Raw genomic sequence first — 114,127 nt, forward strand, 5'->3', positions numbered from 1 at the left:
GACGACATGTCCCTGACGGTCGCCGAGGCCCGCAAGCAGATCCGTGACGTGCTCATCGACCCGGACCCGGCCTCGTCGCGGCAGATCCTGGCCGGCATGGGCGACCTGCTCACCGAGTTCCGCGAGCACCGCGCGGAGTACGAGGGCAACGGCATCCCCCAGGAACAGGCGGTGATCCTCGAGCAGGCGTCCGCGGACTTCGAGCAGTACGTCAAGGTGGCGCAGACCGTCGTCGGCCCGTTCGCCATCAACAGCGACAACGTCAACTTCTACAAGGCGAACGCCGAGCAGGCATCCCCCCTGGCGCAGAGCACCCAGGACCAGCTCCACCAGCTCGCCGACATCGAGGACGCGGAGGCGGCTGCGGCTGTGGCAGAGGCCCGTGCCGACTACGAGTCGCAGCGCACGGTGGCGCTGACCCTGCTCGTGGTCGGTCTCGGCGTGGCCATGGTGGTGGGCTGGCTCGTCGCCCGGGGCGTCGCGGGTGCGACGCGCCGCGTGCAGGAGGTCGCGGACGGCCTGGCCCACGGTGACCTGACCCGGACGGTGGGGCTCACCTCGCGCGACGAGCTGGGTCGCATGGGGGCCTCCCTCGACGCAGCCGTGGTCAGCCTGCGCGAGGTGCTGTCGACCGTGGCGGCGTCGGCGGACGCCGTGGCGGCCAGCTCGGAGGAGTTGTCGGCCTCGTCGGCGCAGATCTCGGCCTCGGCCGAGGAGACCTCCGCCCAGTCCGGCGTCGTCGCCGGTGCCGCGGAGGAGGTCTCGCGCAACGTGCAGACCGTCGCCGCCGGCGCCGAGCAGATGGGCGCCAGCATCCGGGAGATCGCCACCAACGCCGCGGAGGCCTCGGATGTGGCCGCGCGGGCCGTGACCGCGGCGGAGACCACCACCGCCACGGTGGCCAAGCTGGGCGAGTCCTCGGCGGAGATCGGCAACGTGGTGAAGGTGATCACCAGCATCGCCGAGCAGACCAACCTGCTGGCGCTGAACGCCACCATCGAGGCCGCCCGGGCCGGGGAGGCGGGCAAGGGCTTCGCGGTGGTGGCCAACGAGGTCAAGGAGCTGGCCCAGGAGACGGCCAAGGCCACCGAGGACATCGCCCGGCGGGTGCAGTCCATCCAGGGCGACACCACCGCGGCGGTGGCCGCCATCGCCGAGATCAGCGCGATCGTCGCGCAGATCTCCGATCGGCAGACCACCATCGCCTCGGCGGTGGAGGAGCAGACCGCCACCACCACGGAGATGTCCCGGTCGGTGACCGAGGCGGCGTCCGGCGCCGGGCAGATCGCGCTGAACATCGGTGGGGTGTCCGGGGCGGCTGAGTCGACCACCCAGGCGCTGACCCAGACCCGGGTCGCGGTCGACGAGCTCTCCCGCATGGCCGCCGACCTGCGGACCAGCGTCTCCCGGTTCAGCTACTGAGCACTCCCCGCCGGCCGGGCTCCCCGGCCGGCGGGGTCGGGTCTCCCCGTTGGGCTTGACCTGGCCACCCCTCCCGCCGATCACCCACCAGAGCGCACGCACCGCTCCCGGTACGAAGAGAGAAGAGCAACGTGGACGGTCTGGACGACATCGTCGAGGAGTTCCTGGTCGAGTCGCACGAGAACCTCGACCAGCTGGACTCCGACCTGGTCGCCCTGGAGCAGGAGCCCGACTCCCGGGACCGCCTGTCGAGCATCTTCCGCACGATCCACACCATCAAGGGGACCAGCGGCTTCCTGGCGTTCCACCGCCTGGAGGAGGTCACCCACGTCGGCGAGAACATGCTGTCCCGGCTGCGGGACGGCGCCCTGGAGCTGACCCCGCAGCGGACCAGCGTGCTGCTGCGCATGGTCGACACCGTCCGCTCGCTGCTCGCCTCCATCGAGGCCACCGGCGGCGAGGGCTCGGTCGACGTCTCTGCCGTCGTCGCCGAGATCAGCGCGGCCATGGAGGACACCCCCGCCGCCCCTGCCGCGCCGGCGCCGGCCGCTGAGCCGGTCCCCGCCGTCGCCGAGCCGGTCGCGGCCGTCGCCGAGGTCGTCCAGGCGCCCGCGGTGCAAGCGCCGGTCGAGCCCGCAGCTGTCGTCGAGGCGCCCGCTCCCGTGGCCGAGGCGGTCCCTGCCGTCCCGGCCCCCCGCCCGGCGCCGGCCGCCGAGGTCGCCCCCGAGCCCGAGGGCGTCGCCGACGGCGGCAGCGGTCAGGCCCGTCGCGGGGTCGCCGACAGCACCATCCGGGTGGACGTCGACCTGCTCGACGAGCTCATGCTGCTGGTGGGCGAGCTGGTGCTCACCCGCAACCAGATCGTCCAGTACGTCGGGCGCTCCAACGACACCGACCTGGTGCGCGCCTCGCAGCGGCTCAACCTCATCGCCAGCGAGCTGCAGGAGGGCGTCATGAAGACGCGCATGCAGCCGATCGACCACATCTGGTCCAAGCTGCCGCGCGTCGTCCGGGACCTGGGCCTGCAGCTGCAGAAGTCCATCCGGCTGGACATGGAGGGCCGCGACACCGAGCTGGACAAGACGCTGCTCGAGGCGGTCAAGGACCCGCTGACCCACCTGGTCCGCAACTCCGTCGACCACGGCGTCGAGGACGCCGAGACCCGGCTCCGGGTCGGCAAGCCGGCCGAGGGCGTGCTCACCCTGCGCGCCAAGCACGAGAGCGGCCAGGTCGTGGTCGAGGTCGCCGACGACGGTGCCGGCATCGACCCGGCCCGGGTGGGTGCCAAGGCCGTCGAGCGCGGGCTGATCACGCAGGAGGCCCTCGGCCGGATGAACCCGCAGGACGTCCTGCAGCTCATCTTCCTGCCCGGCTTCTCCACGGCCGCGAAGGTCACCAACGTCTCCGGCCGCGGCGTCGGCATGGACGTCGTCAAGACCAACATCGAGTCCATCGGCGGCACCATCGAGGTCGAGTCGGTCCCCGGCAAGGGCACCTGCACCCGGCTGCGCATCCCGCTGACCCTGGCGATCGTCCCGGCGCTGACCGTCGAGTGCGCCGGCGACCGCTACGCCATCCCGCAGATCAGCCTGCAGGAGCTCGTCTCGCTCGACGCCGAGAAGGCCGCCAACGCGGTCGAGGAGGTCGGCGGCGCCCCGGTGTACCGGCTGCGCGGCGAGCTGCTGCCGCTGGTCCGCCTCACCGACGTCCTCGGGCTGACCTCCGACCGTCACGACGGGCACGTGGTCATCGCCGTCCTGCGGTCGGAGGGCCGGCGCTTCGGCCTGGTCGTCGACCGGGTCATCAACACCGAGGAGATCGTCGTCAAGGCCGTCGGCGGCCAGCTCAAGGCGATCGGGCTCTACTCCGGCGCGACCGTCCTGGGCGACGGCACCGTGGCGCTCATCCTCGACGTGCAGGCCCTGGCCCGCCGGGCGCTGCGCACCGAGACCAGCGAGCGCGGCCAGGAGGCGGCGCGCGAGGCCGCCGCGGCTGCCGCCGCCGGCGACACGGAGCGGCAGCGGATGCTGCTGGCAGCCATCGGCGGGGGCCGCCGGGTCGCCATCCCGCTGGACACCGTCACCCGTCTCGAGCAGGTGCGCACCGAGTCGGTGGAGAAGGTCGGCAACCGGGAGGTCGTGCAGTACCGCGGCGCGATCCTGCCGATCGTCCGGCTCGACCGGCACCTGGGCGCCTACGGCGAGAGCGACCGCGAGGTCCTCGAGGTCATCGTGTACAGCGACCACGGCCGCAGCGTGGCCATCGTGGTCGAGGAGATCCTCGACATCGTCGACGGCGAGGCCGCGGTCCGCAGCGACATCGACGACATGGGCCTGCTCGGCTCCGCCGTCCTCGGCGACAAGGTCACCGAGCTGCTCGACGTGCGCGCCGCGATCCTCGCCGCCGACCCGGCCTTCTACTCGACCATCCCCGCCGCCCACAGCCCCCTGACGCCGGACGGCGTCCCCGCGTCCCTCCTGGAGGCCTCCCTGTGACCACTGCCCAGGCCCCCGCCATCGGCGGCCAGCTGGCCACCTTCTGGCTCGACGGCGACCTCTACGGCGTCGAGGTGGCGCACGTGCAGGAGGTGCTCAAGAGCCAGGGGCTGACCCGCGTGCCGCTGGCGCCCGCCGCCGTGGCCGGGCTGATCAACCTGCGCGGCCAGGTGGTGACCGCGATCGAGCTGCGCGAGCGGCTCGGCCGGCCGCCGCGGCCCGAGGGCACCGACGCCGTCGTCATCGTCGTCCGGCTGCACGGTGAGGCGGTCAGCCTGCTGGTCGACGCCATCGCCGACGTGGTGGACGTCGACCCGGCCGACTTCGAGGCGCCGCCGGACACCCTCGACGGCGCCGGCCGCGAGCTGATCCGCGGGGCGTTCAAGCTCGACGGCCACCTGCTGCTGGCCCTGGACGTGCACAAGGCCGTCAGCGCCTGAAGGACGACGGCCACCTCCGCGGACATGGCCACGGACCTGGGCGCGGCCGGTCTTCCCCGGCGGCCACGCTCCTCCCCCCGACCCCCGGTCGGGCGGCCCCTCTCTCCGGAGGGCCGCCGGGCCGGGGGTCGCGGCGTTCCCGGGTCTCGTCGCCTACGCAGGGTCACCGGCCGGGGACGGTGCAGCACGGCGCACGACGCCCCACCCCTCGGGGGTCGGGCGAACGGGTGACGCTCACGTGGCGCAGGTTCGCGGTCACGGTCAGTCTGGGTCGACCTCACCTCGGGGGACGTCGACTGGGAGGCCTGCCGTGCCCTACTCACTGGTCAGTGCCGCCACGCTCGGCTTCGACCTGGTCCGCCTGCCGGCCGGCCGCGCCGTCGCGGACGCCCTGCTCGCCGGGCTCGCCGCCGACGTCCCGGCGCTGGAGCAGCTGGCCGCGGTCCACCCGGCCGCGGGCCGCGACCGCGAGCAGCGCGCCGTCCTCGCCGTCCGGGCGCGCAAGGCCCGGGAGCTCGCCGTCGCCGTCCCGCACCTGCGCACCGCCGCCGACACCCCTCCCGGCGCCGACCGGGCCGCGGCGCTGGTCGCCCAGCTCGAGCGCAGCACCATCGGGGACGCCGCCGCCGTCGAGCGGGTGCTCCGCGAGGACGTCCTCGGCCCCGAGCACCCCGCCGCCGCGCTCGCCGACGAGCCGGTCCGGGAGGCCGCCGCCGACGTCCTCGCCGACGCCGCCGTGGGCGCCTGGGCCGCCGCCGTGCTGCCGCCGCTGGTCCGCCGGCAGCTCACCGGCCCGTTCCTGCTCGCCGCCTCGACCGGCGTGCCGACGACCCCGGAGCTCGACCTGGGCCCCGCCACCGGGGAGCTCTCCGAGCTGCTGACCGGCCTGCGCTCGCTGGACGCCGCCGGCCGCGCCCGCTGGATGGCCGCCGTCGACGCCTCCCGCGCCGAGCGCCGGCCGTGGGCGGCCGCGATGCACGAGGCCTCGTGGGCCGCGCACGTCTCCGGCCGCACCCGCACGCTCGCCACCGCCCAGCTGCTCGCCGTCCGGGCGTTCCTCGACGCCGGCTTCGACGCCGCGGCAGCCGCCGCGGGTGCCTGGAACGCCGTCGCGGGGTGCGTGCAGGGCGTCGTCATGGCCGACCTGCTCGGCAGCGACGCCCTCGCGGTGCTGTTCTCCCCGCGACCCTCCGGGTCGCACCGCGGCCAGGAGCCGTCCCCGTGCTGAGCTGAGCCCTTCCCGGCGCTCGATCGCGGGAGCCTCCGGCCCCCACTCCTCGCACCGCCTCGCGGGGCGGCTAGCGTGCACACCGCGGCCAGGAGCCGTCCCCGTGCTGAGCTGAGCCCTTCCCGGCGCTCGATCGCGGGAGCCTCCGGCCCCCACTCCTCGCACCGCCTCGCGGGGCGGCTCGCGTCCTCGTCGAGTCGGGCCGGCCGGAGGTCGGTGGATCAACCCTCCTTCTCGGGATCCGGGAAGCGGGCGCCGGCGGGGAGCTCGTCGCCGGCCGCCACCTCGGCCCGGCGGCCGACCAGGGTGACCTCGCCGTCCCCACCGACCGTGGCACGCTCGCCGACCACGACGCCGTCGTCGAGCACCGTGCGGGTCACCGTGGCGCCGGCCCGCACGCGCGCACCCGGCAGCAGCACCGAGTCGACGACGGTCGCCCCGGCCTCCACGACGACCCCGGGGGAGAGCACCGACCCGCTCACCCGCCCGGCCACGCGGGTGCCGCCGGAGATCAGGCTGTCGTCCACCTCCGCCCCGCGCAGCACCCGGGCGGCGCTGTGACGGCCGCCGCGGGTGTGCAGCGCCCAGCCCTCGTCGTCGAGGTCCAGGGGCGGCTCGGGGGAGCGGAACTCGTGGTGGGCCGCCCAGTAGGCCTCCACGGTCCCCACGTCGCGCCAGTAGCCCTCGAACGGGTGCGCGCGGGCCAGGCCGTCGCGGGTCTGCGCCGGGAGCAGGTGGGTGCCCAGGTCCTCCAGGCCGTCCTCACCGTGCTCGGCGGCCAGCGCCTCCAGCCGGTCCAGCGTCGGGCCGGGGGAGAAGACGAAGACCTCGTTGGTGGCCGTGGTGGTGCGCGGCTCGTCGGGCTTGTAGGCGTAGTCGGCGACCTTCCCGCCGCTGCCGACCTCGACGATGCCGTAGCGCGGCGCGTCGTCCTCGGCGACCTCGGTGGTCACCATGGTGACCTCCGCGCCGGAGCCCAGGTGCCCGTCGACGACCTCGCGGTAGTCCAGCTTGTAGACGGCGTCGGCGCTGACCACGACGAGCGCGTCGGGGTCGAAGTCGCGGACCAGCGGGGCGTAGCGCCACAGCGAGTTCGCCGTCCCGGAGACCCAGCCGGCGCGGTCGGTGCCCTGGTACGGCGGCAGCACGAGCAGCCCGCCGTCGGTGCGGTCGAGGTCCCACGGCCGGCCGTTGGCCAGGTGCTGCGACAGCGACGTGGGGTGGAACTGCACGGACACCCACACGTCGGCCAGGTGCGAGTGCTGGCAGTTGCTCAGCGGGAAGTCGATCAGCCGGTAGACGCCTGCGAAGGGGACGGCGGGCTTGGCGCGCTGCTCGGTGAGCAGTTCCAGCCGCCCGCCGGCGCCACCTGCCAGGACGAGGACGAGGACCCGGGGGAGTGCCATGGCCCCCGGCTACCCGAGGGGACGGCGTTCACCCTCGTGAGCACTCTCTACGGCTCTCTGGCACGGACGTCAGACAGCCGTAGACGGCGCTCGACACGCTGGCCCGTCGCTCCTCCGGAGACGTGTCGACAGGTGACGGGAAATGGTCGGTGATCATTTCCCGGCCGTTCCGGAGTTGTGATGCGGAATTCCCGGGATCGGCTCAAGTGCGGGGGAGGAGCGGCCGACAACACCCGTGACAGGCGCCGCCGGGACCCGGGCGGACGCCGGCTGCACCCGTTCCCGACCGCCGGGCGGTGCCGACCACAGCGCCAGCTCGCCCTGGCAGGCCCCCGCACGGGGAGACGGAGGACGCATGGACCCGATCCGGGTGTTGGTCGTCGACGACTCGGTGGTCGTCCGCAAGATCGTCACCGACGTGCTCTCGGAGGACCCGGCGATCGAGGTCGTCGGCACCGCCGTCAACGGCCGCATCGCCGTCGGCAAGCTCGAGCAGCTCAAGCCCGACCTGGTCACGATGGACATCGAGATGCCGGAGATGAACGGCATCGAGGCGGTCCGCGCCATCCGCGCCGGTGCCGGGGGTGGTGGGGCGGGACGAGGGCACAGCCGCGTGCCGATCATCATGTTCAGCACGCTCACCGAACGGGGCGCGTCGGCCACCCTCGACGCCCTCTCCGCCGGCGCCAACGACTACGTCACCAAGCCGGCCAACGTCGGCAGCGTCGCGCAGTCCATGGAGAGCGTGCGGCAGCAGCTGATCCCCAAGATCAAGGCGCTCACGGGGCGCCCGGTCACCACCGGTCCGGTCCGCGCAGCCGCACCCGCCCCGGCCCCGGTCCGCCCGCCGGCCCCGCGCGTCGGTGCGGTCAAGCAGCCCGCCGTCCTGGTCATCGGCTCCTCCACCGGCGGCCCGGAGGCGCTGGCGAAGGTGCTGCCGGCCCTCCCGGCGTCCCTGCCGGTCCCGGTGCTGCTCGTGCAGCACATGCCCCCGGTCTTCACCCGCCAGTTCGCCCAGCGGCTGGACCGCCTCTGCCCGCTCACCGTGGTCGAGGCCGTCGACGGCACCCCGCTGGCGCCCGGCACCGTGCACCTGGCACCGGGCGACCACCACCTGACCATCCGCCGGACCGGCCGCGGCCTGTCCACCGCGCTGGACCAGTCGCCGCCGGAGAACTTCTGCCGTCCCGCCGTCGACCCGCTGTTCCGCTCCGCGGTCGAGACCTTCGACGGCGCCGTCCTCGGCGTCGTGCTCACCGGCATGGGCTCGGACGGGCGCGTCGGCGCCGGTCGCATCCGCGAGGCCGGGGGCGCGGTCGTCGTCCAGGACCAGGCCACCTCCGTCGTCTGGGGCATGCCCGGCGCCGTGGCCACGGCCGGCTTCGCCGACGAGGTGCTGCCGCTCGACCGGGTCGCCGAGGCGGTCACCCGGCGGATCACCGGGCCGCGGGTCCCCGCGGCCCACCCGGCTCCCGCGCCCTCGTTCGCCGGAGGACGACGATGACCCTCACCGCGACCAGCTTCGACTGGGTCCGCCAGCTGGTGCACCGGGAGAGCGCGATCGTGCTCGCCCCGGGCAAGGAGTACCTGGTCGAGGCGCGGCTGTTGCCGATCGCCCGGTCCATGGGGCTGCCCGACGTCGGCCAGCTGGTCGACTCGGTCCGCACCCGGCCCAGCCCCGAGTCCACCCGCAGGATCGTCGAGGCGCTCACCACGAACGAGACCTCGTGGTTCCGGGACGGTGACCCGTTCACCGCCCTCACCTCGACGGTGCTGCCCTCGCTGCTGTCGGCCCGCGGGCCGGCCGAGCGGCTGCAGGTCTGGTCGGCGGCCTGCTCCAGCGGGCAGGAGCCGTACACGATCGCCATGCTGCTCGAGGACGCGCTGCCCAACGCCGCGACCCGCGTCGCCATCACCGCGACCGACCTCTCCCGCGAGATGGTCGAGCGCACCCGGGCCGGGCGGTTCAGCCAGCTGGAGGTCAACCGGGGGCTGCCCGCACCGATGCTGGTGCGGCACTTCACCCGGGCGGGCACCGAGTGGGAGGTCTCCCCGTCGCTGCGGCGCATGGTGACGGCGAGCGAGTGCAACCTGGCCGCTCCGCTGCCCCGCATGGGGCCGTTCGACGTGGTCTACCTGCGCAACGTCCTCATCTACTTCGACCTGCCCACCAAGCAGGCGATCCTCCGCCGGGTGCGCGCGCTCATGCGCCCGGACGGATGGCTCTTCCTCGGCGCCGCGGAGACCACGCTCGGCGTCGACGACTCCTGGGAGCGGGTCGTCATCGGCCGCAGCTCCGCCTACCGCCCGCTGAAGGGGAACTGACGTGCGTGCACTGGTGATCGACGACTCCCGCGCCATGCGGCGCATCGTGGGCGCGGCGCTGGAGGGTTTCGGCTACGAGACCCGACAGGCCGGCCACGGGCAGGAGGCCCTCGACGTGCTGCAGGAGGGCTACGTGCCCGACCTGTGCACGATCGACTGGAACATGCCGGTGATGGACGGGCTGCAGTTCGTCTCCGCCGTCCGGGCCAACCCGGCGTGGCGCGCCCTCACGCTGATGATGGTGACCTCGGAGAGCGAGCAGGGCCAGATCGTCCGGGCGCTCGCCGCGGGTGCGCACGAGTACGTGATCAAGCCGTTCACCGCCGACGCGCTCCGCGACAAGCTCGCGCTGCTCGGCATGCTCCCCGAGGAGGCCGTCCTGTGACGCTCGCACACGATGCCGTCGCACGCCCGACCATCCCCGAGCTGATCGACGAGGCCACCGTCGAGGCGATCGCCGGTGAGGCCTGGGTCGCCCTCGTCGGGGAGGACGAGGTGCTCGTCCCGCTGCCCGGCGACCTGCCCGCCGAGACGCTCTCGGCGTGGGTGGACGTCGTCGGCCCGTGGACCGGCAGCGTCGTCCTCACCACCGGCCGGCAGACCGCGGCCGACCTGACCCGGGCGCTGCTCGGCCAGGCCGCGCCCGAGCTGCTCGACCACGAGGACGTCGCCGACGCGTTCGGCGAGATCGCCAACGTGGTCGGCGGCAACGTCAAGGCCGCCCTCCCCGGCCCCTCCACCCTGGGCCTGCCCCAGGTCGGCGAGGCCCCCGACGTCCGCAACCCCGAGGACGTCTGCCGGCTCGAGGTCCTGTGGCGCGGCCAGCCCCTGGTCGTGTCCGTGCAGGGCGCCCTGCCGGCCCTGTCCACCCCGCACCCGAACCCCGCGCACCCGAACGGAGCGTCACTGTGAAGATCCTCGTCGCCGACGACAGCCGCGTGATGCGGCAGATCGTCATCCGCACCCTGCGCCAGGCCGGGTACGAGGACCACGACATCGTCGAGGCCGAGGACGGCCGCGACGCCTACGACAAGGTCCAGGCCGAGAACCCCGACCTGGTGCTGTCGGACTGGAACATGCCGAACATGACCGGTCTGGAGTGCCTGCAGGCGCTGCGGTCGGCCGGCTCCGGCGTCCCGTTCGGCTTCGTCACCTCCGAGGGCTCGCAGGAGATGCGGGACAGGGCCAGCGCCGCGGGTGCGCTGTTCCTCATCGCCAAGCCGTTCAACGAGGAGACCTTCCGCGAGAACCTGGACGGGGTGATCGCATGAGGAGCGAGCGTGCGAGCTCCGCGGTCGACACGGTCGCCTGGGCGGTCACGCCGGCGACGAGCGCCAGCGAGGAGGCGGAGTGAGCGCCCCGCTGACCGTCGTCCTGCCGGACGCCAAGGCCGTCAAGGACATGCTCAGCGGCCTGGTCGGCAAGCCCGTCGGCGTGCTGCCGGGCGCGCCGGTGACCCCGACGCCGAGGTCGCCGGTGTCGGTGGCCGTGTACGTGGACCCGTCGATGAACGTGAACGCGCTGTGCGTCATGGACCTCGGCGCCTCGGCCTACACCGGCGCCGCCCTCGCGCTGCTGCCCCCCGGCGGCGCGCAGGACGCCGTCGAGGAGGACGGCGAGCTGACCACGATGCTCACCGAGGCGCTGCACGAGGTCGTCAACGTGCTCTCGGCGCTGTTCAACGTGCCCGGTGCGCCGCACTCCAAGCTCTACAAGCTCTACGCCCCGGGTGACGACCTGCCCGGCGACATCGCCTGCTCGCTGGCCGCCTTCAACCGGCTCGACCTCGCCATCGACGTCCCCGGTTACGGCAAGGGCGGGCTCTCCCTGGTCATCCCCTCCAGGGCCTGACCCGGCAGACGCCCCGGGACGGCGCCGGAGACCGCCCTCCCGCCGTCCCGGGCGCTCCACATCGACGGCCCCGAGGCACTGCGCCTCGGGGCCGTCCTCGCGTGTTGCACGTGGAACGTCAGTTCAGCGCCGGCTCGCGGTCGTCGGTGCTCGTGGGCAGGCAGGCCCAGACGTGCTTGCAGCCGTCGTCGACGTACCAGCCGTGGGCCACCGACAGCCGGGCCACCAGGTACAGCCCCAGGCCGCCCTGGGCGGGGTCGCGGTCGACGGCCGGGCTGGGCATGGTGTCGGGGTCGCGGTCGCTGACGTCGAGCAGCCAGCCGCCGCTGCCGGCGACCACCGTGGCCACGACGGGGGACAAGCCGTGCCGCAGCGCGTTGGACGCCAGCTCGTCGAAGGCCAGGATCAGCCGCTCGGCCGCGGTGTCGTCGCCGTCCCTCGGGTAACCGACGCCGTCCAGCCGTGCCCGCAGCACGGCTCGTGCCGCCGGGAGCTCGGCGATGGACTGCAGGTCCCACCGCCAGACCTCGCCCCGGCCGTCCGGAAGCGGACGCAACGGCCACGCGAGTCGACCCACTGCCCTCTCCCCGTCCGTCGCTGTCTCCGACACGGAGGTGGTTCCCGGGCGGCTGGACGCTCAATCGTGTCCCGGGCGTTTCCGACCCCCAGGAGTGAGGCGCCTCTCGTCCGTGCCGGTCAGCGCGGTGGGTGCACGCAGATCGCGACCAGCGCGACGTCGTCCCCGGGCGTGGCGGGCAGCATCCGCGCCAGCAGCTCGTCGGCCAGCTGCTCCAGCGGCCGGTCCGCCAGCGCGGCCAGGTGCCGGCGCAGCCGGCCCACCCCGGTGTCGACGTCGCAGTCCCGGCGCTCCACCAGCCCGTCGGTGTAGAGCAGCACGACCGCACCCGGACGCAGCGGCACGGTGCACTCCCGCCGCACCGTCGTCGGGTCCACCCCCAGCAGCAGGTCGCCGAGCCCGTCAGCGAGCACGGTCACCGTGCCGTCGGGGTCGGCGACCAGTGGGGGCGGGTGACCGGCGCTGGCCCAGCGCAGCCGGGTCCCGCCCTCCTCGAGTCGGGCGATCGCGGCGGTGGCCAGCGTGCCGGTGTGCATCGCGGCCATCGCGGCGTCCAGGCCGCGCAGCACCTCCGCCGGCCCCGCGCCGCTGTAGTGGGCGATGCCCCGCAGCAGCCCGCGCAGCTGCCCCATCTCGGCCGCTGCGGCGGTGTCGTGGCCCGTGACGTCCCCGATGACCACGACCGGGTCGCCGTCGGTGTGCAGGAAGGCGTCGTACCAGTCCCCGCCGACGCGGGCGGCCTCCGCCGCGGGCACGTAGCGGGCCACCACCTGCGCCCCGGCGATGGTCGGCAGGTCGGTGAGCAGGCTGCGCTGCAGGCCCTCGGCGAGCTTGGCCTGCTCGCTCTGCCGGTGCACCCGGTCGACGGCGCGCCCGGCCTGCGCCGCGACCTCGCGCGCGGCGGCCAGGTCGTCGTCGTCCAGCGTGCGCCCGGGGTCGAGGTAGAGGGTGAGGACGCCGACCGCGCGGCCGTCGGCGGTCAGCGGCAGGACGACGGCGGTGTCCGGGCCCAGCTCCGCGAGCAGGTCGCGGGCCGGGCCCGGCGGCATGAGCTCGAGGACGGCGGCCACCGGCTGCTGCGCCTCGCTGCCCGACCGCAGCGCGCGGGCGACGGGGGAGGCCGTCGGCAGGGTGTCCAGGCGGACCTCGGCGTAGCGGTCCAGGAGCGGGCGGCGGGCCGGGTCGACGTGCCAGGAGCCGACGTCGCGAGCACGGCCCTCCCGGTCGACGACGGTGACCACGCAGCCGTCGGTGAGCGCGGGGACGACCAGCCGCGCCAGGCTGCCCAGCGCCGACTCGCTGTCCAGCGCGCCGGACAGCTCCCCGGTCACCGCGGCCAGCAGCGCCGTGCGGGCGCCGGCCCGCTCCGCGGCCCGCCGGGCCGCCTCGGCCTCGTCCTGAGCCTGCCGGCGCGCGGTGACGTCGACGAAGACGAAGGCGGCGCCGTCCGACACCGGCCAGGCGTGCAGCGCCGACCAGCCCGGGCCGCCCCAGGGGTCGGGGACCTCGAGGGAGACCGGCCCGCCCGAGGCCACGGCCTCGTGGCAGGCCCGGGTGACGGCGGCGGCCGTGCCGGCGCACAGCACCTCGGTGACCGGACGCCCGACGACGTCGGCGGCCGGGCGGTCGAGCAGCCGCTCACCCGCCGCGTTGAGCAGCGCGACCCGTCCTGCGGGGTCGAGACAGCCCAGCGCGGCGGGCATGGCGGCCAGCACGCCGGTGGCCAGGGCGGCGCTCCGGTCGAGCGGCTCCGGCCACCCCTGCGGTCGCGGCTGCGGTCCTGGGCTCACCACGAGGACCACCTCTCTCGGCGGGCTGGCCCCTGCCCCGACCTCGGAGCGCCTCCCCGCCGCCCTGCGGGCCGGGAGGGTGCCCGGATCGTGGCAGCGGGCGGGCGCGCTGCCAAGGCGCACCGGCGTGGCGCGGCCGCCGTCCCCGGGTGTCCTCAGTCCCGCGCGGCGGCCTCGCGGACGGCGGCGGTGATCGCCTCGACCCCCTGCGAGGCCCAGAGGATCGAGTAGTGGTTGGTGTCGGGCACCTCCCGGGCGGTGATGCCGCTGGGCTCCAGGCCCAGCTGGGCCAGCCGCACCTCGTCGTAGAGGCCCGGGGTCTGGTCGAACATCCCGCGGGTCGCCCACAGCAGGGTGGCAGGCACCGGCAGGTCGGTCGTCGCCTCGAGCACCCGCTCGTTGAGCAGCACGTCGCCGCCGTCCACCCGCACGGCCTCCGGGACGCACGCGCTGCGCAGCGCCGGCGGCTCGCCGACCATGTCGCGAGCCAGGTACGCCGCCACCGAGGGGACGTCGACCCACGGGCCGACCGCGGGGTACTGCGACCAGAAGGCCCGGACCGCGGCGAGGTCGGGGAACGTCATCGACAGGCGGTCCAGGGACGGGCCGAGGAGGGCGGCCAGCATCGCGTCGACGTCGGCACCGGGCGGCGTCGGGTACGACAGGCCGCCGTCGACCAGCACCAGGCCGTGCACGCGGTCGCGGGCCACCCCGGCGGCCGCCAGCGTCGCGACGTACGCCCCCATCGAGTGCCCGACGAGCACGGCGGTGTCGGCCCCCGCGTCGTCGTCCGCGCCGAGGGAGTCCAGGACGGCGGTGACGTCGGCCGCGTGCCGCTCCAGCCCGTACGGCCCGGGCAGCCCCGCCGACGCGGCCCGGCCGCGCAGGTCCGGCGCGACCACCTCGAACCCGCCGGCCAGCGCGCCGGCCACCCGTGCCCAGGCCATGGCGTTGGCGGTGATGCCGTGGACGAGGACGGCGATGGGCGCACCGGGGGAGTCGGCGGGCCAGTGCAGTGCGGCGAGCTCACCGCCCTCCACCGGGACGCTGATCAGCTCGGGGTCTCGGACGGGGTCGCTCACGGTCCCCAGCCTGCCCGGGCGGCGGTGCCGCCGCAGGTCCAGGCCCGCGTCGGCCGTCGACCACCACGGGTCCGCAGCACCGGAGGGCAGGACGACCCTGTCCCCGCTCCGCCGCCGGCCCCACCGTGGTCGTGCGCGGGGGCCGGCCCCGAGGGAGATCCCGTGTCCAGGACGCCGCAGCCCCTCCGCCACGACAGCGTGCTCCTCCCCGACGGCGTGCGGCTGCACGTCGTCGAGCGGGGCGATCCCGACGGACCGCCCGTCGCCCTCGTGCACGGCTGGCCGGACTCCTGGTTCTCCTGGAGCCGCGTCCTCGCCCACCTGGACCCGCGGCTGCACGCCGTCGCCTACAGCCAGCGCGGGTTCGGCGACTCCGACCGCCCCGCCGGCGGCTACACCCTCGACCGGTTCGCCGACGACCTCCTGGCCCTCTGCGACGCGCTCGGCCTGGGACGGGCGCACCTGGTGGGCCACTCCTTCGGCAGCTTCGTCGTCCGCAGGATGGCCGAGCAGCACCCCGACCGGGTCGACCGGCTGGTGCTCATCGGCTCGGCCGACCGGATGGGCGACGTCCTGGTCGAGGAGGTGCGGGCGGCCATCGCCGACCTCCCCGAGGAGGTGCCCGACGGCTTCGCGCGGGAGTTCGCCGCCGGCACCGTGCACCGCGAGGTGGCACCGGACTTCTTCGACGCGCTCGTCGCCGAGAGCCGCAAGGCACCCGGGTCGGTCTACCGCGACTCCTGGGAGGGGCTGGTCCGCGTCGACGACCGCGACCGGCTCCGCGACGTCACGGCACCCACGCTGCTGCTGTGGGGCGACTCCGACGCCCTGTTCGACCGCGGCCAGCAGGACCGGCTCCTGGCCGCGCTCCCCGACGCCCGGCTGAGGGTCTACGAGGACACCGGGCACTGCCCCAACTGGGAGCGCCCGGAGGACGTCGCAGCCGACCTGGACGCCTTCCTCCTGCCGGCCTGACGCCGGCGAGGTGGCGTGACTCGCGGCCCCGCCCGGGGCACCGCCCCGAGCGGGCGACGGGTGGGGAGGGCGGGGTCCTCCTTCAGTCCGGGTGGCTGAGCAGGTAGCGGCCGAAGTGCGGGACGGTGAAGGCGATCTGGCCGCGCTCGGCGGAGAAGACCAACCCCTTCTTGATCAGGGAGTCCCGCGCGGGGGAGAGGGACGCGGGCCTGCGGCCCAGCGACACCGCGACCTCCGAGGTGGACACCGCCGCCCCGGCCGGCCCGCCCAGCTCGGCCATCGCGTGCATGTACTCCCGCTCGGCGGGGGTGGCGCGGTCGTAGCGGGAGCCGAAGAAGCCCACCGCGAGCTCGGCCTCGGCGACGGGCGCGGCCATGGCGACGTCCGCGGCGGTGATGGGGGAGGCGGCGGCGACGTCCCAGGTGACCTTGCCGTAGGCCTGCACGAAGTACGGGTAGCCGTCCGCGGCCGCGTACAGCGCGTCGAGCGCCTCGGGCTCGAAGGTGACCTCCTCCCGCTCGGCCGGAGCGAGCAGCGCCCGGTCGGCGGCGGGGCGGTCCAGCCGGTCGATGCGCAGGTAGCGGAACAGCCGCTCGGAGTAGCTCTTGGACGCCGACAGCACCGCCGGCAGGTGCGGCAGCCCCGCGCCGACGACGATCAGCGGCGCGCCCTGCTGCGACAGCTCGTGGCAGGCCGCGCAGATGGCCGAGACGTCGTCGCCCCGCACGTCCTGCATCTCGTCGATGAACAGCGCCACGCCCTTACCGACGTCGGCGGCCAGCCCGGCGGCGTCGCTGAGCAGCTCCACCAGGTCGATCTCCATGTCGCCGGAGTCGGCCCGCCCGCTGGACGCCGGCACGTCGATGCCCGGCTGCCAGCGGTCGCGCACCTTCGCGTCCGCGGTCTGCCGCAGCGCGAACGCCTTGAGCACCCCGAGGACGGCGTCCATGGACTCCTGGTCGGGGTGGCGCAGCTCGCGCAGCGCCATGTGCAGCGCCGAGGAGACCGGCCGGCGCAGCGACTGGTCCGGCCGCGCCTCGATCTTCCCCGTGCCCCAGCTGCGGCCGATCGCCGCCGAGCGCAGCTGGTTGAGCAGCACCGTCTTGCCCACCCCGCGCAGCCCGGTCAGCACCAGCGAGCGCTCCGGGCGGCCGTGCGCGATCCGCTCCAGGACGACGTCGAAGGCCGACAGCTCGTCGTCCCGCCCGGCCAGCTCGGGCGGGCGCTGGCCGGCGCCGGGGGCGTACGGGTTCCGCACGGGGTCCATGTCGGGCACCGTATGCGCGCCTCTAGCCCGACCCGTAGAAACGCCTAGACGACGCGATCGTGTCGTGGTCCGCGCCGCGCGTCGTCACGTCCGGTGCGCAGGCGCCCTCACGGCTGCGGGTCCTCGGCGGCCAGTTGCTGGACCCGCTGCGCCCGCTCCTCGGCCCGGTCCGCCGCACGCAGGTGCTCCTCCTGGTCGCCCGGCTGCGAGGGGTCGAGCACGGCCAGCCGCCGGTGCACCGCGGCGATCTCCAGCAGCTTCGAGGCGGCGTTGTAGATGGCGCCCTCGACCGCCTGGTGCTGTGCGTCCAGCAGCGTCTGGGCCGACCAGCCGTGCCCCACGTGGCAGGTGTAGCTGACCGTGCTGTCCGGTGTGGTCTCGTACATGCCGCCCTGGCACTCCGGGCAGCCGAGCGCGGTGGGGCTGCCCAGCTCGGTGACCGCGGTCGGTCCGTCCTTCATCGTCGAGCTCCTGTCCGGGAGGTCGGGCTGCGACAGCCCGTCGGGGACGGGGGGAGTCGGCCGGACGAGGCCGGTCACCACGGCCGCGAGGTCGGCGGTGGCGACCCTGCGTGCCCGGCGGACGGCGGCCAGCGCGGCCCGCGGCATCGCCGACACCCGGGCCTCGGCCGGGTCCTGCACCACGACGGCGCCGTCCTGGGCGGCCACGACCGCGGCGCCCACCGCGCCGTCGTCCAGGGCGCCGGAGAGGACGACGGCGACGACGCCGGGACCGAACGCGGCGGCGGCGCTGCGGAACAGCGGGTCGACGGCCGGCCGCTGGCGGTTCTCCCGCGGCCCGCGGGTCAGCCGCACGCGCTCGCCGCGGACGGTCAGGTGGTGGTCGGGCGGGGCGACGAGGATCGCGCCGGGCGTCAGCCGCTGCCCGTCGAGCGCGGGGGAGGCCGGCAACGGGCCGCAGCGGGAGAGCAGGGCCGGCAGGTGGCTGTCGGCGGTCGCCGGCAGGTGGACGACGACCAGGACGGCTGCCGGGAGGTCCGCGGGCAGGCCGGCCACGAGCGTCTGCAGCGGCCCGATGCCGCCTGCGGACGCCCCCACCACGACCAGCCGATCGACCACCGCCGCCCCTCCGCCCGACCGGGCTCCGCCCTGGGGTTACCCGCGGGACGAGCGCCGACGCGTCAGGAGGCGGGGCGGGCCCCGTCGTCCGGACGCGACGGGAGGGCGCAGGCCGCCGTCCCGCCGGGCAGCCGCATCCGGTTGGCCGCCACCACCCGGTAGACCCGGTCGGCCAGCGCCCGGACCAGGGGCAGCTGCAGCAGCCGGCCCAGCAGCGCCCAGCCCGGGCCGGCCGCGTGCAGGGCGGCGGCCACCGCGCGCGCCCCGCCGACGACCTCCCCCGTGCGCGGCACCCACAGCACCTCCTGCTGCGCGCGCTCCGCGGTGGTGCCGACGGAGCCGAGGTCGACGCCCTGCCACGGCACGACCGCGCAGTCGGCGGGCAGCACCCGCCGGGCGACGGCCGCCGAGCGGGTGCAGAAACCGCAGTCGCCGTCGAAGACCAGGGCCGGTCGCTGCACGGTCTCCACCTCTCGTCCCGGGACGCGTCCTCCAGTCGACCACGGGCTCGTCGCAGCAGACACGCGACGACGCGCCGGTCCGGGCGGCGACGTCCCCATGACCATCGGCCGGGACCCGACGCGACACACAGGGTCCTGGCAGGTGCCGCCGCTAGCGTGGGCCCGGTGCTGAGGTTCCTGGTGAAGGTCGTCCTCATGGCCGGCGTCTTCTACGGCGTCGCCTACCTGCTGAACGGCATCGAGGTGATCCCGAACCCGAACGGGCCGCTCGGCGAGCCCGGCACCTACCTGTGGATCGCGCTGATCTTCGCGGTGGTCAACGCGGTCGTCGGGCCGGTCCTGCGGCTGCTGTCGTTCCCGTTCGTGCTGGTCACGCTCGGGTTGTTCCTGCTCGTGGTCAACGCGGCGCTGCTCGGCATCACCGCCGCGCTCACCGACCGGCTGCAGGTCGACGGCTTCGGCACCGCGGTCGTCGGCGGCCTGCTGCTGGCCATCGGCGGCTGGGTCGCCGACCAGCTCACCGAGCGGCGCTGATCCCCCGCCGCGTCGCTGTGACGGCAGGCACCTCGCCGGGCTAGCGTCGCTGCATGGCCCGCACCACCGGCACGGTCCCGGCGATCCCGGTACCGGCCCCCGCGGACGACGGCACGCCCGCCGCCGCGATCGACGAACTCGCCGCCCTCGAGGCGGAACGCGACGAGAAGCGCCGCCGGCTGGAGAGGGCGGCCCGTGCGGCCATCGGCGGCGCGCCGGGTCTGCCCGCCGGCTGCGGCGCGGAGGACGTCCCGGCCCTGCTGCGCCGCTACTACTGGAGCGAGCCGGCCGCGGAGGTGCTCGACCACGACCCGGCCGACCTCGCCGCCCTCGCGCTGCGGCACCTGCGGCTGGCCGAGGTGCGCCCCCAGGGGGCGGCCACGGTCGACGTCCAGGAGCTGCCCGCCCGGGACGGCGCGGGGTCGCGTGCGCTGGTGCTGGTCGTCACCGACGACATGCCCTTCCTCGTCGACTCCGTGACCGCCGAGGTGGTCCGCCAGGGCTTCGGCCTCGAGCACGTCGTCCACCCGGTGCTGGTGGTCCGCCGCGACGTGACCGGCCGGATCCGCGCGTTCTGCGACAGCGCCGACCCCGGCGGGTGCGGCGCCGACGCGCTCGCCGAGTCCTGGATGGCCGTCCTCCTCGACGGGCCGCTGGACGACGAGGCGACCCGCGACCTGGTCGCCGGTCTGCGTACCGTGCTGGCCGACGTCCGGGCCGTGCACGAGGACGCCGCCCGGATGCGGACCCGCGCCCTCGAGCTCGCCGACCGGCTGGAGCGGACGGCCGTCCCCCGGGAGGCCCCCGCCGACCCGGCCGACGACCCCGCCGAGGCGGCCGCGCTGCTGCGCTGGCTGACCGCCGGCAACTTCGTCTTCCTGGGCGCGCGCGACGTCGACCTGGTCCGGACCGACGGCCGGACGACGGCCCGCCCGGTCGCCGGCAGCGGGCTGGGCGTGCTGCGCGGCGACGCCGACATCGCCACCGCCCCCGAGTCCGCCCCGGGCACCACGCTGCTCGCGGTCACCAAGGCCGACGCCCGCTCCACCGTGCACCGCCGCACCTGGCTGGACCTGGTCACGGTCACCCTCCCCGGCCCGGACGGCGGCCCGGCCCGGCAGCACCGGCTGGTCGGGCTGTTCCCGACCGCGGCCGCCGCGCACTCGGTCCGCGACGTGCCGCTGGTGCGCCGCCGGGTGGCCGGGGTGGTCGAGCGCTCCGGCGTCCCCGCCGACAGCCACACCGGCAAGGAACTGCTCGACGTCCTGGAGACCTACCCCCGCGACGAGCTCTTCCAGGTCGGCACCGACGAGCTGCTGCCGGTCGCGCTGGCCGTGCTGCACCTGCAGGAGCGCCGGCAGACCCGGCTGTTCCTGCGCCGCGACCCCGGCGACCGGTTCTGGTCGGCGATCGTCTACCTGCCCCGCGACCGGTACACGACCGAGGTCCGGCTGGCGGTGCAGCAGCTGCTGCTCGAGCGCCTGGGCGGCTCCAGCATCGAGTACACCGCCCGGGTCACCGAGTCGGTGCTCGCCCGGCTGCACTTCGTCGTCCGCCCACCGGTGACGCGGGGCGGACGGCCCGCGCTGCCCGAGGTCGACGTCCCGGCGCTGCAGGACGCGCTGGCGGCCGTCGTCCGCAGCTGGACCGACGAGCTGGCCGAGGCGCTCGCCGCCCGCTACGGCGCGGACGCCGAGCGCCGGTTCGCCCGCGTCGCCGACGCCTTCCCGGCCGCGTACCAGGAGGACTTCCCGGCCACGACCGCCGTCGAGGACCTCGAGCGGCTCGACGGGCTGGCCGAGGGCGAGCTCGGGCTGGTGCTGCGGCGTCCGGCGGGGGCGTCCGCGACCGAGCCGCGGCTGGCGGTCTACCGGGTGGGCCAGCGGCTGCTGCTCTCCGACGTGCTGCCGATGCTGCAGCACCTGGGCGTGGACGTCGTCGACGAGCGGCCCTACGAGATCGACCGGATCGGCGCCCCGCTGGCCTGGATCTACGACTTCGGGCTGACCGCGCCGGTCGGCGACCTGCCCTTCCCCGGCTCGCTGCCCGAGCGCTTCACCGAGGCGCTGTCCGCGGTGTGGCGAGGTGACGCCGAGGACGACGGCCTGGGCGCGCTGGTGCTGCTGGCGGGGCTGAACTGGCGGCAGGTGACCGTCGTCCGCGCCTACGTGCAGTGGCTGCGGCAGGCCGGCCTGCCCTTCGGCCAGCGGTACGTCGAGACGACGCTGGCCGCCCACCCCGACGTCGTCGCCCGGCTGGTGGCGCTGTTCGAGACCCGCTTCTCCCCGGACCGGGACGGCGGGCGGACAGCGCGCACCGACGAGCTGGTCCGGTCGCTGCGCGAGGCGATCGGCCGCGTGGAGTCGCTGGACGCCGACCGGGTGCTCACCGCGCTGCTCGCCGCCGTCCTGACCACCCAGCGCACCACCTACTACGCCATGTCCGGCCCCCGACCCACCCTGCTCGCGCTGAAGCTGCACCCGGCCGAGGTCCCCGACGTGCCCGAGCCGCGGCCGGCCCGCGAGGTCTGGGTGAGCTCGCCGCGGGTGATGGGTGTGCACCTGCGCTTCGGCGCGGTCGCGCGCGGCGGGCTGCGCTGGTCCGACCGGCACGAGGACCTGCGCACGGAGGTGCTCGGGCTGGTCAAGGCGCAGATGGTGAAGAACACCGTCATCGTGCCCACCGGTGCCAAGGGTGGCTTCGTCGTCCGCAGGCCGCCGGCGGAGAGCGAGGGCCGGGACGCGTGGCTCGCCGAGGGGCAGGCCTGCTACCGGTCGTTCATCGGCGCGCTGCTGTCCCTCACCGACAACCTCGTGGACGGGAAGGTCGTCCCGCCCGAGCGGGTGGTCCGGCACGACGGTGACGACACCTACCTCGTCGTCGCCGCCGACAAGGGGACGGCGACCTTCTCCGACCTGGCCAACGCGGTGGCGCTGGAGCGCGGCTTCTGGCTGGGCGACGCCTTCGCCTCGGGCGGCTCGGTCGGCTACGACCACAAGGCCATGGGCATCACCGCCCGCGGCGCCTGGGAGTCGGTGACCCGGCACTTCCGCGAGCTGGACCTGGACGTGCAGAGCCAGGACTTCACCGTGGTCGGCGTCGGCGACATGTCCGGCGACGTCTTCGGCAACGGGATGCTGCTGTCCGAGCACATCCGGCTGGTCGCCGCCTTCGACCACCGGCACGTCTTCGTCGACCCCACTCCGGACGCCGCCACGTCGTTCGCCGAGCGGAAGCGGCTGTTCGAGCTGCCGCGCTCCTCGTGGGCCGACTACGACCCCGCGCTGATCAGCCCGGGCGGCGGCGTGTGGCCCCGGACGGCGAAGGCGGTGCCGGTCAGCGAGCCGATGCGCACCGCGCTCGGCCTCGCCGACGACGTCGACACGCTGTCCCCGGTCGAGCTCATCCGCGCCGTGCTGCTGGCGCCGGTCGACCTGCTGTTCAACGGCGGCATCGGCACCTACGTCAAGGCCTCGACCGAGAGCGCGCTGGACGTGGGGGACAAGGCCAACGACGCCGTCCGGGTCGACGGCCGCGACCTGCGGGTGCGCGTGGTGGGGGAGGGCGGCAACCTCGGCCTGACCCAGCGCGGCCGGGTGGAGTACGCGCTCACCGGCGGCCGGGTGAACACCGACGCCATCGACAACTCCGCCGGCGTGGACACCTCCGACCACGAGGTCAACATCAAGATCGCGCTGGACCGGGTGGTGGAGGCCGGCGAGCTGGACGCCGAGGGCCGCGCGGCGCTGCTCGGCGAGATGACCGACGAGGTCGCCGCCGCCGTCCTGACCGACAACCACGCGCAGAACGCGACCCTCGCCGTCGAGGTGACCTCCGCGCGCAGCCTGCTCGATGCGCACGCCCGGTTCCTGCGGGCGCTGGAACGCTCCGGCCGGCTGGTGCGCAGCGTCGAGTTCCTCCCCGACGACCGGCAGCTGGCCGAGCGGCGGCGCGACGGGCAGGCGCTGACCAGCCCCGAGCTCTCGGTGCTGCTGGCCTACGCCAAGCTCGAGACCGGGGACGCCGTCCTGGCCTCGGACCTGCCCGACGACCCGGCGCTGGAGGAGCTGCTCGTCGGCTACTTCCCGGCCGAACTGCGCCGCCGCTTCCCCGCGGCGGTCTCCGGGCACCCGCTGCGCCGGGAGATCGTCGCGACCGCGCTGACCAACCGCGCGGTCAACGTGGCCGGGGTGACCGGGCTGTTCCGGCTGTCCGAGGAGACCGGGGTCCCGCTGGCCGGGGTGGTGCGGGCGCACGCGGTCGCCCGGGCGGTGTTCGAGGTGGACCGGCTGTGGGACGCCGTCCGCCCGCTGGACAACCGGGTGCCCGCGACCACCCAGGTGGAACTGCGCACCGAGGCGACCCGGCTGGCCGAGCGGGCGGCGCGCTGGCTGCTGCGGCTGCCGGAGATCACCGCGGCCGAGGCCGCCCCGCTGGGCGACCTGACCGGCCGCTTCGCCGCCCCGGTGGCCGCGGTGCGCGCCGGGCTGCCGTCGTGGCTGCTGGGCGCGGAGGCTACCGCGGTCGCCGAGCGGACCGACCGGCTGCGGCGGGCCGGGGTGCCCGAGCCGCTGGCCGCGGAGGTGGCCGCAGCCCCCCTGCTGCCGGCCGCGCTGGACCTGGCGGTCGTCGCCGAGCGCACCGGCGCCCCGATCGAGCTGGCCGGGCAGGTGCACCAGGCGGTGGCCGAGCGGCTGGCGCTGGTGCCGCTGCGCGACCTCGTCGTCGCGCTGCCCCGCGACCGCCGCTGGCCGGCGATGGCCCGCGCCTCGTTGCGTGACGACCTGGCCGGCGAGCAGGCCGCGCTGACCGCCGAGGTCCTCGGCGGGCGGACGGGGGGCGCCGAGGACGCCGGCGAGCTGGTGGCGCGCTGGGTGGCGGGCTGGGACGGCTCGCAGCAGCGGGCGGCCGCGCAGCTGGTCGACATCGCCGCGGGGGACCGGCAGGAGCTGGCCGAGCTGCTGGTCGCCGTCCGGACCCTGCGCGGCCTGCACCGCCGCGCGTGAAGGGACCCTCCTGCCCCCCACCGTGGAAGGACCCCGTTCCCCACCCTTCGCGAGCTCAGGGTGGTGCCCGGGACGGGGCCGCGGCGGGACCCTGCAGGAGGGCCACCCCGCGCCCGAGCGATGAGTACGCGGGCCGGCGGCGGTCTGCACCAGCGTGACGGACACGTGGCAGGCGGTGGCGGCGGAGCGGGCCGCGCTGGTGGCGGACCTGGAGTGGTTCGGCGTCGGCGCCTGGCGGACACCCTCGCTGTGCGACGGGCTCAGCGTCGAGGAGGTCGTCGCCCACCTCACCGCCGGGGCGAGCTCGGCCTCCCTCCGGTGGTTCGCCGGCCTGGTGCGGTGCCGGTTCGACGTCGACCGGATGGTCGCCATGCGCCTGCGCGAGCAGCTCGGCGCCTCCCCGGACGAGACGCTGGCGCGGTTCCGCAGCGTCGTCACCAGCAGGACCGCACCGACCCGCACGCACGTCGACGCGTGGCTGGGGGAGGTCGTCGTGCACGGGGAGGACATCCGTCGTCCGCTGGGCATCGACCACGCGTACGCCGCCGACGCCCTCCAGCGGGTGGCGCGGTTCTACGCCGCGCGCGACTTCACGGTCCCGTCGAAGCGGCGGACGCCGGGGCTGCGGCTCGAGGCCTCCGACGGGCCGTTCGCCGTGGGGGAGGGGCCGCTGGTGCGGGGGCGCACCGTCGACCTCGTGCTCGCCATGGCCGGCCGGCCCGTCGCACTCGACCACCTCGAGGGGTCCGGGCTGCCGACGTTCGCGGCCCGGGTGGTCGCGCCGTCGGGTCGAGCGCCGTCTACGGCTGTCTAGCGCCTGACCGAGAGAACCGCAGACGCCGGTCGAGCGGCGACGGTCGAGGTTCGTCTGCGACTGTCTAGCTCGACAGGTAGAGATGCGTAGACGGCCTCAGAGGGGCGGACGGCGCTCGCCGAAGCGGGTCGCCCGCTCGAAGGCGTGCCCGACCTCCAGCACCCGCCGGTCGGCGCGCGGCGGCGCGACGACCTGCAGGCCCACGGGCAGGCCGTCCGGGGTGAACCCGCCGGGCACCGAGAGCGCGGGGCAGCCGGTCGGCGTGATGAGCGTGCAGGAGCGCATCCAGGCCAGATAGTCCGTCAGCGGCTCCCCGTCGACCTCGGTCGGGTACTCCTGCTCCACCGGGAAGGGCAGCACCTGCGTCGTCGGCGCCAGCAGGACGTCGTAGCGGTCGAAGAAGCCCACCACGCGCTCGTAGAGGGCCGTGTGGGCTATCTCGGCGCGGGCGACGTCGGCGCCGGTCAGCTCAGCACCCCGGGCGGCGTTCCAGCGGATCGACTCCTTGAGCCCGTCCGGGTGCTGCCGGGCCAGGTCGCTGAACGTCGCGTCGAACACCCAGGCCCGCAGCGTGCCGAAGACGTCGTCGGCGCCGGAGAGGTCGGGGCAGTCGGCCTCCACGGTGGCGCCCAGCTCCTCGAACACCGCCACGCTCCGCGACAGCACCGACGTGATCGCCGGGTCCACGCGCACCCGCCCGCCCAGGTCCGGCGCCCAGGCCACCCGCAGCCCGTCGAGGCGCTCGGGCAGCGGTGCGGCGAAGGGAGCGCCGGGGTCGTCGAGGGAGATCGGCACGCGGCCGTCCGGCCCGGCCATCGCCGAGAGCACCAGCGCGACGTCGGCCACGGTCCGGCCCATCGGCCCCTGTACCGACAGCTGGGACCAGCCCATCGCCGCCGGCCAGGTCGGCACCCGCCCCGGTGTGGGCCGCAGCCCGACGACGTTGCAGAACGCCGCCGGGTTGCGCAGCGAGCCGCCGAAGTCGCTGCCGTCGGCGACCGGCACGAACCCCGCCGCCAGCGCCGCGGCGGCACCACCGCTCGAGCCGCCGGCCGACAACCCGTGCCGGTACGGGTTGTGGGTGACGCCGAACAGCGGGTTGAACGTGTGCGAGCCGGCCGCGAACTCGGGCACGTTGGTCTTGCCGACGCGCACCGCCCCGGCCGCGCGCAGCCGGGCGACCACCAGCTCGTCGTCCGCCGGCACGGTGTCGGCGAGCGGGGAGCCCCAGGTGGTGCGCATGCCGCCCGTGGCGTGGGTGTCCTTGTGCGCCACCGGCAGCCCGTGCAGGGGGCCGACCTCCTCGCCGGCGGCCAGCGCGGCGTCTGCGGCGTCTGCGGCGGCACGGGCGCCCTCGGCGTCCAGCGTGACCACCGCGTTGACCCGGCCGTCGAGCGCGTCGATGCGCGCCAGGCAGGCGTCGGTCAGCTCGCGCGCGGACAGCTGCCGGGAGCGGATCAGCGCGGCCAGCTCGGTCGCCGGCCGGAGGCACAGCTCGTCAGTCGTGGTCACCCGCAGACTCTGACACGCACCGCGGGTGCTCCTCATGCCGTACCGGTCCTGCGGTGTGCCCGGACGACCGATGTCGTCGGTCCGCTGCGCCGCGCGCACTCGCGCGCCGTTGCTGTCACCCACGCGCGGCTGCACCAGCGCCGAGGTGGCAGGAACAGCGCGGGAGTGCGTCGGCGACGGGGCTGGTCGGGACGGTGGCGGCGGCGTCGACGCCGCAGGTGCCGCTCCAGCCCACGGGGGGGCACCGGCGATGGCCCCCGCGGGAACTCAGCTGGCGGGGTCGGGCGGGACGACGTCCGGGACGTCGTTGGGGCCGGCCTCCACCGGGCGCGGGCGGTCCTGGCGGTGCAGGCGGACGGCGACCAGCGCGACGTCGTCCTCGGGCCGGCCGTCGACGAGCCGCTCGAGCACCTCGTCGAGCAGCTGCTGCAGCGGCAGGTGGGCGACGTCGACCAGCGCCTCGCGCAGCCGCACCATCCCGGCGTCGAGGTCGGCGTCGCGCCGCTCGACGAGGCCGTCGGTGAACAGCAGCACCGTGGACCCGCGGTCGAGCGTCACCACCGACTCCTGGCGCGCGGTCTCGGCGTCCACGCCCAGCAGCAGGTCGCCCTTCCAGGCGGCCAGCTCGGCCACGCTCCCGTCGGGGTTGACGACCAGCGGCGGCAGGTGCCCGGCGTTCGCCCAGCGCATGCGGGTGATGCCGCGGCGGCGCTCGTCGTCGGTCTGCTCGAAGCGGGCCACCGCGGCCGTCGCCAGCACGTGGGTCTGCAGCACCGCCATCGAGGCGTCCAGCCCGCGCAGCACCTCCACCGGCGGCGCGTCGCTGTAGGTGGCGATGCCGCGCAGCAGCCCGCGCAGCTGACCCATGGCCGCGGCCGCCTCGGTGTCGTGGCCGACGACGTCGCCGATGACCAGCATCGTCGCCCCGCCCGGCTGCAGGAACGCGTCGTACCAGTCGCCGCCGACCCGCGCGGCCTCGACGGCCGGCAGGTAGCGGACGGCGATCTCCGCGTGGTCGGGCTCCGGCGGCTCGGTGAGCAGACTGCGCTGCAGACCCTCGGCCAGCTGCTGCTGCTGGGCGTAGAGCCGGGCGTTGTCCAGGGCCAGGCCGGCACGGTCGGCGACGTCCTGGGCGGTGACCATGTCCTCCCGCGTCAGGGACTCCCCGACGCCCGCGTACAGGGTCAGCACGCCGAGGGTGCGCCCGCGGCCGCGCAGCGGCAGGCAGACCGCCGACTCGGGCGCCAGGGCGGTGAGCAGGTCCTGCGCCTCGCCCGTGGGCAGCAGCGTGCGCACCTCCGCGGTCGCGGCCCGCACCGCCTCGCCCGCGAGCAGCGCACGGGCGACGGGGGAGGTGGCCGGCATGGCATCGAGCCGGACGGCGGCGTAGCGCTCGACCAGCGCGCGCCGGGACGGGTCGGCGTGCCACCAGCCGACGTCGCGGGCGCGGCCGTCGGCGTCGACCACGGTGACGATGGACCACTCGGCCAGCGTCGGGACGACCAGCCGGGGGAGGTGGCCGGTGGCGCTCCGCGTGTCCAGGGCCCCGGAGAGCTCGGCGCTGACCTGGGCGAGCAGGGCCAGCCGCTGGGCCGAGCGCTCGGCGTGCTCGCGGGCCCGCTTCCGCTCGGTGACCTCGATGAAGTAGACCGACAGACCCTCGGGGGTCGGCCAGGCGCGCAGCTCGTACCAGCCGTCCAGCGGCGCGGGGTAGTGCGCGTCGAAGTTCACCGGCTGCCCGGTCCGGACGGCGCTGCGGTAGTGGTCCTCGAACTCGCTGTTCACCGTCGCGGGGAACGACGCCCAGATGACCTCGCCGAGCAGCTCCTCGCGGCTGCGGCCCAGCAGCCGCTCGGCCTCGGCGTTGACGTGCGTGAAGCGCCACTCGTGGTCCAGCGAGTAGAAGCCGGCCGGCATGGCCTCCAGCACCCGGGTGACGCGGACGTCGCCGGTGCGGTCCTCGGTGGTGTCGTACGCGGCGCCCAGCACCCGGACGGCGGTCCCGTCCGGGCCGGCCAGCGCGCGGCCGCGGGCCTGGACCCAGCGGGTGTCGCCGTCCGAGCGCTCGACCCGGTACTCCGCCTCGAAGTCGCCGCAGCCGTCGATGCAGGCGCGCAGCGCCTCGCTCACCCGCGGCAGGTCGTCGGGGTGCAGCCGCCGGTTGAAGGCGGTGATCGTGCCGTCGAAGTCCTCGGGGGTGTAGCCGAACACCGCCATCAGCGGGTCGTCCCACACCAGCTCGCCGGTGCGCAGGTCCCAGTCGAAGGTGCCCACGCGGCCGGCGTCCATCGCCAGCCGCCAGCGCAGGTGCTGGCGCTCGTACTCGCCGGTCAGCGCCGCGTACTCCAGCTCGGTCACCACCGAGGCGGCGAGCTGGCGCAGCGTGGCGGCGTCGGTCCCGGTCCACTCGCGCGGCACCGGGTCGAACACGCACAGCGTCCCGACGACGTGGCCCTCGCCGTCGGTCAGGGGGGCGCCGAGGTAGGCGACGACCAGCCCGCCGGTCACCTGCGGCAGGTGGGCGACCCGTTCGTCGGCCCGGGCATCCGGGATGGCCAGGACGTCGAAGCCCGTCGCGGCCAGCGAGCACGGGGTGTCGGCGAGGCCGGTCTCCCGGGTGGAGCTGCCCGGGGGGAGCCCGGCGACGCCGGCGACCGACTGGACGTCGTCGAGCAGCGAGATCTGGCCGGCCTGCGCGCCGAGCAGGCGAGCGGCGAGCTCCACCAACCGGTCGACGGCGGGGGAGCCGGCCTGCGCGATGCGGAGACGGCGGGCGGCGCGGACGCGTGCGGGGTCATCGCGCAGCGCCTCCGCCGCCGACTCGAGGTCGGACGTGCGCACAGCACTGTGCTGCCGCGGGGATCGCTCCACCGGTACCTCTCCACTGTCGACGGCTGGTGCCGGGGTGCTCCGAGCCCGCCGGCGGCCACGGCTGTTCGGGCTGCGCGGGATCCCCGCAGTTATGTCATGGCCCCTCGGTTGGGTGCAACGATCCTGACGCAGATCACGCTCCCGGCGACCGTCCGTGCCGGGTCAGCATGTCGCCGACCCCGCCGGGACGACGAGGGTCAGCGCCGTCCCCCCGGCGTGTTCCACGTGGAACCCGGCGCGTCGCAGCAGCGCCCGCAGCCGGACGACGTCCGCCGGCTCGCCGGTCGTGGTGGCGAGCAGCCGGGCGACGCGGCCCTTGTGCGCCTTGTTGGAGTGGCTGACCACCGCCCGCGTACCGTCCGGGCGCTCGCTGAGCACCTCGAGGGTCACCGCGCCGGGCACCGGGGCCAGCGCGGTGTAGGCACTGCTGCGCAGGTCGACCACCAGCTCGTCGAGGCCGGCGAGCACCGGTCCCAGCGCCGGCCGCCACAGCGTGCGCAGCGTCGGCAGGCCGGGCAGCGCGGAGCCGGCCGAGAGCCGGTAGGCGGGGATGTGGTCGGTGCCGCGGACCACCCCGAACAGCGCCGACCCGACCGCCAGCCGCCGGTCGGCCCGTGCCCGCTGGGCGCGGCTCAGCGAGCGCACGTCGAGGGCGGCGTAGAGGACGCCGGTGTAGCGCTCCAGGGCGGGCATCGTGGGCGCGGCGCGCAGCTCGGCGTTGCGTGCGACCTCGTCGTCCTGCCTCGCGGACAGGCCCAGCGCCGTCCGCGCTGCCGGGCGGTCCCCGGCGAGCTCGACGAGGGCCGTCACCAGGCCGGCACGGACATCGGTCAGCTCGGGCCAGGACAGCGCGGCGAGGTCCAGCGCGGCGCCGTCCCCGCCCGGGGCCTTGGTCTCCGATGGGGGCAGCAGGACGAGCACGGGCAATCACGCTACGTCGTGAGCGACCGCGTGTCGGATTCCGGTCGGGTCCCCTGCCGAGCCGCACCGGGGGTGGCACGGACCACACTCGGACCCCACCCACCTCTGAGCCCCGGAGGACCGTCGCGGACGGGGAGGACAGGCCACCGGGCGCTCGGGCGGTGGGCACCCCGGCCGGCACAGAGGCGTGCCGGCGCCGACGAGGAGGAGCGTCCGTGGCAGGCAACAAGGCAGTCAGGTACATGGGGCCGGGCAAGGTCGAGATCGCCGATCTGGACTACCCGAAGCTGGAGCTGCAGTCCGGCCCGGGGGTGCACCCGTCGAACGTGGGTCGCAAGACCCCGCACGGCGTCATCCTGCGCACCGTCAGCACCAACATCTGCGGCTCCGACCAGCACATGGTCCGGGGGCGGACGACGGCGCCCGAGGGGCTGGTCCTCGGCCACGAGATCACCGGCGAGATCGTGGAGAAGGGGCCCGACGTCGAGTTCCTCAACGAGGGCGACATCGTCAGCGTGCCGTTCAACATCGCCTGCGGCCGCTGCCGCAACTGCAAGGAGGGCAAGACCGGCATCTGCCTGACGGTCAACCCCGACCGCCCGGGCTCGGCGTACGGCTACGTCGACATGGGCGGCTGGACCGGCGGCCAGGCCGAGTACGTGATGATCCCGTACGCCGACTTCAACTGCCTGAAGTTCCCGGACCGGGACCAGGCACTCGCCAAGATCCGCGACCTGACGATGCTGTCGGACATCTTCCCGACCGGCTACCACGGCTGCGTGACCGCCGGGGTCGGCACCGGGTCGACCGTCTACATCGCCGGCGCCGGACCGGTCGGGCTCGCCGCGGCGGCCTCCGCGCAGCTGCTCGGCGCCGCGGTCGTCATCGTCGGCGACCTCAACGCCGAGCGGCTGGCCCAGGCCCGCAGCTTCGGCTGCGAGACCGTCGACGTCTCCCAGGGCGACCCGAAGGACCAGATCGAGCAGATCCTCGGCGAGCCCGAGGTGGACTGCGGCGTCGACGCCGTGGGCTTCGAGGCCCGCGGCCACGGCAAGGACGCGCAGACCGAGGCCCCGGCCACGGTGCTCAACTCCCTGATGGACATCACCCGCGCCGGCGGTGCGCTCGGCATCCCCGGCCTCTACGTGACCGGTGACCCGGGTGCGGCCGACGAGGCGGCGAAGACCGGGTCGCTGTCCATCCGGCTGGGGCTGGGCTGGGCGAAGTCGCACTCGTTCACCACCGGCCAGTGCCCGGTCATGCGCTACAACCGCCAGCTGATGATGGCGATCCTGCACGACAGGGTGCAGATCGCGAAGGCGGTGAACGCCGAGGTGATCCCGCTGGAGGACGCGCCGCGGGGCTACCAGGAGTTCGACCAGGGCGCGGCGAAGAAGTACGTGCTCGACCCGAACGGGATGATCCCCGCCGCGTGAGCCCGACGATCACGGCGCCGTGACCACCTCCGGCCCGTCCGGGGTGGTCCCGGCGCCGTGATCGCGCCGGAGCTCACGTCCAGTACAGGAGCTGGGCCCGGGGCAGCCGCTCGGCGAGCGCGGCCTCGAACCAGCCGCGCAGCTCGGCCATCGTCTCCTTGGGGTAGACGTGCTTGACCGAGCCGTACTTCCCGCGCTTGGTCGTGCGCCGGGCCTCGTCCATGTCGAGCTTCGTGCGCGGGTACCAGTCCAGCAGCGTCTCCTTGCTGCCGGGCGTGAAGCGGTGGGTGATGCACTCGACGGTGAGGTCCGCGTCGGCCGGGAGGGCGGCGGCGACGCTGTCGAGCAGGTCGCCGTACTCCTCGCGCCAGCCCTCGACCGGCATGATCGGCGCGATGGTCAGGCCCACCGGGTAGCCGGCCGCGGCCACGGCCGACAGGGCGCCCAGCCGTGCGGGCACCTTCGCCGTCGCGCCCTCGAAGCGGCGGTCGACGGAGGTCGCGTTGACCGAGAACCGCAGCCGCGTGCGCCCGCCGTGCGGCAGGTCGAGCAGGCCGGCGACGTCGTCGAACTTGGTGGTCGCCCGCAGCTGCACCGGCCCGGGCCAGTCGTGCGTGCCGAAGTGCTCGATCATCCGCGCCAGGCCGCCGGTCAGGTGCTCGATCGCCAGCGGGTCGGTGTAGCAGGAGGCCTCGAACGTCGTCCCCTCGCCGCCGCGCTCGAGGGTGCCCGAGGTGACCGCGCCGCGCCCGACGTACTCGTCGAGGCCGTCGAGGACCTCGTCGAGGTCGGCGAAGACACGGGTGACCGGCGGGCCGGACAGCGAGCCGGCGAGATAGCAGTACTGGCAGTGCGCGGGGCAGCCCTCGGCCAGGTCGACGCGCCAGTCCGCCGACGGCGGGATCGGCTGCAGCCTGCGCTTGGACGGCGCGGGGACGACGAGGGCGAGAGTGTCCTTGGCGCGCATGAAGGCGGCGCGGTCGCCGTCCCCGCGGAGGTTGGGCAGCCGGTCGCCGGGCAGCAGCTCGACGTCGGACACCCCGGCGGCCTCGAGCCGCGCGAGGACGCGCTGCCCGTGCGGCCGCTCGGCGGCCGAGCGGGTGACGAGGACGCGCGACGGCGTCCACAGGCGGGTCGGGGTCGGGGCGGTGGGGGAGGGGGCGAGGACGGCGGTCATCACCCGGTACAACACCGGGCGGGACGACGTCCGTGCAGGTCAGGGGGTGAGTTCGACCACCACGGGGGCGTGGTCGCTGGCGCCCTTGCCCTTGCGCTCCTCGCGGTCGATGCGCGCGCCGCCGACCCGGGCGGCCAGGGCCGGTGAGCCCAGCACGAAGTCGATCCGCATGCCCTCGCGGCGGGGGAAGCGCAGCTGCGTGTAGTCCCAGTAGGTGTACACGCCGGGGCCGGGGGTGTACGGCCGGACGACGTCGGCGTACCCGGCGTCGACGACCGCGCGGAACGCGGCCCGCTCCGGCTCGGAGACGTGCGTGGAGTGCGCGAAGACCCGCACGTCCCACACGTCGTCGTCCTGCGGGGCGATGTTCCAGTCGCCGACCAGGGCGACCTGCGCGCCGGCGTCCTCGGCCAGCCAGCCGGTGGCCGCCGTCCGCAGCGCCTCGAGCCACTGCAGCTTGTACTGGTAGTGCGGGTCGGTCAGCGTGCGTCCGTTGGGCACGTAGAGGCTCCACACCCGCACCCCGCCGCAGGTGGCGCCCAGCGCGCGGGCTTCCGGCGCGGGGTCGACGCCCTCCTTCGCCGACCAGGTCGGCATCCCGGGGAAGCCGACCTCGACGTCCTCCAGGCCGACGCGGGACAGCACCGCCACCCCGTTCCACTGCGAGTGGCCGACGTGCGCGACCTGGTAGCCGAGGTCGGTGAAGCGGGACTCGGGGAACTGGTCGTCGCGGCACTTCGTCTCCTGGAGAGCGAGGACGTCGACGTCCGAGCGCTGCAGCCAGGCGACCACGCGGTCGGCGCGGGTGCGGATCGAGTTGACGTTCCAGGTGGCGAGACGCACGGGGACCGACCATACGGAGTGCTCGACGGGTCCGGTCCGGCCTCCGGGCGGCCGTCCGGGGTGAACCCCTCCACGTCCGGGGTACTCGGACGGGTGGCGGTCCAGGTGGGGGAGCCGCGGGGGCGCTGCGGCGGCGCGACGGGTGGGAGCATGGGGTGCTGACGGGCTGCCACGGGTCGCCCCACGTCGAGACAGTGAGCGAGGAGGACCCGTGAGCGAGCACGACTGGGACCTGACGCGTCCCATCGGCCCGTCGCGGCCCCTGCCGCCACCGCCGGAGAGCCCGCGCCGAGGGGAGCCAGCTCCTCGTGGCCGCGGCCTCGCCGCGACGCTGGGCCTGACCGTGCTGAACGCCGTCCTCCCGGGGACGGCGTTCCTCGCAGCCGGCCGGCGCCGGCTGGGCGCGCTGGTCCTCGTGGTCTTCCTGCTGCTGGTCGGAGGCGCCGCCTGGCTGGCCACCACGGGCCAGCGGGTCGCCGCGCAGGTCGCCGTCGACGCCTCCGCGCTGACCTGGGTGTTCGGCGGGATCGTCGTCCTGGGCCTGCTGTGGGTCGCCGTCGTCGTCGGAGGCCACCGCGCGCTGCTGTCGCCGCGCACCTCCCGCGGCGGGAAGGTGCTGGGCGGTGTCCTGGTGGCCGCGCTGGTGGCCGGCATCGCGTACCCGGTGGTCACGGCCGGCCAGGTGGCGCTGGCCCAGCGCGGGCTCATCGACGGGCTCTTCGCCGATCGCGAGTCGGCCACGGTGACCGACGAGGTCGACCCCTTCGGCGACCAGGAGCGGGTCAACGTGCTGCTGCTGGGCGGGGACGGCGGTGAGGGTCGCGAGGGCGTGCGCACCGACACCGTGATCGTGGCGAGCATCGACACCGACACCGGCGACACGACGCTGTTCAGCCTGCCGCGCAACCTCGAGGACCTGCCCTTCCCGGCCGACAGCCCGCTCGGCGACGTCTACCCGGACGGCTTCGACGCCGGCAGCGAGAGCGAGAGCCTGCTCAACGCCGTCTACCGCAACGGCCCGCGCGACCACCCCGACGTCCTCGGGCCGACCGACGACCCCGGGGCGGACTTCCTCAAGCTCGGCGTCGGCGAGGCGCTCGGCCTGGACATCCACTACTTCGTGCTGGTCAACCTCGACGGGTTCAGCCGGCTGGTCGACGCCCTCGGCGGGATCACCGTGGACGTCAACTACTGGGTGCCCATCAACGGCAACCCCGGCACCGGCGAGCTGCCCGACGACTACATCGAGCCCGGCCCCGACCAGCGGATGGACGGCGCGCGGGCGCTGGCCTTCGCGCGCGGCCGCTTCGGCCTCACCGACTACGACCGGATGGACCGTCAGCGCTGCACGATCAACGCGATCATCCAGGCCGCCGACCCGGTGACCCTGCTGGAGCGCTACCAGGAGCTCGCGGCCACCACGCAGGACATCGTGAGCACCGACATCCCCCGGTCGGCCCTCGACGACTTCGTCGACCTGGGCTTCCTGGTCAAGGACGCCGAGGTGCGCAGCGTGGTCTTCGACGACACGGTGATCAACCCGGCCTACCCCGACTACGACCGGATCCGCGCGATTGTCGGCGAGGCGCTGGACCCCGCACCGGCGGCCGACGACGCCGCGAACGGCACAGCCACGCCGACACCCACGCCGGCTCCCACCTCGCCGACCGTGGCGCCGGGCGTGCCCACGGGCGAGGCCGGGGCGGTGACGGACGTGACCGACGCCTGTGCCTACGACCCCGCCCGGGCCGCCGAGGCCCGCGCCGCCGGCGAGCCGCCGAACCGGGCCGACTGAAGAAGGACCACCCTCCTCCCCACGCCTCGCAAGCTCGGCGCGGGCCCCTGGAGGGTGGCCGGTTCCAGTGCCTCACCAGGTTCGGTGCGGGCCCTGGAGGGGCGCCGTTCCGGTGCCGCACCGGGGTCGGGGCAGGTCCCGCCAGAGGGGTCGGCGGGTGACGGCGCCTAGGGTCGATCGCATGACCTCACCCGCGGGGGACCGCCGCGAGCGCCTCGTCGCCCTGCTCGTGGCCGGTGTGGCCGTCGTCCTGCTGGTGTCGTCGCCGACCTGGTTCGCCAGCGGCCGGACCCTCGTGGGGGTCGCCCAGCTGTTCCTCGGCGCGGTGCTCGCCGCGGTCGCGGCCTTCCTGTACCGGCGCGCGCAGCGCCGCTGACCACCGCACCCGACGCGGGGCCGCCCCGGCCGTGGCCGTGGACGGTCGCATTGCGCCGCGACGAGACCGGCAGCACGCTGACCGGACCTGTCGATGACCGAGTGGAGGTCGGCGTGAAGCTGGACAAGCAGGAGCTGTTGCGGGTGCTGCACACGGAGGGCGACAACGAGACCGCCGACAAGGTGGCTGCCGCCCAGCTGCCCGACGAGATCGACACCGAGCGGGACGGCGACACGCTCGACGGGCTCGGGCTGGACCGCACGCAGCTGATGGCCAAGCTCGCCGGCGGCGGCTTCGGCGGGACGATCGCCCCCTGACGTCGTCCCGGCGGCTCAGCGGGCGCGGAGCCCGGCGCCCAGCTCGACGGCGTGGTCGAGGAACGGGACGACGACGGCGGGGTCGACCTCGTCCGGCGTCGTGAACTCGAGTGCGCGGACCTGGCGTCCGGTGCCCGTCAGGCGGCCCTGCGGGTCGGGCAGCCGTGCGCCGTGCTCGAACACCAGCTGCACGCGCTCGGCTCCCGGGAACAGGGCACAGACGAAGCCGGCGGCGGGATCGCGGTAGTTGATCGAGTGCCAGCCGCGCCGCACCCGCTCCTCGAGCTGCGGATGGGCGTCCAGCAGCACGGTGCGCAGCCGCTGCGCGGTGGCCGCCACCCCCTCTGGGTGCTCGCTCAGCAGGTCGTCGGCTCCCGGGTCCCTGGGCACGGCCGCAGCCTGGCACCGGGCACCGACAGCCGGGAACGGCTGCCGGTGCCCGGCCGGGGTCCTCCCTCAGCCGGCGTACGGGCGCTCCCGCGCCAGCTCCTCCTTGGCCACCCCGCGGATGTGCACGGCGTCCGGGCCGTCGACGATGCGCAGCGTGCGGGCGCTGGCGTAGAAGCGGGCCAGCACGGTGTCGTCGCTGACGCCGGCCCCGCCGTGCAGCTGGATCGCCCGGTCGATGACGTCGAGGGCGACCCGGGGGGCGGCGACCTTGATCGCGGAGATCTCGGTGCGGGCGCCCTTGGCCCCGTGCTTGTCGATCAGGTCCGCGGTCTTGAGCACGTAGAGCCGGGCCTGGTCGATCTCCATCCGCGACAGGGCGATCGCCTCGCGCACGGTGCCCTGGTCGGCCAGCGGCCGGCCGAACGCCACCCGGGCCTTCGACCGCTCCACCATCAGCATCAGCGCCCGCTCCGCCATGCCGATCGCCCGCATGCAGTGGTGGATGCGGCCGGGGCCGAGCCGGGCCTGGGCGATCATGAAGCCGTCACCCTCGCCGGCCAGGATGTTCGACACCGGCACCCGGACGTCGGTGAACCGCAGCTCCGAGTGGCCGTGCTGGTCCTGGTACCCGAAGACCGGCAGGTGCCGCACGATCTCGAAGCCGGGGGTGTCCCGGGGGACGAGCACCATCGACTGCTGGCGGTGCGGCGGCCCGTCGGGGTCGGTCTTGCCCATGACGATGAAGATCTGGCAGCGCTCGTCGGCGGTGCCGGTGATCCACCACTTGCGGCCGTTGAGGACGTACTCGTCGCCGTCGCGCACGATCGAGGTCTGGACGTTCCGGGCGTCGGACGACGCGACGTCCGGCTCGGTCATCGCGAACCCGGAGCGGATCTCCCCCTCCAGCAAGGGGGTGAGCCAGCGCTCCTTCTGCTCGGGCGTGCCGAACAGCATCAGGGTCTCCATGTTCCCGGTGTCCGGGGCCCCGCAGTTGGTCACCTCGGGGGCGATCACCGGCGACCAGCCCATGATCTCGGCGACGGAGGCGTACTCCAGGTTGGTCAGCCCGCCGAATTCGTGGTGGAAGAGGTTCCAGAGGCCACGCTTGCGGGCCTCGACCTTCAGCTCCTCGAGCACCGGGGGGTGCTCGTGGTTGTCGTGACCGCGTTCGGCGCGCCACGCCTCGTACACCGGCTCGGCGGGGAAGACCTGCTCACGCATGAAGTCCCACATCCGGCCGCAGACGTCCTCGGCTCGTGCGGAGAGGGCGAAGTCCATGGACGCAACGTAGAGGGCGGCGTGACCGGCGTCTCGCCAGGGGTCCGTCCCGCGGATCGCGCTCAGGACGGCGGGTCGTCGTCCGGCCACGACTCCCCGGCGGGCAGCCAGCAGCTGAACGCGAACGGGCAGCCGATCAGCACCAGCAGGGCCATCAGACCGAAGGCCGCCGGCCCCAGCAGGAGCGGCGCGGCGACGACCACCACGGCACCCAGGACCACCACCCAGAGCGCGCCGCGGCCCGCTGGGGGGCCCAGGGTGCCCGGGCCGGCGGCCAGCCGAGCGGCCAGGTCGGGGTCGTCGCGGGCGAGGGCCTCGCCCAGGGCGCGCAGCACGGGGTCGTCGTCCACGGCACGGGCCTCCGGTTCCGGCACGTGCGGCGCCCCGGGCTCGGGCGCGGGCGGGACGTCGTCCCCCGGGTCGAGTCCCTGCCCTCCCAGCCTCCGCCGCGGACCGCGGGACCACCAGCCCCCCGTGCGCGCCGTCTGGCCGCGGACGCGCCGGAGGCCGGGCCCCGTGCAGGGCCCGGCCTCCGGCGACGTGCTGGAACGGCTCCGCTGCAGGGCCCCGCGCCCAGCCTGCGAGGCGTGGGGGCAGCGGGGTCCTCGCTCAGACGCGCGTGGTGCGGCCGGGAACGGCATTGCGCACCGGGCCCAGCGCGATGGCGAGACCGGCGAGCGCGCTCACCAGGTGCAGCCAGTTGTCGGCCCAGTTGAGGCTCAGGAAGTCCCAGGTCTGGCCGACGGCGAAGAGCCCGTAGACGAAGGTCGCGCCGTAGCCGACCGCCAGGAGCCACCCGTAGGTACGGGCGCCGGCGAGGGTCCGCGCCAGGACCAGCCCGGCGGCACCGATGAGGATGTGCACGATGTTGTGGAACGGGTTGACCTCGAAGCCGATGATCGTCTCGTTCGTGTCGTGCCCGAAGAAGTTGTCGAAACCGGTGATGAAGAAGCCGACGACCCCGACCAGCAGGTAGACGGCGCCGATCACCAGCGCGAGGAGCTGCGGCCAGGTCCGCGCTCCGGTGTTGGTGTTGCCCGTAGCGGCCATCGTTGTCCTCCAGTGTCCGTTCGGGCCGCCAGTGCTCGACGGCCCGGGATCTCCCGATACCCACCCGCTGGCGTTCCGGAACGACTTTCACCCGGCCGAGTGGGGCACAACACGTCGACGGGGTCGTCCCGACGAGCCGTCGCAGCGATGCGCACCAGCTGTTCGCCGGCCGGCGCCCGGGCGGTTCAGCAGCCCAGGGGTGCCCGGCGTGTCGTGTACCCCGGAAGGGGCACGTGTCACCTGGCCGTAGTCGGTGGCCGCTCGACTATGGTCGGGTGGTCACCCGGTCAGACCGGGCGGGAGGGACCGGTCCTGGCCCCGTGCGCCACGGGGGACCACGGGGTCAGGACCGCTCTCCTCCCCGCTCAGCGCCGCGTGGCCCGGGCCCGGCGGACGACGAAGGGGCCGATCGCCAGCAGGTCCACCGGGGCCGAGCCGAAGCACTCCAGGGCGTCGCGCGGGTCGTCGACCATCGGCCGGCCGGCGGTGTTGAGGCTGGTGTTGACCACGACCGGCAGGCCGGTGCGCCGCTCGAACGCCGCGATCATCCGGTGCACCAGCGGCTCGGTCCCGCGGTCGATCGTCTGGATGCGCGCCGTCCCGTCGACGTGGGTGACCGTCGGGATGCGGTCCTTCCACTCCGGGGCGACGTCGTGCACGAAGAGCATGTACGGCGAGGGGATCGGACCGCGGCCGAAGATCTCGGGCGCGCGCTCCAGCAGGACCATCGGCGCCACCGGGCGGAACTGCTCGCGGCCCTTGACGTCGTTCATCCGCTCGAGGTTGGCCTCGTAGCCGGGGTGGGCCAGCAGCGAGCGGTGGCCCAGGGCGCGCGGGCCGAACTCCGAGCGGCCCTGGAACCAGGCGACGATGCCGTTGTCGGCGAGCACCTCGGCCACGGCCTCGGCGACGTCGTCGGGCCGCTCGTAGTCGATGGCCGCCGTCTGCAGCCACTGCTCGATCTCGTCGTCGGTCCAGCTGCGGCCCAGCGCGGCGCCGGGCATCGGCTCGGTGCGCTCGCCGAGCTCGGTGGCCACGTGCAGCGCCGCGCCCAACGCCGTCCCGGCGTCACCGGCAGCCGGCTGCACCCAGACCTCCTCGAACGGGCTCTCGGCCAGGATGCGGGTGTTGGCCACGCAGTTGAGCGCGGTGCCACCGGCCAGTGTGAGGGTCTTCTCGCCGGTCTGCTGGTGCACCCAGCGGGCCAGGTCGACGAGCACCTCCTCGAGGCGCTGCTGGACGCTGGCGGCGAGGTCGGCGTGGGCCTCGGTCCAGTCGTCCCCCTTGCCCAGGCGGGGGGCGAACTCGGTGAAGTCGATCCTCTCGGTGACGAAGCCGCCGTCCCCGGTGGCCCGGATGAGCTCCGACAGCTCGCCGACGAACCGTGGCTTGCCGTAGGAGGCCATCGCCATGACCTTGAACTCGTCGGAGCTGCGCAGGAAGCCGAGGTGGTCGGTGAGCTCCTCGTACATCAGGCCCAGCGAGTGCGGCAGCGTCTGGCCGGCCAGGACCTCCAGCCGGCCGTCGGTGTAGCGGCCGGCGAGGTGGCTGTGCGCCTCGCCGCGGCCGTCGAGCACCAGCACCGCGTTGTCCCGCTGCGGCGCGGCCAGCCCCGCGGACGCTGCGTGCGCCACGTGGTGCTTGACGAAGCGGACCTTCGCCGGGTCGAGGCCGGGCAGGGCGTGGGCGAGGAAGTCCGGGGCCATCTCGGCGTACTTCTTGCGCATGACGTCGCCGCCGTCGAACAGCCCGGACTCCTCCGGCGTGGCCATCAGCGCGGGGTCGAAGGAGTAGGCGACCGCGTCGAGCTCCTCGGGGCGGATGCCGGCCTCCCTCAGGCACCACGCCGCGGACAGCTCGGGCAGCTCCCAGGCGCTCCACGGCAGGGGACGCTTGCCGTGCTTGCGCCGGCTGAACCGCTCCTCCTCGGCCGCAGCCACGACCCGGCCGTCGACGACCAGGGCCGCCGACGGGTCGTGGTAGATCGCGTTGATGCCCAGGACCTTCACCCGTGTACTCCTCCCGCCGCCGGGCTCGGAGGACGCCCGGTCTCTGTGGTGATCATGGAGCCGTCGACAGCACTTCGCAGGACGAGGGCTTCCGCGCGGCGCCGTCCCGGGGCCCGCCCCGAGCTGTGACGGCTCCCTTGCAGGGTCCCGCCGCGAGCCTGCGAGTGGCGGGGGGCAAGGGGGTCCTTCACGGGGAGGACGGGGTCCATCTTCAGGTGTCGCGGCGTTCGAGCAGGTCGTTGTCCAGGACGGCGGCCAGCGCCAGCGTCTTGTAGCCGACCTCCTCGAACAGGACGACGAGCCGGTCGTCCTCGACGCGCATGACCACGCCGGGCCCCCACTCGGCGTGCTGCACCGGGGTCTGCGCCGGGAACGGCGTCTCGTCGTCGTCGGGTTGCTCCTGGGACAGGCCGGCGTCGCAGTTGTCGCAGTTGCCGCACGGCTGCTCCAGCTGCTCGCCGAAGTAGCCCAGCAGGAACTGCCGCCGGCACTCGGTGGTCTCGGCGTAGCCGCGCATCATCTCGACCCGGCTCTGGTCGACCCGCTCGTGGTGCTCGGCCAGCTCCCGGGCCGCAACCGCGGCGTCGCCGGGGTCGGGTGCGCCCTCCACCGGGTGGGCGGCGCCCTCCTCGTCGAGCGCGACCGCCGACACCTGCTCGAGCAGGTTCAGGTCGCGGGCCAGGGGGGTGGCGGGCCGGCCGGTCTCCTCCCGCAGCTGCTTGACGTCGACGCCGTCGTCGATGCCGGCGGCCTGCGCGGCCGCGACCAGGCCGGCGACCTGCTGCAGCTCCTCCTCCGGCGGGATGCCGGCGGCGAAGAACTTGCGCAGACCCAGGTCCTCCTGGCGGTACACGAGCAGGGCCAGCGCGGGCTGCCCGTCCCGGCCGGCACGGCCGATCTCCTGGTAGTAGCTGTCGACGGAGTCGGCGGGCTCGGCGTGGACGACGAAGCGGGTGTCGGGCTTGTCGATGCCCATGCCGAAGGCCGTCGTCGCGACGACGACGTCCAGCTCGTCGTCCATGAAGGCGCGCTGGGTGTCCTCGCGCTCGGACTTCTTCAGTCCCGCGTGGTACGGCCGCACCCGCAGACCGCGCTCGGTGAGCTCGGCGGCGATCGACTCGGTGCCCTTGCGGGTGGCGCTGTAGACGATGCCCGGGGTCCGCCCCTCGCCGACCAGCTCGGTCACCCGGTCGAGCACCGCCTGCTCCTTGGTGTGCGCGTCGGCGTGCTGCTCGACCTCCAGCCGGATCTCCGGCCGGTCGAACCCGGCCACGACGACCCGGGCGTCGCGCATGCCCAGGCGCTCGACGATCTCCGCGCGCACCGGGGGCGCGGCGGTGGCGGTGAGGGCCAGCACGGTCGGGTGACCGAGCTGCTCGATGACCCCGCCCAGCCGCAGGTAGTCGGGGCGGAAGTCGTGGCCCCAGGCGGAGACGCAGTGCGCCTCGTCCACCACGAACAGCGCCGGGTGGGCCCGGGCGACGGCCTCCACGACGTCGGGCTTGGTCAGCTGCTCGGGCGCGAGGAAGAGGTGGCGGACCGTTCCGTCCGCCAGACCCTCGAGGGCGGCGCGCTGGTCGCCGGTGGAGAGCGCGGAGTTGAGCTGGGCGGCCCGGCCCTCGAGTCCGTCGAGCTCGTCGAGCCGGTCGACCTGGTCGCGCTGCAGTGCGATGAGCGGGGACACGACGAGCACCGGCCCGTCGACCAGCTGCCCGGCGACCTGGTAGACGGCGGACTTCCCGGCACCCGAGGGCAGCACCGCGAGGGTGTCCCGCCCGGAGACGACCGACTGCATCGCCTCCTCCTGGCCGGCCCGGAACCCCTCGTAGCCGAGCAGCTCGCGCGCGGTCTCCCGGATGCGGCGGGTGCGGACGGAGGGCGACGCCCCGGCGGGGTCGGTCTGCTTCTTGCGGGGCACCAGCACCCGCTGCCCGACCGCTGGGATCGGCAAACGACGCGCAGGTGGACGCCCGGGCGTCAGCGCAGGTGCGCCTGACGGGACCCGACGTCGGCGGAGTCGGCGGCCGCGCGGCCGGCCCAGTAGCCCCCGGCGTCCATCGACGACCGGCTGCGGGTGCTGCGCACCTGCGGGAACAGCTCGGTGAACGCGTCGTCGACCGCCTCCTGGCGCGAGCGCAGCACGGGCAGCAGGTCCACGCCCCGCTCCGCCGCCGCCGCTCTGGTCGCCCGCTCGCGGGCGCTCGCCAACCGCTCGCCGATGCGGCCCGCGTAGCCCAGCAGGAACGCCCGGCGGAACGAGCGGGAGGCCGACCGTCGTCCCGTCGCCCGCTCGGCGGCTCCCAGCGCCTGACCGACCTGCAGGAGCAGCGAGGTGAACAGCAGCTCCACCGCGTCGAGGTCGGCGGCGATCCCGACCAGGTTGGCGATGCCCAGCCCCGGATACCAGACCAGCCGGACGCCGTTGGCGTCGGCGACCGCGCCCAGCAGCTGGGTCTTGGCCCGCACGTACGGGTCGTCGACGTGCACCCGGCGGGTGGCGACGTCGGTGCGGGGCGGCGTCCCGCCGGGGTGCAGGAGCACCGCGTCCACCGCGTGCCGGGTCATCAGCTCCTGGGCCTTGGCGGTGAGCGCCTCGGCCTCGTCGGGGTACTCGGTCGACTCGGCCTTGGCCAGCAGCGCCCGGATGCGGCGCAGCACCCGTGCGTCGTCGGGGGCGGCCGTCCCCACCCGGCGCGCAGCCGCACCCCAGCGGGACGGCGGGGGGACGAGCTGGTCGAGCCGGGCCAGGCAGGTCAGCGCGCCGGCGAGCAGCAGGACCGTGCGCACGACTCCACGGCCGGCCCGCCCTCCGCGCGGTGCCAGGCGGCCACGACCGCCGGGTCCCCGGGCGTCAGGGCGCCCAGCTCGCGCAACTGGTCCACCCACACCTCCGGCGCCCGCGAGGCCGCACCGGTGACCCGCGCGTCCTCGGCGACCAGCGCCACCACCAGACGGACCGACCGGGCGGGGGACCGGCGGCGCACCGAGTGGACGACGTCGGCCGGCTGCCACCCTCGCTCCCAGGCCGCGGCGAGCGCCGACAGCAGCGCCCGGGTGGCGCCCCCGGAACCGTCCACCGCGGGGTCGCGCGCGGCCAGGACGGCGGCCATCGCCTCCGCGTCGTCGTCGAGGTGCCGGTCGCCCTGGAGCAGGAGCTCCTGGAGCCAGGGGTCGTCCGCGGTCGTGGTCGCCATGCCCGGGATGCACTCCCGGCGGTCGGACGGGGGCGGTGCAGCCGTGTGGACGGCGGGTCGCCGTCCACAGGGCTGCACCCAGCGGACGCGGGTCACCTCGGACGGCGGAGCCAGTCCCGCTCGATCTGCTCCGCGGTCGCCGGGCTGCCGAGGAGGAAGCCCTGGACCTGGGGGCACCCCAGCTCCCGGAGGCGCTGCAGCTGCGCTCCCGTCTCCACGCCCTCGGCGGTGACGGTGGCGCCGAGGTGCCCGGCCAGCGCGAGCACGGCGGAGACGATCGCGTCGGTCGGGCGGTCGTCGGGCAGTCGCGCGACGAAGGAGCGGTCGAGCTTGAACGCCTGTGGCGTCCGCTCGCGCAACGCCGCGAAGCTGGAGTAGCCGGTGCCGAAGTCGTCCAGGGCGAGCGTCACGCCCGCGGCGGTGAAGCGCTCCAGGGCTGCCCGTGCCCCCGGCTCCATGGCGTAGGACTCGGTCATCTCGAGCTCGAGGGCGTCCGCGGGCAGGCCGATCCGGTCGAGCAGAGCCAGGACGCGCGGGGCGAAGTCCGCGGGGAGCAGCTGACGGGTCGAGACGTTGACCGCCACGCGCGGGGTCGAGGCGGCCCCGAAGGCCCGTCGCCACTGCGCCGCCTGGGTGCAGGCCCGCTCGAGCACCTGCATGCCGAGGTCGTGGATCAGCCCGGTCTCCTCGGCCACGGCGATGAACTCCGCCGCCGGCACGTCCCCCCGGTCGGGGTCGTGCCACCGGGCGAGCGTCTCGACCGCCGCGAGCCGGCCGTCGGTCACCCGGACGATGGGCTGGTAGGCGACGGTCACCGCTCCGGCCGCGACCGCCCGGCGCAGCGCGGCGCGCAGCCCCAGCCGGTCCCGGGTCTGGCGGCGCAGCGGTTCGTTGAACACCTCGTACCGGTTGCCCCCGGTCGCCTTGGCCCGCTGCAGGGCCAGGTCGGCCGCTCGGAGGACCTCCTCGGCGTGCCCGTCCTCGTCCGATCCGGTCAGGCCGCCCCGCTCCCCGCGGAGGCGCGGTCCCGCGAGGCCCTCGGCGTCGGCGACCGCGACCCCGACGCTGCCCGTGACGACGACCTCCCGGCCGTCGAGGGCACACGGCTCGGCCAGCGCGGCGAGCAGCCGCTCGGCCACCCCCGCCGCCTCCTCGACGCCGGTCACGCCGTCGAGCAGGACGGCCAGCTCGTCCCCGCCCAGGCGGCTGACCAGGTCGCCGGGCCGCACCGCCCGCTCCAGCCGGCGCGCGACCGTCACGAGTAGCTCGTCACCGGCGTCGTGCCCGAGCTGGTCGTTGACCCCCTTGAAGCCGTCGAGGTCGCAGTAGAGCACCGCGAACCTGGTGTCCGGACTGCGCTCGGCCCGGTGCGCTGCGGCCTCCAGGCGGTCCATGAGCAGGACCCGGTTGGCCAGCCCGGTGAGGGAGTCGTGGACGGCCGCGTGCTCGGCGGCCGCGATGCTCGCCTGCCGGCCGGTGACCAGCGCGCCGAGGGTCAACCCCGCCAGGGTCAGGGTCACCAGGCCCAGCTGCAGTCGCAGCGGACTGTCGACGACGTCCCGGCCGACCAGTGCCACGGCGACGGCGTTCGCGACGAGGACGGCGAACACCACCCGGGGCAGCCCGCCACGCACGGCGATCCAGATCAATGGCACGTACACCAGGTAGGCCAGGTCCAGCCCACCCACCGCCGGCTCGCCGTAGGCGAGGTAGACCGTCGCGAGCAGCAGGGTGGCCTGCCCGACGAGCTCCACCCGCTGGTCCAGCAGGCGGGCGGCGAGCCGGCCCAGCCACCGTGGCCGGACCCGGACCGACCAGGACGGGGGGCCGTACCGGCGTCCGACCTGGGGTGGGTGGGCGAGCGGGGGTCGGTCGCGCCAGAGCGCGGGCACCCGCCGGCTCGCGACGAGCAGGGCGGGCGTCAGCACCCCGACGCCCGTGGCCCGGCCGGACCAGAAGCCGAGGACGCCTCGGAACAGCTCGCCCCAGGTCAGCAGCCCGGCGACGGTGTAGTGCAGGACCTGGACGACCGCGACGACGAACGGTCCGGCCACGGCGGCCAACCCCAGCAACCAGAAGGCGTCACGCTGACCGGGCAGGCGCGGGTCGATCCGCAGCCGCCGCAGCAGCAGCCAGGCCGCGGCCGTGTAGACGGCGGTGCTGACCACGCCGCCGAGCCAGACGCTGACCCAGCTGACGTCCGGACCGCTCACCACCAGTCCGTGCAGCGGGTCGGTCAGCAGGAGGAGCGGGGCGTAGCGCAGCCCGAACACGAGCAGCAGGGCGAAGCTCAGCCCGGTCGGGGGGTACCACAGCGACACCTCCTGGCGGGCCTGGAAGACGCTGGCCAGGACGTCCAGCGCCAGCCAGAGCCCCAGGTACACCACCGAGACGATCAGCGGACCCCGCCACCGGCGCATGCGCTCCCGGCCTCCTGCTCTCCCGACGGGCATCGGGCGCCGGTTGCATCCGACCTCGTCCAGGTCTGGGTCCTACCCCGCCGAACGCGGTCCACCGGTGGCGGACCGGGAGATCGCGATGCCGTCCACGGCCCGGGACGACGGTCCGCCGCGGGCTAGGGTCGGACCGTGCCCGCCTACCGGATCGCCGAGGCCGCGGGCCTGCTCGGCGTCAGCGACGACACGGTGCGCCGCTGGATCGACAGCGGCCGGCTGCCGGCCTCCCGGGACGGCGGCGGTCCCGCGCACGTCGACGGCGCCGACCTCGCCCGGCTGGCCACGCAGCTGCACGAGGCCCCCGAGCCCGGCACCACCCGCGGCTCCTCGGCCCGCAACCGGCTGACCGGCATCGTGACCCGCGTCGTCCGCGACACCGTGATGGCGCAGGTGGAGATCCAGGCCGGGCCGTTCCGGCTCGTCTCCCTCATGTCCCGCGAGGCGGCCGACGAGCTCGGGCTGGACGTCGGCGTCCGTGCCATCGCCACGGTCAAGGCCACCCAGGTCAGCGTCGACGTCCCCTGACGGCGGCACCTCCCAGGGTCCCGCCCCGACCTGGGGTCGATCGAGGTCACGGTGCCGGACAGCTGGTCGCGCGTGGACGGACGCACGGCGGGCCCTGGCGCTCGGGTCGGGTCGGTGGCGTACGCACCTTCGGATGCTCCCCGCGACGCGGACCCGGAACTGCGTGCCGATGTGGGTTACTGTCCCGCAGTCGCGGATCGCCGTCGGGGCCGGTCCGCCGAGCCGGGAGGTCCCATGTCCACGCGCGTCGCCCCCTGGGTGCTGCCGGTCGCGGCCGCGCTGGTGCTCACCGCCTGCGGCGGGACGTCGGACGACGCGCCCGCGGCGCCGGCCGGCTCGAGCCCGGCGGACGACGCCCCCTCCGGCACGCTCACCGTCTTCGCCGCCGCCTCGCTCACCGACGTCTTCACCGACCTCGGCGAGCAGTTCGAGGCCGAGCACCCCGGTCTGGACGTGCAGTTCAACTTCGCCGGCAGCTCCGCGCTGGCCACCCAGCTCGCCCAAGGCGCCCCGGCCGACGTCTTCGCCAGCGCCAACGAGGCGCAGATGGCCGTCGTCACCGACGCCGGGCTGGCCGACGACCCGCAGGTCTTCGCCGCCAACGTGCTGCAGATCGCCGTCCCCGCGGGCAACCCGGCCGGCGTCACCGGTCTGGCCGACCTCGCGCGCGAGGACCTGACGATCGCCGTCTGCGCGCCCCAGGTGCCCTGCGGCGCGGCCGCCGAGGACGTCCTCGCCGCCGCCGGCGTCGCGGCCGCCCCCGACACGCTCGAGGAGGACGTGCGCGCCGCGCTGACCAAGGTCGAGCTCGGCGAGGTCGACGCCGCGCTGGTCTACACGACCGACGTCACCGCGGCCGGGGACGCCGTCGAGGGCATCGACGTCCCCGAGGCCGAGCAGGCGGTCAACGACTACCCGATCGCGGTGCTGGCCGACGCCCCGAACCCCGAGGCGGCCGCCGCCTTCGTCACGCTGGTGCGCGCGGAGGAGGGGCAGCAGGCGCTCGCGGACGCCGGCTTCCGCACCCCGTGAGGCGGCGCGGCCGGGAACCCGGCGTCCCGGTCCCGCTGCTGGTCCCGGCGGTCCTCGCCGTCGCCTTCCTCGTCCTGCCGCTGGCCGGCCTGGTCATCCGGGCGCCCTGGGGGGAGCTGGGACCGCAGCTGACCAGCCCGGCGGTCGGGCAGGCGCTGCGGCTGAGCCTGGTCTCGGCGACGGCCGCGACCGCGCTCTCCCTCGTCCTCGGCGTCCCGCTGGCCTGGGTGCTCGCCCGCTCCCGCGCTCGCGGCCGGTCGGTCCTGCGCGCCCTGGTCACCGTGCCGCTCGTGCTGCCCCCCGTCGTCGGCGGCGTCGCGCTCTTCCTCGTGCTGGGCCGGCAGGGCATCGTCGGGCGCTGGCTGGACCAGGCCCTCGACGTGACCGTCCCGTTCACCACCACCGCGGTCGTCATCGCCGAGACCTTCGTGGCGATGCCGTTCCTCGTCATCAGCGTCGAGGGCGCGCTGCGCGCCGCCGACGCCCGCTTCGAGGACGCCGCCGCCACCCTCGGCGCCGACCGGTGGACGACGTTCCGCCGCGTCACCCTCCCGCTCGTCGCCCCCGGCATCGCCGCCGGCGCCGTGCTGTGCTGGGCCCGCGCGCTCGGCGAGTTCGGCGCCACCATCACGTTCGCCGGCAACTTCCCGGGGACGACGCAGACGATGCCGCTCGCGGTCTACCTGGCGCTCCAGCAGGACCCGGACGCGGCGATCGTCCTCTCCCTGGTGCTGCTGGTCGTCTCCGTCGCGACGCTGCTGCTGCTCAGGGACCGCTGGCTGACGAGGGCGGTGCGGTGACCCTCTCCGCCGACGTGCGGGTCGACCGCGGCCCGCTCACCGTCGAGCTCGACCTGGAGGTGGCCGACGGCGAGGTGCTCGCCGTCCTCGGCCCCAACGGCGCCGGCAAGTCCACCCTGCTGCGCGTGCTCGCCGGCCTGCTGCCGCCCGACGACGGCCGGGTCGCCGTCGGCCGCGACACGTGGGACGACGTCCCCGCCGGCGTGCACGTCCCCGCCCACGAGCGCCGCCTCGGCATGGTCTTCCAGGACCACCTGCTCTTCCCGCACCTGTCGGTCACCGACAACGTCGCCTTCGGCCTGCGCACCCGGGGTGTGCGCAAGCCCGCCGCCCGCGCCGCGGCCACCGAGTGGCTGGCCCGGGTGGGCATCGCCGAGCTCGGCGACCGGCGGCCCGGCCGGCTCTCCGGCGGGCAGGCCCAGCGGGCCGCGCTGGCCCGGGCGCTGGTGGGGGAGCCGGCGCTGCTGCTGCTCGACGAGCCGCTCTCGGCGCTGGACGCCCGCACCCGGCTCACCGTCCGCGCCGAGCTACGCCGTCACCTCGCCGACTTCCCCGGCAGCACCGTGCTGGTCACCCACGACCCGGTCGACGCGATGGCCCTGGCCGACCGGGTGGTCGTCGTCGAGGAGGGCCACGTCGTGCAGGCCGGCACGCCCGCCGACGTGAGCCGCCACCCGCGCACCGACTACGTCGCCCGGCTGGTCGGCCTGGCGCTGCTGCCGGGCACCGGTGAGGGGACGACGGTGCGGCTGGACGACGGCGGTCGCGTCGCGGTGGCCGAGGAGACCGCGGGGCCGGTGTTCGTCGCCGTCCGCCCCGGGTCCGTGGCGCTGTGGACCACCCGCCCCGAGGGCAGCCCGCGCAACGTCTGGCCGGCGCGGCTGGTGTCGGCCACGCCGCACGGGTCGACGGTGCGCTGCGAGCTCGACGGCGAGGTGCCGCTGGTCGCCGACGTCACCGCGACCGCCTTCGCCGAGCTGGGCCTGGCCCCCGGCGCGCGGGTGTGGGCCTCGGTCAAGGCCTCCGACGTCGCCGTCTACGCACGCTGAGCCCAGCGGCGACGACCAGCTCAGCTGGTCGTCGGGGCGCGCTGAGAGGGTGGCGGGATGAGCACGGTCGCGGGACTGGTCCTCGCTGCGGGCGGCGGGCGCCGCTACGGCATGCCCAAGGCACTGGTCGAGTACGAGGGCAGCCTGCTGGTGGAGCGGGCGGTGCGGACGGCGCGGGCGGTGTGCGACCCGGTGCTCGTCGTCCTCGGTGCACGGGCCGTCGACGTCTGGCGGACCGCCGACCTCGACGGCGCCACCGTGCTGGCCAACCGCGACTGGGAGACCGGCATGGCCTCCTCGCTGCGCACCGGCCTCGACGGGCTGCGCGGCTGGCCGGGGTGGGTCGACGCCGCGCTCGTCACCCTGGTCGACATGCCGGGCATGACGCCGGAGGCGCTGCGCGCGGTCGCCGCGCACGCCGCCCCGGACGCGCTGGCGATCGCGACCTACGACGGCGTCCGCGGGCACCCGGTGCTGCTGGGCCGCGAGCACTGGGCCGGGGTCGCCGCGACCGCCACCGGCGACGAGGGCGCCCGCCGCTACCTCGCCGGCCGCGCCGTCACCGAGGTCGACTGCACCGGACTGGCCGATCCGACCGACCTCGACGTGCCGCCGGGCGGGGTACCGTCGGCGCCGTGATCGCCCGGGTCGTCGACGCACCGCTCTCCGTCGCCGAGCACGAGGACGCCGTCGCCGACAAGGCAGCCGGCGCGGTCGTGTCCTTCGCCGGTGTGGTCCGCGACCACGACGGCGGCCGCTCGGTCACCGAGCTCGAGTACGTGGGTCACCCGACCGCCGAGCAGGTGATCGTCGAGCTCGCCGAGGAGTTCGCCGCCCGTCCCGACGTGCACGCCGTCGCCGTCTCCCACCGCGTCGGCATGCTCGGGATCGGCGACGTCGCGCTGGCCTGCGCGGTCAGCTCCTCGCACCGCGGGCAGGCGTTCGCCGCCTGCGCCGAGCTCGTCGACCTGGTGAAGGAGCGGCTCCCGATCTGGAAGCGGCAGGTCTTCACCGACGGCGACGAGGAGTGGGTGGCCTGCCCCTAGGGCGCGGGCACCAGCCGCGCCTCGACGATCTTCGTGGCGCCGGCGGCCCGCGCGGCCACCTCGCCGCTGCGCTGCCGCACCCGGTCGAGCATCTCGGTGTCGTTGAGCGGCATCGTGGCGACCAGTCGCTCGGCCCGGCCCACCGCCGGGTCCGCCAGGACCGCGTCGACCAGGCGGGCGCCGGTGCCCAGCGGCAGGTGACCGGCCTCGACGTGCATCGCGGAGGCGACGACGCCGGGTACCTCGGTCCGGCGGATCTCGGCCTCGGCGAGCACGCGGCCCTCGGCCTGCACTCGGACGACGGACAGGACGGCAGGGGGCATGGTCGACGTCTCCACGACTCGGCGGACGGGGCCGGCCCGGCAGACCGGCGGGGGGCGGCCCCGCGTGCGGGACCCGGACGGCGCGAGACCGCGCCGTCCGCGACAGCCTCTCCCGCGCTCCGCGCGCCGAGGTAGGGACTTCCGTCCCGACCTCCCGGGTGCCCGCCACCCGAGGTGCCGGGCCAGGCCGGTCACGCGCGTGGCGCCACCGGCGGGTCGGACGGCGTCATGCCGGCGGAGATCAGCGTGCTCAGCAGGCGCGCCATCGTCTCGACCAGGTGCAGGTCGCGCGCGGCGCTGCGGGGCCGGGCGCGGAACCCCCAGGCGCACAGCGTGCCGAACAGCTCCCCGTCCGGGCCGACGAGCGGGACGCCGATGTAGGCGGCGATCCGCGCGACCGGCCCGCTCATGCGCTTGGCGAAGGCCGGGACGGCAGCGGTGACCGTGGCCGCCCGTGGGGCCTCCCCGGCGACCATGGCGCGACAGAAGGTGTCCGCCCACGGCAGCCAGGTCCCCGCTCGGATCACGTCGGGTGGGTGGGCGTGGAGCACGACCTGCCGGTCGTCCACGACGCGGGTCACCACCCACACGTCCCAGCCCAGGCGCCCGTGCAGCGCTTCGAGCACACCGCAGGCCGCGGCGCGGAAGTCGTCCCACGGGGCGACGTCCAGGACGGCAGGGGCGGCCATGCCCACCATCGTCCTCGCCCCGCTCCGATTCCGGTACGGGATCGTGCGCAGCTCAGCGGACGGGGGCGGCTCCGTCGTCCGGGTCCCGCCGCACGGCCTCGTCGCGCAGGGCGGCCTCCTCCTCGGCCTCGCCCTCCAGCCGGTGGGCCTCCCCGTGCAGCTGCGCCGCGGCGTCCCCGTGGGACTCGCCGTACACCTCCTCGGCGCGGCCGACCAGCTCCTCGACCTTGGCCTTGGCCCTGCCCCAGATGCTCATGTGCTCATCCTCCGGCGAAGGGCGGCAGCACGTCGACCACCGCGCCCGGCCGCAGCGTCGACGACCGGTCCCGCGTCTGGGTGCCGTCGACGAGGAACGAGCAGGCGGTGAGGACCTTCTCCAGCCGCTCCCCGTGCGTCTCGACGATCTGGCCGACGAGCTCGGACAGCGTGCCGGCGTCGCGGGTCTCGGTCTCCACGCCCGCAGCGGCGCGGGCACCGGCGAAGTAGCGGACGGTGACGGGCACGGGCCTCAGCCCCCGATCGCCGACATCGGCCGGGACGGCTGGAGGAACGACGGGTCGTCGATGCCGTGGCCCGGGAGCTTGCCGAGGGTGGCGATCCGCCAGCGGTCGGCCAGCTCGGCGTCGGTGGCGCCCTCGCGCAGCGGCGTCCGCAGGTCGGACTCCTCGCGGGCGAACAGGCAGTTGCGCACCTGGCCGTCGGCGGTCAGCCGGGTGCGGTCGCAGCTGCCGCAGAAGGAGCGGGTGACCGAGGCGATGACGCCGACGGTCGCGGGGCCGCCGTCCACCAGCCAGCGCTCGGCCGGCGCGGAGCCGCGCTCCTCGGTGTCCGGGGTGAGGGTGTGCGCCGCCGAGAGCCGCTCGAGGACGTCCTCCGCGGTGACCATCTCGCCGCGGGTCCAGGCGTGGTGGGCGTCGAGCGGCATCTGCTCGATGAAGCGCAGCTGGTAGCCCTGCTCGAGGCAGAAGTCCAGCAGCGGGACGGCGTCCTGCTCGTTCATGCCGCGCAGCAGGACGGCGTTGACCTTGACCGGCGTGAGCCCGGCGCGCTGCGCGGCGGCGAGGCCGGCGAGGACGTCGTCGAGCCGGTCGCGGTGCGTGAGCTGCTTGAACCGGTCGCGGTCGAGGGTGTCGAGGCTGACGTTGATCCGGTCCAGCCCGGCCTCGGCGAGCGCCGGGGCGACCCGGGCCAGGCCGATCGCGTTGGTGGTCAGGCTGACCTCGGGCCGCGGCGCCAGCGCGGTGGCCGAGGCCACGATGCCCACCAGGCCGGGGCGCAGCAGCGGCTCGCCGCCGGTGAAGCGGACCTCGCGGATGCCCAGCTGCTCGACGCCGATGCGGACCAGCCGGGCGACCTCGTCGTCGGTCAGCACCTCTACCTTGGGCAGCCAGTCCAGGCCCTCGGGCGGCATGCAGTAGGTGCAGCGCAGGTTGCACCGGTCGGTCAGCGACACCCGCAGGTCGGTCGCGACCCGGCCGTGCCGGTCCACCAGGCCACCGGTGCCGGGGGCGGGGTCCGGACGGCGGACCACGGGGTCCGGGAGGGGGCTGATCGAGGTCACGCCTGTGAATGTAGTGCGGGAGGACGACGCTGCGCCGCTGCCCGAACGGGCGGTGGGGGCGACCGGGGCTCCGGTCGCCCCCACCGGGGGAGTGCCGGGTCAGCCGATCGGGGTCGGGTCGACCGGGTCCGGCGGCACCGGCACCGAACCCTGGATCCGGTTGCGGGCCTGGCAGTCGCTGGTGCAGTCGGTGGCGCCGGCGGACAGCTCGACCGCGTCCTCCCCGAGCACGCCGCCCATCCGGCCGCCCGAGGCGACCGACCAGCGGGTGGTCCGGCCGTCCTGGAAGAGCTTGGTGGCCACCTGCGGGCTGTCCTTGCCGAGCAGCATCTGGTGCGTCGCGTCGCCGGGGACGCCGTCGCCGAAGTTGATCTTCCCGGTGTGCTCGTTGACGAAGTAGGAGAGCGTCGGGCCGAGGGTGTGGACGTACTCGACCGGGCCGCCGAACTCCTGCTCCATCTGGAAGATGCCGCCCTGCGGGGCGTCCTTGGCCTGGACCTTCAGCTCGCCGGCGGCGGTGGTGAACTCCGCGACGAGGACGTCGTCGCGCAGCCGCAGCTCGCCGATGCGCACGCCGCGCACCTGGTCCGTGGTCAGCTGCGGCACCTTCGAGGCGAAGACGACGGTCGGGCCGGTCACCATCCGCTGCGGGTCCGGCGCGCCGGTCAGCGTGTAGTCGCGGACGCCGAGGGTCGCCGGGTCGATGGTGAACGTGACGTGCCGGCCGCGGACGGCGATCGGGCCGGTCGGGGTCACGTCGCGCAGCCGGGCCTCCGAGCCGGCGGCCGGGTTCGTGGTGCGGCCGTTGACGGTGACGGCGAAGTCGCCGGTGGTGCCGGTGGCCGTCCCTCCGCCGTCCTCGGCGGCGGCGGGGTCGTCGCCCTTGGCAGCGGCGGTCCCGGGGGAGAGCAGGACGGTGAGACCGAGCAGGAGGGCCAGCAGGCGGCGCGGGCGGGTGGTCGCGGACACGGGGCTCCTTCGACGGGGGCGCGGCGCGTGTGCTGCCGCTCACAGAAAGTGCATGAAGCATCAAGCAATCCCCCGGCGGCGCGCCGGGCAGCCGGAATGCGGCGGCGGGGCGCAGTGCTCCGTTGCTACGGTCGCGGAGCCACCCGAGAGACCGGCGGGCAGCCCCGCACTCGCCTGTGGCCAGGAAGTGCGAGACGTCCCGTGTCAACCGTGTTCGGTCCCTACGCCCGCCTGTTCGCCGTCCCCGGCTCGCTGGCGTTCTCCTTCGCCGGCTGGGTCGCCCGGCTGCCCATCCCCATGCTCGGCCTGGGCGCCGTCCTGCTCGTGGCCGGCGAGACCGGCAGCTACGGCCTGGCCGGCGCGGTCTCCGGCACGCTGGCGCTGAGCTTCTCCGTCGCCAGCCCGCAGTGGGCCCGCGCCATGGACCGCCGCGGGCAGGGCGCCGTCCTGCGCTGGGCGATGACCGGCTACCTGCTCTGCGGCTACGGCTTCGTGGCCGCGGTGACCCTCGGCGCGCCGCTGTGGAGCTGGTTCGTGCTGGCCGCGCTCTGCGGCGCGAGCGGGCCCAACATCGGGTCCCTGGTCCGGGCCCGCTGGGCCGAGGCACTGGCCGAGCCGGGCCGCCGGCAGACCGCCTTCGCCCTCGAGGCCGTCGTCGACGAGGTCGTCTTCGTCGTCGGCCCGCCGCTGGTGACGCTGCTGGCCACGCTGGTCGCCCCGCCGGCCGGCTTCCTCACCGGCATCACGCTCGGCGCCGTCGGCGGCCTCTGGCTGGCCCGGCAGCGCGCCACCGAGCCCGCCGTCGTGCCCGCCGACCCCGGCGCGCCGTCCCGCCGGTGGGCCGCGCTCAACGCGACGGTGCTGGTCGTGGCGGTCACCTACGCCGCGGTCGGCACCGTGTTCGGGGCGATGGACGTCGTCGTGGTGGGCTTCGCCGACGAGCAGGGCGCGCCGGCGCTGGCCGGTGTGGCGCTGGCCGTCTACGCCTTCGGCAGCCTCGTCGCGGGCCTGGTCTACGGCGTCGCCCGGCTGCCCGGCACGCTGTCCGCCCGCTTCCTGGCCACCGCCGTCACCTTCGGCCTGGCCGCGCAGCTGCTCTGGGGCGTCGGCTCGCTGGTGGTGCTGGTGGCCGCGGGCTTCCTCGCCGGCACCGCGATCGCGCCGGTGCTGGTCTCGGGCACCTCGCTGGTCGAGTCGCGGGTCCCGCGCACCGCCCTCACCGAGGCGCTGTCGTGGACCACCACCGGGCTCACCCTCGGCGTCACGGCCGGGTCCGCCCTGGCCGGCGCCGCCGTCGACGCCTGGGGCGCGGAGTCGGCGTTCGCCGTCCCGGCGGGGGCCGCGGCGCTCGCGGCGCTGATCGCGCTGGCCGGGGCCCCGCTGCTGCGGGTGCGCACCACGCCGGTGCCCGCCGACCTGGCCCGGGAGGCCGTGTGACCGTCACGGTCCGGCCGCTGGCCGACGACGAGCTGCCCGTCGCGTGGGAGCTGGGCCGACTGGCCTTCGGCGGGTCGTCGACAGCGCCGGAGTGGGCGCTGCGGCCGCTGCCCGGGGTGCTGAGGCTGGGCGCCTTCGACGAGCGGGGCCGGCTCGTCGGCAAGGCCACCGACACCGGCCACGAGCAGTGGTGGGGCGGCCGGGCGGTCGCCACCGCGGACGTCGGCGGGGTCGCCGTCCTGCCCGAGCACCGCGGCGGCGGGGTGGCCCGCGCGCTGCTCGCCGACCTGCTGGCCCGGGGCCGGGAGCGGGGTGCCGCGGTCAGTGCGCTCTTCCCGACCGTGTCGGCGGTCTACCGGCGGCTCGGGTGGGAGGTCGTGGGCGGGCTGCAGCGGGCCGAGCTGGACACCGCCTCGCTGCCGTCGGCCCCGGTGCCCGGCGTCGCGGTGCGCCCGGGTGAGCCGGCCGACCTCGCGGTGGTCGACGCGCTGTACGAGACCCTCGCCCGGCCCCGCGCCGGGCTGCTCACCCGCCGCGGCGGCGCGTTCGACCTGCCGCACGAGGGCCGGTGGCCCGACGGGGTGGACGGCCTCACGGTCGCCGAGCAGGACGGCGTCCCCACCGGCGTCCTGGTGTACGAGCGCGGCACCGGCTACGGCCCCGAGGCGCGGCTGACCGTGCACGACCTGCTCGCCGTGACCCCCGAGGCGGCGCGGGCGCTGGTCGGCGTGCTGGCCGGCTGGCGCACCGTGACCCGCACCGTCCGGGTGCCGCTGCTGGCCGGTGACGCGGTGTCCGGCGTGCTGCCGCTCGAGCGCTCACCGGAGGGGCCCGGCGCGGCGTTCATGCACCGGCCGGTCGACGTGGTGCGCGCCGTCGCCGACCGCGGCTGGCCGGGGCACGTGCGCGGTCGGGTGGCGTTCACGCTGCTCGACCCGGTCGTGACGGAGAACACCGGGCCGTGGGAGCTGGAGCTCGCCGACGGCGCCGGGGGGCTCCGCCGTCCCGGCCGGGAGCCCGGGCTGACCCTCGACGTCCGCGGGTTCGCCCAGCTCTACTGCGGGATCACCACCGGACGGGCCGCGGCACTGGCCGGGCTGGTCTCCGGCCCGGGGGACCCGTCCGCGCTGGACCTGATCGCCGCCGGCCCGCCGGTCGGGTTGCTCGACTACTTCTGACGACGGGTTGAGGGCCGGGCTGACGGGTAGGCGGACTGTCGGCAGGCCGCGCCCACGCGAGTGCGCGGCGCCCCACCCGTCAGCGAGAGGAGCCCTCGTGGACACCGTGCCCACGATCCGACTCAACAACGGCGTCGAGATCCCCCAGCTGGGGTTCGGCGTCTACCAGGTCCCGCCGGAGGACACCGCCGACGCCGTCTCCACGGCGCTGGAGATCGGCTACCGGCACATCGACACCGCCGAGATGTACGGCAACGAGAAGGGCGTCGGTGAGGCCGTCGCCCGCTCCGGCATCGACCGCGGCGAGGTCTTCGTGACCAGCAAGCTGAACAACGGCTTCCACCGCCGGGACGACGCGCTGCGCGCCTTCGACCAGTCGCTCGGCGACCTCGGCTTCGAGTACCTGGACCTCTTCCTCATCCACTGGCCGCTGCCCGGGATCGACGTCGACTACATCGAGACCTGGAAGGCGATGGAGGAGATCTACGCCAGCGGCCGCTGCCGCGCGATCGGCGTCTCGAACTTCCAGGCCCACCACCTGCGCCGGCTGTTCTCCGAGACCGAGGTGCGCCCGGCCGTCAACCAGATCGAGGTGCACCCCTACCTCACGCAGGAGGAGCTGCGGGCCTTCGACGCCGACCACGAGATCGTCACCGAGGCCTGGTCGCCGATCGCGCAGGGCAAGGTGCTCGGCGACCCGGCGATCGTGGCCATCGCCGAGCGGCTGGGCCGCACCCCGGCCCAGGTCGTGCTGCGGTGGCACGTCCAGCGCGGGGACGTCGTCTTCCCGAAGTCGGTCTCCCGCCAGCGCATGCAGGAGAACTACGAGCTGTTCGACTTCGAGCTCGGCACCGACGACATGGCCACCCTCACCGGCCTGGACCGCGGCGAGCGCACCGGTCCCGACCCGGACACCTTCAACTACATCCCGGGCTGAGGGCGGCTCCCCTCACGCGATCATGGCGTCGTGACCACTCCGGGCTCGCCGGAGGCGGTCACGACGCCATGATCGTCATCGGCCGACGGAGAGCCGGCCCGGAGGGTCACGGTGTCGTCGTGACGAAGTCGATGAGCTCCTCGACGCGGCCGATCAGCGCGGGCTCCAGGTCGGTCCAGGTGCGCACCCGGGCGAGGATGCGCTGCGCCCAGACGTAGCCGGTGTCGTCCTCCCAGCCCAGCCGGCGGCAGACGCCGTCCTTCCACGACTCGCCCCTGGGCACCGTCGGCCAGGCCCGGATCCCGACGACCGACGGCTTGACGGCCTGCCAGATGTCGATGAACGGGTGGCCGACGACGAGCGCGTGCTCGCCGGTGACCTGCGCGGCGATGCGGGACTCCTTGGAGCCGGTCACCAGGTGGTCGATCAGCACGCCGAGCCGCCGTCCCGACGACGGGCGGAAGTCGCGCACGATGCCGGGGAGGTCGTCGACGCCGTGCAGCGGCTCGACCACGACGCCCTCGATGCGCAGGTCGTGCCCCCACACCTTCTCGACCAGCTCCGCGTCGTGCTTGCCCTCGACGTAGATGCGCCCCTCGCGGGCGACGCGCGCGCGAGCCCCGGCGACGTAGGTCGAGCCCGACGCGCTGCGCGTGGGGGTGGCCGGCGCCTGCGGCTTCGGCCGCACCAGCACGACCGGCCGGCCGTCGACCCAGAAGCCCGGGCCGAGCGGGTAGGCGCGCACGCGGCCGAAGCGGTCCTCGAGGTGGACGACGTCCTTCTCGCAGCGCACGACCGCGCCCACGAACCCGGAGCTCGGGTCCTCCACGACCAGGTCGCGCTCGGCCTCGACCTGCGGGCTCGGCTTCTTGACGGTGCGCGGGTGGACCAGGTCGTCGTACGGCGAGCGGGGAGGCACGCCCTCCAGGATGGGCAGGCGCACCGCGGACGGCGGGGCCGACGCGCCGGGACGGCGTCATGTCTGACACGCCCGAGCGACTCGACGTGACGCGTCGTGGCCGATCGTCACGCAGGTGTAGTGATCTGCGTCACCCCCCGTTGCCTTGTTTCTCACCTGCGCGGATGCGATGGCTGGCGCGTCCCGGGGTCTCCGAGCGTCCCGCGCCAGCACCGACCGGGCGTGTCACGACGACCGTGGCCGTTTCGTGACCCGCCGGGCGGACACCCCTGTCATCGACCGAACTCACCAGCTCAGACGGGAGCGAGAGCCACCATGATCGGCACCGAAGCCATCAGCCGCGTGATCGGCAAGGACGTCTACGACCAGAGCGGCGACAAGATCGGCTCGGCCTCGGAGGTCTACCTCGACGACGAGAGCGGCCAGCCGGAGTGGGTCACGGTGCGCACCGGCCTGTTCGGCACCAAGGAGTCCTTCGTCCCGCTGCGCGACGCCGACCTCACCGACGACGGCCTGCGCGTACCGGTGAGCAAGGCCCAGGTGAAGGACGCGCCGAAGATCGACACCGACGGTCACCTGTCGCCGCAGGAGGAGCAGGAGCTCTACCGCTACTACGGCCTCGGCTCCGGCCAGGGGACGACGACCGACACCACCGTGGGCCGTGTCGACCGTGACGAGACGACGGTCACCGACACCACGCAGACCCAGACCACGACCGGGACCGCCGGCACGGCCGGCACCGCTGGCATGGCCGGCACCACCGGGACCGCGGGCACGGCGGGCACCACCGGGACCGCGGGTGTGGCGGGCACCGCGGGCACGGCCGGGATGGCCGGTAGCGCGGGGCGGACCGATCGGGACGGTGACGGGGTGTACGACGACGTCGCCGACCGGGCGGTGGGCCGGGACACCTCCGGGCCGACCACCGACGAGGCGATGACCCGCTCGGAGGAGCGGCTCAACGTGGGCACCCGCACCGAGGAGGTCGGCCGGGCCCGGCTGCGCAAGTACGTGGTCACCGAGAACGTGACCGAGACCGTGCCGGTCTCCCGCGAGGAGGTGCGGGTCGAGCGCGAGCCGATCACCGACGCCAACATCGGCAACGCGCTGGACGGCCCGGCGATCTCCGAGGAGGAGCACGAGGTCACCCTGCACGCCGAGCGCCCGGTGGTGGAGAAGGAGGCCGTGCCGGTCGAGCGGGTGCGCCTGGACACGGAGACCGTCACCGACTCCGAGCGGGTGTCGGCCGACGTCCGCAAGGAGGAGGTCGAGGTCGACGGCGGCACCGGCGTGACCGGCGGCACCACCGGCGGGGACGACCGCAGCTTCACCCAGAAGGCCAAGGACGCCCTCGACCGCGACGACGACGGCCGCATCGGCCGCTGACAGAGGACCCCCTGCCCCCCGGAGAAGGACCCCGTCCTCTCCACCCCGCAGGCGCGCGGCGGGCCCCTGGACGGGGCCGGCGGGACCCTGCGGGGGCCGGGCCGCCCGGCAGGACCGGGCACCAGACGGCGGTGGCCGGCCGAGGACCTGATCCCGGCCGGCCATCTGCCGTTCCCGGGCCGGTGCCAGGTCCACCCGACCGGGCAGGCCGCGTCGGCGGCGCGGGTGGGATGCTCGGGACGTGAGCGAGACCACGGTGCGGCCGGTGACCGGCGCGGACGGCGGGATCGGCGGCCCCGACGAGCTCGCCGCGGCCCTCGAGGGAACCGGCTACCTGCCCGACGAGGGCCTGGCGACCGCCGCCTACCTGGCCCTGGCCATGCACCGCCCACTGTTCCTGGAGGGCGAGGCCGGCGTCGGCAAGACCGCGCTGGCCCAGGCGCTGGCGCGGGTCACCGGCCGGCCGCTGTACCGGCTGCAGTGCTACGAGGGCCTGGAGGCCAGCCAGGCGCTCTACGACTGGGACTTCGGCCGGCAGCTGCTGCACCTGCGCGCCGCCGAGGCCGCGCACGCCACCGGCGACACCGAGACGCTGGAGGCCTCCCTCTACGACCGCCGCTTCCTGCTGGCCCGGCCGCTGCTGCAGGCGCTGGAGGACTCCCCGAGCGTGCTGCTGGTCGACGAGGTCGACCGCGCCGACGACGAGTTCGAGGCCTTCCTGCTCGAGGTCCTGTCCGACTTCACGATCTCCATCCCCGAGCTCGGCACCATCCGCGCGAGCACCCCGCCGCTCGTCGTCCTCACCTCGAACCGCACCCGTGAGGTGCACGACGCGCTCAAGCGGCGCTGCCTCTACCACTGGCTGCAGCACCCGGACTTCGACCGCGAGGTGGCGATCCTGCGCCGCCGGCTGCCCGACGTGACCGAGCAGCTGGCACGCGAGGTGGCCCGGGCGACGGCGAAGCTGCGCACCCTGGACCTGCTCAAACCGCCCGGGGTCGCCGAGGCGATGGACTGGGCGACCGCGCTGCACACCCTCGGCGCCCGGGAGCTGGACCCCGACGTCGCCGCGCGCACCCTCGGCGCGGTGCTGAAGTACCGCGAGGACACCGACCGCGTGCACGCCATGGCCCGGGGGGCGCTCTTCGGTGGCGGCTGAAGAAGGACCTCGTCCCCCTCACGCCCAGGCTCGGGAGGAGGACCCTCCTGCCCCCCTGGAAGGACCCTCCTGCCCCCCGCCGCTCGCGAGCTCGCGGCGGGAGCCTGCAGGGAGGCCGATCGAGGCTCGTGGCGGGCCCCTGCCGGAGGGCCGGGACGGGGCCGCCCGTCCACCCCGGGACGTCGTCGACACGGTGCTGGGCTTCGCGCGCACCCTCCGGGTCGCCGGGGTGGCCGCCTCGCCGGACCGGGTCGAGGCGATGCTGGCCGCCGTCGCGGCGCTCGACGTCCTCGACGCCACCGACGTGTACTGGAGCGGCCGGCTGACGCTGTGCGCGGGCCCGGACGACCTGGAGCGCTACGACGCCGCCTTCGCCGCGTACTTCGGCGGCGAGACGCCGCGGCCGGTGCCGCCGGCGGCCCCGCAGCGGCAGCGGACGGTCACCACCGCGCCGATGGACCCGGGGGAGGGGCAGGGGGACGACGAGTCGCCGCCGGACCTCGCCGGCCAGGCCAGCGCCGACGAGGTGCTGCGCCACCGGGACGTCGCCGAGCTGACCGGCGCCGAGCGCGAGCAGCTGCGCCGGCTGTTCGCGCTGCTGGTCCCCGCCGCGCCGATGCGGCTCTCGCGCCGGCGCCGGCCCAGCCCGCACGGCGCCGTCCACGCCTCCCGCACCGTCCGCCGCGCGCTGCACGACGGCGGCGAGGTCACCCGGCTGCTGCACCGGCGGGCCCGGCCCCGCCCGCGCCGCGTCGTCCTGCTCATCGACGTCTCCGGCTCGATGAGCCCCTACGCCGACGCGCTGCTGCGGTTCGCGCACGCCGCGGTCCGGGCCCACCCGGCCGCGACCGAGGTGTTCACCATCGGGACCCGGCTGACCCGGGTGACGCGCGAGCTGCGGCTGCGCGACCCCGACAAGGCGCTGGCCGCCAGCGGCTCGGCGATCCCCGACTGGTCCGGCGGCACCCGGCTCGGCGAGGTGCTCAAGGCCTTCCTCGACCGGTGGGGGCAGCGCGGCACCGCCCGCGGCGCGATCGTCGTCGTGTGCAGCGACGGCTGGGAGCGCGGCGGCACCGACGTGCTCGCCGAGCAGATGGCCCGGCTGCGGCGGCTGGCGCACGCGGTCGTGTGGGTCAACCCGCACAAGGGCCGGGAGGGCTACGAGCCGCTCACCGGCGGGATGCAGGCGGCGCTGCCGTCGGTGGACCACTTCGTGGCCGGGCACAGCCTGGCCGCGTTCCAGCAGCTGGCGGGGGTCATCAGCCGTGCCTGACGGACCCTCCTCCCACCCTCGCAGGCCCTCGAAGGGGGCCATCATGACCTACCTCCGTGCAAAGGAGCTGTCGGATGCGTGACGTGCTCGAGGACCTGATCGGCTGGTGGCAGGCGGGCGAGACCGTCGGCATGGGGACGGTGGTGGCCACCTGGCGCTCCGCCCCCCGGCCGGCGGGTGCGTCGATGCTCGTCGGGCCCGACGGCACCGCTGTGGGCAGCGTCTCCGGCGGCTGCGTCGAGGGCGCGGTCTACGAGGAGGCCAAGGACGTCGTCGAGTCCGGCGTCCCCACCCTCGAGCGGTACGGCGTCAGCGACGACGACGCCTTCGCCGTGGGGCTGACCTGCGGCGGGATCCTCGACGTCTTCGTCGAGGCGGTGTCGCGGGAGTCCTTCCCCGAGCTCGGCGAGGTGGCCGAGTCGGTGGCGCGGCACGAGCCGGTCGCCGTCGTCACCTGCGTCGCGGGCCCGGAGGACCGGGTGGGACGGCGGCTGGTCGTCTGGCCCGACCGCAGCTCGGGCACCCTCGGCCTGCAGCGCCTGGACGACGCCGTCGCCGACGACGCGCGCGGCATGCTGGCCGCCGGCCGCACCGGGATGCTGCACGTCGGCCACGACGGCGAGCGCCGCGGCGACGACCTGTCGCTGTTCGTCAACGCCTTCGCGCCGGCCGCCCGGATGGTCGTCTTCGGCGCCATCGACTTCGCCGCCGCGGTCGCCCGCGTCGGGGCCTTCCTCGGCTACCGCGTCACCGTCTGCGACGCCCGCCCGGTCTTCGCCACGCCCAAGCGCTTCCCCGACGCGCACGAGGTCGTCGTCGAGTGGCCGCACCGCTACCTGCAGGCCGAGGTGGACGCCGGCCGGATCGACGAGCGCACCGTGCTGTGCGTGCTCACCCACGACCCGAAGTTCGACGTCCCGCTGCTGGAGGTCGCGCTGCGGCTGCCGGTCGCCTACGTCGGCGCGATGGGCTCGCGACGCACGCACGAGGAGCGGCTGGCCCGACTGGAGGAGGCGGGGCTGTCGAAGGAGGAGCTGGCGCGGCTCTCCTCCCCGATCGGGCTGGACCTCGGCGCCCGCACGCCCGAGGAGACGGCCATCTCGATCGCCGCCGAGGTCATCGCCGGCCGCTGGGGCGGCTCGGGGGAGCGGCTCTCCGGCACCGAGGGCCCGATCCACCGGACCGCGGACCGCTGAGGCTCCGGCGCGAGGTCTGCACAGTGGTCGCCATCAGGGCCCTCATGGCCACCACTGTGCACATCCCGCACGCGGGAGGACCCCTCCCATAGCGGATCAGCGATACCTTTGCCGCTATGCCGGTCGAGCCTCGTCGCAGCGCCTTCCCCGGACTCGGTGCTGCCTCCGCGCGCCGGCACGAGTTGATCGAGCAGCTGGCCCGCGCCCGCCGGGAGAGCGGGCTGAGCCAGACCGAGCTCGCCGCGCGCATGGGCACGTCGCAGTCCGCCGTCGCCCGGCTGGAGAGCGGCGAGCTCGACGCGCGGCTGTCCACGCTGGAGCGCTACGCGGCCGCTCTCGGGCGCGCCGTCGACTGGCACGTCCGGTCCCCCGAGTCGGCCACCCGCTCCACCACCCCGAGCGAGGAGTCCCCATGACCCGACCCACGGGCACGTGGCCGCCCGTCCCGCCCGGCCCCCCCGACCCGCCGTTCCCCCCGGGGCCGCCGGAGTGGCCGCGTACGCCGTGGCAGCCCGAGCCGCGCCCGCCGGCCCCCGGCCCGGTGTCGGCATCGGCCGCCCTGGTCGTCGGCGGGGGTGACTGGCTCGCCGAGCGGCTGCTCGAACAGCGGGTGGTCACCCTCTCCGGCGAGCTGGACACCGATGCCGTCAACCGGGCGGTCGCCGAACTGGCGCTGCTCGACGCGACGGGGAACGACCCGGTCCGGCTCCGGCTCTCCGGGGTGGGCGCCGACCTGCAGGGCGCCCTGACGCTGGTGGACGCACTCGACCTGGTCGGCGTCCCGGTGCACGCGACCAGCCTGGGCGTCCTCAGCGGACCGGCGGTCGCGGTCCTCGCCGTCGCCGACCGGCGGATCGCGGGCGCGCACGCGACGGTGCGGCTCTGCGAGCCCCGAGCGCCGCGCGGCGTCCCCGGCCACGAGGTGGAGGCCTGGGCCGCCGAGCACGCACGGCAGCTGCGCCGACTGCAGGAGCGGTTGGCCGCGGCCTGCGGGCGGTCGGTGGACGAGGTGGCCGCGGACATGCGCGCCGGGAGACTGCTCGACGCGGAGGAGGCCCGCGCCTACGGCCTGGTCGACCATTAGGCCCCCTCCCGGGGTCCGCCCCGAGCTCGCGGGGGATCGGGAGGAGGGGGTCCTCTCTCGGTACGACGTCGAGGTCGTGGCGCTGCTGGCCTCGCCCGTGCACCGCTACGACGGCCGGCCCGCAGGCCCCGTCCCGCAGCAGGACGGCGACCGGCGCGAGGCCGTCGAGGTGCGGGCCGGGGTCGGCGTGGTCGGGGACCGCTACGCCGGCCGCCCGGCGCACCGCGACGCCCAGCTGACCGTGCTCGCCGTCGAGGCGCTGGAGGCCGTCGCCGCCGAGACCGGCTCCGCCCCGTTCGACCCGCACCTGGCCCGGCGCACCGTCGTCCTGCGCGGCGCGGAGGTGGAGGCGCTGCGAGGGCAGCGGTTCACGCTGGACACCGGGTCCGGGCCGGTGCTGCTCGGCGGCGGGCGGCCGGCCCACCCCTGCGCCTGGATGGACGTCGTCCTGGCGCCGGGCGCGCACCGGACCCTGCGCGGCCGGGGCGGCGTGCGCTGCGCCGCGCTGTCGGACGGCGAGCTGCGGCTCGGGCCCGCCGTCCTCGGCTCGGCCGTCCCGCTGGACCCGGTGCGGGCCGGGATGGCGGTCAGCCCAGCAGCGTCCGGACGGCCGCGGGGGCCTGCGTCGGCCTGAGCAGCGGCGCCACCCGGCCGTCACCGGCGGCGGCCAGCGCGGCGCAGTTGGCCACCGACTCCGGCTCCCCCGACAGCGAGAGCACGTGCAGGTGCGCGCCCGCGCGGGCGAGCGCCGCCGCGGCCGGCAGCGGGTCGGGGCTGTCGGTGGGCATCCCGTCGGAGAGCAGCAGCACGTCCCGGGCGGCCGCGCGGGAGCGGGCCACCTGGGCCGCCGCGGTGCGCAGGCCCAGGTCCAGGTCGGTGGTGCCGCCGCCCTGCAGGTCGAACAGCCGGTCGATGACGGCGTCCGTGCGCGGGTCGGTGGACAGCGGCCGCAGCACGACCGCCCGCGACCAGAAGGCGACGACGGCCAGCTCGTCCTCGGGCCGCATCCGCTGGGACAGCGCCGAGGCGGTGAGGACGGCGACCGCGAGCTCGTCGCCTGCGACCGAGCCGGAGGCGTCGACGAGCAGCACGCACGCCCGGCCGGTGGAGCGCCAGCCGCGGGTGTGCAGGTGCTCGGCCCGCCAGTGCGGCTCGGCGCCGCGCGCGGCGAGGGTCGCGTCCAGGTCGATGTCGCTGCCGGTCTCGTCGCGGCGGGTCACCACGCGGCGGGTGCCCGGGCGGTCGGGGACCCCGGCGCGCGGCGTGCCCACCGGCAGCCGGCAGGCCAGCGCCCGCGCGGCGGTCCGCAACGCCGGGTCGAACGCCCGCCCCATGGCCGTCAGCAGCCGGTTGGCCGCGTCGGGGTCGCGGGCGGTGAGGTCGGCCAGCGCGTCCTCGTCGAGCTCTCCCAGCTGCGGGGAGACACGCTGGAACTCCGGGTGGGCCCGGGCCATCTCCTCGCGGCCGGCGCGGCGGGCCTGGCGCTGCTTCAGCAGCTGTTCGACGTCGTCGGGGTCCTCCACGGGCACCGGCCGCGGCGGGCGGCGCCCCGGGGGTTCGGTCAGCCCGCCGTCCCCCGGCGGGGGCGGTGGGGGCGGGGGCGGCTCGGCCGCGCCGGCGGGGTCGCCCGGTTCCTCGGGCGTCAGGCTTTTCCCAGCTCCTCACCCGCCCGGCGCCAGATGTCCGCGACGACGTCCTCCACCGGCCGGGCCGCGCCGTCGGCCAGGGTCACCTTGCCGGTGAGCGCGGCGAGGGCGGCGTCGAGTCCGGTGGTGTCCTCGACGGCCTCGTGCCCGCGGACGGTGGCCAGCTCCAGCGCGATGAGCACCGTGTCCAGGGCGCCGCGCACCGAGGAGCCGATCCGCAGCTCGGGGTGGTCGCGGGTGATCCGGACCGCCCGCACCGCCTGGGCGACCAGCCCCGCCGGCCCGCCGGTCGCGGCGGCGACGACGGCGAGCTCGGCCTCCTCGTCCTGGTAGCCCATCGCCACCCGGCAGGAGCGGTCGTACAGCGCCGGCGTCACCCGCGCGGTCCCCACCGCGTCGAACGGGTTCATGGCGGCGACCAGCCGGAACGTGGGCCGCGCGGTGACCCGGCCGAAGCGCGGCACGTGCATCTCGCGCTCCGACAGCACGCCGAGGAGCACGTTCATCGTCTCCTCGGGGACCCGGTTGAACTCCTCGACGTAGAGGATCGCGCCGTCGGTCATGGCCCGGGTGAGCGGGCCGGGCACGAAGTTCTCGGGGCGGTAGTCCTCGGTGAGCACCCGTGAGGCGTCGTGGTGGCCGACCAGCCGGGTGGGGGTGAGCTCGGCGTTGCCCTCGACCAGCACCAGCGGCACGCCGGCACCGTCGGCCAGCGAGCGCAGCAGCGTCGTCTTGCCCGTGCCCGGCGGGCCCTCCAGCAGGACGTTGCGGCCGGCCGACAGCGCGGCCGCGACGACCTCGGCCTCGCGGATGCGGGCGACCACGCGCTCGCGGGCGACCCGGACCATGCCGGTGACGTCCAGCCGCCGGGCGGCCGTGGTGGTGCTCAAGGCTCAGGTGCTCCTCTGGGTCGACGTGCGACCGGGGCGCCCCCCGCAGGGAACGCCCCGGCCCGGCCGACCCCCTGCAGGGTCCCGCCGCCAGCTCGCGAGTGGCGGGGGCAGGGGGTGGTTCTCAGTCGTAGATGATCACGCCGCGGATGTTCTTGCCGGCCTTCATGTCCTCGTAGCCCTGGTTGACGTCGTCGAGCTTGTACCGGTTGGTGATCAGCTCGTCGAGCTTGAGCTTCCCCTCCTGGTAGAGGCGGAGCATCTTGAGGATGTCGGCGCTCGGGTTCTGGTCGCCGAACAGCGCGCCGCGGATCTCCTTGGTGAACAACGCCATCATGCTGGGGTTGATCGGGATGCCCACGTCGGTCAGGTCGCCGAGGCCGGTGATGACGACCCGCCCGCCCTTGCCGATCGCCTCGAAGGCCTGCGCGACGTGCTCGCCCTTCAGCACCCCGACGGTGATCAGCGCCTTGTCCGCGCCCTGACCGTTGGTGACGCTGCGCGCGAAGTCGGCGGCCTCCTCGATGCTCTCGAAGGCGTGGGTGGCACCGACCTCCTGCGCCTTCTCGCGCTTGAAGGGGATCGGGTCGACGGCGATGACGTGGCTGGCGCCGGCGTGCGCCGCACCCTGGACGGCGTTGATGCCGATGCCGCCGATGCCCATGACGATCACCGTGTCGCCGGCCTTGACCTCACCGGCCTGCACCGCGGTGCCCCAGCCGGTGCCCACACCGCAGCCGGTCAGGCACGCGACGTCGAGCGGGATGTCCTCGGGGATCTTCACCGTGGAGCGGACGTCGACCGTCGTCACCTCGGCGAAGGTGCCCAGGCCGCACATCTGGCCGACCGGCGTGCCGTCGGCGGTCTGGAAGCGGAAGCTCTCCGCGTCGTCCCAGCGGGAGCCGATCAGCAGGTTGGCGCCGGAGTCGCAGATGTACTGCTGGCCGTTGGCGCAGTAGCGGCAGCGGCCGCAGCCGGGGAGGAACGAGAAGACGACGTGGTCGCCCTCCTTGAACCCGGGCGTGCCGGGGCCGACGGCGGTGACGACGCCGGACCCCTCGTGGCCGCCGAGGAACGGGTAGTGGCCGACCCGCATGTCGCCGGTGGCGATGTGGTCGTCCGAGTGGCACAGGCCGGACGCGGCCAGCTTCACCTGGAGTTCGCCCTGTCGCGGGTCGTCCGCGACCAGGTCGGTGACCTCCCACGTGCCGGGAGCGGAGCGCAGGATCGCGCCGCGGGTGTTCACGGGCACAGTGACCTCCTCGTCGCCCTCATCGCTGAGGGTTCGCCTGCATGCACGAGTGCATGTCCGTGGCCGGAACGTTATGGCGTGGCTCACACCCGTGGGAAGGCGGGTGCAACGTTGCCGCTACCCCGCCGCCCGCGGGCTGCGAGAGTGACCCCGTGTCGGGAGCCCCGGTGGTCGTCGTCGGCGCCGGTCCCGTGGGCCTGACCGCGGCCCTGTTGCTGGCCCGTCGCGGGCTGCCGGTGCAGGTCCTGGAGCGGCGGCCGGCGCCCTACGGGCAGCCCCGCGCGGTGCACCTGGACGACGAGGCCCTGCGCGCGCTCACCGACGCCGGGGTCGCCGAGGGCTTCCTCGCGCTCAGCCGCCCGATGCGGGGGCTGCGGCTGCTCGACGGGCGCCACCGGGTGCTCGCCGAGTTCGCCCGCGCGTCGTCGTCCGGACCGCACGGCTGGCCGCAGGGGTCCATGTTCTCCCAGCCCGACCTCGAGGAGCTGCTGCTGGCCGCCGTCCGCCGGGAGCCGCTCGTCGAGCTGCACACCGGCTGCGAGGTCGTGGGGCTGGCCCAGGACGGGGGCGTGACGCTGGACGTGCTCGACCGGGCCTCCGGCGCGCGCTCGCGGCTGCGCGCCGCCGCGGTGCTCGGCTGCGACGGGGCGAACAGCACGGTGCGGCGGCTGGTCGGGGCGCGCATGCGCGACCTGGGGCGCCCCGACCGCTGGCTGGTGGCCGATCTGCGCTCGGCGTGGCCGCTGCCGCTGTGGCCCGGGGTGCACCAGGTCTGCGACCCGCACCGGGCGGCGACCGCCATGCCGGTGTCCGGGGACCGCTACCGCTTCGAGTTCCGGCTGCTGCCCGGCGAGACCCGCGAGGACGTGGTCGGCCGGTTGCCCGCGCTGCTGGCCCCGTACGGCGCGGCGGACGCCGAGGTGGAGCGGGTCGCCGAGTACGTCCACCGCGCCCAGGTGGCCGACCGCTGGCGCTCGGGGAGGGTGCTGCTCGCCGGTGACGCCGCGCACCTGACCCCGCCGTTCATCGGGCAGGGGCTGGGGCTCGGGCTGCGCGACGTCCACCAGCTCGCCTGGAAGCTGGCCGCCGTCCTGGCCGGGACGGCGCCCGAGCGGCTGCTGGACACCCACCAGGCCGAGCGCGAGCCGCACGCGCGGGCGATGGTGCGGCTGGCGCTGCTGCTCGGCCGGCTGATGACCGGCGGCGGCCGCGGGGCCGCGGTGCTGCGCCGCGCGGTGCTGGCGGGGGTGGACCGGGTGCCGGCCGTGGCCCGTTACGCCACCGACAGCCGCACCCCGCCGCTGCGCCGCGGGCCGCTGGTGGTGCGCCGCGGGCGTGCCGGACGGCGGCTGGCGGGGTCCCTGCTGCCGCGGGCCGCCGTGGTGCTCGACGGCCGGACGGTGCCGGTGGACGACGTCCTCGGCCCCGGGACGGCGAGGCTGCGACTGCTGGCCCCCGGTCGGCTGGCGGTGCGCCCCGCGGGGGGGCGCGAGGTCGAGGTGGCCGACGCCGACGGCGCGCTCACCGCGTGGCTGCGCTCGGCCGGCGCGGTCGCCGTCGTCGTCCGGCCGGACCGGATCGTGCTCTCGGCGTCCTGAGCCGGGTGAGCCCCCGGCTGCCGGGTACGGCCGGTGCATGCAGATCGACAAGAACCAGATCCTCGAGCTCCTCCGCAACCAGGGCGACGACGCCAAGGCGCAGCAGGCCGACCAGGAGCTGCCCGGCACCGTCGACACCGACCAGCACGCCGGCATCCTCGAGAAGCTGGGCCTCTCACCCATGGACCTGATCAGCAAGCTCGGCGGCGGTGGCGGCGGGCTGGGCGGCCTCCTCGGCGGCCGCTGACCTCGTCCCTGCGCACGGGCGGCCCGGTCCCGCGGCGGGACGGGGCCGCCCGTGCGCAACGGCCTCCGACCCGGGACCGCGCTGCGTGCACACACCGCGACGCGGCATGCTGCCCGGGTGAGCTACGACGTCGCCGCCGTCCGCGCCTGCTTCCCCGCCCTGCGTGCGGGAGCCGCCCACTTCGACGGCCCCGGTGGCTCCCAGGTGCCCGAGTCGGTGGCCGCCGCGGTGGCGGCCACCCTCACCTCGCCGATCGCCAACCGCGGGCGGGTCACCCAGGCCGAGCGCACCGCCGACGACGTCGTCCTGGCCGCGCGGCAGGCGATCGCCGACCTCGTCGCCGGCGACCCCGGCGGGGTGGTGTTCGGCCGCAGCACGACCCAGCTGACCTACGACCTGTCGCGCACGCTGTCCGCCGGCTGGGGTCCGGGCGACGAGGTCGTGGTGACCCGGCTGGACCACGACGCCAACGTCCGCCCGTGGGTGCAGGCCGCGGCCGCCCGCGGCGCGACCGTGCGCTGGGCGGAGTTCGACCCGGCCACCGGCGAGCTCGCCCCCGAGGCGGTCGGGCGGGTCCTCTCCGACCGCACCCGGCTGGTCGCCGTCACCGGCGCCTCCAACCTCATCGGCACCCGGCCGGACGTCGCGGCGATCAGCGCGCTCGCCCACGACGCCGGCGCCCTCACCCACGTCGACGGCGTGCACCTCACCGCGCACGCCGCGGTCGACGTCCGCGCGCTCGGCGCCGACCTCTACGCCTGCTCGCCGTACAAGTTCCTCGGCCCGCACCTGGGCTGCGTCGTCGCGGACCCCGCCCTGCTGGAGGCGCTGCACCCCGACAAGCTGCTGCCCTCCACCGACGCCGTCCCCGAGCGGTTCGAGCTGGGCACGCTGCCCTACGAGCTGCTGGCCGGCACCACCGCCGCGGTGGACTTCCTCGCCGGGCTGGGGAGCCTCGCCGGCGGAGCCGGCGACGGCAGAGCCGGCAGAGCCGGCGACGGCGGCCCGGAGGGGGACCGCCGCGCCCGGCTGGAGGCCGGGATGGCGGCGCTCGAGGAGCACGAGGACCGGCTGCGGGAGCGCATCGAGGACGGCGTCCGCGCGCTGCCCGGCGTCACCGTGTGGTCCCGGGCGGCCCGCCGTACGCCCACCCTGCTGCTCACCTTCGACGGTCGCGACGCCGCCGACGCGTACCGGTTCCTCGCCGCGGGCGGGGTCAACGCGCCCGCCGGGTCCTTCTACGCCATCGAGGCCTCCCGCCACCTGGGTCTCGGCGACACCGGCGGCCTCCGGGTCGGGCTCGCGCCCTACAACGACGACGAGGACGTCGACCGGCTGCTCGCCGGGCTGGGGGAGTGGCTCGACGCCTGAGGGAGGACCCTCCTGCCCCCCGCCATAGAAGGACCCCGTCCTCCTCACCGCTCGCAGGCTCGCGGTGAGCCTCTGGACGGGGCCACGGCGGGACCCTGCAGGAGGGCCGGGTTGCATCGCGCGCAACCGGACCGTGTGACAGCGGTCACCGACGGGTTAGTCTGACGGCACCGCCGAGTGCCCGGAGGTCGTCGTGCCCGCTGCCGTGCGCACCCCGAACGGGGCGACGACGACCACCGCCATCCCGGCCCGGTCCGCGTCCCCCGGCGGTGTCGCGGTGCACCCGGCCCCGGCCGTCGCCGCGTTCACCAAGTACCTGGTGCCCGAGGTCGTCTTCGGCTGGGGCTCGCTGTCCGAGGCCGGCTGGGCCGCCCGGAGGTTGGGGGCGCAGCGGCCGTTCGTGGTCACCGACGCCGGGCTGGTGCAGGCCGGCTGGTGGGCCGAGCTCGCCGGCCACCTCGCGGAGGCCGGGCTGCGCGCGACCGTCTGGCAGGAGCTCACCTCGAACCCCAAGGACCACGAGGTCGCCGCTGGCGTGCAGCGCTACCTGGAGAGCGGGTGCGACGTCATCGTCGGCCTCGGCGGCGGCTCGGTCATCGACGCGGCCAAGGCGGTCGCGGTCGTGGCGAGCAACGGCGGGCAGATCCTCGACTACGAGGGCGTCGACAAGGTCACCGCGGCGATCCCGCCGACCGTGATGTGCCCCAGCACCGCCGGCACCGGCGCCGACGTCTCGCAGTTCGCCGTCATCACCGACACCACCCGCCGGCTCAAGGCCACCCTGATCGGCCGGGCGCTGGTGCCCGACATCTCGATCACCGATCCGCGGCTGCTCACCACGATGCCCGACGACCTCGCCGCCGCGACCGGCCTGGACGCGCTGACCCACGGCATCGAGGCGTTCGTCTCCCGGGCGTCCGGCCCGCTCACCGACGTGCACGCGCTGCACGCCATCGAGCTGATCTGCGGCTCGCTGCGCGGCACCCTCGACCGCCCGGACGACCCCGCCGCGCGCACCGCGATGGCCCAAGCCAGCCTCGAGGCGGGGCTGGCCTTCACCAACGCGATCCTCGGCGCCACCCACGCCATGAGCCACCAGGTCGGCGGGCTGCTCGACCTGCCGCACGGCGTCGTCAACGGCGTCCTGCTGCCGCACGTCATCCGGTTCAACGCGCGCAGCGCGCCGGACCGGTTCGTCCCCATCGCGCGGGCCATGGGCATCGACGTCACGGGGCTACCGGTCGACGTCGCCGCCGAGGAGGCCGCCGAGGCCGTCGGCCGGCTGGCCGCGGACCTCGGCTGCCCGCGCGGGCTCGCCCAGCTCGGCGTGCGCGAGGCCGACATCGAGACCCTCGCCGTCACCACCCTCGGCGACGCGTGCCTGTCGACCAACCCCCGCGACGCCGACCGCGCCGACATCGCGGCCCTGTTCCGCAGCGCGCTCTGATGCGCGCCCCGGACATCTCCGCGCTCACCGGGCTGCGCTCGTCCAAGCCGAGCTGGTACGCCGAGTACCGGCAGACCGTCGACGACCTCGACCGCGCGCTGGGCTCGCTGGAGCACATCGCCGGCGTCCTCTCGGCCACCGGGCAGGGTGCCCACGCGTTGTGCCGGGCGGTCGTCGACGCCACCGCCGAGCACCTCGGCGAGCCGTGGGCGGTGCTGGCGCTGTCCGGGACGGCGCTGCCGCTGGCCCGCCCGCGGATGCTCGGCCGCGGCCCGTCGGGGGTCGGGGTGGGGCACATGGCGCTGCTCCCGGAGGTGGTGCGTCGCCCGGTCACCGAGGCGCTGGAGGCCGACGCGGTCGAGCCGTGGCAGACCGCCGACGGCGCGGTCGTCGTCCCCCTGGTGGTCGACGGCGAGCCGGTCGGCGCGCTGGTCGCCTGCGGCGGGCCACGGCGGACGGCGACCGCCGCGGACCTGGCCATCCTGCGGATCGCGGCCAACCAGTCGGCGGTCGCGCTGCTCTCGGACCACCTGCTGGCCCGGTCGGAGGGGCTGCGCCGGCAGACCGAGGAGCTCTACGCGCAGGCCGAGCAGCGGGCCCGCGACCTCGCCGACCGGCACGAGCAGCTGGCCGACGCCGAACGCCGGCTGGACGTCGCCGCGCAGCGGGAGGCGGTGGACGCCGAGCGGCACCGGATCGCCCGCGAGCTGCACGACAGCGTGGCCCAGCACGTGCTCTCCGCGGGGATGACGATCGAGTGGTGCCGGCCGGAGGTGGCCCACCACAGCGAGGTCTACGAGCGGCTCGGGCACGCCAAGGCGCTGACCCGCGAGGCGGTGGAGCGGCTGCGCGGCGCCATCCACGCGCTCTCCTCCGACGGCCACGGGGACGGCGACGGGCTGCCCGCGCTGCTGGGCCGGCTCTCCGACGTCGCCCCGGTGCCCGGCCTGGCCGTCGCGGTCCGGGTGGAGGGGCGCCCGCGCGAGCTGCCCCCGGAGGTCGAGCACTCGCTGTTCCGGATCGCCTCGGAGTGCCTGTTCAACACCGCCCGGCACGCGCAGGCCACCCGGAGCACCGTGCGGCTGGCCTACCGGCCCGACGAGCTGAGGCTCTGGGTCGCCGACGACGGCTGCGGCGACCCCGACGTGCTGCGCCGGGCGATGCGGGCCTCGGGACGCCGGGACGACGGGTACCACCGCGGGCTGGGCAACATCGCCTCCCGCTGCCGGGAGATGGGGGCGACGGTGCGGATCACGCGGGCCCGGATGGGCGGGGTGCGGGTGGAGGTCCGGATGCCGTGGGACGCCGTCGATGGCTGAGCGCACCGCGGGGACCATCCGGCTGGTCATCGTCGACGACCACGCGATCGTCCGGCAGGGGCTGCGCTCGATCCTGGAGCGCGAGCCCGACATCGCGGTGGTCGGCGAGGCGGCGTCCGCCGGGGAGGCGCTGGACCTGGTGGCCGCCAGCCGCCCGCACATCGTGCTGCTCGACCTGAAGCTCTCGGCCGGCTCCGACGTGGCCGGCCTGGCCCTGTGCGGGCAGCTCACCGCCGCGACACCGGCCCCCGGCGTCCTGGTCGTGACGACCTTCCTCGACCAGCAGCTGGTGCTCGAGGCGATCCAGCGCGGTGCTCGCGGCTACGTGCTCAAGGACGTCGACGCGGTCGCGCTGGTCGCGGCGATCCGGGCGGTGCGCCGCGGGGAGAGCGCCTTCGACAGCCACAGCGCGACGATGGTGGTGCGCTCGCTCGCCGCCCCCGCGCCGTCCCCCGCGGCCCCCGCCGGGCCGGACCTCACCGCGCGCGAGCGCGAGGTGCTGACCCTGCTGGCGCGCGGGCTGTCCAACGAGGCGATCGGCAGGGAGCTCTACATCTCGGCGACGACGGCGAAGTTCCACGTCGGCAACGTGATGCGCAAGCTCGCGGTCTCCCGCCGCGCGGAGGCCGTCTACGCCGGGTCCAAGTTGGGGCTCATCTGACCCGACACGCGCAGGACACGCCGCGGCCGCCCCACGTCCGGTGACAGCCGCGCCGGGGGGCGCAGCGGACCCGTTGACCGGGAGTCCTCCGCCCCTAGGTTTGCCGGGCATGACGACGACTGCAGCGGGCTCCGGGCAGGTCACCCTCGGCGACCGGACCGTCCACCGGGTGGGTTTCTGCGGCATGAAGCTCTCCGGGCCGCGGTTCCTCGGGCCACCGGCCGACCGTGAGGCGGCGCTCGCCGTCCTCCGCCGGGCTGTCGAGCTGGGCGTGACCCACGTCGACACGAGCGGCCTGTACGGCCCGCACGTCGTGAACGACCTGATCAGGGAGGCGCTGCACCCCTATCCCGAGGACCTGGTGATCGTCACGCGGGTCGGCGCCCGCCGGACGCCGGAGGGGGGCTGGGAGGAGGCGCTCGGTCCGGACGAGCTGCGCCGGTCGGTGGAGGAGGAGTGCGAGCACCTCGGCCTCGACGCGCTGCACGTGGCCAACCTGCGGTTGCCGGGCCTCGGTGAGCCGGAGGAGCGCTCCCTCGCCGAGCCGTTCGAGGCGCTGGCGCGGCTGCAGCAGGAGGGGCTGGTCCGCGGCCTCGGGGTCAGCCACATCACCAGCCGGCAGGTCGCGGAGGCGCAGGGCATCGCGCCGCTGGCCTGCGTGCAGAACCACTACAACCTGATCCACCGCACGGACGACGACCTGGTGGCGGAGCTGGCGCGGGAGGGCATCGCCTACACGGCGCTGGAGGGCGTCTCCTACACGTCGTTCTTCCCGATGGGCGAGATGGGCCCGGAGCAGTCCGAGGTGCTGGGGGCGGTCGCGCAGCGGGTGGGCGCGAGCCCGCTGCAGGTGGCGATGGCCTGGCTGCTGGACCGTTCGCCCAACGTGCTGATCATCCCGGGCGCCACCACGGTGCCGGAGCTGGAGGCGGCCCTCGCGGCGGCCGAGGTGGTGCTCGGCCCCGACGACATCGCGGAGCTGGACCGCATCGAGGGCATGGGCGGACCTCCCCCTGCGCCGGCGTGGGGCGGTGGGGGCCCGGGCGGCCGGCCCCCGTGGGGCGGCGGGGGCCCGGGCGGCCGGCCGCCCGCGTGACCCCGGCGGCCATCTCCGCGGAGATGGCCGCCGTGACCGACAGGGGACGGAGGGACAGCCGGTGGTTCCCAGGGACGTGCTCCACGGCAGGCGGCGACCGGCGCGTGCGGCCCTCGGCGGGGCCGCCCTCGCCGGTGTCCTCGTCCTCGGGGGCGGCGGGGTGGCCGGGGTCGGTGTCGCCGCGGCGCAGGCAGCGCCGCCGGCGCCGGGGCAACCCGGCGTGGCGGCGACCTGGGCACCGGGGGACAAGGACGGCTTCGGCACCGCGATCGGCGCCCTGGACAGCACGGTCTGGTACACGCTCGAGGGCGGCACGCTGAGCGAGGTCTTCGCCCCGCGGATCGACACGCAGAGCTCCCGGGACACCCAGTTCGTCGTCACCGACGGCGCCAGCTTCGCCGAGCGCGAGGACGAGGCGACCGAGTCCGTCGTCGAGCTGGTCGACCCCCGTGCCCTCGTCTACCGGCAGGTCAACACCGCGACCAGCGGCCGCTACCGCATCACCAAGACCTACACCACCGACCCCGACCGGGCCGCGGTGCTCGTCGACGTCCGCTTCGAGTCCCTCGACGGGCAGCCGTACCAGGTGTACGTGCTGCACGACGTCGGACTGGGCCTCAACGCCAACGACGACACCGGGCGCTCGGCGGACGGCCGGCTGCTGGCCACCGACGGCACGCTGAGCAGCGCCGTGACCGCCTCGGGCGGCCTCACCGACACCTCCAGCGGGTACCTGGAGCGCAGCGACGGCTGGACCGACCTGAGGGACGACTTCGTCCTCGACGACCTCTGGGACGCGACCGCCCCCGGCAACGTCGCCCAGATCGGGCGGACCGGCCTCACCGGTCTGGACGGTGGGCAGCAGCTCACCCTGGCCCTCGGCTTCGGGACGACCGAGGACGACGCCGCGCAGGCCGTCGACCAGGCGCTGGACCGGGGCTTCGACGCCGCCCTGCAGGCCTACACCGAGGGCTGGCACGCCTACCTCGACGGTCTCGCGCCGGTGCCGGCCAGCGCCGCGCAGTGGCGCACGGAGTACCAGGTCTCGGCGATGGTGATCGCGGCGTCGGAGGACAAGACCGTCCGCGGCGGCTTCATCGCCTCCCCCGGCCGGCCGTGGGCGTGGGCGAACGAGCTGCAGCACCTCCCCGTCTACCACGCCGTCTGGTCGCGCGACCTGTACCAGCACGCGACCGCCCTGATCGCCATGGGCGACGTCGCGGCCGCCGACCGGGCCCTGGACCACCTGTGGACGGTGCAGCAGCGTCCCGACGGGTCGTTCCCGCAGAACGCACGGCTCGACGGGCAGCCGGTCTTCGGCGGGCTGCAGATGGACGAGGTCGCCCTGCCCATCGTGCTCGCCTGGCAGCTCGGCCGGACCGGGCCGGCGGACTGGGAGCGGGTGCGGCTCTCGGCGGACTTCCTGGTGGCCGAGGGGCCGGCCACCGGGCAGGAGCGGTGGGAGAACCTGGGCGGGTACTCGCCGAACACCATCGCCGCGGAGATCGCCGGCCTGGTCACCGCGGCCGACATCGCCCGGGCCAACGGCGACGGCGCCCGGGCGGACACCTACCTCGCCACGGCCGACGAGTGGCGCGCGGGCCTGGCGGAGTGGACGGTGACCACCACCGGCCCGCTGTCGTCCGAGCCGTACTTCCTGCGGATCACCGCCGACGGGGACGCCGACGCCGGCACGCAGATCCAGATCGCGGACGGCGGCCCGCTGGTCGACCAGCGGGAGGTGCTTGACCCCAGCTTCCTCGACCTGGTCCGGCTCGGGGTCCTGCCGCCCGACGACCCGGTCGTCACCACCACGCTGCGCCTGGTCGACGAGCAGCTGGCCTACGACGCCCTCAACGGCCGGTTCTGGCACCGGGCGAGCTTCGACGGGTACGGGGAGCGGCCCGACGGCACCCAGTGGGAACCGGTGGACCCGGGCTCGCGGGAGACCATCGGCCGCGGCTGGCCGCTGCTGACCGGTGAGCGCGGCGAGTACGAGGTGGCCCTCGGTGGCGAGGCCGCCGAGAGCACCCAGGAGCGGCTGGACACGATGGCCCGCTCGGCCGACGACGGGTCGCTGTTCATGGCCGAGCAGGTGTGGGACGACCAGCCGCCGTCGGCCGAGGGCACGGAGTTCGTGCCGGGGGAGCCGACGTCCTCGGCGACGCCGCTGTCCTGGACCCACGCCGGCTTCATCCGGCTGGCCCACGCCATCGACGCCGGCCGTCCCGTCGACACGCCGTCCGTCGTGGCCTGCCACTTCGGGACGTCGCTCTGCGAGGGCTGATCGGCCGGCCCCCCGCAGGGCCCCGCCGCGAGCCTGCGAGTGGTGGGGGGCAGGGGGTCCTTCCTCACCGGGAGGAGGCGCGGGTGACGACGTCGGTCGCCCAGCTCTCCAGCCCCGAGTGGTCGCGGATGACCTCGACCCGGTCGCAGCTCTCCGCGTAGGCCGGCAGGTCGCAGCCGCCCAGCGCCCACGAGTAGCGCGGCTCCGGGGTCAGCCAGATCGTCTCGCGCACCCGGCGGGTCAGGTCGGCGAAGACGTCCAGCCGGGGGGCGTTGCCGTTGCCCCGGCCGTCGCCGAGCACCAGCAGCGTCGAGCGGCGGGTGAACGCGCCGGAGTGGTCGGCGGCGAGCGTGGCGAACACCGTGCCGTAGTCGCTGGAGGCGTCCACGTCGATGACGTCGCCGCCGAAGACCAGGCCCAGGGCGTGCTCCAGCGGGTGCTCGTCGAACAGGTCGGTGATCTCCACGACGTCGTCCACGAACGCGAAGGTGCGCACCTGCGCGAACAGGTCCTGCAGCGCGTGGACGACGTGCAGCGTGAACCGCGCCGTCGTCCGCACCGACAGGCTGACGTCGGCGACCACGACCAGCCGCGGCTTGTCCTCGGCCAGCCGGGTGGTGACGGGCCGGAAGGGGACGCCGTCGTAGCGCAGGTTGCGCCGCATCGTGCGGGCGACGTCGACCCGCCCCCGCGGGGACTGCCGCTTCTTGTGCGTCAGCCCGCCGTGCAGCGAGGTGGCCAGCCGGCGCAGCGACTCCTCGATCCGCGCCCGCTCGGCCTCGGTCACCTTCTCCACCGGCGCGCGGGCCAGCTCGCGCTCCTCGACGGCGACGTCGGTCATCTCGGCGAGCTTCTGCAGGTGCGCGGCGAGCAGCTCGGGCAGGTCCTCGATCACCCCGGCGAGCTGGCGGCGCAGCGCCTCGGCCACCTCGGGGTCCAGGTCGCCGACCGGGTCGGCCAGCCAGTCCCGCAGCGCCTGCTGCTGGGCCACCGACAGCTCCAGGTCCAGCTGGGTGCCCCCGCCGCGCACCAGGTCGCCGGGCAGGCCGGGGTCGTGCAGCCGCGACACCTCCAGCTGCACCTCCTGCGCATCGGTGAGCCCGCCACGGCTCTCCGAGGACAGCACGATCTGCTGGGTCAGCGAGGCCAGGTCGACCTTGTTGGCCTCCTGGTGCAGGTTGTACTGCGCCGCGAGGTCCTCGGGCCTGAAGAACTCCTTGATGTCGACCGGCTTGCCGTGGCTGTGCCCCTCCTGCACGTCGGCGGCGGGGTCCGGCGACCAGGTCATCCGCTGCAGCTCGCCGGTGTCGGCCAGGTCGTCGTGGGCGTGCCCGTGCCCCTCGTCCGCGTCGACCACCGCCCGCAGGCCGAAGAAGCGGGCGAAGGTGTCGGCGAAGACCTCGGCGTCCCGGCGGTCCTTGAGCAGCGCCGCGCCGAGCGCGGCCTCCAGCGCGAGCCGGTCGCTCACCCCGACCGCGGCCGCGGCGGCGGAGGCGTCGATCGCCTCCGCCGTCGAGATCCGCATCCCGCGCAGTCGCAGCAGCCGGACGAACCGGTGCAGGGCCCCCTCCACCTCAGACCGGCCGCCGTCGCGCGCCGCCCCCGCGGTTGGGGGCGAAGGAGCGGGCGCCCTGGCCGGCGCGGACCTGGCGCGGGGGAGCCGGCGTCCCGGACTCGGTCGGCGCCTGCTGGCCGTAGTAGTTCTCGTCGTGTCGGCCCGGCCGGTCCTTCGCCGCGCGCGCCCGGCGGCCGTCGTCCTCGTGGTCGTGGTCGTGGGTGTGCCCGCCGTGGGTGTGCGCCCCGTGCGAGTGGGGATGCCCGTGCGCGTGGTCGTGCCCGTGCCCCAGCGACTCGGGCACCGTCGCGTTCGGGTCGACCAGCCGGGGCAGCGCCTCGCGGGAGCGCTGCACGTCGCGCTCGTACTTGGCGACGACGGAGACGGTGTCGCCGAGCACCCCGGCGTCCAGCTCGCTCACGCCCAGGACGGCGAGGGTGCGGGCCCAGTCGATCGTCTCGGAGATGCTCGGGGCCTTGCGCAGGTCCAGGCCGCGCAGCCCGCGGACGATCTCGACCAGCCGCCGCGCCGCCGCGTCGTCCAGGCCGGTCCGCTTCGAGCGCAGGATCTCCAGTTCGCGGTCGGCGTCGGGGTACTCGAGGAACAGGTGCAGGCAGCGGCGCTTGAGCGCCGCCGAGAGGTCGCGGGTGTTGTTCGAGGTCAGGACGACGTAGGGCGGGGCCTTGGCGACGAACGTGCCGATCTCGGGCACCGACACCTGGTACTCCGCGAGCATCTCCAGCAGCACCGCCTCCAGGGCCTCGTCGGCGCGGTCGACCTCGTCGACCAGCAGCACGACCGGCTCCTCGGAGCGCACCGCCTCCAGCAGCGGGCGCGGGGCGAGGAATCGCTCGTTGAAGAACGCGCTGTCGGCGCCGGCGATCCGGTCGACGGCGTCCGCCAGGGTGGAGGTGTCCTCCAGCAGCTCGGCGGCCTTGTCCCGCAGGATCTGGGTGTAGAGCAGCTGCTTGCCGTAGTCCCACTCGTAGAGGGCCTTGGTCTCGTCCTGACCCTCGTAGCACTGCAGGCGCAGCAGCCTGCGCCCGGTCGCGGCGGCCAGCGTCTTGGCCAGCTCGGTCTTGCCGACGCCGGCGGGGCCCTCCAGCAGCAGCGGCTTGGCCAGGCGGGACATCACGAAGGTCGTCGTCGCCAGCCGCCGGTCGGCGATGTAGCCGTGCTCGGCGAAGGCGCGGGCGACGTCGTCGGGGGACTCGAAGTCGGAGGTGGGGACGGCGTCGGCGGGCACGGGCTGGACGGTCACGCGTTCTCCTCGCTGGCGCTCGTCGTCCGCGCGCCCAGGGGTGCTGTGCATCTGGGTGACCTCGCGAGCTCGGTCACGGGTTCTCCTCGCTGGCGCTCGTCGTCCGCGCGCCCAGGGGTGCTGTGCATCTGGGTGACCTCGCGAGCTCGGTCACGGGTTCTCCTCGTCGGGAGGGTGGGGCGGGGGGAGCGGCGGCTTCCCCCGCCCCACCGGGGGGGATCAGCTGAGGAGGTCGTCCAGGTCGCCGTTCATGCAGTGCTCGACCACGGGGCGGACGGTCTCGAAGGTGCACTCCTTGGCGTTGCCCGGGGTGCAGGCGTCGCCGAGGACGTGGTTGGTGATGCGGTCGACGTCGGTGTCGTCGCCCTTGATCACCGAGGCGTTCTCGTAGAACTTGGTCGGGCCCTGGCCCAGCCGGTTCTTCGAGTAGCTGTCCTGGGTGACGTCGGTGAACTTCTCCGGGATGCCGACGTCGCGCAGCAGCCGGATCGCGGCGGCCAGCGCCGCGTCGGCGGCCTGCGGGGCGGTCATGCCGTGGGTGTCGACGCCCATGGCCTCGGCGATGTCGGCGAAGCGCTGGTACTGCGTGGGCATGTTGAACGCCCACACGCGGGGCAGCGCGATGGCGTTGTTCAGGCCGTGGTGGGTGTCGTAGAAGGCGCTCACCGCGTGGCTGATCGAGTGGATGATGCCGAGGCCGCCGGAGTTGAACGCCTGCGCGGCGATGTACTGCGCGTACATCATCCCCTCGCGACCGGCGAGGTCCTGACCGTTCCACACCGCCTGGCGCAGGTGCTCCGAGGTCAGCTTGATGGCGTACAGCGCGTTGCCCAGGGAGGGCTGGAAGTTCAGCCGGGAGACGTAGGGCTCGCTGGCGTGCGCCAGGACGTCGAAGCCGCACTGCGCGGTGTAGTCGATCGGGCAGTCGTAGTAGAGGACCGGGTCGTCGATCGCCAGCGTCGTCACCGAGGTGTCGTCGAACGCCACGTACTTGTGCGGGTTGTCCGGGTCGGTCGTGGTGTCGGTGATGACGTAGGCCCAACTGGTCTCCGAGCCGGTGCCGGCCGTGGTGGAGACGGCGATGTGCGGCGGGTTCCTCGGGTTCTCCGACTGGTTGAAGCCCTCGAACTCGTTGACGCTGCGGCCGTCGTGGGCCACCGAGATGCGCGCGCCCTTGCAGGCGTCGTGGCTGGAGCCGCCGCCGATGGAGACGAAGCTGTCGCACTCGTTCTCCTGGTACAGCGCCACGGCGTCCATGACGTTGTAGTCCTTGGGGTTCGACTCGACCTTGTCGTAGACCACGACATCCAGGCCGTGGTACTTCATCGACTCCGCGATCTTGTGGACGACGTCCGTGCCGCGCAGGCCCGACGTCATGATCAGCGTCCGCTTGAAGCCCAGCTTGAGCGCCTCAGGGCCGATGATCTCGTGCGCGCCGGGGCCCATCAGGGCCCGCGGGAACGGGTGGAACTCCTTGATCGGGAAGGGCTTGAGGAGTTCTTCGACCTTCATGGCGGGGGTCCTTCCTGCTGCCTGCGGGGAGCCGTCGGCGCGGACGGTATGAGCGGCGTTCCACCTCGCGGCAGGGGCGGACGGGAGGAACCGGCCGTCCGGAGGAGCAGGTCGGCCCGGCTGGCGAGGTCCACCTGCCCGACCGGGTAGGAGGAGGATGCCGCCGCGGCCATGTCCCCGGAGATGGCCGCGACGGTGTCAACCGGCCGGCGTGCGCAGGTCCGGGAAGCCCAGGGCCAGCTGGTCGAAGGCCGCGTGCAGGGCGGCGGCGAGCGTCGTCGTCCCGTCGGCCAGCCAGACCTCGAACGCGGTCGTCGCGGCCGCGCGGGTGCTGGTCGCGACCAACCGGGGGAGCAGTGCGTCCGGGGACTGGCCGGTGCGGCGGGCGACGTGCTCGGCGACCACCCGGTCGACGTCGGCGTAGCGGACCTGCGAGTGGGCCTGCAGCGCCGGCTCGCCGAGGATGAGCGCCATCCGCTGCCGCAGGGTCGGCAGGTCCTCCGCGGCGTAGTCGTTGACCTCGACGTAGGCCGCGCAGATCGAGGCGAGCACCGGCTGGTCGTCGCGGGTGGCCGCCAGGAGCCCCTCCAGCCGGGCGACGTGCGCCTCGAAGTCGCCCCAGACCGCGTCGGCCTTGGTGGCGAAGCAGCGGAAGAACGTGCGCCTGCTGATCCCCGCCGCGTCGGCGATCTCGTCAGCGGTGACCTGCTCGAAGCCCGTCCGCGTGAACAGCTCCAGGGCCGCCTGCTGGACGCGGGCGCGGGTGTCGCCGCGCACGTCTGCAGGTGCCTCGGTCACAGCCCCATCTTGCGTCACGGACACGCGAGGGACGGAGCGCCGCGTCGGCGAACCGGTGTTGCCGGTGGCACTCGGTGTCACTAACGTCCCCGCCACCGTGTAACCCGGATCACAGGAGGCGCCGTGCCCGAGAACGACGACACCCAGGCCGTGAGCAGCCGGGAGGCGGCCCCCGCGGTCGAGGAGGCCCTGGTCGAGGAGTCCCTCGTCGAGGAGGTCTCGATCGACGGCATGTGCGGGGTGTACTGATCGACGCCCCCGTCGCGGCGCCGGCCGAGCAGGTGCGCGAGGCCGGCGCCGCTCCCCTCCCGGGCTCCGGCGCCGCCGCGCCCGCTCCCACCGCTGACTTCGACCCGTCGCTGCCCTGGCGGCGGGCCCGTTCCGTGGCCCTGCGCCCGGAGCCCTTCGGCGCGCTCGTCTACCACTTCGGGAACCGGAAGCTCTCGTTCCTGAAGTCGAAGACGCTGGTCCGGGTCGTGGAGACCCTCGCCGACCACCCCACCGCCTCGGCCACGCTGGCCGCCTGCGAGGTGCCCGAGGCCCAGCGCCCGGCGTACCTGAAGGCGCTGGCGGATCTGGCCCGCTCGCAGATGATCGAACGCCGGGAGCCCTCCGCATGACTGCTGTCCTGCCGTCCCGTCCCGCCGGCGAACGCCCCACCGGCGGGCGCCTGATCGACCAGTTCGAGTACGGGCTGGACGCGCCGATCTGCCTGACCTGGGAGCTCACGTACGCCTGCAACCTGGCGTGCGCGCACTGCCTGTCCTCGTCGGGACGGCGGGACCCGCGCGAGCTGTCCACCGCCGAGGCCGAGGCGGTGATCGACGAGCTGCAGCGGATGCAGGTGTTCTACGTCAACGTCGGCGGCGGCGAGCCGACCGTCCGGCCGGACTTCTGGCACCTGCTGGACTACGCCATCGGCCACGACGTCGGCGTCAAGTTCTCCACCAACGGCGTCAAGCTCGACAGGGCGCGCGCCGAGCAGCTGGCCCGCACCGACTACGTCGACGTCCAGATCTCCCTCGACGGCGCGACCGCCGAGGTCAACGACCGGGTCCGCGGCACCGGCTCGTACGCCACCGCGGTGAAGGCGTTGGAGAACCTGGCCGAGGCGGGGATGCGCGACTTCAAGGTCTCCGTCGTCGTCACCCGGGAGAACGTCTCCCAGCTGGACGAGTTCAGGGCGCTCACCGACCGCTACGGCGCCCAGCTGCGCATCACCCGGCTGCGCCCGTCGGGCCGCGGCGCCGACGTCTGGGACGAGCTGCACCCGACGCAGGCCCAGCAGCGCGAGCTCTACTCCTGGCTGCTGGCCAACGGCGAGAAGGTGCTCACCGGCGACTCGTTCTTCCACCTGTCGGCCTACGGCGAGGCGCTGCCCGGCCTGAACCTGTGCGGCGCCGGTCGCGTGGTCTGCCTGATCGACCCGGTGGGCGACGTCTACGCCTGCCCGTTCGCCATCCACGAGCAGTTCCTCGCCGGCAACGTGCGCGACGAGGGCGGCTTCCAGCGGGTCTGGCAGCAGTCGGACCTGTTCCAGGACCTGCGCAGCCCGCAGACCGGCGGCGCCTGCACCAGGTGCGCGCACTTCGACGCCTGCCGGGGCGGCTGCATGGCGGCCAAGTTCTTCACCGGCCTGCCGCTCGACGGCCCGGACCCCGAGTGCGTGCAGGGGTACGGCGAGAGCGCCCTGGCCGCCCGCGACGCCGGCCTGGTCACGCCGCGCAGCCACCTCGACCACTCGCACACCGGCCCGGTCCGCGGCCAGCCGACGCTGCTCGGCATGCCGTCGATCCCGAAGGCGGCTCCGGCCAAGATGTGCGACGAGTCGCCGCTGGCCGGGCTCGAGCTGCGCTGACGGGACTCCTCGACCCGCTGGTCCTGGCGGGCCGGACGGCGCCCTCCCGGGTGCTGTTCGGCCCGCACGAGACCAACCTGGGCCGCGGGCGGGCGCTCTCGGAGCGGCACGTCGTCCACTACGCCCGCCGGGCCGCGGGCGGCTGCGGCGTCGTGGTCACCGAGACCGCGTCGGTGCACGAGAGCGACTGGCCCTACGAGCGGGCGCCGCTGGCCGCCGACTGCGGCCCGGGCTGGGCGGACGTCGTCGCCGCCTGCCGCCCGCACGGCGCACTGGTGCTCGCCTCGCTGGGGCACACCGGCGCGCAGGGCAGCTCCGGGCACGCGCAGACCGCGCTGTGGGCGCCGTCCGCGGTACCCGACGTCGTCACCCGCGAGGTGCCGGTGGCGATGGAGCAGCCGGAGATCGACGCGCTGGTCGCGGGCTCCGCGGCGGCCGCCCGGATCGCGGTCCGCGCCGGTGTGGACGGCGTGGAGGTCGATGCCGGCCCGCGCTCGCTGCTGCGGCAGTTCGCCTCCGGCCTGACCAACACCCGGGGGGACGCGTACGGCGCCGACCGGCTGCGACTGCTGCGCGAGGTGCTGGCCGCCGTCCGCGCGGAGCTCGGACCCGGGCGGGCACTCGCGCTGCGCCTCTCCTGCGACGAGCAGGCGCCCTGGGCCGGGATCACGCCCGACCTGGCCGTCGGGCACGTCCGCGAGCTCGCCCCGCTGGTCGACCTGCTCGTCGTCGTGCGCGGCAGCGGACTGGCGCCCTCGGCGTACCGGCCCGACGGGCACACCGCGCCCGGGTTCAACACCGACCTCACCCGCGCCGTGCGGGCGGCCGCCGGCGGGACGCCGGTCGTGCTCCAGGGCTCGGTCGTGGACGTCGCCGCCGCGCAGCGGGCGCTGGACGACGGGGTCGCCGACGCGGTGGAGATGACCCGCGCGCAGATCGCCGACGCCGACCTCGTGCGCCGGGCGCGGGCCGGCGTCCCGGTGCGGCCCTGCACCCTGTGCAACCAGGCCTGCCAGGTGCGCGACGTCCGCAACCCGCTGGTCAGCTGCGTCGCCGACCCGTCCGACGAGGGCGCCCTCGCCGACGGCGCCGGGCGGCGGGTGACGGTCGTCGGCGGTGGGCCGGCCGGGCTGGAGGCCGCGCGGGTGCTCGCCTCCGCGGGCGCCGAGGTCCGGCTGGTGGAGCGCACCGGCCGGCTCGGCGGCGCACTGCGACTGGTCGCCGCGCTGCCCGGGCGCTCGCGCTTCGCCGACCTCGCCGACTGGCTGGCCGGGGAGGTGGCGCGGCTGGGGGTGCGGGTCGAGCTGGGGACGACCGCGGAGGGCGGGGACGTCGTCGCGACGGGCGCCCGCCGGCCACCGGGCCCGAGCGCCGCCGACGTGCTGGCCGGCGCGGAGCTGCCGCCCGGCCCGGTGGTGGTGCACGACCCGGTCGGCGGGCCGGTCGGCGTGGGGGTGGCCGAGCTGCTCGCCGCGGCGGGCCGCGAGGTCACGCTGGTGACCCCGGACGCGGTGGTCGGCGAGCGGCTCGGCGGCGACCTGGCGCCGGCCAACGCCCGGCTGGCGCGGGCGGGGGTGCGGCGGGAGACGTCGTCCCGGCCGCACGCGGCCGGCGGCGGGGTCGCGGTGCTGGCCGACCGCTGGACGGGGGAGCAGCGGACCGTGCCGTGCGCCGTCGTCGTCGACGCGGGCCCCGGCCTGCCGGGCGACGTCCCCCCGGGTGTGCCGGCCGCCGGGGACGTCGTCGCGCCGCGCACCGTGCTCGAGGCGGTGCTCGAGGGACGGCGCGCGGCGCGGGCGCTGCTCGCCGCGTCGCCGCGCTAGCTAGCGCGGCAGCACGACCAACGCCGCCCGGTCGCACGGCAGCAGGTCGGCCACGGTCAGCGTGGCGAGGAAGGCGAGCAGGACGGCGATCGTGAGCACCGGGCACCTCCGAGGGGGATGCCGTCCACGGTGGCGCGGCCGGCTGGAGGTCCGGTGCGGACCGACCGGGAGCCGGCTGTCAGAGGTCGACGAACTTCTTCTCGCCCGTGTCGGGCTGGTCGCCGGTGACCTTGGCCTTCACGAAGCTGTACGCGGTGGCCAGCCGGTTGCCGGGGCTGTCCCAGTACTCGGCAGAGTCGCCGTCGACCTTGACCAGCACGACCGACGGGTCCTCCGGGCCCTGCGGCAGCCAGGCCTCGACGCCGCTGTTCCACAGCTCCTTCTTCTTCGCGACGTCGCCGACGACGACGGCCTCACCGGTGAGGGAGACCCAGGTGCCGCCCGAGCCCACGCCGACGTTGACCTGCGGCGAGCGCGCGATGTGGGTCAGCCACGCGGCGCTCTGCTCGGCGAAGAACCACAGGTCGCCGTCGAACTCCACCTCCTGCAGCGCCATGGGACGGCTGGTCAGCTTGCCCTCGGGCGTGGTGGTGGTGAGGAAGCCGAACTTCTGTCCCCTGATCAGCTCGGCGACCTTGCGGGTGTCCTCGGCGCTCATGGAAGTCCTCTCGGAGTGCGCGATCGGGTGGCGCACGACTCCTGCCCAGGACCCCCGGCGCCGACACCCCCTGCCGGGCCGGACCGTCCCGTGGGAGCTCTGCCGCTGCCCCGCATGGTGGGCAGGGGGAGAGCTCCCGAGGACCTCACCGCCCGTCGAGGTACCGCCAGGCGCCGTTCTCACGGAGGAAGCGGCTGACCTCGTGCTGGCTGCCCGTCTCGCCCTCGTGCCGGTACCAGGCCCGGAACTCCACCGTGCCCTCCGGGGCGAGCAACCCGCCGTCGGTGGTGGCGAGCACGTCGAGGCCGGTCCAGCGCACGGTCGGGTCGAGCTCCAGGGAGGGCGGACGCGTCGAGGGGTGCCAGGTGGCGAGCAGGTACGCCGGGTCCCCCACGGCGAAGGCGCTGTACCGCGAGCGCATCAGCTGCTCGGCGGTCGCCGCCGTCGCGCTGCTGTCGTGCAGCCGGCCGCAGCACTCGGCGTAGGGCAGGCCGGTTCCGCAGGGGCAGCGTCGAGGGGCCATGCCCGGGAGTCTCTACCGTCCCCAGGACCGGCCGACCACGGAGGGGGACCACGTGCGACACCTGTCTGCGCCGCTGCGCGTCGGGCCGGTGGCGCTGCCCAACCGGCTGGTCTTCCCGGCCCACCTGACGAACTACGCCGTCGACGGCCGGTTCACCGAGCGGCACGCCGCCTACTACGCGGCCCGCGCGGCCGGCGGGACCGGGCTGGTCATCACCGAGGAGCTCTCGACCGACCCCGCCGACCGGCCCTACGAGAAGCTCGTCCGCGGCTGCGACCCGGCCGCCCTGCCGGGCATGCGGCTCGTCGCCGACGCCGTCCACGCGCACGGCGTGCCGGTGTTCGCCCAGCTCAACCACAACGGCGGGCAGTCGGACTCGCTGCACACCCGCACGCCGGTCCTCGCGCCGTCCCCGGTGCCCGACCCGCTGTTCCGCGAGGTGCCGCGCGAGGCCGGTACCACCGACCTGGCCCGGCTGGTCGCCGGCTACGGCGACGTCGCCGCCCGCTGTGCCGCCGCCGGGTTCGACGGCGTCGAGGTCCAGGCCTCGCAGTCCTCGCTGGTGCGGCAGTTCCTCTCCCGCGCCACCAACCGGCGCACCGACCGCTACGGCGGCCCGCTCGAGTCCCGCGCCCGCTTCCTCGTCGAGGTGCTCACCGCCGTCCGGGAGGCGCTGGGGCCCGGCCGCGCCCTCGGCGTCCGGCTGGCCGACGAGGAGGGCCGTGACGGCGGGACGACGCTCGCCGAGGCGGTGGCCACCGCGAGGCTGCTCGTCGAGCGCGGGCTCGTCGACTCCGTCAGCACCACCGTCGGCGTCGCGACGGCGACCCTCGACCGCGTCGTCCCGCCGATGACCACGCCGCCCGGCTACGCCCGCTACCTGTCCGCGGCGATCCGGGCCGCCGTCGACGTCCCGGTGGTCGGCGTCGGCCGCTTCCTCACCCCCGCGCAGGCCGAGCGTGCGCTGGCCGACGGTGACTGCGACCTGGTCGGTGCCGTCCGCGCGCAGATCGCCGACCCCGAGTTCGCCGCCAAGGCGCTGACCGGGCGGGACGGCGAGGTCCGCCGCTGCCTGGGCTGCAACCAGGAGTGCGTCGGCCGCGTGGGCCTGAACCGGCCGCTGGGCTGCGTGACCAACCCGCGCGCCGGCCGCGAGGCGCCGCTGCCGGTACCGGAGCGCCGCCGCCGGGTGCTCGTCGTCGGCGGCGGACCGGCCGGGCTCCGCGCCGCCGCCACCGCCGCCGCCCGCGGCCACGCGGTCACCGTCTGGGAGCAGGCCACCGACACCGGCGGCGCGATCCGGGTCGCGGCGTCCGCTCCGGGCCGGGAGGGGCTGCGCCCGCTGGTCGACGACCTCGCCGCCGAGTGCGCCCGGACGGGGGTGGCGGTGCGCACCGGCGTGCGCGCCACCGTCGAGGCGGTGCGGGCGGAGGCGCCGGACGTCGTCGTCCTCGCCACCGGCGCCCGCCCGGTGCGGCCGGACTGGGCGGGGGACAGCGACCGGGTGGTCGACGTCCGGACCGTGCTCACCGGCGCGGCCGACCCGGCCGGCGACGTCCTGGTGGTCGACGACCTCGGCGCCGCCGCGGCGACCTCGGTCGCCGAGCTGCTCGCCGCGCGCGGCTGCACGGTCGAGGTGGTGACGGCGGCGCTGGTCGTCGGCCATGACCTCGGTCCCACCCTCGACCGGCCCCGCTGGGAGCGGCGGGCCGCGGCTCTCGGCATCCGGCGGACGACGGAGCGGTTGGTCACCGCCGTCGACGGTCGCACCGTGCGGCTGCTGCACCACCCGACCGGCGCGGTCGAGGAGCGCGCCGTCGACTGGCTGGTCGTCGCCACCGCGCCGCGGGCGGACGACGAGCTGTGGCACGCGCTCGGCGACAGCGGCCTGGAGGTGCACCGGGTCGGCGACTGCCTCGCCCCGCGCAGGGCCGGCGCGGCCACCCTGGACGGGGACCGGGTGGGCCGGGCGCTCTGACTACCGTGGCACCGGTGACCGACGCCGTCCCGAGAACGAGGCTCGCCGACGCCACCTGGCCCGACCTGCCCGAGCGCCCGCTGCTGCTGGTGCCGCTCGGCGCCGTCGAGCAGCACGGCCACCACCTGCCGCTGGCCACCGACACCACGGTCGCCTGCGCGGTCGCCGAGGCCGCCGTCGACGACCTGGACGGCGCCCTGCTCGCCCCCGCACTGGCCTACGGCGCCAGCGGCGAGCACGAGGACTTCCCCGGCACCGTCTCCATCGGCACCGAGGCGCTGACCGGGCTGCTCGTCGAGTACGGCCGGTCGGCGTGCCGCTGGGTCGGGCGGCTGGTGCTGGTCAACGGCCACGGCGGCAACCTCGACGCGCTGCGCACGGCCGGCGCGCAGCTGCGGGCCGAGGGCCGCGAGGTCGCCTGGTTCCCGTGCGGTGTCGCCGGCGCCGACGCGCACGCCGGGCGCACCGAGACGTCGCTGGTGTTGCACGTGGAACCAGAGGGGGTCCGCGAGGACCGGGCGGTGGCGGGGGAGACGGCACCGATCGACGAGCTGCTGCCCCGGCTGCGCGCCGAGGGGGTGCGCGCGGTCAGCCCGACCGGGGTGCTCGGCGACCCGGCCGGGGCGTCGGCGGAGGAGGGCGCGGAGCTGCTCGCCAGGATGGCCGGGCGACTGGCCGCCGCCGTCCGGGCGTGGGACGTCGACCCCGCCGGCCGGCTGCGCGGCTGACGGAAGCGCACCGACCGCCCGGGGCTATCGTCCGACGCATGGGGTCCCCGTCCGGCTGGCTGGTCGTCGTCGACTACCAGGAGGTCTTCCGCGATCCGACCTCCCCGTGGACGACGCCGCGCTTCGACGAGATCCGGCCGCGCATCCGCTCCCTGGTCGAGGCCTTCGGCGACCGCGTCGTCTTCACCCGCTTCGTCGTCCCGGACGAGCCGACCGGCGCGTGGGCCGACTACTACGCCAAGTACGACTACTTCACGCAGGCGCACGCCATCCCGCTGTTCCAGCTCTCCGAGGACCCGGGCGACCGCCCCGTCGTCGACGCGCCGACCTTCGGCAAGTGGGTCCCCGCCGTCGCCGAGCTGGTCGGCGACGGCCCGGTCGTCGTCGCCGGGGTGGCCACCGACTGCTGCGTGCTCTCCACCGTGCTGCCCGCGGCGGACGCCGGTGTGCTGGTCCGGGTGGTCTCCGACGCCTGCGCCGGCGCGGACGACGAGGCGCACGACGACACCATGCGGATCCTCGGCTGCTACGCCCCGCTGGTCGAGGTCACCACGACCGCCGAGGTCCTGGCCGGGGCATGAGCACGGGGCTCCGGGTGGGTGGGCGCGTGCTCGTCGCCGCACCCCCGCCCGACCGGCTCCCCGACGGCACCGCCGTCCGCCTCGACCCCCGCGTCCGCCGCCGCGACGGGGGGACGACGCTGCTCGGCGGCTCCCCGCTGCGGCTGCTGCGCCTGCAGCCCCGCGCCCGCGACCTGCTGCGCACCGACCGGCTCGTCGTCCGGGACGCGACCACCGCCGCCCTGGCCGCCCGGCTGCTCGACGCCGGTCTCGCCCACCCCGAGTCGGACGGCGACCCGGCGGGGGAGTTCACCGTCGTCGTCCCGGTCAAGGACCGCCCGGCCGAGCTGGCGCGGCTGCTCACCGCGCTGCGCGCCGACCCCGACACCGCCGCCGTCCCGGTGCTCGTGGTGGACGACGGCTCCGCCGACCCGGCCGCGGTGACCGCCGTCGCCGGCCGGCACGGCGCCCGGGTGCTGCGGCACGACACCGCCCGCGGCCCGGCCGCTGCCCGCAACGCCGGGCTGCGCGCGGCGAGCACCCCGCTCGTGGCGTTCCTCGACTCCGACTGCGTGCCACTGGCGGGCTGGTCGGGGCCGCTGGTGCGGCTTCCCGCCGACCCGCGGCTGGCGCTGGTGGCCCCCCGGATCACCGCGCTCCCGTCGGGCGGCGGCGGCTGGGTGGCGCCGTACGAGGCCACGGTCAGCGCGCTGGACATGGGGCCCGACCCGGCGCCGGTCGCCCCGGGGACGGCGGTGTCCTACCTGCCCAGCGCCGCGATGGTGGCCCGCCGGGACGCCCTCGGCGACGGCTTCGACGAGTCGATGCGGGTCGCCGAGGACGTCGACCTGGTGTGGCGGCTGGTCGCGGCCGGCTGGCGGGTGCGCTACGAGCCGTCGGCCGCCGTCGCCCACGAGCACCGGGCGGCGACCGGGGAGTGGCTGCGCCGCCGCGCCTTCTACGGCACCGGCGCCGCGCTGCTGGCCGCGCGGCACGGGGCCGCCGTCGCCCCCGTCGTGCTCTCGCCGTGGTCGGCGGCGGCCTGGGCGCTGGCGCTGACCGGACGCCGCTCCGGCGCGCTGGCCTGCGCCGCGGTGCTCGCCGTCACCACCGCCCGCCTGGCGCCCCGGCTGGCCCGGCCCGGGCAGCGCGCACCGGTCGGGCTGGCGGCGGTGCTCGTCGTGCGGGGCAGCGCCGCGGCGGGCAGGACGCTGGCGCGCAGCGTCACCCGCCACCACTGGCCGCTGGCCCTGGTCGCGGCCGCGGTCTCCGGCCGGGCCCGCCGGCTGGCCGCTGCGGCCGCCGTCGCCGACGCCGTCCTCGCCTGGTGGCCGCACCGCCGCCGGGTCGGTCCGCTGCGCTTCGCCGCCGGCCGGCGCCTCGAGGACCTCGCCTACGGCGCCGGTCTGTGGGCCGGCGCGCTGCGGGCCGGGGACCCACGGGCGCTGCTGCCCGCCCGGCCTGCACCGATACCTCCTCCGAACCGGTTGCGCGCCACCGGTTCCCTGGTGGAATCGCGTGGGAGCGGTCACGATGGGCGGACGATGGACCCGAGCCCGCGGACGACACCGTGACGACGATGAACCCGTGGGTCGCGCTGCCCGACGGCCGGCCCGACCCCGCGCACACCCGGCGGCTGCGCGCCGCCCACGAGGCGCTCGTCACCCGCTCCGGCCCTGCCGCGCCGGACCTGGTGCGCGCCGTCGTCTGGGACTCCTGGCGGCGCAGTCTCGCGGGCGGTGTCGACCCCGACGGCGCCGCCCCGCCGGTCGACCTGCTCGACGACGAGCTGCTGGCCTACCGCGCCGCCCACCCGCTGGCGCCGGTGCTGCCGGTGATCCGCAGGCTGCTGGTCGAGGACGCCGAGGCCGACCGGATGATCGTCGCGGTCACCGACGCCGACGGCCGGATGCTGTGGGTCGAGGGCGACCGGCAGCTGCGGGCACGCGCCGAGGCGATGCACTTCGTCGAGGGCGCCCGGTGGTCCGAGGACGTCGCCGGCACCAACGCCCCCGGCACCGCGCTGGCCCTCGACCACGCCGTCCAGATCTACGGCAGCGAGCACTACCGCCGCCCGGTGCAGCCGTGGAGCTGCTCGGCCGCGCCGGTGCACCACCCGGTCACCGGTGTGCTGCTGGGCGCCATCGACGTCACCGGCGGCGACCACGTGGCCAGCCCGCAGGTGCTCACCCTCGTGCGGGCCACGGTCGCCGCCGTCGAGGCCGAACTGCGCTGGCTGCACCGCGAGGACGCCGCCCGGCCGGCGGCCCCGGCGCCCCGCCCGGCCACCCGCCCCGTCCCGCGGCTGGAGGTGCTCGGCCGCGAGCGCGCCCGGCTGCAGCTGCCGTCCGGCCCCGCGGAGCTCTCGCTGCGCCACTCCGAGCTGCTCCTCCTGCTCGCCGAGGCGGCGGCCGGCGGCGGTGGGCGCACGGCCGAGCAGCTGGCCGCGGAGTGCCACGCCGGCGACGCGGCGGCGGTGACCGTCCGGGCCGAGCTGTCCCGGCTGCGCCGGCTGGTCGGCGCCCACCTGCTCGGCTCCCGCCCCTACCGGCTGACCGGCCCGCTGGAGACCGACCTGGACCAGGTGCGCCGGCTGCTCGCGCGCGGCGCCGTCGGTCCGGCGCTCGAGCGGTACCCGGGCGCCGTGCTGCCCCGCTCGTCGGCGCCCGGTGTGGTCGCCGCCCGCGACCGGCTGTCCGCGGCGCTGCGGCAGGCCGTACTCGCCGCCCGCCGTCCCGAGCCATTGCTGCGCTACACGCGGCTGCCCGAGGCCCAGCACGACGCCGCGGTGTGGCAGGCCTGCCTGGAGACCCTGCCGCCCGGCGCCCCGAGCCGGCCGGCCGTCGCCGCGCACCTGCACCGGCTGCGCCGGGCCCCGCGCGCCCCGCTGCGCCTGCACTGAGGCCCCGTCCGCACCGCTCGCGGGCTCGAGGTGAGCGGTGACCCGACGCCCTGTGCACCGATGGTGGCCTCCGAAGCCCCGGAGACCGCCATCGGTGCACACCTCGCGGACGAGCCTCTGGACGGGCCCCTCCCAGCACGTCACTGAGGCGGGAATGCGGCCGGGGGGAGCCGCCTTGCCTGTCCCACGTGACCGCGCCGCCCGACGTCCCCCAGCTCAGCACCCGGCGGGTCGTCGCCGCGGTCGTCGCCCTCGCGCTGGGCGGCTTCGCCATCGGCACGACCGAGTTCGTGACGATGGGCGTGCTGCCGGAGATCGCCGAGGGCGTCGGGGTCGACATCCCCACCGCCGGCCACGTCATCTCCGCCTACGCGCTCGGCGTGGTCGTGGGCGCCCCGGTCCTCGCCGCGCTCGGCGCCCGCCTGCCGCGGCGGGGACTGCTGGTCGGCCTCGTCGTCGCGTTCCTCCTCGGCAACCTCGGCAGCGCGCTGGCCGTCGGCCCCTCCTCGCTGCTGCTCGCCCGCTTCGTCAGCGGGCTGCCGCACGGCGCGTACTTCGGGGTGGCCTCGCTCGTGGCCGCCTCGCTGGTGCGGGCCGAGCTGCGCGGCCGGGCGGTCAGCTCGGTCATGCTCGGCCTGGCGGTGGCCAACCTGGCCGGCGTCCCGGCGGCGACCTGGCTCGGGCAGACGCTGGGCTGGCGCGCGGCCTACTGGGCGGTCGTCGCCCTCGCCGTGGCCACCGTGCTGGCGGTGCTGGCGTTCGTGCCGTCCTCGCCCGGTCGGAGCGAGGTCACGATCGCCACCGAGCTCACCGCGCTGCGGCGTCCGCAGGTGCTGCTGACCCTGCTGGTCGGCACGGTCGGCTTCGGCGGCATGTTCGCCGTCTACAGCTACGTCTCGCCGCTCAGCACGGAGGAGGCCGGCCTGCCGCGCGGGGCGGTGCCGTGGGTGCTGCTGGTCTTCGGCGTCGGCGGCGTCCTGGGGACGGCGCTCGGCGGCCGGCTCGCCGACCTCGCGCTGTTCCGCTCGCTGGTCGGGGCGATGGGGACCATGGGCCTGCTGCTGGCGCTGGTGGCGCTCGTCGCCGGCTGGGCGCCGGGGCTGCTGGTCACCCTCTTCCTGCTCTCGGCGACCGCCTCGGTCCTGGTGGTGACCCTGCAGCTGCGGCTGATGGACGTCGCCGGCGAGGCGCAGATGCTGGGGGCCGCGCTCAACCACTCGGCGCTCAACGCCGCCAACGCCCTCGGCGCCTGGCTGGGTGGCGTGGTCATCGCGGCCGGCCTGGGCTGGACCGCGCCGGCCGCCGTCGGCGCCGCGCTGGCCGCGGTCGGGCTCGTCGCGCTGACCGCCTCCGCGCTGCTGCGCCGTCGTGAGCAGCGCACCGGGCCGGTGCGGACGGCGCCCGCACCGGCCGGGTGAGGGGCCTCCCTGCCCCCGCCGCTCGCGAGCTCGCGGCGGGACCCTGCAGGAAGGACTAGCGGAGGGTGTCGGCGAACAGCGGGACGGCGTTCTCCAGGGCGTACCGGGTGCCCAGCGCCGAGCCGCTGGAGAAGGCGTTGACCAGTGTCGGGTCCTCCAGCACCAGGGCGTTGCCCTGCTGCACCGAGGGCAGCGACTGCCACAGCGGGTTGCCGGTGATCTGCGACGCGTCGACGAAGATCGGGAAGACCACGGTGAGGGGCGCGTCGAGGAGGGGGACCTGCTCCTCGCTGATCGGGACGAAGAAGTCCTCCCCGGCCAGGTCCTGGACGGCCGCCGTGTTCGTGAAGCCCAGCGCCTCCATGAAGTCGACACGGGTGTCGCCGCGGACGTAGGCGCCGAAGCCCTCGGAGGTGTAGGCGCCGACGGCGACCTCGGTGCCGTCGAACTCCGGGTGGGCCGCCGCGGCCTCGGTGAACTGCTGCTCGACCTCGGCCTGCAGCTCGTCGGCCTGCTGCTCGCAGCCCAGCGCCCGGCCGACCAGGTCCAGCTGCTGCTGCCAGGTGGTCTGGTACGGGCCGACGCCCTCGGGCTGGCCGACGGTCGGTGCAATGGAGCTGAGCGCGTCGTAGCGCTCCTGGGTGGCGGGGGAGCGGGTGTCCAGGATGAGGTCGGGCTGCAGCGCGGCGACCGCCTCGAGGCTCGGCTCGAGCGTCCCGATGATCTCCGGGGCCTCGTCGTAGCGCCCCTCGGCCCACGGGCCGACGCCCTCGCCGCCGAAGGCCAGCCAGTCGCTGGCGCCCACCGGCTGGACGCCCAGCGCCAGCGCGGTCTCGGCGTCCGACCAGCCGAGGGCCACGACCCGCTGGGGCTCCTCCGGGATCTCGACGTCGCCGAAGGCCGTCTCGACGGTGACGGGGTGGGCGCCGCCGGAGCCCGAGGGGCTGCTGGACGCGGCGGTCCCCCCGGAGGACCCTGCGTCGCCGGAGCCGCAGCTGGCGACGAGGACGGTGGTGGCGACCAGGGTGGCGCCGCGCAGGAACGGGCGAACGGACATGAGCTTCCCCTTCGAGTAGGTGAGGCTCACCTAACTACGCCGTCCCGGAGCGGCTCAGGTCGGGTCCGCGCACCGGTGCCCGGTGGAGTCGCTGCAACGCGCCTGCAACGTTGGCCGGCTCCCGCAGACGCGGATCCGAGCGGTCGAAGGAGACGCATACGCGGACGAACATGGCCCCCTTGTCCGCTGACGCGGACTTCTCCGCGTGCGGCGACCTCAGGTAAGCGTGGCCTAAGTCACGTGCTCCTCGACACACTCGCCGCAGGTGGGGCTGTTGCCCGGCACCACGCGTGACCCCTGCAGAGGAGCGGAGGAACGGTGACCCAGATCAACGTGCGGGTGGACGGGGTGACGTACACCGACGACGTCGAACCCCGGACGCTGCTGGTGCACTACCTGAGGGAGCAGCTGGGGAAGGTCGGCACCGTCATCGGGTGCGACACCAGCAACTGCGGCGCGTGCACCGTCCACCTGGACGGCGCAGCCGTGAAGTCCTGCACCGTGCTGGCCGTCCAGGCCGACGGCGGCGAGGTGACCACCATCGAGGGACTCGCGCCGAACGGCGGCCTGCACCCGGTGCAGAAGGCGTTCCACGAGATGCACGGCCTGCAGTGCGGGTACTGCACGCCCGGGATGATCATGGCCTCGGTCGACCTGCTCAAGGAGAACCCGGACCCGAGCGACACCGAGGTCCGCGAGGGCATCGAGGGCAACCTCTGCCGCTGCACCGGCTACCAGAACATCGTCCGCGCGGTGCAGCAGGCCGCCGGCGAGATGCGCGGCGCCGGCTCCGTCTCCCCGGCCGAGGTCGACACCGCGGCCGCTCCGCACGTGGTGGGCCAGGCATGACCGCCGTCGAGGACCGGGCCACCGCCGAGGCGCCGGAGCGCGAGGTCGGCAAGGCTCGCCGCCGCAAGGAGGACGCCCGGCTGATCACCGGCCGGACCACCTGGACCGACAACACGGTGCTGCCCGGCATGCTGCACCTGGCCGTCGTCCGCAGCCCCGTGGCGCACGCGAAGATCGGCTCGATCGACGTCAGCGCCGCCCAGGAGGCCCCGGGCGTCATCGCCGTCCTCACCGGGCGGGACGTGGCCGACGAGCAGGGCTCGATCCCGTGCGCCTGGCCGGTCACCCCCGACATGGTCAACCCCGGCCACCCGTCGATCGCCGTGGACGAGGTCAACCACGTCGGCGAGGCCGTCGCGGTCATCGTGGCGCGCAGCAAGGCCGCCGCGCAGGACGCCGTCGAGCTGGTGGACGTCGACTACGACCTGCTGCCCGCGGTGCTGGACATGGAGGAGGCGGTCGCCGAGGGCGCCCAGCTGACCCACGACCACCTCGAGTCCAACCGCAGCTTCCACTTCGTGTTCGAGTCCGGGGACGCCGGCACCGGCCAGCACACCGACGAGGCGTTCCGCGACGCCGAGGTCGTGGTCAGCCGCCGGTTCGTGCAGCAGCGGCTGATCCCGGCGTTCATGGAGCCCCGCTCGGTCGTCGTCCAGCCGCAGGGCGACAACTACACGATGTGGTCCTCGACCCAGGTGCCGCACATCCTGCGCATCATGCTGGCGATGGTCACCGGGGTGCCCGAGCACAAGCTGCGCGTGGTCGCCCCCGACGTCGGCGGCGGCTTCGGCGGCAAGCTGCAGGTCACCCCCGAGGAGGTCATCAGCCTGCTCGTGGCCCGCCGGCTCGGGAAGCCGGTCAAGTGGACCGAGACCCGCAGCGAGTCGCTGATGACGGCCCACCACGGCCGTGACCAGATCCAGTACATCGACATCGCCGCCGACCGCGAGGGCAACGTCAAGGGCCTTCGCTGCCGGATCCTCGCCGACATGGGCGCCTACCTGCGCCTGGTCAGCCCGGGCGTCCCGGTGCTGGGTGCCTTCATGTTCAACGGCATCTACAAGTTCCCGGCCTACCGCTTCGAGTGCGACGGCATCTTCACCAACAAGACGCCCACCGACGCCTACCGCGGCGCCGGGCGCCCCGAGGCGACCTTCGCCATCGAGCGGATCATGGACGAGCTCGCCGTCGAGCTCGGCATGGACCCGCTGGAGCTGCGCCGCAGGAACTGGATCCGGGCCGAGGAGTTCCCGTTCACCTCGGTGGCCGGGATGACCTACGACAGCGGGGACTACGAGACCGCGACCCAGAAGGCGCTGGAACTGCTCGGCTACGACGAGCTGCGCGCGGAGCAGCGCCGCCGGCGGGAGTCGAACGACCCGGTGCAGCTCGGCATCGGCGTCTCCACCTTCACCGAGATGTGCGGCCTGGCGCCCTCCCGGGTGCTCGGCTCGCTGTCCTACGGCGCCGGCGGCTGGGAGCACGCCTCCATCCGGATGCTCCCGACCGGCAAGGTCGAGGTGGTCAGCGGGGCGACCCCGCACGGCCAGGGTCACGAGACGGCGTGGAGCCAGCTGGTCGCCGACCGGCTCGGCGTGCCGTTCGAGGACATCGAGGTGCTGCACGGCGACACCTCGATCTCCCCGCGCGGTCTGGACACCTACGGGTCCCGGTCGCTCGTGGTCGGCGGGGCCGCGGTGGTCAACGCGGCGGAGAAGGTGGTGGCGAAGGCCCGCAGGGTCGCCGCGCACCTGCTCGAGGCGAGCGAGGACGACCTCGACTTCTCCGGCGGGAAGTTCTCCGTCCGCGGCACCCCGGGCGCGGAGGTCTCCATCCAGGAGATCGCGCTGGCGACGTTCGCGGCGCACAACTTCCCCGAGGGCGTGGAGCCCTCCATCGACGCGGACGCGACCTTCGACCCGGAGAACTTCTCCTTCCCGCACGGCACGCACCTCTGCGCCATGGAGGTCGACACCGAGACCGGCATGGTGAAGATCCGCAAGTACGCCTGCGTGGACGACGTCGGCACGATCGTCAACCCGCTCATCGTCGAGGGGCAGATCCACGGCGGGCTGGCGCAGGGCATCGCGCAGGCGCTGTTCGAGGAGGCCGTGTACGACGCCGACGGCAACCTCACCACCGGCACCTTCGTCGACTACCTGGTGCCCTCGGCGGCCGACCTGCCGCACTTCGACACCGGCAACACGGTGCACGAGGCCCCGGGCAACCCGATCGGCGCGAAGGGTGTCGGCGAGGCCGGCACCATCGCGAGCACCCCGGCCGTGGTGAACGCCGCGCTGGACGCCGTCCGCCACCTCGGGGTCAGCGACATCCGGATGCCGCTGACGCCCGAGCGGGTCTGGCGGGCCATCCACGAGGGCGGGGACGGCGGCGACCGTGCCACCGCCGGTACCAACGCCTGGGGTGGGGCGCAGACCGAGACCACCGCCGGCGTCTCCACCCCCCAGTCCGCCCTCGGAGGTGACCGGTGATCCCCGCTGCGTTCGAGTACGCCCGCCCCACCAGCATCGACGAGGCCCTGCAGGCCATCGCCGAGGGCGGGGACGACGTGAAGATCCTGGCCGGCGGCCAGTCGCTGATCCCGGTCATGCGGCTGCGGCTGGCCGCGCCGGAGACGGTGGTCGACCTGGGCCGCGTCGCCGAGCTGCGCGGCGTCCGGGACGACGGCGACGCCATCGTCATCGGGGCCATGACGACGCACCACGACGTCATGGCCGACCCGCTGGTGCAGCAGTACGCCCCGCTCATCGCCGAGGCGACCGAGACGGTGGCCGACCGGCAGGTCCGGGCCCGCGGCACCTTCGGCGGGGCCCTGGTCCACGCCGACCCCGCGGGCGACCTGCCGGCGGTGGCCCTCGCCCTGGACGCGGAGTTCGTCATCGCCGGCCTGCAGGGACGGCGGACCGTTCCGGCGGCGGACTTCTTCGTCGACTACCTGACCACCGCGGTGGAGGAGGGGGAGCTGCTCGTCGAGGTCCGCATCCCCAAGCTGGCCGGTGAGTGGGGCATGCGCTACGAGAAGTTCAACCGCGTGGCGCAGGCGTGGTCGATCGTGGCCGTGGCCGCGGTCGTCCGGCGGGAGGACGGGCACATCGCCGAGGCGCGCATCGGCCTGACCAACATGGGCACCACGCCGCTGCGGGCGACCGCGGCGGAGGCCGCACTGGCCGGTGCCGAGGCCACGCCCGAGGCGATCGCCGCGGCGGCCCGGTCGGCCGCCGAGGGGACCTCCCCGAGCAGCGACCTCAACGCCCAGGCGGACTACCGGGAGCACCTGGCGCAGGTGCTGACTCGTCGCGCGGTGACCGCCGCCGCGGGGCTGTAGCGTCGATCCACCCCTCGGAACCCGCTCGACCGACTCGGCCGGCCCGCCCTCGTCCGGGGGCGGACCGGCCGAGCTCCGTACCCCAGGAGGTAGCACCGTGCAGTTGGAGAACTCGTTCACCGTCCCCGTGCCGATCGACGAAGCCTGGCGGGTGCTGCTGGACATCGAGCGGATCGCGCCGTGCATGCCGGGCGCCGCCCTGGACTCGGTCACCGGTGACGACTTCACCGGCCGGGTCAAGGTCAAGCTCGGCCCGATCAACCTGACCTACCAGGGCAAGGCCTCGTTCGTCGAGAAGGACGAGGCGGCGCACAAGGCGGTCATCGACGGCCGCGGCAAGGACCAGCGCGGCAACGGCACCGCGGCCGCGCTCATCACCGCCCAGCTCAAGGCCGAGGGCGACACCACGCGGGTCGACGTCCTGACCGACCTGAACATCACCGGCCGTCCGGCCCAGTTCGGCCGCGGTGTCATGACCGACGTCGGCAACAAGCTGCTCGGCCAGTTCGCCGACAAGCTCGCCGCCCAGCTGGGTGCCGGCGACGCGGGGGCGACGGCGGCGGCCGCACCCGCGGAGGAGACGCCGACGCAGAAGGTCGCGGCCACGGCGGCAGGTGCCGCCGGGGAGGTCGCCGCCTCGGTGGAGCAGGTGCCCGGGGACAACGCCGTGGCGGAGAGGACCCGCACGACCGCGGCGGCGGCGCGCGAGACCGCGACAGCGGCCGCGGACCGGGCGTCGGGCGGCGACACCGCCCCGGCCGCGACCGACACCGCCCCGGCCGCGGGCGACACCGCGCCGGCCGCCGTCATCCCGAGCCCGCCGCCGGCCGGGACGACGACCCCGGCGGCCCCGGCCGCGCGGACCACGAGTCCCGAGCACGCCGAGCCCGAGCCGATCGACCTGCTCGAGGTCGCCGGCGGGGCCGCGCTGACCCGCTACGCGGCGCCGCTGGCCGGTGCCGCGGTGCTGGTGCTGGTCATCACGCTGGTCGTGGGGGGGGGGCGCCCCGGCCCGGCGCCGGGGCGGCGGGGGCGCGGCCCCCCCCCCCCACCCCCCACCCGCGCCCCCCGCCCCCCCCCCCCCCCCCCCCCCCCCCCCCCGGCCAGCCAGTCGACGGCGGCCAGGGCGACCACGTCCGGGCTGCGGGTCAGCGCGTGGTCGCCGGGCACGGCGTAGAGCGAGGCGCCGGGCCGTCCGGTCAGCACCGCGGCGAGCTCCTCCGGGCGGCCGAACGCGTCCCGCTCACCCTGCACGACGCCCAGCGGCACCCCCACGGCGGTCAGCTCGTCGGCGCGGCTGCGCTCGGGCCGGCCCGGCGGGTGCAGGGGGAACGCCAGGCACAGCACGCCGTCGGCCCCGAGCGCCGCCGCCGTCCGGCAGGCCACCCGGGCGCCGGCGCTGCGACCGCCGACCACCAGCGGTCCGCTCAGCCGGTCGTCGTCCCGCAGCGTGCCGAGCGCCGCCGTCCAGCCCTCGTCCAGCCGGGGCGGCGCGGGCGCGACGCGCTTGCCCGCCACCCGCCAGGGCTGCTCGACACCCAGCACCCGCCAGCCGGCCGCGGCGGCGTCGGCGGTGACCGCGGTCAGGTCGGCCGACCCGAGGCCCCCGCCCGCGCCGTGACCGAGCACCAGCGTGCCGACGACGGCGCCCGCGGGTTCGGTGGCGGTGACCCGCGCCGGGCCGAGCGGGGTCTGGACCTCCCGGGTCACGCCGGGGGCAGCGCGAGCAGCGCGTCGACCGCGCCGGCGAGGTCGCCGGCCACCAGCGCGGCGGGGTCGTAGACGGCCGGGTAGACGCGCTCGGTGCGCGGGAACCAGGCCGCGGTCAGGCCCGCCCGCAGCGCGCCGTGGACGTCCCAGCCGTGCGACGCGACCAGCGCCAGCCGCGCCGGCTCGACGTCGCAGACCCCGGCCGCCCAGAGGTAGACCTCGCGGGCCGGCTTCCACACCCGGATCACCTCGCTGGACAGCGAGCGCTCCACCAGCGGGCTCACGCCGCCGCGCTCCAGCCCCGCCTCGGCGACGCCGGGGGAGCCGTGGGTCAGCGTCACCACCCGGACGCCGGCCTCGACCAGCCGGCGCAGCGCGGGCTCGACGTCGGGGTGCGGGGCCAGCTCGAGGAAGGCGTCGGCCACCCGGGACCGGTCGGCGTCCCCCAGGTCGGTGGCCTGGGCGAGGGCCGCGTCGAACGCCTCGCGGAACCGGCACCAGGTGCCGGCCGTGGCGGCGGCGAAGCCGGTGAGCAGGGTGCGGGAGAAGACCGCGGGGAGCAGGTCGGCCGGCTGCCCGAGCTCGACCAGTGCGGCGCGCACCGGGCCGAGGTCGAGCAGCGTCTCGTTGACGTCGAAGGCGACGACGGCGGGGCGGGTGGGGGGCACGGAGCCGGGGCGCAGCGCGCTCACGCCGGCCGGCTCTCGTCGGTGCCGGCGCGACGGGCCTGCCGGTGCCGGCGCACGTCCCGCCAGCGCTTGTGGACCAGGTAGCCGATGCCCAGCGCGAACGCGGCCACGACGGCGTAGTCGAGGTACTGCAGGTTCTGCTGCACGAAGTCGCCGGCCGCGACGCCCAGGCCGATGAGCACGCTGTTCCAGATCAGGCTGCCCGCGGCGGAGTACAGGACGAACTGGGCGAGGGGCATGCGCACGACCCCCGCGGGCACGGAGATGAAGCTGCGCACGATCGGCACCATCCGGCCGAAGAACACCGCCGAGCGCCCGTGCCGCTCGAACCAGGCGAAGGTCTTGTCGACGTCCTCGGTCTCCACCAGCGGCAGCCGGTCGAGGAAGGCGTGCGAGCGGCGGGGGCCCAGCGCCCGGCCGACGTAGTAGAAGAAGACCGCGCCCAGGATCGACCCGAGGGTCGCGCACAGGACCACCGGGACGATGTCCAGCCGGCCGTCGTTGATGAGCACCCCGGCCAGGCCCAGCACCGCCTCGCTGGGGATGGGCGGGACGACCGTCTCCAGCAGGATGGCGAAGCCGACGCCCACCGCGCCCAGCCGCTCCACCATGTCGAGCAGGAAGCCGGTGATGCCGCCCTGGTCGGAGGAGGCCGCGGCGGCGAGGAAGGACATGCGCCCCACGGTAACGGCGCGCTCCGGGCGGCACCCGGCAGCCGCGGGGGTAGGTTCGCCACCCATGCGGCAGCGCTTCACCGCCCGGGCCGTCGTCGTCGGGGACCGCGCCGGCACCGTCGTGCCCGACGCCGCGGTCGACGTCGAGGACGGCACGCTCACCTGGGTCGGCCCGGCTGTCGACGCGCCGGACGCCGGGGACGCCGAGGTCGTCGCCCTCCCCGGGGTGCTGCTGCCGGGGCTGGTGAACGCCCACTCGCACGCGCCGATGGTGCTGTTCCGCGGGCAGGCCGAGGGGCTGCCGCTGGCGCGCTGGCTGCGCGAGGTGATCTGGCCGCGGGAGGCGCGGCTGACCCCCGAGGACGTCGAGGTGGCGATGACCGCGGCATCGGCGGAGATGCTGCGCGGCGGGGTCACCACCAGCGTCGAGATGTACTTCTCGCCCGAGCGGATCGCCGCCGCCGTCGGCCGCACCGGCGCCCGCGCGGTGGTCGCCACCCCGCTGCTGCCGCTGCCCGGGATGCCGCCGCTGGCCCAGCAGCTGGCCGACGCGGTGACGCTGGCGACCTCCCTGCCCGGCGACGGCGCCGTCGAGTACGGCATCGGCCCGCACGCGGCCTACACGCTGCCGCTGCCGGTGCTGCGCGACGCCGCGGCCGCCGCCCGGCAGCACGGCCTGCTGCTGCACCTGCACGTCGCCGAGACCGCCGGCGAGGGCGCGGACCTGCTGGCCACCCACGGGCTGTCGGTGCCCGCCCTGCTGGCCGCGCACGACGTCCTGGGCGGCCGGGTGCTGGCCGCGCACAGCGTGCACGTCGACGACGGCGACCTCGAGCTGTGGCGGGAGTACGACGTGGCGGTGGCGCACTGCCCCGCGAGCAACGCCAAGCTGGCCAGCGGGATCGCGCCGGTGCGGGCGATGCTGGACCGCGGCGTCCGGGTGGGGCTGGGCACCGACGGGCCGGCGTCCAACGACGGGCTGGACCTGCTGGCCGACGTCCGGCTGGCCGCGGGCCTGGCCCGGCTCCGTGAGGGCTCGGCCACCGCGCTGACCGCCGCCGAGGCGTTCTGGCTGGCCACCGGCGGGGCCGCCGACGCGATCGGCCGCCCGGACCTCGGCCAGGTCGCCGTCGGCCGCTGGGCGGACCTGGTGCACGTCGACACCCGCGACCTGGCCTTCGAGCCGGTGCTCGACCCGGTGGACCTGCTCACCCACCTGGTCTGGTCGGGCACCTCGGGGCTGGTGCGCGACACCTGGGTCGGCGGGCGGCAGGTCGTGCGCGACGGCGTCTGCACGACGGTGGACGGCGAGGCGCTGCGCGCCGACGTCGCCGAGCGGGCTGTACGGCTGGCTAGGCGCGCAAGCTGATCGTCTCGCCGCGGGTCACCGCGCGGATCTCGCCGGGTGCGCGCCGGGCGGCCACCTCGCGGACGAAGTCGCCCAGCGGCGAGGCGAACCGGTCGTAGTCGTCGTAGTGCACCGGCACGGTGACCGGCGGCTTGAGCAGCTCGACCAGGTCGGCGCCCTGCCGGCCGTCCATGGTCACGGTGAAGCCGAGCGCCTTGGTGCCGCCCAGGTGCGGGATGACGACGTCCAGCGGCCCGCAGCGTTCGAGCACCTCGCCGAGCTCGGGACGGAAGACGGTGTCGCCGCTGATGTAGCCCCGCCAGGACACCTCGCCGTCGCGCACCAGCTCCAGCACGCTGCCCATCACCGGCGGCAGCAGCCTGGCGACGGGCTGGGGGCCGTGGACGCCGGGGACCGAGGTGATCCGCAGCGTGGCGCCGTCGCGGCTCAGCTCGTGCCGCTGCCAGGGGCTGAGGTCGACGGTCTCCCGGAAACCGCGCCGGCCCAGCGCGCGGGCGGCGGCGTGGGTCGTGACCACCGGGGTGCCGCGGTCGAGGGTGCGGGTGGCGATGCGGTCCCAGTGGTCGGCGTGCAGGTGCGACAGCAGGATCGAGTCCAGCGTCGGCAGCTGGGTGGGCTGCAGCGCGGGCTCGGTGAGCCGCTTGGTCCACAGCCCCTTGCCGAGGTAGGCGCGCTGCCCGCGGTGCAGGAAGTTCGGGTCGGTCAGCAGCGTGAAGGGCCCGAGCCGCAGCAGCGTGGTGGCGTTCCCGCCGAAGGTGAGCGTGACGTCGTCGGCAGGGGACGGCGGGGAGGGCGCGGCCATGTGCTGGCGTCTACCCCGGTCGCCTCGCGGCCACGCCGTCCGGGATCGGTGACCGGGGTCAGCCCTCGGGGCGCTCCCAGCCGTGGTCTCCGCAGGCCCGCAGGAAGTTGGCGCCCGCCTCGACGACCGCGGCGTAGTCGAGGTCCTCCTCCCGGGTGTCCCGGAACCGCTCGTAGGGGTCGGTCAGCGGTGTCGAGCCCGACTGCCCGAGCAGGTCGCCGACCCGCTCGGTGACCTCGGCCCGCCGGTCGGCCGGGCTGCCCGCGTCGATCCAGGCGGCCACGGCGTCGCACGCCTCGGTGGACGGCCGGTCCAGCCCGCCGCCCGTGCAGGCGGAGAGGGCGAGGGCCGCCGCCGGGACGGCCCAGATCCGGCGTCGGGGCACCCGGCGAGGCTAGTGGCGCCGGTGCCCGGCCGGGCGGGGGACCCCTCGGGCCCGGCGTGGGCCGTGCCGCCCGCGCTGGTAGACAGGGGCGGTGGCTGCCTCCCGCGACGTGGACGCGTCCTTCCTCGCCCTCCCGCTCTCCGCGCTGACCGACGCCGCGCTCACCCGGGCCCTCGACCTCGGCTGCGAGCACGCCGACCTGCGGGTGGAGCGGATCCGCACCCAGTCGATCAGCCTGCGCGACGCCCGGCTGGAGTCGCTGGCCGACGGCGAGGACCTCGGCCTGGCCGTGCGCGTCGTGTACGAGGGCACCTGGGGGTTCGCCGCGGGCGTCGTCCTCACCGCGGCGGAGGCCGTGCGGCTCGCCGAGGAGGCGGTCGCCGTCGCGCAGGTGTCGGCGGCGGTCAACAGCGACCGCGTCGAGCTCGCTCCCGAGCCGGCGTACCCCGACGCGGTCTGGGTGTCCGACTACGACGTCGACCCCTTCGAGGTGCCCGACGCGGAGAAGACCGGGCTGCTCACCGAGCTGTCCGAGCAGCTGCTGGCCGCCGACGGCGTCGAGCACGTGCAGGCGGTCTGCCAGGCGGTGAAGGAGCAGAAGTACTACGCCGACACCGCCGGCACGCGCACGCGCCAGCAGCGGGTGCGCATCCACCCCGACCTCACCGCGCTCACCGTCGACCGCTCCACCGGCGCGTTCGAGAGCATGCGCACCGTCGCGCCGCCGGCCGGCCGCGGCTGGGAGTACCTGACCGGCACCGGCTGGGACTGGCGCGGCGAGATCGCCGAGATCCCCGAGCTGCTGCGCGAGAAGACCAAGGCGCCGTCGGTGCAGGCGGGGCGCTACGACCTCGTCGTGGACCCGTCGAACCTGTGGCTGACCATCCACGAGTCCATCGGCCACGCCACCGAGCTGGACCGGGCGCTGGGCTACGAGGCCGCCTACGCCGGCACCTCGTTCGCCACCGTCGACCAGCTGGGCACGCTCCGCTACGGCTCCGAGATCATGAACGTCTCCGGCGACCGCACGGCCCCGCACGGGCTCGCCACGATCGGCTGGGACGACGAGGGCGTCGCCGGACAGCGGTGGGACATCATCAGGGACGGCGTGCTGGTCGGCTACCAGGTCGACCGGAACACCGCGCGGATGGGCGGCATGACGCGCTCCAACGGCTGCGCCTTCGCCGACTCGCCGCAGCACACGCCGGTGCAGCGCATGGCCAACGTCTCGCTGCAGCCGGCCCCCGACGGCCCCTCGACCGCCGACGTCATCGCCGGCGTCGAGCGAGGCATCTACGTCGTCGGCGACAAGAGCTGGTCGATCGACATGCAGCGCTACAACTTCCAGTTCACCGGCCAGCGCTTCTACCGGATCGAGGGCGGGCAGCTCGCCGGGCAGCTGCGCGACGTGGCCTACCAGGCGACGACGACGGACTTCTGGGGCTCGATGCGCGTCGTCGGCGGCCCGGAGACGTACCTGCTCGGCGGCGCCTTCAACTGCGGCAAGGCCCAGCCCGGGCAGGTCGCCCCGGTCAGCCACGGCTGCCCCGTGGCGCTGTTCGAGAACGTGAACGTCCTGAACACCGTGCAGGAGGCCGGGCGATGAGCGGTGCGAGCGCCAGCGAGCGAGGAGCGGGACGATGAGTTCGTGGTCGCGTCCGCAGGACGTCGTCGAGAAGGCGCTGGCCGCCTCCACCGCCGACGGGCAGGTCGCCTTCGTCGTGGAGAGCTCCGAGGCGAACCTGCGCTGGGCCAAGAACAGCCTCACCACGAACGGCTCGATGCGCTCCCGGCAGGTCGTCGTCGTCTCGTTCGTCGACGGCGGGGCCGGGATGGCGGCCGGCACGGTGGCGCGCACCGGCAGCCCGGACGTCGAGGAGCTGGTGGCCGCGAGCGAGCAGGCCGCCCGCGACGCCGGCCCGGCCGAGGACGCCGTTCCGCTGGTCAGCGAGGCGCCGCCCGGCGCCGGCGACTGGGACGCCGACCCCGCGGAGACCTCGATCGGCGTCTTCCGCGACTTCGCGCCCGCGCTGGGGGAGGCCTTCGGCGGCGCCCGCGACCGCGACGAGCTGCTCTTCGGCTACGCCGAGCACGCCATGGCCACCACCTACCTGGGGACGTCGACCGGGCTGCGGCTGCGGCACGACCAGCCCAGCGGCCGGGTGGAGCTCAACGGCAAGAGCGGCGACATGAGCCGCTCGGTGTGGGCCGGCGTCGGCACCCGGGACTTCACCGACGTCTCGGTGGCCGACCTGGTCGCCGACGTGCAGCGCAAGCTCGGCTGGTCGCAGCGGCGGGTCGAGCTGCCCGCAGGGCGCTACGAGACGCTGCTGCCGCCCTCGGCGGTCAGCGACCTGATGATCTACGCCTACTGGACGATGGAGGCCCGCGACGCCGACGAGGGCCGCAACGTCTACGCCAGGCCCGGCGGCGGCAACCGCGTCGGCGAGCGGCTGGCCGCCCTGCCGCTGACGCTGCGCAGCGACCCGTTCGAGCCCGGCCTGGAGGCCTGCCCGTTCCAGGTGGTCAGCGGCTCGTCGGGCATGGCATCGGTGTTCGACAACGGCATGGCGACGCCGGCGGTCGAGTGGATCTCCGGCGGCGTGCTGGCCAACCTGATCCGGCCGCGGGCCTGGGCGCTGAAGACCACCGCGCCGGCCACGGCCGCCGTCGACAACCTGGTCCTCGAGCAGCCGGGTGCCACGGCGTCCCTCGACGAGATGGTCGCCGGCACCGAGCGCGGGCTGCTGCTGTCCACGCTCTGGTACATCCGCGAAGTCGACCCGCAGACGCTGCTGCTCACCGGGCTCACCCGCGACGGCGTGTTCCTGGTCGAGGGCGGGGAGGTGACCGGCGCGGTGAACAACTTCCGGTTCAACGAGTCGCCCGTCGACCTGCTCGGCCGGATCACCCAGGCCGGGCGCACCGAACGGACCCTGCCCCGCGAGTGGAACGACTGGTTCACCCGCGCCGCGATGCCCGCCGTGCGGGTGCCGGACTTCAACATGAGCTCGGTGTCGCCCGCCAGCTGAGAGCGGACCCCGGCCGCCCGTACGGGTGGTGCTCGTGGGACGCGGGGGGCGGGGCGACCGGTCCGTCACACCCCTCGCGCATGGCTCCGTGACGTTCTGCGTTCGACCGCCTACCGTCTGTCTCGCGGGGTCGGGGAACGCTCGACTTCACCACCCCCGCGCGCACGCCGAAACGTGCACCGAGCGGAACGAGGCTCTCCGCTCGCCAACGGACGGGCTCCGGCACAGCCGGACCGGTGAGGGGAGGGTCCCGTGACCAGGACTCAGAAGCCGTCGGTCTTCCAGGTCGGCAGGGTGTGGGACGACGGGCACGCCGTCGTGGTCTCCGGCTGGGGCCTGGGCCTGTGTGCCACGGCCTGCGCCTGCCACCGCCACCCCTCCGCCGGCGGCCTGGCGATCGCCGAGGACCAGATCCGGGGCCTGCTCGGCCTGGTGAGCTACCGCGAGGGCGGCTGCGACTGCTGCGAGCCGTGGACCGCCGTCGAGCTCACCGCGATCGTCCGCGACCTGGAGATGGTCGCCGACCTGGACGCCCCCGAGCCGCTCGCCGGCTGAGGGAGGACCACCTCTCCCCCCACGCCCCGGTGGAGGACCCCGTCCTCCTCACCGTGGGAGGACCCCGTCCTCCCTACCCTCCGCGGGCTCAGGGCGGCCCGCTGGACGGGGGTCGCCCTGAGCCGCTGGACGGGTCGGCGGGACCCTGAGAGGTGGCCGTTCCAGCACGTCACCCGACCCGGCTCCGCACCTGCGGGGCCGGGTCGCGGTTCCTCCGCACGCCTCCCCGGGTAGGGCCGTCCCATGCTGGGACGCGCTGCCCTCCGAGGTGCCCTCGCCGGCCTGGCCGGCACCGCGGCCATGACGCTGGCCGAGCAGGTCGAGCAGTCGGTGACCCACCGCCCGGACTCCTACGTGCCCGGGCGCACCCTGACCGCGCTGACCACCCGCCGCCGCCTGCCGGGGTCCGCGCGCCCGCTCGTGCGCAACCACCTCATGCACTGGGGCACCGGCGCGCTCGTCGGCGCCCTGCGCGGCGTGTGGTCGGCCAGCGGGCTGCGCGGCTGGCGCGCCTCGGCCTGGCACACCTCGGTCCGGCTGGCCACCGACCAGACCCTGGAGAACGCCACCGGCGTCGGCGCACCGCCGTGGACGTGGTCGCGCCGCGACCAGGTCGTCGACATCGGCGGCAAGGCCGTCTACTCCTTCGTGACCGGCGCGGTGGCCGACCGGCTGGTCCCCCTCGCGCCCGACCGCACCCCGTCGGGCTCCGCTCCGCCCCGTCGCCGGTAGCCGCCCCGCGTCGCACGGGACCCCCGGTACCGCTGTGACGACTGAGGTGCGTACCCCCTCGGCAGCCCGCGCGCCGCCCCCTACTCATCGGCGTCGTGTCCTTACCGTGCGTGCTCACGCGCATGGAACACCGCTCACTCCCCCGGGCGGGGCGCGGCGAGAGGAGGCCGGACATGGGCCGCACCCGGACGACGAGCCGGCGCTGGTCGCGCGCCGCCCTGGCCGCCACCGCCACCGTCGCCGTGCTGCTGACCCCGGCGACCGCGAGCGCCGCCCCGGCGTCCGCGGAGGAGGCGCAGCGGCTGGTCGCCGAGACCAGCAAGCAGCTGGCCACCCTCGACGAGCAGGTCCACGAGGCCGAGCTGACGGTGGCCGCGCAGCAGCAGGCCGCGGCCGACGCCGCCGCGCGGGCGTCCCAGGCCGAGGCCGTGCTCGCCGGCTACGGCCCGCAGCTGGCGGCCATCGCGCAGAGCGCCGGCACGACGCAGTCCCGGATGGCCGCGTTCCTGACGTCGGACTCCGCAGCGGACGTCGTCCAGCAGATGACGACGCTGGACCTCATCGCTGCGCACACCGAGGGCCTGCTGGCCGAGGTGTCGATCGCGCAGCGCACCGCCGAGCAGGCCCGGGCCGATGCCGACGCCGCCACCGCACAGGCCACCGCGTCGCTCGACGAGCTCCAGCGCCAGCGGGCCGAGGTGCAGGCGCGTCAGCGGCAGTACGAGAGCGACTACGCGAGCCTCTCGGCCGCCGCGCAGGCCGCCGTCCGCACCGCGATCGCCGGCCCGGCGCTGACCGCCGACGTCGGCGCGGTCGTGGCCGCCGCGCCCAGCGGGGACGTCGGCACCGTCCTCGAGGCCGCGCTCGCGCAGGTCGGAGACCCCTACGTCTGGGGCGGCACCGGCCCCGACGGCTTCGACTGCTCGGGTCTGACCAGCTACGCCTACGCCGCCGCCGGTGTCTCCCTGCCGCACTCCAGCCGCGCCCAGTCGCGGATGGGCACGGCGGTCTCCCGCGGTGAGCTGCAGCCCGGTGACCTGGTGTTCTTCGGCTCGCCCGTCTACCACGTCGGCATCTACGTCGGGAACGGGAAGATGGTCCACGCCCGCACCTTCAACCAGCCGGTGGCCGTGACCAGCGTGGACATCGGCGACTACGTCGGGGCGCGCCGCATCCTCTGAGGACGGCTCGCCCCGAGCGTGCGAGGGGTGCGGCGGACGGGGTCCTCCTCCTGCAGGGGGCCGGCGCCCGGCTCGGGCGGGGGCCGTAGCGTCGCGCGCCGTGACCGCGCCCGCGGAGTCCCCGCCCACCCTGCGCCCCGATGCGATCGGGTTCGGCGACGCCCTCGTCGTCGGCCTGGCCGCGACCTCCCCCGCCTACTCGCTCGCCGCGGTGATCGGGCCGATCGTGGCCCTGGTCGGCGTACACGCCCCCGGGGTCCTGCTCGCCTCGTTCGTGCCGATGCTGCTCATCGCGGCCGCGTTCGCCGCGCTGGACCGGGCCGACCCCGACTGCGGGACGACGTTCTCCTGGGTCACCCGGGCGATGGGCCCGTGGGCCGGCTGGATCGGCGGCTGGGCGATCACGATGACCGGTGTCCTGGTCGTGGGGTCACTGGCGGAGGTCGGCGTCCGGTTCACCCTGCTCGCGGTCGGACCGGACGGCTGGGAGCCCTCGACGCCGGTCGTCCTCGGGCTGACCGTGCTGCTCGTCCTCGTCATGGCGGCGCTGTGCGTGCTGGGCACGGAGCTGTCCGCGCGGGTGCAGGACGGGCTGATCGTCGCGCAGACCGCAGCGCTGGCGGTGTTCGCCGTCGTGGCGCTGGTGCGCGGGCTGCGCGGGGACAGCCCGTTCGGCGCGCTGACGCCGGAGTGGTCCTGGCTGGACCCGGTCGGGGCGGGCGGCGCGGCGCTCACCGGCGGGCTGCTGCTCGGCGTCTTCGCGTACTGGGGCTGGGAGTCGGCGGTCAACCTGACCGAGGAGACGCGCGGGGGCGCCGCCGGCCGCGCCGGGGTGCTCTCGACCGTCGTCCTGCTGCTGACCTACCTCGGCGTCGCGGTCGCCGTCGTCTGCTTCGCCGGGACGAGCTGGCTGGCGGAGAACGCCGACGAGGAGGAGGCGGTCTTCGCCCTGCTCTCCGAGCGGGTGCTCGGCGGCTGGGACTGGGTGGTGCTGCTCGCCGTCGCCACCTCGGCGATCGCCTCCACGCAGACGACGATCATCCCGGCGTCCCGCACCGGGCTGTCGATGGCCCGGCGCGCCGCGCTGCCGGCCCGGTTCGGGTCGATCTCGCCGCGCCACCGGACGCCGGACGTCTCCACCTGGTGGGTCGCCGGCATCGCGGTGGTCTGGTACCTCGGCGTCAGCGCGCTGTCGGAGAACGCGCTGTTCGACTCGATCACCGCGCTCTCGCTGCTCATCGCGCTGTACTACGCGATGACCGGCATCGCCTGCGCCGTGTACTTCCGCCGGCGCCTGACCCGCAGCCTGCGCGACCTGCTGCTGCTCGGCGTCGGGCCGCTGGCGGGTGCGGGGATGCTGGTGTGGCTGCTCGTGCTCTCGGTGCGCGACCTCGCCGACCCGGCGAACAGCTACGCCG

The 114,127-nt window shown here is 75.5% G+C and carries 105 protein-coding genes and 2 pseudogenes (2 of these 107 only partly in view); 64 read left to right on the forward strand and 43 right to left on the reverse strand.

All coding sequences use genetic code 11. The features are described 5' to 3' along the window. The 4 genes from ACI79G_RS08240 to ACI79G_RS08255 all read left to right on the forward strand — a co-directional run. Window positions 1-1,422: the 3' portion of a methyl-accepting chemotaxis protein gene (locus ACI79G_RS08240; RefSeq protein WP_456880652.1), read on the forward strand. 252 nt of this gene lie to the left of the window's left edge; 1,422 of the gene's 1,674 nt are visible here — the last part of the coding sequence; its start codon lies off the left edge, out of view; the stop codon is at window positions 1,420-1,422. Between the two features lie 131 nt (window positions 1,423-1,553). Then, complete coding sequence (locus ACI79G_RS08245; protein WP_456880653.1) at window positions 1,554-3,917, forward strand: chemotaxis protein CheW; 2,364 nt, start codon at window positions 1,554-1,556, stop codon at window positions 3,915-3,917. Further along, window positions 3,914-4,357: a chemotaxis protein CheW gene (locus ACI79G_RS08250; protein ID WP_091223498.1), complete on the forward strand. Its 444-nt coding sequence runs from the start codon at window positions 3,914-3,916 to the stop codon at window positions 4,355-4,357. The genes ACI79G_RS08245 and ACI79G_RS08250 overlap by 4 nt, the downstream gene beginning before the upstream one ends. A 310-nt stretch (window positions 4,358-4,667) precedes the next feature. Further along, the gene (locus tag ACI79G_RS08255; protein WP_456880654.1) at window positions 4,668-5,585 is read left to right on the forward strand and encodes a hypothetical protein; all 918 of its coding nucleotides are present in this window, start codon (window positions 4,668-4,670) and stop codon (window positions 5,583-5,585) included. 221 nt (window positions 5,586-5,806) lie between these two features. Here ACI79G_RS08255 and ACI79G_RS08260 read toward each other — a convergent pair whose 3' ends face one another. Continuing rightward, window positions 5,807-6,991: a glucose-1-phosphate adenylyltransferase family protein gene (locus ACI79G_RS08260; protein ID WP_456880655.1), complete on the reverse strand. Its 1,185-nt coding sequence runs from the start codon at window positions 6,989-6,991 to the stop codon at window positions 5,807-5,809. Between the two features lie 355 nt (window positions 6,992-7,346). On the opposite strand from ACI79G_RS08260, the gene ACI79G_RS08265 reads away from it, so the two are divergent. The 6 genes from ACI79G_RS08265 to ACI79G_RS08290 all read left to right on the forward strand — a co-directional run bounded on the left by ACI79G_RS08265 (window position 7,347) and on the right by ACI79G_RS08290 (window position 11,167). Continuing rightward, a complete protein-coding gene (locus tag ACI79G_RS08265) occupies window positions 7,347-8,495 on the forward strand; it encodes a protein-glutamate methylesterase/protein-glutamine glutaminase (protein ID WP_456880656.1) in 1,149 nt (382 codons plus the stop codon). Next, on the forward strand, window positions 8,492-9,316 hold the full coding sequence (locus tag ACI79G_RS08270) for a CheR family methyltransferase (RefSeq protein WP_456880657.1): 825 nt from the start codon (window positions 8,492-8,494) through the stop codon (window positions 9,314-9,316). Before ACI79G_RS08265 ends, ACI79G_RS08270 begins: the two co-directional genes overlap by 4 nt. A gap of 1 nt (window position 9,317) precedes the next feature. Then, entirely contained in the window at window positions 9,318-9,701 is a 384-nt protein-coding gene (locus tag ACI79G_RS08275) for a response regulator (RefSeq protein ID WP_456880658.1), read from the forward strand. After that, the gene (locus tag ACI79G_RS08280) at window positions 9,698-10,228 is read left to right on the forward strand and encodes a chemotaxis protein CheX (protein ID WP_456880659.1); all 531 of its coding nucleotides are present in this window, start codon (window positions 9,698-9,700) and stop codon (window positions 10,226-10,228) included. Before ACI79G_RS08275 ends, ACI79G_RS08280 begins: the two co-directional genes overlap by 4 nt. Then, a complete protein-coding gene (locus ACI79G_RS08285; protein ID WP_456880660.1) occupies window positions 10,225-10,587 on the forward strand; it encodes a response regulator in 363 nt (120 codons plus the stop codon). Before ACI79G_RS08280 ends, ACI79G_RS08285 begins: the two co-directional genes overlap by 4 nt. A gap of 79 nt (window positions 10,588-10,666) precedes the next feature. Then, entirely contained in the window at window positions 10,667-11,167 is a 501-nt protein-coding gene (locus tag ACI79G_RS08290; RefSeq protein ID WP_456880661.1) for a hypothetical protein, read from the forward strand. A gap of 118 nt (window positions 11,168-11,285) precedes the next feature. Here ACI79G_RS08290 and ACI79G_RS08295 read toward each other — a convergent pair whose 3' ends face one another. From ACI79G_RS08295 to ACI79G_RS08305, 3 genes are all read right to left on the reverse strand, one after another. Then, window positions 11,286-11,744 (reverse strand): ATP-binding protein, encoded by a 459-nt coding sequence (locus tag ACI79G_RS08295; protein WP_456880662.1) that lies wholly within the window; start codon window positions 11,742-11,744, stop codon window positions 11,286-11,288. Between the two features lie 119 nt (window positions 11,745-11,863). Next, on the reverse strand, window positions 11,864-13,534 hold the full coding sequence (locus ACI79G_RS08300; protein WP_456880663.1) for a SpoIIE family protein phosphatase: 1,671 nt from the start codon (window positions 13,532-13,534) through the stop codon (window positions 11,864-11,866). A 155-nt stretch (window positions 13,535-13,689) separates the two neighbouring features. Then, the gene (locus ACI79G_RS08305; protein WP_456880664.1) at window positions 13,690-14,616 is read right to left on the reverse strand and encodes an alpha/beta fold hydrolase; all 927 of its coding nucleotides are present in this window, start codon (window positions 14,614-14,616) and stop codon (window positions 13,690-13,692) included. Window positions 14,617-14,778: 162 nt separating this feature from the next. On the opposite strand from ACI79G_RS08305, the gene ACI79G_RS08310 reads away from it, so the two are divergent. Next, window positions 14,779-15,591, forward strand: coding sequence for an alpha/beta fold hydrolase (locus ACI79G_RS08310; protein WP_456880665.1), 813 nt, complete (start codon window positions 14,779-14,781; stop codon window positions 15,589-15,591). Between the two features lie 82 nt (window positions 15,592-15,673). On the opposite strand, the gene ACI79G_RS08315 is transcribed toward ACI79G_RS08310, so the two are convergent. The 3 genes from ACI79G_RS08315 to ACI79G_RS08325 all read right to left on the reverse strand — a co-directional run bounded on the left by ACI79G_RS08315 (window position 15,674) and on the right by ACI79G_RS08325 (window position 18,398). Next, window positions 15,674-16,858 (reverse strand): ATP-binding protein, encoded by a 1,185-nt coding sequence (locus ACI79G_RS08315; RefSeq protein WP_456880666.1) that lies wholly within the window; start codon window positions 16,856-16,858, stop codon window positions 15,674-15,676. Window positions 16,859-16,965: 107 nt separating this feature from the next. Beyond that, the gene (locus ACI79G_RS08320; RefSeq protein WP_456880667.1) at window positions 16,966-17,937 is read right to left on the reverse strand and encodes a chemotaxis protein CheB; all 972 of its coding nucleotides are present in this window, start codon (window positions 17,935-17,937) and stop codon (window positions 16,966-16,968) included. Window positions 17,938-17,999: 62 nt separating this feature from the next. Beyond that, window positions 18,000-18,398, reverse strand: coding sequence for a thiol-disulfide oxidoreductase DCC family protein (locus ACI79G_RS08325; RefSeq protein WP_456880668.1), 399 nt, complete (start codon window positions 18,396-18,398; stop codon window positions 18,000-18,002). 165 nt (window positions 18,399-18,563) lie between these two features. Here ACI79G_RS08325 and ACI79G_RS08330 point away from each other — a divergent pair, with 165 nt between their 5' ends. The 3 genes from ACI79G_RS08330 to ACI79G_RS08340 all read left to right on the forward strand — a co-directional run bounded on the left by ACI79G_RS08330 (window position 18,564) and on the right by ACI79G_RS08340 (window position 24,752). Beyond that, window positions 18,564-18,932 (forward strand): phage holin family protein, encoded by a 369-nt coding sequence (locus ACI79G_RS08330; protein WP_456880669.1) that lies wholly within the window; start codon window positions 18,564-18,566, stop codon window positions 18,930-18,932. Window positions 18,933-18,985: 53 nt separating this feature from the next. Then, window positions 18,986-23,938: an NAD-glutamate dehydrogenase gene (locus ACI79G_RS08335; RefSeq protein ID WP_456880670.1), complete on the forward strand. Its 4,953-nt coding sequence runs from the start codon at window positions 18,986-18,988 to the stop codon at window positions 23,936-23,938. A gap of 154 nt (window positions 23,939-24,092) precedes the next feature. After that, window positions 24,093-24,752, forward strand: a complete 660-nt coding sequence (locus ACI79G_RS08340) for a maleylpyruvate isomerase family mycothiol-dependent enzyme (RefSeq protein ID WP_456880671.1) — start codon at window positions 24,093-24,095, stop codon at window positions 24,750-24,752. Between the two features lie 96 nt (window positions 24,753-24,848). On the opposite strand, the gene ACI79G_RS08345 is transcribed toward ACI79G_RS08340, so the two are convergent. From ACI79G_RS08345 to yaaA, 3 genes are all read right to left on the reverse strand, one after another. Then, window positions 24,849-26,264, reverse strand: a complete 1,416-nt coding sequence (locus tag ACI79G_RS08345; protein ID WP_456880672.1) for an amidase — start codon at window positions 26,262-26,264, stop codon at window positions 24,849-24,851. Between the two features lie 267 nt (window positions 26,265-26,531). Next, the gene (locus ACI79G_RS08350) at window positions 26,532-29,105 is read right to left on the reverse strand and encodes a SpoIIE family protein phosphatase (RefSeq protein ID WP_456880673.1); all 2,574 of its coding nucleotides are present in this window, start codon (window positions 29,103-29,105) and stop codon (window positions 26,532-26,534) included. Between the two features lie 192 nt (window positions 29,106-29,297). Continuing rightward, on the reverse strand, window positions 29,298-30,056 hold the full coding sequence (gene yaaA, locus ACI79G_RS08355; RefSeq protein WP_456880674.1) for a peroxide stress protein YaaA: 759 nt from the start codon (window positions 30,054-30,056) through the stop codon (window positions 29,298-29,300). A gap of 215 nt (window positions 30,057-30,271) precedes the next feature. Here yaaA and fdhA point away from each other — a divergent pair, with 215 nt between their 5' ends. Continuing rightward, entirely contained in the window at window positions 30,272-31,492 is a 1,221-nt protein-coding gene (fdhA, locus tag ACI79G_RS08360; RefSeq protein WP_456880675.1) for a formaldehyde dehydrogenase, glutathione-independent, read from the forward strand. A 73-nt stretch (window positions 31,493-31,565) separates the two neighbouring features. Here the strand turns inward: fdhA and ACI79G_RS08365 are convergent, their stop codons facing one another. Further along, complete coding sequence (locus ACI79G_RS08365) at window positions 31,566-32,684, reverse strand: spore photoproduct lyase family protein (protein ID WP_456880676.1); 1,119 nt, start codon at window positions 32,682-32,684, stop codon at window positions 31,566-31,568. A gap of 24 nt (window positions 32,685-32,708) precedes the next feature. After that, entirely contained in the window at window positions 32,709-33,512 is an 804-nt protein-coding gene (locus ACI79G_RS08370; RefSeq protein WP_456880677.1) for an exodeoxyribonuclease III, read from the reverse strand. A gap of 211 nt (window positions 33,513-33,723) precedes the next feature. Here ACI79G_RS08370 and ACI79G_RS08375 point away from each other — a divergent pair, with 211 nt between their 5' ends. The 3 genes from ACI79G_RS08375 to ACI79G_RS08385 all read left to right on the forward strand — a co-directional run bounded on the left by ACI79G_RS08375 (window position 33,724) and on the right by ACI79G_RS08385 (window position 36,000). After that, window positions 33,724-35,307 carry an LCP family protein gene (locus ACI79G_RS08375; RefSeq protein WP_456880678.1) on the forward strand — a complete coding sequence of 528 codons (1,584 nt, stop codon included), beginning with the start codon at window positions 33,724-33,726 and terminating at the stop codon, window positions 35,305-35,307. A 181-nt stretch (window positions 35,308-35,488) separates the two neighbouring features. Beyond that, window positions 35,489-35,683 carry a hypothetical protein gene (locus ACI79G_RS08380; protein WP_456880679.1) on the forward strand — a complete coding sequence of 65 codons (195 nt, stop codon included), beginning with the start codon at window positions 35,489-35,491 and terminating at the stop codon, window positions 35,681-35,683. Between the two features lie 113 nt (window positions 35,684-35,796). Further along, entirely contained in the window at window positions 35,797-36,000 is a 204-nt protein-coding gene (locus ACI79G_RS08385; RefSeq protein ID WP_456880680.1) for a hypothetical protein, read from the forward strand. 15 nt (window positions 36,001-36,015) lie between these two features. On the opposite strand, the gene ACI79G_RS08390 is transcribed toward ACI79G_RS08385, so the two are convergent. The 9 genes from ACI79G_RS08390 to ACI79G_RS08430 form a co-directional block, all read right to left on the reverse strand. Further along, the gene (locus tag ACI79G_RS08390) at window positions 36,016-36,390 is read right to left on the reverse strand and encodes a DUF1801 domain-containing protein (RefSeq protein ID WP_456880681.1); all 375 of its coding nucleotides are present in this window, start codon (window positions 36,388-36,390) and stop codon (window positions 36,016-36,018) included. A gap of 66 nt (window positions 36,391-36,456) precedes the next feature. Continuing rightward, a complete protein-coding gene (locus tag ACI79G_RS08395; protein WP_456880682.1) occupies window positions 36,457-37,668 on the reverse strand; it encodes an acyl-CoA dehydrogenase family protein in 1,212 nt (403 codons plus the stop codon). Window positions 37,669-37,730: 62 nt separating this feature from the next. Then, a complete protein-coding gene (locus tag ACI79G_RS08400) occupies window positions 37,731-38,018 on the reverse strand; it encodes a DUF3040 domain-containing protein (RefSeq protein ID WP_456880683.1) in 288 nt (95 codons plus the stop codon). A 259-nt stretch (window positions 38,019-38,277) separates the two neighbouring features. Further along, window positions 38,278-38,718 carry a DUF4383 domain-containing protein gene (locus ACI79G_RS08405; RefSeq protein ID WP_456880684.1) on the reverse strand — a complete coding sequence of 147 codons (441 nt, stop codon included), beginning with the start codon at window positions 38,716-38,718 and terminating at the stop codon, window positions 38,278-38,280. Window positions 38,719-39,083: 365 nt separating this feature from the next. Next, window positions 39,084-40,727, reverse strand: a complete 1,644-nt coding sequence (locus ACI79G_RS08410) for a carbamoyltransferase family protein (protein WP_456880685.1) — start codon at window positions 40,725-40,727, stop codon at window positions 39,084-39,086. A 211-nt stretch (window positions 40,728-40,938) separates the two neighbouring features. After that, the gene (locus ACI79G_RS08415) at window positions 40,939-42,678 is read right to left on the reverse strand and encodes a RecQ family ATP-dependent DNA helicase (RefSeq protein WP_456880686.1); all 1,740 of its coding nucleotides are present in this window, start codon (window positions 42,676-42,678) and stop codon (window positions 40,939-40,941) included. A gap of 26 nt (window positions 42,679-42,704) precedes the next feature. Continuing rightward, a complete protein-coding gene (locus ACI79G_RS08420; RefSeq protein WP_456880687.1) occupies window positions 42,705-43,514 on the reverse strand; it encodes a DUF2786 domain-containing protein in 810 nt (269 codons plus the stop codon). Beyond that, the gene (locus ACI79G_RS08425; protein WP_456880688.1) at window positions 43,481-43,921 is read right to left on the reverse strand and encodes a hypothetical protein; all 441 of its coding nucleotides are present in this window, start codon (window positions 43,919-43,921) and stop codon (window positions 43,481-43,483) included. The genes ACI79G_RS08420 and ACI79G_RS08425 overlap by 34 nt, the downstream gene beginning before the upstream one ends. 92 nt (window positions 43,922-44,013) lie before the next feature. Next, window positions 44,014-46,341 (reverse strand): putative bifunctional diguanylate cyclase/phosphodiesterase, encoded by a 2,328-nt coding sequence (locus tag ACI79G_RS08430; protein WP_456880689.1) that lies wholly within the window; start codon window positions 46,339-46,341, stop codon window positions 44,014-44,016. Between the two features lie 168 nt (window positions 46,342-46,509). On the opposite strand from ACI79G_RS08430, the gene ACI79G_RS08435 reads away from it, so the two are divergent. The 7 genes and pseudogenes from ACI79G_RS08435 to ACI79G_RS08465 all read left to right on the forward strand — a co-directional run bounded on the left by ACI79G_RS08435 (window position 46,510) and on the right by ACI79G_RS08465 (window position 50,829). After that, the gene (locus ACI79G_RS08435) at window positions 46,510-46,902 is read left to right on the forward strand and encodes a TOBE domain-containing protein (RefSeq protein ID WP_456880690.1); all 393 of its coding nucleotides are present in this window, start codon (window positions 46,510-46,512) and stop codon (window positions 46,900-46,902) included. Between the two features lie 234 nt (window positions 46,903-47,136). Then, window positions 47,137-47,934 (forward strand): molybdate ABC transporter substrate-binding protein, encoded by a 798-nt coding sequence (modA, locus tag ACI79G_RS08440; protein ID WP_456880691.1) that lies wholly within the window; start codon window positions 47,137-47,139, stop codon window positions 47,932-47,934. After that, window positions 47,931-48,734 carry an ABC transporter permease gene (locus ACI79G_RS08445; protein ID WP_456880692.1) on the forward strand — a complete coding sequence of 268 codons (804 nt, stop codon included), beginning with the start codon at window positions 47,931-47,933 and terminating at the stop codon, window positions 48,732-48,734. Before modA ends, ACI79G_RS08445 begins: the two co-directional genes overlap by 4 nt. Beyond that, a pseudogene (locus ACI79G_RS08450) lies at window positions 48,704-49,207 on the forward strand (ATP-binding cassette domain-containing protein); the annotation flags it as partial. The gene ACI79G_RS08445 and the pseudogene ACI79G_RS08450, both read left to right, overlap by 31 nt. Before the next feature lie 120 nt (window positions 49,208-49,327). Continuing rightward, window positions 49,328-49,783: a TOBE domain-containing protein gene (locus tag ACI79G_RS08455; RefSeq protein WP_456880767.1), complete on the forward strand. Its 456-nt coding sequence runs from the start codon at window positions 49,328-49,330 to the stop codon at window positions 49,781-49,783. A gap of 57 nt (window positions 49,784-49,840) precedes the next feature. Continuing rightward, window positions 49,841-50,422, forward strand: a complete 582-nt coding sequence (locus ACI79G_RS08460; protein ID WP_456880693.1) for a nucleotidyltransferase family protein — start codon at window positions 49,841-49,843, stop codon at window positions 50,420-50,422. Continuing rightward, window positions 50,419-50,829 (forward strand): molybdenum cofactor biosynthesis protein MoaE, encoded by a 411-nt coding sequence (locus tag ACI79G_RS08465; RefSeq protein WP_091223576.1) that lies wholly within the window; start codon window positions 50,419-50,421, stop codon window positions 50,827-50,829. The genes ACI79G_RS08460 and ACI79G_RS08465 overlap by 4 nt, the downstream gene beginning before the upstream one ends. Here the strand turns inward: ACI79G_RS08465 and ACI79G_RS08470 are convergent. The 6 genes from ACI79G_RS08470 to ACI79G_RS08495 all read right to left on the reverse strand — a co-directional run bounded on the left by ACI79G_RS08470 (window position 50,826) and on the right by ACI79G_RS08495 (window position 54,371). Then, window positions 50,826-51,152 carry a hypothetical protein gene (locus ACI79G_RS08470; RefSeq protein ID WP_456880694.1) on the reverse strand — a complete coding sequence of 109 codons (327 nt, stop codon included), beginning with the start codon at window positions 51,150-51,152 and terminating at the stop codon, window positions 50,826-50,828. The two genes, ACI79G_RS08465 and ACI79G_RS08470, sit on opposite strands and share 4 nt — an antisense overlap. Before the next feature lie 191 nt (window positions 51,153-51,343). Further along, window positions 51,344-51,841 carry a GAF domain-containing protein gene (locus ACI79G_RS08475; RefSeq protein ID WP_456880695.1) on the reverse strand — a complete coding sequence of 166 codons (498 nt, stop codon included), beginning with the start codon at window positions 51,839-51,841 and terminating at the stop codon, window positions 51,344-51,346. 52 nt (window positions 51,842-51,893) lie between these two features. Next, on the reverse strand, window positions 51,894-52,097 hold the full coding sequence (locus ACI79G_RS08480) for a hypothetical protein (RefSeq protein ID WP_091223580.1): 204 nt from the start codon (window positions 52,095-52,097) through the stop codon (window positions 51,894-51,896). 4 nt (window positions 52,098-52,101) lie between these two features. After that, window positions 52,102-52,344 carry a MoaD/ThiS family protein gene (locus ACI79G_RS08485; protein WP_456880696.1) on the reverse strand — a complete coding sequence of 81 codons (243 nt, stop codon included), beginning with the start codon at window positions 52,342-52,344 and terminating at the stop codon, window positions 52,102-52,104. Between the two features lie 5 nt (window positions 52,345-52,349). Then, window positions 52,350-53,402: a GTP 3',8-cyclase MoaA gene (moaA, locus tag ACI79G_RS08490; protein ID WP_456880697.1), complete on the reverse strand. Its 1,053-nt coding sequence runs from the start codon at window positions 53,400-53,402 to the stop codon at window positions 52,350-52,352. A 99-nt stretch (window positions 53,403-53,501) separates the two neighbouring features. Further along, entirely contained in the window at window positions 53,502-54,371 is an 870-nt protein-coding gene (locus ACI79G_RS08495; protein ID WP_456880698.1) for a hypothetical protein, read from the reverse strand. A 210-nt stretch (window positions 54,372-54,581) separates the two neighbouring features. Between ACI79G_RS08495 and ACI79G_RS08500 the strand changes: the two genes are divergently transcribed. The 3 genes from ACI79G_RS08500 (at window position 54,582) to ACI79G_RS08510 (ending at window position 57,923) form a co-directional block, all read left to right on the forward strand. Further along, a complete protein-coding gene (locus tag ACI79G_RS08500) occupies window positions 54,582-55,808 on the forward strand; it encodes an MFS transporter (protein ID WP_456880699.1) in 1,227 nt (408 codons plus the stop codon). Further along, window positions 55,805-56,986, forward strand: a complete 1,182-nt coding sequence (locus ACI79G_RS08505; protein WP_456880700.1) for a GNAT family N-acetyltransferase — start codon at window positions 55,805-55,807, stop codon at window positions 56,984-56,986. The genes ACI79G_RS08500 and ACI79G_RS08505 overlap by 4 nt, the downstream gene beginning before the upstream one ends. Window positions 56,987-57,083: 97 nt before the next feature. Beyond that, window positions 57,084-57,923, forward strand: a complete 840-nt coding sequence (locus ACI79G_RS08510) for an aldo/keto reductase (RefSeq protein ID WP_456880701.1) — start codon at window positions 57,084-57,086, stop codon at window positions 57,921-57,923. Window positions 57,924-58,029: 106 nt separating this feature from the next. Here the strand turns inward: ACI79G_RS08510 and ACI79G_RS08515 are convergent, their stop codons facing one another. Then, on the reverse strand, window positions 58,030-58,842 hold the full coding sequence (locus ACI79G_RS08515) for a DUF3097 domain-containing protein (protein ID WP_456880702.1): 813 nt from the start codon (window positions 58,840-58,842) through the stop codon (window positions 58,030-58,032). 315 nt (window positions 58,843-59,157) lie between these two features. Between ACI79G_RS08515 and ACI79G_RS08520 the strand changes: the two genes are divergently transcribed. The 7 genes from ACI79G_RS08520 to ACI79G_RS08550 all read left to right on the forward strand — a co-directional run bounded on the left by ACI79G_RS08520 (window position 59,158) and on the right by ACI79G_RS08550 (window position 65,574). After that, complete coding sequence (locus tag ACI79G_RS08520) at window positions 59,158-60,228, forward strand: PRC and DUF2382 domain-containing protein (RefSeq protein ID WP_456880703.1); 1,071 nt, start codon at window positions 59,158-59,160, stop codon at window positions 60,226-60,228. 241 nt (window positions 60,229-60,469) lie between these two features. After that, entirely contained in the window at window positions 60,470-61,387 is a 918-nt protein-coding gene (locus tag ACI79G_RS08525) for an AAA family ATPase (RefSeq protein WP_456880704.1), read from the forward strand. 193 nt (window positions 61,388-61,580) lie between these two features. After that, the gene (locus tag ACI79G_RS08530) at window positions 61,581-62,660 is read left to right on the forward strand and encodes a vWA domain-containing protein (RefSeq protein ID WP_456880705.1); all 1,080 of its coding nucleotides are present in this window, start codon (window positions 61,581-61,583) and stop codon (window positions 62,658-62,660) included. A 74-nt stretch (window positions 62,661-62,734) separates the two neighbouring features. Then, window positions 62,735-63,856, forward strand: a complete 1,122-nt coding sequence (locus ACI79G_RS08535; protein WP_456880706.1) for an XdhC family protein — start codon at window positions 62,735-62,737, stop codon at window positions 63,854-63,856. Window positions 63,857-63,972: 116 nt separating this feature from the next. Next, window positions 63,973-64,272 (forward strand): helix-turn-helix domain-containing protein, encoded by a 300-nt coding sequence (locus ACI79G_RS08540; protein WP_456880707.1) that lies wholly within the window; start codon window positions 63,973-63,975, stop codon window positions 64,270-64,272. Next, the gene (locus ACI79G_RS08545) at window positions 64,269-64,940 is read left to right on the forward strand and encodes an ATP-dependent Clp protease proteolytic subunit (protein ID WP_456880708.1); all 672 of its coding nucleotides are present in this window, start codon (window positions 64,269-64,271) and stop codon (window positions 64,938-64,940) included. Before ACI79G_RS08540 ends, ACI79G_RS08545 begins: the two co-directional genes overlap by 4 nt. Before the next feature lie 76 nt (window positions 64,941-65,016). Beyond that, the gene (locus ACI79G_RS08550; protein WP_456880709.1) at window positions 65,017-65,574 is read left to right on the forward strand and encodes an MOSC domain-containing protein; all 558 of its coding nucleotides are present in this window, start codon (window positions 65,017-65,019) and stop codon (window positions 65,572-65,574) included. Here ACI79G_RS08550 and ACI79G_RS08555 read toward each other — a convergent pair. The 3 genes from ACI79G_RS08555 to ACI79G_RS08565 all read right to left on the reverse strand — a co-directional run bounded on the left by ACI79G_RS08555 (window position 65,528) and on the right by ACI79G_RS08565 (window position 68,728). Beyond that, window positions 65,528-66,463, reverse strand: coding sequence for a vWA domain-containing protein (locus ACI79G_RS08555; RefSeq protein WP_456880710.1), 936 nt, complete (start codon window positions 66,461-66,463; stop codon window positions 65,528-65,530). The genes ACI79G_RS08550 and ACI79G_RS08555 overlap by 47 nt on opposite strands. Before the next feature lie 119 nt (window positions 66,464-66,582). Next, window positions 66,583-67,476 carry an AAA family ATPase gene (locus tag ACI79G_RS08560; RefSeq protein WP_456880711.1) on the reverse strand — a complete coding sequence of 298 codons (894 nt, stop codon included), beginning with the start codon at window positions 67,474-67,476 and terminating at the stop codon, window positions 66,583-66,585. 124 nt (window positions 67,477-67,600) lie between these two features. After that, window positions 67,601-68,728: an NDMA-dependent alcohol dehydrogenase gene (locus ACI79G_RS08565; RefSeq protein ID WP_456880712.1), complete on the reverse strand. Its 1,128-nt coding sequence runs from the start codon at window positions 68,726-68,728 to the stop codon at window positions 67,601-67,603. Between the two features lie 152 nt (window positions 68,729-68,880). Here ACI79G_RS08565 and ACI79G_RS08570 point away from each other — a divergent pair, with 152 nt between their 5' ends. The 8 genes from ACI79G_RS08570 to ACI79G_RS08605 all read left to right on the forward strand — a co-directional run bounded on the left by ACI79G_RS08570 (window position 68,881) and on the right by ACI79G_RS08605 (window position 78,754). After that, a complete protein-coding gene (locus ACI79G_RS08570; protein WP_456880713.1) occupies window positions 68,881-70,326 on the forward strand; it encodes a bifunctional 3-(3-hydroxy-phenyl)propionate/3-hydroxycinnamic acid hydroxylase in 1,446 nt (481 codons plus the stop codon). Between the two features lie 37 nt (window positions 70,327-70,363). Continuing rightward, the gene (locus ACI79G_RS08575) at window positions 70,364-70,573 is read left to right on the forward strand and encodes a hypothetical protein (RefSeq protein WP_456880714.1); all 210 of its coding nucleotides are present in this window, start codon (window positions 70,364-70,366) and stop codon (window positions 70,571-70,573) included. Between the two features lie 117 nt (window positions 70,574-70,690). Beyond that, window positions 70,691-71,944 carry a cysteine desulfurase-like protein gene (locus tag ACI79G_RS08580; RefSeq protein WP_456880715.1) on the forward strand — a complete coding sequence of 418 codons (1,254 nt, stop codon included), beginning with the start codon at window positions 70,691-70,693 and terminating at the stop codon, window positions 71,942-71,944. 193 nt (window positions 71,945-72,137) lie between these two features. After that, window positions 72,138-73,391 carry an iron-containing alcohol dehydrogenase gene (locus ACI79G_RS08585; RefSeq protein ID WP_456880716.1) on the forward strand — a complete coding sequence of 418 codons (1,254 nt, stop codon included), beginning with the start codon at window positions 72,138-72,140 and terminating at the stop codon, window positions 73,389-73,391. Then, a complete protein-coding gene (locus ACI79G_RS08590; protein ID WP_456880717.1) occupies window positions 73,391-74,710 on the forward strand; it encodes a GAF domain-containing sensor histidine kinase in 1,320 nt (439 codons plus the stop codon). Before ACI79G_RS08585 ends, ACI79G_RS08590 begins: the two co-directional genes overlap by 1 nt. Continuing rightward, window positions 74,703-75,371, forward strand: a complete 669-nt coding sequence (locus ACI79G_RS08595) for a MadR family response regulator transcription factor (protein WP_456880718.1) — start codon at window positions 74,703-74,705, stop codon at window positions 75,369-75,371. Before ACI79G_RS08590 ends, ACI79G_RS08595 begins: the two co-directional genes overlap by 8 nt. Window positions 75,372-75,480: 109 nt before the next feature. Continuing rightward, the gene (locus ACI79G_RS08600) at window positions 75,481-76,467 is read left to right on the forward strand and encodes an oxidoreductase (protein ID WP_456880719.1); all 987 of its coding nucleotides are present in this window, start codon (window positions 75,481-75,483) and stop codon (window positions 76,465-76,467) included. Window positions 76,468-76,543: 76 nt separating this feature from the next. Next, window positions 76,544-78,754 carry a glycoside hydrolase family 15 protein gene (locus tag ACI79G_RS08605; protein ID WP_456880720.1) on the forward strand — a complete coding sequence of 737 codons (2,211 nt, stop codon included), beginning with the start codon at window positions 76,544-76,546 and terminating at the stop codon, window positions 78,752-78,754. A gap of 64 nt (window positions 78,755-78,818) precedes the next feature. Here ACI79G_RS08605 and ACI79G_RS08610 read toward each other — a convergent pair whose 3' ends face one another. The 4 genes from ACI79G_RS08610 to mftR form a co-directional block, all read right to left on the reverse strand. Further along, window positions 78,819-80,327, reverse strand: a complete 1,509-nt coding sequence (locus tag ACI79G_RS08610) for a VWA domain-containing protein (RefSeq protein WP_456880721.1) — start codon at window positions 80,325-80,327, stop codon at window positions 78,819-78,821. 1 nt (window position 80,328) lies between these two features. Continuing rightward, window positions 80,329-81,570 carry an AAA family ATPase gene (locus ACI79G_RS08615; RefSeq protein ID WP_456880722.1) on the reverse strand — a complete coding sequence of 414 codons (1,242 nt, stop codon included), beginning with the start codon at window positions 81,568-81,570 and terminating at the stop codon, window positions 80,329-80,331. 219 nt (window positions 81,571-81,789) lie between these two features. Beyond that, window positions 81,790-83,082: an NDMA-dependent methanol dehydrogenase gene (gene mdo / locus ACI79G_RS08620; protein ID WP_091221515.1), complete on the reverse strand. Its 1,293-nt coding sequence runs from the start codon at window positions 83,080-83,082 to the stop codon at window positions 81,790-81,792. Window positions 83,083-83,280: 198 nt separating this feature from the next. Next, window positions 83,281-83,880, reverse strand: a complete 600-nt coding sequence (gene mftR, locus ACI79G_RS08625; RefSeq protein ID WP_456880723.1) for a mycofactocin system transcriptional regulator — start codon at window positions 83,878-83,880, stop codon at window positions 83,281-83,283. A 123-nt stretch (window positions 83,881-84,003) separates the two neighbouring features. Here mftR and mftA point away from each other — a divergent pair, with 123 nt between their 5' ends. Genes mftA through ACI79G_RS08645 form a run of 4 tightly spaced genes read left to right on the forward strand, consistent with a single transcriptional unit; the run spans window position 84,004 to window position 87,561 of the window. Then, window positions 84,004-84,129, forward strand: coding sequence for a mycofactocin precursor MftA (mftA, locus tag ACI79G_RS08630; protein WP_091221520.1), 126 nt, complete (start codon window positions 84,004-84,006; stop codon window positions 84,127-84,129). Next, window positions 84,114-84,500: a mycofactocin biosynthesis chaperone MftB gene (gene mftB / locus ACI79G_RS08635; RefSeq protein WP_456880724.1), complete on the forward strand. Its 387-nt coding sequence runs from the start codon at window positions 84,114-84,116 to the stop codon at window positions 84,498-84,500. The genes mftA and mftB overlap by 16 nt, the downstream gene beginning before the upstream one ends. Continuing rightward, entirely contained in the window at window positions 84,497-85,738 is a 1,242-nt protein-coding gene (gene mftC / locus ACI79G_RS08640) for a mycofactocin radical SAM maturase (RefSeq protein ID WP_456880725.1), read from the forward strand. The genes mftB and mftC overlap by 4 nt, the downstream gene beginning before the upstream one ends. After that, the gene (locus tag ACI79G_RS08645) at window positions 85,699-87,561 is read left to right on the forward strand and encodes a mycofactocin system FadH/OYE family oxidoreductase 1 (RefSeq protein WP_456880726.1); all 1,863 of its coding nucleotides are present in this window, start codon (window positions 85,699-85,701) and stop codon (window positions 87,559-87,561) included. Before mftC ends, ACI79G_RS08645 begins: the two co-directional genes overlap by 40 nt. A 178-nt stretch (window positions 87,562-87,739) precedes the next feature. Here the strand turns inward: ACI79G_RS08645 and ACI79G_RS08650 are convergent, their stop codons facing one another. Next, window positions 87,740-88,219, reverse strand: a complete 480-nt coding sequence (locus tag ACI79G_RS08650; protein ID WP_456880727.1) for a pyridoxamine 5'-phosphate oxidase family protein — start codon at window positions 88,217-88,219, stop codon at window positions 87,740-87,742. 145 nt (window positions 88,220-88,364) lie between these two features. After that, window positions 88,365-88,742 (reverse strand): YchJ family protein, encoded by a 378-nt coding sequence (locus ACI79G_RS08655; RefSeq protein WP_456880728.1) that lies wholly within the window; start codon window positions 88,740-88,742, stop codon window positions 88,365-88,367. 52 nt (window positions 88,743-88,794) lie between these two features. On the opposite strand from ACI79G_RS08655, the gene ACI79G_RS08660 reads away from it, so the two are divergent. From ACI79G_RS08660 to ACI79G_RS08685, 6 genes are all read left to right on the forward strand, one after another. Continuing rightward, complete coding sequence (locus ACI79G_RS08660; RefSeq protein WP_456880729.1) at window positions 88,795-90,720, forward strand: mycofactocin system FadH/OYE family oxidoreductase 2; 1,926 nt, start codon at window positions 88,795-88,797, stop codon at window positions 90,718-90,720. Between the two features lie 14 nt (window positions 90,721-90,734). Then, complete coding sequence (gene mftE, locus ACI79G_RS08665) at window positions 90,735-91,448, forward strand: mycofactocin biosynthesis peptidyl-dipeptidase MftE (protein ID WP_456880730.1); 714 nt, start codon at window positions 90,735-90,737, stop codon at window positions 91,446-91,448. Between the two features lie 38 nt (window positions 91,449-91,486). Beyond that, window positions 91,487-92,029: a cysteine hydrolase family protein gene (locus ACI79G_RS08670; protein WP_456880731.1), complete on the forward strand. Its 543-nt coding sequence runs from the start codon at window positions 91,487-91,489 to the stop codon at window positions 92,027-92,029. Further along, window positions 92,026-93,582 carry a mycofactocin biosynthesis glycosyltransferase MftF gene (mftF, locus tag ACI79G_RS08675; RefSeq protein ID WP_456880732.1) on the forward strand — a complete coding sequence of 519 codons (1,557 nt, stop codon included), beginning with the start codon at window positions 92,026-92,028 and terminating at the stop codon, window positions 93,580-93,582. The genes ACI79G_RS08670 and mftF overlap by 4 nt, the downstream gene beginning before the upstream one ends. A gap of 5 nt (window positions 93,583-93,587) precedes the next feature. Next, on the forward strand, window positions 93,588-94,910 hold the full coding sequence (locus ACI79G_RS08680) for a GAF domain-containing protein (protein ID WP_456880733.1): 1,323 nt from the start codon (window positions 93,588-93,590) through the stop codon (window positions 94,908-94,910). A 188-nt stretch (window positions 94,911-95,098) separates the two neighbouring features. After that, entirely contained in the window at window positions 95,099-96,328 is a 1,230-nt protein-coding gene (locus ACI79G_RS08685) for an MFS transporter (RefSeq protein WP_456880734.1), read from the forward strand. A gap of 55 nt (window positions 96,329-96,383) precedes the next feature. Here the strand turns inward: ACI79G_RS08685 and ACI79G_RS08690 are convergent, their stop codons facing one another. Next, complete coding sequence (locus tag ACI79G_RS08690; protein WP_456880735.1) at window positions 96,384-97,385, reverse strand: iron-siderophore ABC transporter substrate-binding protein; 1,002 nt, start codon at window positions 97,383-97,385, stop codon at window positions 96,384-96,386. A gap of 318 nt (window positions 97,386-97,703) precedes the next feature. Between ACI79G_RS08690 and ACI79G_RS08695 the strand changes: the two genes are divergently transcribed. From ACI79G_RS08695 to ACI79G_RS08710, 4 genes are all read left to right on the forward strand, one after another. Further along, window positions 97,704-98,234 carry a (2Fe-2S)-binding protein gene (locus ACI79G_RS08695; RefSeq protein ID WP_091221549.1) on the forward strand — a complete coding sequence of 177 codons (531 nt, stop codon included), beginning with the start codon at window positions 97,704-97,706 and terminating at the stop codon, window positions 98,232-98,234. Beyond that, on the forward strand, window positions 98,231-100,726 hold the full coding sequence (locus ACI79G_RS08700) for a xanthine dehydrogenase family protein molybdopterin-binding subunit (RefSeq protein ID WP_456880736.1): 2,496 nt from the start codon (window positions 98,231-98,233) through the stop codon (window positions 100,724-100,726). The genes ACI79G_RS08695 and ACI79G_RS08700 overlap by 4 nt, the downstream gene beginning before the upstream one ends. Further along, window positions 100,723-101,580, forward strand: a complete 858-nt coding sequence (locus ACI79G_RS08705; protein ID WP_456880737.1) for an FAD binding domain-containing protein — start codon at window positions 100,723-100,725, stop codon at window positions 101,578-101,580. The genes ACI79G_RS08700 and ACI79G_RS08705 overlap by 4 nt, the downstream gene beginning before the upstream one ends. 97 nt (window positions 101,581-101,677) lie before the next feature. Then, window positions 101,678-102,757, forward strand: coding sequence for an SRPBCC family protein (locus ACI79G_RS08710; RefSeq protein WP_456880738.1), 1,080 nt, complete (start codon window positions 101,678-101,680; stop codon window positions 102,755-102,757). 29 nt (window positions 102,758-102,786) lie between these two features. On the opposite strand, the pseudogene ACI79G_RS08715 reads toward ACI79G_RS08710, so the two are convergent. From ACI79G_RS08715 to ACI79G_RS08725, 3 genes and pseudogenes are all read right to left on the reverse strand, one after another. Continuing rightward, window positions 102,787-103,290: pseudogene (locus tag ACI79G_RS08715) on the reverse strand (alpha/beta hydrolase family protein); the annotation flags it as partial. Further along, the gene (locus ACI79G_RS08720) at window positions 103,287-103,982 is read right to left on the reverse strand and encodes an HAD-IA family hydrolase (protein ID WP_456880739.1); all 696 of its coding nucleotides are present in this window, start codon (window positions 103,980-103,982) and stop codon (window positions 103,287-103,289) included. The gene ACI79G_RS08720 and the pseudogene ACI79G_RS08715, both read right to left, overlap by 4 nt. After that, window positions 103,979-104,653 (reverse strand): DedA family protein, encoded by a 675-nt coding sequence (locus ACI79G_RS08725; protein ID WP_456880740.1) that lies wholly within the window; start codon window positions 104,651-104,653, stop codon window positions 103,979-103,981. Before ACI79G_RS08725 ends, ACI79G_RS08720 begins: the two co-directional genes overlap by 4 nt. 64 nt (window positions 104,654-104,717) lie before the next feature. Between ACI79G_RS08725 and ACI79G_RS08730 the strand changes: the two genes are divergently transcribed. Then, window positions 104,718-106,022 (forward strand): amidohydrolase family protein, encoded by a 1,305-nt coding sequence (locus ACI79G_RS08730; RefSeq protein WP_456880741.1) that lies wholly within the window; start codon window positions 104,718-104,720, stop codon window positions 106,020-106,022. Here ACI79G_RS08730 and ACI79G_RS08735 read toward each other — a convergent pair. Both ACI79G_RS08735 and ACI79G_RS08740 read right to left on the reverse strand, forming a co-directional pair. Continuing rightward, window positions 106,006-106,824: an MBL fold metallo-hydrolase gene (locus ACI79G_RS08735; RefSeq protein ID WP_456880742.1), complete on the reverse strand. Its 819-nt coding sequence runs from the start codon at window positions 106,822-106,824 to the stop codon at window positions 106,006-106,008. The two genes, ACI79G_RS08730 and ACI79G_RS08735, sit on opposite strands and share 17 nt — an antisense overlap. Window positions 106,825-106,882: 58 nt before the next feature. Then, window positions 106,883-107,209 (reverse strand): hypothetical protein, encoded by a 327-nt coding sequence (locus ACI79G_RS08740; protein WP_456880743.1) that lies wholly within the window; start codon window positions 107,207-107,209, stop codon window positions 106,883-106,885. 91 nt (window positions 107,210-107,300) lie between these two features. On the opposite strand from ACI79G_RS08740, the gene ACI79G_RS08745 reads away from it, so the two are divergent. The 6 genes from ACI79G_RS08745 to ACI79G_RS08770 all read left to right on the forward strand — a co-directional run. After that, window positions 107,301-108,815, forward strand: a complete 1,515-nt coding sequence (locus ACI79G_RS08745; protein ID WP_456880744.1) for a TldD/PmbA family protein — start codon at window positions 107,301-107,303, stop codon at window positions 108,813-108,815. 34 nt (window positions 108,816-108,849) lie between these two features. Next, window positions 108,850-110,241 carry a metallopeptidase TldD-related protein gene (locus ACI79G_RS08750; RefSeq protein ID WP_456880745.1) on the forward strand — a complete coding sequence of 464 codons (1,392 nt, stop codon included), beginning with the start codon at window positions 108,850-108,852 and terminating at the stop codon, window positions 110,239-110,241. A gap of 252 nt (window positions 110,242-110,493) precedes the next feature. Next, complete coding sequence (locus tag ACI79G_RS08755; protein ID WP_456880746.1) at window positions 110,494-110,796, forward strand: hypothetical protein; 303 nt, start codon at window positions 110,494-110,496, stop codon at window positions 110,794-110,796. A 243-nt stretch (window positions 110,797-111,039) separates the two neighbouring features. Next, entirely contained in the window at window positions 111,040-111,528 is a 489-nt protein-coding gene (locus tag ACI79G_RS08760) for a hypothetical protein (RefSeq protein ID WP_456880747.1), read from the forward strand. A gap of 173 nt (window positions 111,529-111,701) precedes the next feature. Continuing rightward, entirely contained in the window at window positions 111,702-112,709 is a 1,008-nt protein-coding gene (locus tag ACI79G_RS08765; protein ID WP_456880748.1) for a C40 family peptidase, read from the forward strand. Window positions 112,710-112,809: 100 nt separating this feature from the next. Further along, window positions 112,810-114,127, forward strand: the 5' portion of a protein-coding gene (locus ACI79G_RS08770; RefSeq protein WP_456880749.1) for an APC family permease. Its footprint extends 158 nt past the window's final position; 1,318 of the gene's 1,476 nt are visible here — the first part of the coding sequence; its start codon is at window positions 112,810-112,812; the stop codon falls past the right edge of the window.

The organism is Geodermatophilus sp. SYSU D00779, from assembly GCF_054050595.1.

Bases quoted from the DNA above. Each gene is read 5' to 3' on its own strand.
- ACI79G_RS08540 (WP_456880707.1), top strand. From the start codon at position 63,973: ATGCCGGTCGAGCCTCGTCGCAGCGCCTTCCCCGGACTCGGTGCTGCC.
- mftF (WP_456880732.1), top strand. From the start codon at position 92,026: ATGAGCACGGGGCTCCGGGTGGGTGGGCGCGTGCTCGTCGCCGCACCC.
- ACI79G_RS08535 (WP_456880706.1), top strand. From the start codon at position 62,735: ATGCGTGACGTGCTCGAGGACCTGATCGGCTGGTGGCAGGCGGGCGAG.
- ACI79G_RS08315 (WP_456880666.1), bottom strand. From the start codon at position 16,858: ATGGACCCCGTGCGGAACCCGTACGCCCCCGGCGCCGGCCAGCGCCCG.
- ACI79G_RS08260 (WP_456880655.1), bottom strand. From the start codon at position 6,991: ATGGCACTCCCCCGGGTCCTCGTCCTCGTCCTGGCAGGTGGCGCCGGC.
- ACI79G_RS08430 (WP_456880689.1), bottom strand. From the start codon at position 46,341: ATGCGCCGGTGGCGGGGTCCGCTGATCGTCTCGGTGGTGTACCTGGGG.
- ACI79G_RS08690 (WP_456880735.1), bottom strand. From the start codon at position 97,385: ATGTCCGTTCGCCCGTTCCTGCGCGGCGCCACCCTGGTCGCCACCACC.
- ACI79G_RS08590 (WP_456880717.1), top strand. From the start codon at position 73,391: ATGCGCGCCCCGGACATCTCCGCGCTCACCGGGCTGCGCTCGTCCAAG.
- ACI79G_RS08600 (WP_456880719.1), top strand. From the start codon at position 75,481: ATGACGACGACTGCAGCGGGCTCCGGGCAGGTCACCCTCGGCGACCGG.
- ACI79G_RS08545 (WP_456880708.1), top strand. From the start codon at position 64,269: ATGACCCGACCCACGGGCACGTGGCCGCCCGTCCCGCCCGGCCCCCCC.
- ACI79G_RS08425 (WP_456880688.1), bottom strand. From the start codon at position 43,921: ATGGCGACCACGACCGCGGACGACCCCTGGCTCCAGGAGCTCCTGCTC.
- mdo (WP_091221515.1), bottom strand. From the start codon at position 83,082: ATGAAGGTCGAAGAACTCCTCAAGCCCTTCCCGATCAAGGAGTTCCAC.
- ACI79G_RS08475 (WP_456880695.1), bottom strand. From the start codon at position 51,841: ATGGCCGCCCCTGCCGTCCTGGACGTCGCCCCGTGGGACGACTTCCGC.
- ACI79G_RS08725 (WP_456880740.1), bottom strand. From the start codon at position 104,653: ATGTCCTTCCTCGCCGCCGCGGCCTCCTCCGACCAGGGCGGCATCACC.
- ACI79G_RS08750 (WP_456880745.1), top strand. From the start codon at position 108,850: ATGAGTTCGTGGTCGCGTCCGCAGGACGTCGTCGAGAAGGCGCTGGCC.
- ACI79G_RS08265 (WP_456880656.1), top strand. From the start codon at position 7,347: ATGGACCCGATCCGGGTGTTGGTCGTCGACGACTCGGTGGTCGTCCGC.
- ACI79G_RS08470 (WP_456880694.1), bottom strand. From the start codon at position 51,152: ATGCCCCCTGCCGTCCTGTCCGTCGTCCGAGTGCAGGCCGAGGGCCGC.
- ACI79G_RS08520 (WP_456880703.1), top strand. From the start codon at position 59,158: ATGATCGGCACCGAAGCCATCAGCCGCGTGATCGGCAAGGACGTCTAC.
- ACI79G_RS08655 (WP_456880728.1), bottom strand. From the start codon at position 88,742: ATGGCCCCTCGACGCTGCCCCTGCGGAACCGGCCTGCCCTACGCCGAG.
- ACI79G_RS08595 (WP_456880718.1), top strand. From the start codon at position 74,703: ATGGCTGAGCGCACCGCGGGGACCATCCGGCTGGTCATCGTCGACGAC.
- ACI79G_RS08765 (WP_456880748.1), top strand. From the start codon at position 111,702: ATGGGCCGCACCCGGACGACGAGCCGGCGCTGGTCGCGCGCCGCCCTG.
- ACI79G_RS08730 (WP_456880741.1), top strand. From the start codon at position 104,718: ATGCGGCAGCGCTTCACCGCCCGGGCCGTCGTCGTCGGGGACCGCGCC.
- modA (WP_456880691.1), top strand. From the start codon at position 47,137: ATGTCCACGCGCGTCGCCCCCTGGGTGCTGCCGGTCGCGGCCGCGCTG.
- ACI79G_RS08575 (WP_456880714.1), top strand. From the start codon at position 70,364: ATGCAGATCGACAAGAACCAGATCCTCGAGCTCCTCCGCAACCAGGGC.
- ACI79G_RS08455 (WP_456880767.1), top strand. From the start codon at position 49,328: ATGGCCCTGGCCGACCGGGTGGTCGTCGTCGAGGAGGGCCACGTCGTG.
- ACI79G_RS08760 (WP_456880747.1), top strand. From the start codon at position 111,040: ATGCTGGGACGCGCTGCCCTCCGAGGTGCCCTCGCCGGCCTGGCCGGC.
- ACI79G_RS08270 (WP_456880657.1), top strand. From the start codon at position 8,492: ATGACCCTCACCGCGACCAGCTTCGACTGGGTCCGCCAGCTGGTGCAC.
- mftC (WP_456880725.1), top strand. From the start codon at position 84,497: ATGACTGCTGTCCTGCCGTCCCGTCCCGCCGGCGAACGCCCCACCGGC.
- ACI79G_RS08480 (WP_091223580.1), bottom strand. From the start codon at position 52,097: ATGAGCATCTGGGGCAGGGCCAAGGCCAAGGTCGAGGAGCTGGTCGGC.
- ACI79G_RS08680 (WP_456880733.1), top strand. From the start codon at position 93,588: ATGAACCCGTGGGTCGCGCTGCCCGACGGCCGGCCCGACCCCGCGCAC.
- ACI79G_RS08405 (WP_456880684.1), bottom strand. From the start codon at position 38,718: ATGGCCGCTACGGGCAACACCAACACCGGAGCGCGGACCTGGCCGCAG.
- ACI79G_RS08650 (WP_456880727.1), bottom strand. From the start codon at position 88,219: ATGAGCGCCGAGGACACCCGCAAGGTCGCCGAGCTGATCAGGGGACAG.
- ACI79G_RS08670 (WP_456880731.1), top strand. From the start codon at position 91,487: ATGGGGTCCCCGTCCGGCTGGCTGGTCGTCGTCGACTACCAGGAGGTC.
- ACI79G_RS08335 (WP_456880670.1), top strand. From the start codon at position 18,986: ATGGCCCGCACCACCGGCACGGTCCCGGCGATCCCGGTACCGGCCCCC.
- ACI79G_RS08735 (WP_456880742.1), bottom strand. From the start codon at position 106,824: ATGGCCGCGCCCTCCCCGCCGTCCCCTGCCGACGACGTCACGCTCACC.
- ACI79G_RS08395 (WP_456880682.1), bottom strand. From the start codon at position 37,668: ATGGACTTCGCCCTCTCCGCACGAGCCGAGGACGTCTGCGGCCGGATG.
- ACI79G_RS08700 (WP_456880736.1), top strand. From the start codon at position 98,231: ATGACCGCCGTCGAGGACCGGGCCACCGCCGAGGCGCCGGAGCGCGAG.
- ACI79G_RS08380 (WP_456880679.1), top strand. From the start codon at position 35,489: ATGACCTCACCCGCGGGGGACCGCCGCGAGCGCCTCGTCGCCCTGCTC.
- ACI79G_RS08460 (WP_456880693.1), top strand. From the start codon at position 49,841: ATGAGCACGGTCGCGGGACTGGTCCTCGCTGCGGGCGGCGGGCGCCGC.